Origin of the sequence: Ktedonobacter racemifer DSM 44963, from assembly GCF_000178855.1 — a bacterium.
Lineage (GTDB): Bacteria > Chloroflexota > Ktedonobacteria > Ktedonobacterales > Ktedonobacteraceae > Ktedonobacter > Ktedonobacter racemifer.
Genome location: NZ_ADVG01000005.1, coordinates 863442 through 978784 on the forward strand (window position 1 = coordinate 863442; position 115343 = coordinate 978784).

The 115343-nt window shown below is 53.4% G+C and carries 111 protein-coding genes and 6 pseudogenes (2 of these 117 cut by a window edge); 53 read left to right on the plus strand and 64 right to left on the minus strand.

What is annotated here, in order from left to right:
- Together KRAC_RS57750 and hisI are read right to left on the minus strand one after the other, a co-directional pair.
- On the minus strand, nt 1-233 hold the start of the coding sequence (locus tag KRAC_RS57750) for an HAD family hydrolase (RefSeq protein WP_007922938.1). The gene continues 505 nt to the left of window position 1, outside the view; the window shows 233 of its 738 coding nt (coding positions 1-233); its start codon is at nt 231-233; its stop codon lies off the left edge, out of view.
- A 1-nt stretch (nt 234) separates the two neighbouring features.
- Entirely contained in the window at nt 235-1191 is a 957-nt protein-coding gene (hisI, locus tag KRAC_RS68635; RefSeq protein ID WP_007922941.1) for a phosphoribosyl-AMP cyclohydrolase, read from the minus strand.
- 350 nt (nt 1192-1541) lie between these two features.
- Here hisI and KRAC_RS64735 point away from each other — a divergent pair, with 350 nt between their 5' ends.
- From KRAC_RS64735 to KRAC_RS57780, 5 genes are all read left to right on the plus strand, one after another.
- Nucleotides 1542-3785 (plus strand): serine/threonine-protein kinase, encoded by a 2244-nt coding sequence (locus tag KRAC_RS64735; RefSeq protein ID WP_007922942.1) that lies wholly within the window; start codon nt 1542-1544, stop codon nt 3783-3785.
- Between the two features lie 42 nt (nt 3786-3827).
- Entirely contained in the window at nt 3828-5612 is a 1785-nt protein-coding gene (locus KRAC_RS57765) for a glycoside hydrolase family 44 protein (protein WP_007922943.1), read from the plus strand.
- Between the two features lie 97 nt (nt 5613-5709).
- The gene (locus KRAC_RS57770; protein ID WP_007922945.1) at nt 5710-6993 is read left to right on the plus strand and encodes a glycosyltransferase; all 1284 of its coding nucleotides are present in this window, start codon (nt 5710-5712) and stop codon (nt 6991-6993) included.
- 59 nt (nt 6994-7052) lie between these two features.
- Nucleotides 7053-8945 (plus strand): phospholipid carrier-dependent glycosyltransferase, encoded by a 1893-nt coding sequence (locus tag KRAC_RS57775; RefSeq protein WP_007922947.1) that lies wholly within the window; start codon nt 7053-7055, stop codon nt 8943-8945.
- A 49-nt stretch (nt 8946-8994) separates the two neighbouring features.
- Entirely contained in the window at nt 8995-10839 is a 1845-nt protein-coding gene (locus tag KRAC_RS57780; RefSeq protein ID WP_007922951.1) for a cellulase family glycosylhydrolase, read from the plus strand.
- Nucleotides 10840-10907: 68 nt separating this feature from the next.
- Here KRAC_RS57780 and KRAC_RS57785 read toward each other — a convergent pair whose 3' ends face one another.
- Nucleotides 10908-11852 (minus strand): class I SAM-dependent methyltransferase, encoded by a 945-nt coding sequence (locus KRAC_RS57785; RefSeq protein ID WP_007922954.1) that lies wholly within the window; start codon nt 11850-11852, stop codon nt 10908-10910.
- Between the two features lie 309 nt (nt 11853-12161).
- Entirely contained in the window at nt 12162-12533 is a 372-nt protein-coding gene (locus tag KRAC_RS57790; protein ID WP_007922956.1) for a DoxX family membrane protein, read from the minus strand.
- Between the two features lie 191 nt (nt 12534-12724).
- On the opposite strand from KRAC_RS57790, the gene cofE reads away from it, so the two are divergent.
- From cofE to KRAC_RS57815, 5 genes are read left to right on the plus strand one after another with little or no spacing between them, the layout of a single operon-like run.
- Complete coding sequence (gene cofE, locus KRAC_RS57795; protein WP_007922959.1) at nt 12725-13492, plus strand: coenzyme F420-0:L-glutamate ligase; 768 nt, start codon at nt 12725-12727, stop codon at nt 13490-13492.
- A 21-nt stretch (nt 13493-13513) separates the two neighbouring features.
- Complete coding sequence (locus KRAC_RS57800; RefSeq protein ID WP_007922961.1) at nt 13514-14167, plus strand: nitroreductase family protein; 654 nt, start codon at nt 13514-13516, stop codon at nt 14165-14167.
- 17 nt (nt 14168-14184) lie between these two features.
- The gene (gene cofD / locus KRAC_RS57805; protein ID WP_007922963.1) at nt 14185-15117 is read left to right on the plus strand and encodes a 2-phospho-L-lactate transferase; all 933 of its coding nucleotides are present in this window, start codon (nt 14185-14187) and stop codon (nt 15115-15117) included.
- A 36-nt stretch (nt 15118-15153) separates the two neighbouring features.
- Complete coding sequence (cofC, locus tag KRAC_RS64740) at nt 15154-15768, plus strand: 2-phospho-L-lactate guanylyltransferase (protein ID WP_007922965.1); 615 nt, start codon at nt 15154-15156, stop codon at nt 15766-15768.
- A 54-nt stretch (nt 15769-15822) separates the two neighbouring features.
- Complete coding sequence (locus KRAC_RS57815) at nt 15823-16230, plus strand: PPOX class F420-dependent oxidoreductase (protein ID WP_007922967.1); 408 nt, start codon at nt 15823-15825, stop codon at nt 16228-16230.
- A gap of 70 nt (nt 16231-16300) precedes the next feature.
- Here KRAC_RS57815 and KRAC_RS57820 read toward each other — a convergent pair whose 3' ends face one another.
- The 9 genes from KRAC_RS57820 to KRAC_RS57855 form a co-directional block, all read right to left on the minus strand.
- Complete coding sequence (locus KRAC_RS57820) at nt 16301-16561, minus strand: ubiquitin carboxyl-terminal hydrolase 14 (protein ID WP_007922969.1); 261 nt, start codon at nt 16559-16561, stop codon at nt 16301-16303.
- A gap of 17 nt (nt 16562-16578) precedes the next feature.
- Nucleotides 16579-17967: a sensor histidine kinase gene (locus KRAC_RS57825; protein WP_040448822.1), complete on the minus strand. Its 1389-nt coding sequence runs from the start codon at nt 17965-17967 to the stop codon at nt 16579-16581.
- Between the two features lie 5 nt (nt 17968-17972).
- On the minus strand, nt 17973-19637 hold the full coding sequence (locus KRAC_RS57830) for an FAD-dependent oxidoreductase (protein WP_040448580.1): 1665 nt from the start codon (nt 19635-19637) through the stop codon (nt 17973-17975).
- A 363-nt stretch (nt 19638-20000) separates the two neighbouring features.
- Nucleotides 20001-20156 (minus strand): hypothetical protein, encoded by a 156-nt coding sequence (locus tag KRAC_RS73410; RefSeq protein WP_007922972.1) that lies wholly within the window; start codon nt 20154-20156, stop codon nt 20001-20003.
- Entirely contained in the window at nt 20156-21034 is an 879-nt protein-coding gene (locus KRAC_RS57835) for a phosphotransferase enzyme family protein (protein WP_007922973.1), read from the minus strand. Before KRAC_RS57835 ends, KRAC_RS73410 begins: the two co-directional genes overlap by 1 nt.
- A 74-nt stretch (nt 21035-21108) precedes the next feature.
- Entirely contained in the window at nt 21109-21750 is a 642-nt protein-coding gene (locus tag KRAC_RS57840; RefSeq protein ID WP_007922975.1) for a hypothetical protein, read from the minus strand.
- Between the two features lie 238 nt (nt 21751-21988).
- Nucleotides 21989-23308, minus strand: coding sequence for an extracellular solute-binding protein (locus KRAC_RS57845; protein WP_007922976.1), 1320 nt, complete (start codon nt 23306-23308; stop codon nt 21989-21991).
- Nucleotides 23283-25094, minus strand: coding sequence for an ABC transporter substrate-binding protein (locus tag KRAC_RS57850; RefSeq protein WP_007922977.1), 1812 nt, complete (start codon nt 25092-25094; stop codon nt 23283-23285). Before KRAC_RS57850 ends, KRAC_RS57845 begins: the two co-directional genes overlap by 26 nt.
- 318 nt (nt 25095-25412) lie before the next feature.
- Complete coding sequence (locus KRAC_RS57855) at nt 25413-26513, minus strand: DUF3626 domain-containing protein (RefSeq protein WP_007922978.1); 1101 nt, start codon at nt 26511-26513, stop codon at nt 25413-25415.
- Nucleotides 26514-27107: 594 nt separating this feature from the next.
- Between KRAC_RS57855 and glnA the strand changes: the two genes are divergently transcribed.
- The 6 genes and pseudogenes from glnA (at nt 27108) to thyX (ending at nt 34097) form a co-directional block, all read left to right on the plus strand.
- Entirely contained in the window at nt 27108-28541 is a 1434-nt protein-coding gene (gene glnA / locus KRAC_RS57860; protein ID WP_007922979.1) for a type I glutamate--ammonia ligase, read from the plus strand.
- Between the two features lie 257 nt (nt 28542-28798).
- Nucleotides 28799-29794, plus strand: coding sequence for a GTP 3',8-cyclase MoaA (moaA, locus tag KRAC_RS57865; protein ID WP_007922980.1), 996 nt, complete (start codon nt 28799-28801; stop codon nt 29792-29794).
- A 202-nt stretch (nt 29795-29996) separates the two neighbouring features.
- Nucleotides 29997-30203, plus strand: a complete 207-nt coding sequence (locus KRAC_RS57870) for a helix-turn-helix domain-containing protein (protein ID WP_007922981.1) — start codon at nt 29997-29999, stop codon at nt 30201-30203.
- Between the two features lie 294 nt (nt 30204-30497).
- Nucleotides 30498-31633: pseudogene (locus KRAC_RS68640) on the plus strand (RNA-guided endonuclease InsQ/TnpB family protein).
- A gap of 964 nt (nt 31634-32597) precedes the next feature.
- Nucleotides 32598-32741, plus strand: coding sequence for a hypothetical protein (locus tag KRAC_RS74285; RefSeq protein ID WP_007919755.1), 144 nt, complete (start codon nt 32598-32600; stop codon nt 32739-32741).
- Nucleotides 32742-33176: 435 nt separating this feature from the next.
- Nucleotides 33177-34097 carry an FAD-dependent thymidylate synthase gene (thyX, locus tag KRAC_RS57890; protein WP_007922983.1) on the plus strand — a complete coding sequence of 307 codons (921 nt, stop codon included), beginning with the start codon at nt 33177-33179 and terminating at the stop codon, nt 34095-34097.
- Between the two features lie 67 nt (nt 34098-34164).
- Here thyX and KRAC_RS57895 read toward each other — a convergent pair whose 3' ends face one another.
- The 3 genes from KRAC_RS57895 to KRAC_RS57905 all read right to left on the minus strand — a co-directional run bounded on the left by KRAC_RS57895 (nt 34165) and on the right by KRAC_RS57905 (nt 36716).
- Entirely contained in the window at nt 34165-34701 is a 537-nt protein-coding gene (locus KRAC_RS57895; protein WP_007922984.1) for a GNAT family N-acetyltransferase, read from the minus strand.
- Nucleotides 34702-34890: 189 nt separating this feature from the next.
- Nucleotides 34891-36048 carry a glycoside hydrolase family 76 protein gene (locus tag KRAC_RS57900; protein ID WP_007922985.1) on the minus strand — a complete coding sequence of 386 codons (1158 nt, stop codon included), beginning with the start codon at nt 36046-36048 and terminating at the stop codon, nt 34891-34893.
- A gap of 296 nt (nt 36049-36344) precedes the next feature.
- The gene (locus KRAC_RS57905) at nt 36345-36716 is read right to left on the minus strand and encodes a hypothetical protein (RefSeq protein ID WP_157508345.1); all 372 of its coding nucleotides are present in this window, start codon (nt 36714-36716) and stop codon (nt 36345-36347) included.
- 430 nt (nt 36717-37146) lie between these two features.
- On the opposite strand from KRAC_RS57905, the gene KRAC_RS57910 reads away from it, so the two are divergent.
- Entirely contained in the window at nt 37147-37695 is a 549-nt protein-coding gene (locus KRAC_RS57910) for a cysteine hydrolase family protein (RefSeq protein ID WP_007922989.1), read from the plus strand.
- 3 nt (nt 37696-37698) lie between these two features.
- Nucleotides 37699-37902: a DUF7002 family protein gene (locus KRAC_RS73415; protein WP_420795894.1), complete on the plus strand. Its 204-nt coding sequence runs from the start codon at nt 37699-37701 to the stop codon at nt 37900-37902.
- 32 nt (nt 37903-37934) lie between these two features.
- Here KRAC_RS73415 and KRAC_RS57915 read toward each other — a convergent pair whose 3' ends face one another.
- The 3 genes from KRAC_RS57915 to KRAC_RS57925 form a co-directional block, all read right to left on the minus strand.
- Nucleotides 37935-39152, minus strand: coding sequence for an MDR family MFS transporter (locus tag KRAC_RS57915; RefSeq protein ID WP_040448585.1), 1218 nt, complete (start codon nt 39150-39152; stop codon nt 37935-37937).
- Between the two features lie 242 nt (nt 39153-39394).
- Complete coding sequence (locus KRAC_RS57920) at nt 39395-40159, minus strand: class I SAM-dependent methyltransferase (RefSeq protein ID WP_040448586.1); 765 nt, start codon at nt 40157-40159, stop codon at nt 39395-39397.
- 111 nt (nt 40160-40270) lie between these two features.
- Nucleotides 40271-41926: a WD40 repeat domain-containing protein gene (locus tag KRAC_RS57925; protein ID WP_007922996.1), complete on the minus strand. Its 1656-nt coding sequence runs from the start codon at nt 41924-41926 to the stop codon at nt 40271-40273.
- Nucleotides 41927-42505: 579 nt separating this feature from the next.
- Between KRAC_RS57925 and KRAC_RS68645 the strand changes: the two are divergent.
- Nucleotides 42506-43631 (plus strand): annotated as a pseudogene (locus tag KRAC_RS68645) (RNA-guided endonuclease InsQ/TnpB family protein).
- A 1662-nt stretch (nt 43632-45293) separates the two neighbouring features.
- Here the strand turns inward: KRAC_RS68645 and KRAC_RS57945 are convergent.
- Nucleotides 45294-46115, minus strand: coding sequence for an alpha/beta fold hydrolase (locus KRAC_RS57945; RefSeq protein WP_007923003.1), 822 nt, complete (start codon nt 46113-46115; stop codon nt 45294-45296).
- Between the two features lie 323 nt (nt 46116-46438).
- Between KRAC_RS57945 and KRAC_RS57950 the strand changes: the two genes are divergently transcribed.
- Together KRAC_RS57950 and KRAC_RS57955 are read left to right on the plus strand one after the other, a co-directional pair.
- The gene (locus tag KRAC_RS57950) at nt 46439-47074 is read left to right on the plus strand and encodes a TetR/AcrR family transcriptional regulator (protein WP_007923005.1); all 636 of its coding nucleotides are present in this window, start codon (nt 46439-46441) and stop codon (nt 47072-47074) included.
- A gap of 165 nt (nt 47075-47239) precedes the next feature.
- A complete protein-coding gene (locus tag KRAC_RS57955; protein WP_040448824.1) occupies nt 47240-48253 on the plus strand; it encodes a hypothetical protein in 1014 nt (337 codons plus the stop codon).
- A gap of 105 nt (nt 48254-48358) precedes the next feature.
- Here KRAC_RS57955 and KRAC_RS57960 read toward each other — a convergent pair whose 3' ends face one another.
- The 4 genes from KRAC_RS57960 to KRAC_RS70070 form a co-directional block, all read right to left on the minus strand.
- Nucleotides 48359-49153, minus strand: coding sequence for a class I SAM-dependent methyltransferase (locus KRAC_RS57960; RefSeq protein WP_007923007.1), 795 nt, complete (start codon nt 49151-49153; stop codon nt 48359-48361).
- A 35-nt stretch (nt 49154-49188) separates the two neighbouring features.
- Nucleotides 49189-49779, minus strand: a complete 591-nt coding sequence (locus tag KRAC_RS57965) for a Clp protease N-terminal domain-containing protein (protein WP_007923008.1) — start codon at nt 49777-49779, stop codon at nt 49189-49191.
- Between the two features lie 287 nt (nt 49780-50066).
- Nucleotides 50067-50420, minus strand: a complete 354-nt coding sequence (locus KRAC_RS70065; RefSeq protein ID WP_083815279.1) for a dihydrofolate reductase family protein — start codon at nt 50418-50420, stop codon at nt 50067-50069.
- A gap of 65 nt (nt 50421-50485) precedes the next feature.
- The gene (locus KRAC_RS70070) at nt 50486-50674 is read right to left on the minus strand and encodes a dihydrofolate reductase family protein (RefSeq protein WP_040448588.1); all 189 of its coding nucleotides are present in this window, start codon (nt 50672-50674) and stop codon (nt 50486-50488) included.
- 254 nt (nt 50675-50928) lie between these two features.
- Here KRAC_RS70070 and KRAC_RS57980 point away from each other — a divergent pair, with 254 nt between their 5' ends.
- From KRAC_RS57980 to KRAC_RS57990, 3 genes are all read left to right on the plus strand, one after another.
- Complete coding sequence (locus KRAC_RS57980) at nt 50929-51171, plus strand: ferredoxin (protein WP_007923009.1); 243 nt, start codon at nt 50929-50931, stop codon at nt 51169-51171.
- 115 nt (nt 51172-51286) lie between these two features.
- Nucleotides 51287-52540: a cytochrome P450 gene (locus KRAC_RS57985; RefSeq protein WP_007923010.1), complete on the plus strand. Its 1254-nt coding sequence runs from the start codon at nt 51287-51289 to the stop codon at nt 52538-52540.
- Nucleotides 52541-52781: 241 nt separating this feature from the next.
- A complete protein-coding gene (locus KRAC_RS57990; RefSeq protein ID WP_007923011.1) occupies nt 52782-53315 on the plus strand; it encodes a PadR family transcriptional regulator in 534 nt (177 codons plus the stop codon).
- A 110-nt stretch (nt 53316-53425) separates the two neighbouring features.
- On the opposite strand, the gene KRAC_RS57995 is transcribed toward KRAC_RS57990, so the two are convergent.
- From KRAC_RS57995 to KRAC_RS78940, 4 genes are all read right to left on the minus strand, one after another.
- The gene (locus KRAC_RS57995) at nt 53426-54424 is read right to left on the minus strand and encodes a bifunctional metallophosphatase/5'-nucleotidase (protein WP_007923012.1); all 999 of its coding nucleotides are present in this window, start codon (nt 54422-54424) and stop codon (nt 53426-53428) included.
- Between the two features lie 156 nt (nt 54425-54580).
- Nucleotides 54581-55561 (minus strand): hypothetical protein, encoded by a 981-nt coding sequence (locus KRAC_RS58000; RefSeq protein ID WP_007923014.1) that lies wholly within the window; start codon nt 55559-55561, stop codon nt 54581-54583.
- 457 nt (nt 55562-56018) lie between these two features.
- Complete coding sequence (locus tag KRAC_RS80665; protein WP_040448589.1) at nt 56019-56297, minus strand: CurL C-terminal domain-containing protein; 279 nt, start codon at nt 56295-56297, stop codon at nt 56019-56021.
- Nucleotides 56298-56321: 24 nt separating this feature from the next.
- The gene (locus KRAC_RS78940) at nt 56322-56465 is read right to left on the minus strand and encodes a hypothetical protein (protein ID WP_274532250.1); all 144 of its coding nucleotides are present in this window, start codon (nt 56463-56465) and stop codon (nt 56322-56324) included.
- On the opposite strand from KRAC_RS78940, the gene KRAC_RS78945 reads away from it, so the two are divergent.
- Nucleotides 56403-56672, plus strand: coding sequence for a winged helix-turn-helix domain-containing protein (locus tag KRAC_RS78945; protein WP_075164682.1), 270 nt, complete (start codon nt 56403-56405; stop codon nt 56670-56672). The genes KRAC_RS78940 and KRAC_RS78945 overlap by 63 nt on opposite strands.
- Here KRAC_RS78945 and KRAC_RS58010 read toward each other — a convergent pair.
- Nucleotides 56649-57038, minus strand: a complete 390-nt coding sequence (locus tag KRAC_RS58010) for a protein NO VEIN domain-containing protein (protein WP_052569429.1) — start codon at nt 57036-57038, stop codon at nt 56649-56651. The two genes, KRAC_RS78945 and KRAC_RS58010, sit on opposite strands and share 24 nt — an antisense overlap.
- Nucleotides 57039-57376: 338 nt before the next feature.
- On the opposite strand from KRAC_RS58010, the gene KRAC_RS58015 reads away from it, so the two are divergent.
- Nucleotides 57377-58684 carry a WD40 repeat domain-containing protein gene (locus KRAC_RS58015; protein ID WP_040448590.1) on the plus strand — a complete coding sequence of 436 codons (1308 nt, stop codon included), beginning with the start codon at nt 57377-57379 and terminating at the stop codon, nt 58682-58684.
- A 59-nt stretch (nt 58685-58743) separates the two neighbouring features.
- Here KRAC_RS58015 and KRAC_RS58020 read toward each other — a convergent pair whose 3' ends face one another.
- From KRAC_RS58020 to KRAC_RS58050, 8 genes are all read right to left on the minus strand, one after another.
- Complete coding sequence (locus tag KRAC_RS58020) at nt 58744-59523, minus strand: DNA alkylation repair protein (protein ID WP_007923017.1); 780 nt, start codon at nt 59521-59523, stop codon at nt 58744-58746.
- A 302-nt stretch (nt 59524-59825) separates the two neighbouring features.
- Nucleotides 59826-60137 (minus strand): hypothetical protein, encoded by a 312-nt coding sequence (locus tag KRAC_RS73425; RefSeq protein WP_157508347.1) that lies wholly within the window; start codon nt 60135-60137, stop codon nt 59826-59828.
- Nucleotides 60138-60475: 338 nt separating this feature from the next.
- Nucleotides 60476-61852 carry a hypothetical protein gene (locus KRAC_RS58025; RefSeq protein ID WP_007923019.1) on the minus strand — a complete coding sequence of 459 codons (1377 nt, stop codon included), beginning with the start codon at nt 61850-61852 and terminating at the stop codon, nt 60476-60478.
- 52 nt (nt 61853-61904) lie between these two features.
- Nucleotides 61905-63002, minus strand: coding sequence for an N-acetylglucosamine-6-phosphate deacetylase (locus KRAC_RS58030; protein ID WP_211221555.1), 1098 nt, complete (start codon nt 63000-63002; stop codon nt 61905-61907).
- Nucleotides 63003-63128: 126 nt separating this feature from the next.
- Nucleotides 63129-63887: a sugar isomerase domain-containing protein gene (locus tag KRAC_RS58035; protein ID WP_007923028.1), complete on the minus strand. Its 759-nt coding sequence runs from the start codon at nt 63885-63887 to the stop codon at nt 63129-63131.
- 80 nt (nt 63888-63967) lie between these two features.
- Nucleotides 63968-64744 (minus strand): glucosamine-6-phosphate deaminase, encoded by a 777-nt coding sequence (locus KRAC_RS58040; RefSeq protein ID WP_007923032.1) that lies wholly within the window; start codon nt 64742-64744, stop codon nt 63968-63970.
- A gap of 46 nt (nt 64745-64790) precedes the next feature.
- Nucleotides 64791-66065 (minus strand): AGE family epimerase/isomerase, encoded by a 1275-nt coding sequence (locus KRAC_RS58045; RefSeq protein ID WP_007923034.1) that lies wholly within the window; start codon nt 66063-66065, stop codon nt 64791-64793.
- Between the two features lie 88 nt (nt 66066-66153).
- Nucleotides 66154-67668 carry a sodium:solute symporter family protein gene (locus tag KRAC_RS58050; protein ID WP_007923036.1) on the minus strand — a complete coding sequence of 505 codons (1515 nt, stop codon included), beginning with the start codon at nt 67666-67668 and terminating at the stop codon, nt 66154-66156.
- A 390-nt stretch (nt 67669-68058) separates the two neighbouring features.
- On the opposite strand from KRAC_RS58050, the gene KRAC_RS58055 reads away from it, so the two are divergent.
- Complete coding sequence (locus KRAC_RS58055) at nt 68059-69159, plus strand: LacI family DNA-binding transcriptional regulator (protein ID WP_007923037.1); 1101 nt, start codon at nt 68059-68061, stop codon at nt 69157-69159.
- A 41-nt stretch (nt 69160-69200) separates the two neighbouring features.
- Here the strand turns inward: KRAC_RS58055 and KRAC_RS75075 are convergent, their stop codons facing one another.
- The 8 genes and pseudogenes from KRAC_RS75075 to KRAC_RS58095 all read right to left on the minus strand — a co-directional run bounded on the left by KRAC_RS75075 (nt 69201) and on the right by KRAC_RS58095 (nt 77497).
- Nucleotides 69201-69395 carry an IS4 family transposase gene (locus KRAC_RS75075; protein WP_083815304.1) on the minus strand — a complete coding sequence of 65 codons (195 nt, stop codon included), beginning with the start codon at nt 69393-69395 and terminating at the stop codon, nt 69201-69203.
- Nucleotides 69383-70548 (minus strand): annotated as a pseudogene (locus KRAC_RS58060) (IS3 family transposase). Before KRAC_RS58060 ends, KRAC_RS75075 begins: the two are co-directional and overlap by 13 nt.
- 66 nt (nt 70549-70614) lie before the next feature.
- Nucleotides 70615-71715: a Gfo/Idh/MocA family protein gene (locus KRAC_RS58070; protein ID WP_007923040.1), complete on the minus strand. Its 1101-nt coding sequence runs from the start codon at nt 71713-71715 to the stop codon at nt 70615-70617.
- Between the two features lie 18 nt (nt 71716-71733).
- Nucleotides 71734-72789: a glycoside hydrolase family 130 protein gene (locus tag KRAC_RS58075; RefSeq protein WP_040448837.1), complete on the minus strand. Its 1056-nt coding sequence runs from the start codon at nt 72787-72789 to the stop codon at nt 71734-71736.
- Nucleotides 72790-72965: 176 nt separating this feature from the next.
- On the minus strand, nt 72966-73874 hold the full coding sequence (locus tag KRAC_RS58080; protein WP_007923042.1) for a carbohydrate ABC transporter permease: 909 nt from the start codon (nt 73872-73874) through the stop codon (nt 72966-72968).
- A 33-nt stretch (nt 73875-73907) separates the two neighbouring features.
- Nucleotides 73908-74816: a carbohydrate ABC transporter permease gene (locus KRAC_RS58085; protein ID WP_007923044.1), complete on the minus strand. Its 909-nt coding sequence runs from the start codon at nt 74814-74816 to the stop codon at nt 73908-73910.
- 272 nt (nt 74817-75088) lie between these two features.
- Nucleotides 75089-76390 carry an extracellular solute-binding protein gene (locus tag KRAC_RS58090; protein WP_040448844.1) on the minus strand — a complete coding sequence of 434 codons (1302 nt, stop codon included), beginning with the start codon at nt 76388-76390 and terminating at the stop codon, nt 75089-75091.
- Nucleotides 76391-76471: 81 nt separating this feature from the next.
- The gene (locus tag KRAC_RS58095; protein WP_007923046.1) at nt 76472-77497 is read right to left on the minus strand and encodes a LacI family DNA-binding transcriptional regulator; all 1026 of its coding nucleotides are present in this window, start codon (nt 77495-77497) and stop codon (nt 76472-76474) included.
- A 167-nt stretch (nt 77498-77664) separates the two neighbouring features.
- Here KRAC_RS58095 and KRAC_RS80770 point away from each other — a divergent pair.
- The 3 genes and pseudogenes from KRAC_RS80770 (at nt 77665) to KRAC_RS58110 (ending at nt 81092) form a co-directional block, all read left to right on the plus strand.
- Nucleotides 77665-78381: pseudogene (locus KRAC_RS80770) on the plus strand (IS6 family transposase).
- Between the two features lie 400 nt (nt 78382-78781).
- Nucleotides 78782-79789: an IS630 family transposase gene (locus KRAC_RS58105; RefSeq protein WP_052569430.1), complete on the plus strand. Its 1008-nt coding sequence runs from the start codon at nt 78782-78784 to the stop codon at nt 79787-79789.
- A 67-nt stretch (nt 79790-79856) separates the two neighbouring features.
- The gene (locus KRAC_RS58110) at nt 79857-81092 is read left to right on the plus strand and encodes a tetratricopeptide repeat protein (protein WP_007906650.1); all 1236 of its coding nucleotides are present in this window, start codon (nt 79857-79859) and stop codon (nt 81090-81092) included.
- Nucleotides 81093-81802: 710 nt separating this feature from the next.
- On the opposite strand, the gene KRAC_RS64745 is transcribed toward KRAC_RS58110, so the two are convergent.
- From KRAC_RS64745 to KRAC_RS80775, 3 genes are all read right to left on the minus strand, one after another.
- Nucleotides 81803-82084 (minus strand): transposase, encoded by a 282-nt coding sequence (locus KRAC_RS64745; protein ID WP_052569431.1) that lies wholly within the window; start codon nt 82082-82084, stop codon nt 81803-81805.
- Between the two features lie 172 nt (nt 82085-82256).
- A complete protein-coding gene (locus KRAC_RS58120) occupies nt 82257-82706 on the minus strand; it encodes a hypothetical protein (protein ID WP_007923050.1) in 450 nt (149 codons plus the stop codon).
- Nucleotides 82707-83212: 506 nt separating this feature from the next.
- Entirely contained in the window at nt 83213-83482 is a 270-nt protein-coding gene (locus KRAC_RS80775; RefSeq protein ID WP_040448594.1) for a transposase, read from the minus strand.
- 254 nt (nt 83483-83736) lie between these two features.
- On the opposite strand from KRAC_RS80775, the pseudogene KRAC_RS80675 reads away from it, so the two are divergent.
- From KRAC_RS80675 to KRAC_RS73430, 3 genes and pseudogenes are all read left to right on the plus strand, one after another.
- Nucleotides 83737-84616 (plus strand): annotated as a pseudogene (locus KRAC_RS80675) (transposase).
- Nucleotides 84617-84865: 249 nt separating this feature from the next.
- On the plus strand, nt 84866-85306 hold the full coding sequence (locus KRAC_RS58135; protein ID WP_244422646.1) for an SMI1/KNR4 family protein: 441 nt from the start codon (nt 84866-84868) through the stop codon (nt 85304-85306).
- 59 nt (nt 85307-85365) lie between these two features.
- Nucleotides 85366-85557, plus strand: coding sequence for a hypothetical protein (locus tag KRAC_RS73430; protein WP_007923055.1), 192 nt, complete (start codon nt 85366-85368; stop codon nt 85555-85557).
- A gap of 554 nt (nt 85558-86111) precedes the next feature.
- On the opposite strand, the gene KRAC_RS58140 is transcribed toward KRAC_RS73430, so the two are convergent.
- Both KRAC_RS58140 and KRAC_RS58145 read right to left on the minus strand, forming a co-directional pair.
- Nucleotides 86112-86552 carry a TIGR03667 family PPOX class F420-dependent oxidoreductase gene (locus tag KRAC_RS58140; protein WP_007923060.1) on the minus strand — a complete coding sequence of 147 codons (441 nt, stop codon included), beginning with the start codon at nt 86550-86552 and terminating at the stop codon, nt 86112-86114.
- Nucleotides 86549-87397, minus strand: a complete 849-nt coding sequence (locus KRAC_RS58145; RefSeq protein ID WP_007923062.1) for an NIPSNAP family protein — start codon at nt 87395-87397, stop codon at nt 86549-86551. Before KRAC_RS58145 ends, KRAC_RS58140 begins: the two co-directional genes overlap by 4 nt.
- A 147-nt stretch (nt 87398-87544) precedes the next feature.
- Here KRAC_RS58145 and KRAC_RS58150 point away from each other — a divergent pair, with 147 nt between their 5' ends.
- The 8 genes from KRAC_RS58150 to KRAC_RS58190 all read left to right on the plus strand — a co-directional run bounded on the left by KRAC_RS58150 (nt 87545) and on the right by KRAC_RS58190 (nt 92886).
- Nucleotides 87545-87850, plus strand: a complete 306-nt coding sequence (locus KRAC_RS58150) for a winged helix-turn-helix transcriptional regulator (protein ID WP_007923063.1) — start codon at nt 87545-87547, stop codon at nt 87848-87850.
- A gap of 375 nt (nt 87851-88225) precedes the next feature.
- On the plus strand, nt 88226-88645 hold the full coding sequence (locus tag KRAC_RS58160) for a heavy metal-responsive transcriptional regulator (protein ID WP_007923065.1): 420 nt from the start codon (nt 88226-88228) through the stop codon (nt 88643-88645).
- Entirely contained in the window at nt 88642-88899 is a 258-nt protein-coding gene (locus KRAC_RS80680) for a GDCCVxC domain-containing (seleno)protein (protein ID WP_007923066.1), read from the plus strand. Before KRAC_RS58160 ends, KRAC_RS80680 begins: the two co-directional genes overlap by 4 nt.
- An 18-nt stretch (nt 88900-88917) precedes the next feature.
- Nucleotides 88918-89562 carry an organomercurial lyase gene (gene merB / locus KRAC_RS58170; RefSeq protein ID WP_007923067.1) on the plus strand — a complete coding sequence of 215 codons (645 nt, stop codon included), beginning with the start codon at nt 88918-88920 and terminating at the stop codon, nt 89560-89562.
- Nucleotides 89563-89654: 92 nt separating this feature from the next.
- Nucleotides 89655-90047: a VOC family protein gene (locus tag KRAC_RS58175; protein ID WP_007923068.1), complete on the plus strand. Its 393-nt coding sequence runs from the start codon at nt 89655-89657 to the stop codon at nt 90045-90047.
- A 413-nt stretch (nt 90048-90460) separates the two neighbouring features.
- Complete coding sequence (locus KRAC_RS58180; RefSeq protein WP_040448598.1) at nt 90461-90901, plus strand: hypothetical protein; 441 nt, start codon at nt 90461-90463, stop codon at nt 90899-90901.
- The gene (locus KRAC_RS58185) at nt 90858-91466 is read left to right on the plus strand and encodes an IS607 family transposase (RefSeq protein ID WP_007923070.1); all 609 of its coding nucleotides are present in this window, start codon (nt 90858-90860) and stop codon (nt 91464-91466) included. The genes KRAC_RS58180 and KRAC_RS58185 overlap by 44 nt, the downstream gene beginning before the upstream one ends.
- On the plus strand, nt 91435-92886 hold the full coding sequence (locus tag KRAC_RS58190; protein ID WP_040448599.1) for an RNA-guided endonuclease InsQ/TnpB family protein: 1452 nt from the start codon (nt 91435-91437) through the stop codon (nt 92884-92886). Before KRAC_RS58185 ends, KRAC_RS58190 begins: the two co-directional genes overlap by 32 nt.
- A gap of 377 nt (nt 92887-93263) precedes the next feature.
- On the opposite strand, the gene KRAC_RS58195 is transcribed toward KRAC_RS58190, so the two are convergent.
- From KRAC_RS58195 to KRAC_RS58210, 4 genes are all read right to left on the minus strand, one after another.
- A complete protein-coding gene (locus KRAC_RS58195) occupies nt 93264-94076 on the minus strand; it encodes a DUF817 domain-containing protein (RefSeq protein ID WP_420795890.1) in 813 nt (270 codons plus the stop codon).
- A 754-nt stretch (nt 94077-94830) separates the two neighbouring features.
- On the minus strand, nt 94831-95328 hold the full coding sequence (locus tag KRAC_RS58200) for a site-specific integrase (protein ID WP_169461083.1): 498 nt from the start codon (nt 95326-95328) through the stop codon (nt 94831-94833).
- A gap of 221 nt (nt 95329-95549) precedes the next feature.
- Nucleotides 95550-95864, minus strand: a complete 315-nt coding sequence (locus tag KRAC_RS58205; protein WP_007923073.1) for a hypothetical protein — start codon at nt 95862-95864, stop codon at nt 95550-95552.
- A 592-nt stretch (nt 95865-96456) separates the two neighbouring features.
- A complete protein-coding gene (locus KRAC_RS58210; protein WP_007923076.1) occupies nt 96457-96783 on the minus strand; it encodes a carboxymuconolactone decarboxylase family protein in 327 nt (108 codons plus the stop codon).
- A 437-nt stretch (nt 96784-97220) separates the two neighbouring features.
- On the opposite strand from KRAC_RS58210, the gene KRAC_RS78950 reads away from it, so the two are divergent.
- Nucleotides 97221-97352: a hypothetical protein gene (locus KRAC_RS78950; protein WP_274532244.1), complete on the plus strand. Its 132-nt coding sequence runs from the start codon at nt 97221-97223 to the stop codon at nt 97350-97352.
- Here KRAC_RS78950 and KRAC_RS58215 read toward each other — a convergent pair.
- From KRAC_RS58215 to KRAC_RS58225, 3 genes are all read right to left on the minus strand, one after another.
- Nucleotides 97349-98092 (minus strand): SDR family oxidoreductase, encoded by a 744-nt coding sequence (locus KRAC_RS58215; RefSeq protein WP_007923078.1) that lies wholly within the window; start codon nt 98090-98092, stop codon nt 97349-97351. The genes KRAC_RS78950 and KRAC_RS58215 overlap by 4 nt on opposite strands.
- 201 nt (nt 98093-98293) lie before the next feature.
- Entirely contained in the window at nt 98294-99292 is a 999-nt protein-coding gene (locus KRAC_RS58220) for an aldo/keto reductase (protein ID WP_007923080.1), read from the minus strand.
- Nucleotides 99293-99343: 51 nt separating this feature from the next.
- The gene (locus KRAC_RS58225; RefSeq protein ID WP_007923082.1) at nt 99344-99739 is read right to left on the minus strand and encodes a (R)-mandelonitrile lyase; all 396 of its coding nucleotides are present in this window, start codon (nt 99737-99739) and stop codon (nt 99344-99346) included.
- Between the two features lie 162 nt (nt 99740-99901).
- Between KRAC_RS58225 and KRAC_RS58230 the strand changes: the two genes are divergently transcribed.
- From KRAC_RS58230 to KRAC_RS80685, 3 genes and pseudogenes are all read left to right on the plus strand, one after another.
- Entirely contained in the window at nt 99902-100849 is a 948-nt protein-coding gene (locus KRAC_RS58230; RefSeq protein ID WP_007923083.1) for an AraC family transcriptional regulator, read from the plus strand.
- Nucleotides 100850-100955: 106 nt separating this feature from the next.
- Nucleotides 100956-101165: a transposase gene (locus tag KRAC_RS73435; RefSeq protein ID WP_040448602.1), complete on the plus strand. Its 210-nt coding sequence runs from the start codon at nt 100956-100958 to the stop codon at nt 101163-101165.
- Nucleotides 101161-101532, plus strand: a pseudogene (locus tag KRAC_RS80685) (transposase); the annotation flags it as partial. The gene KRAC_RS73435 and the pseudogene KRAC_RS80685, both read left to right, overlap by 5 nt.
- A gap of 118 nt (nt 101533-101650) precedes the next feature.
- Here KRAC_RS80685 and KRAC_RS58245 read toward each other — a convergent pair.
- On the minus strand, nt 101651-102004 hold the full coding sequence (locus KRAC_RS58245; RefSeq protein WP_007923084.1) for a DoxX family protein: 354 nt from the start codon (nt 102002-102004) through the stop codon (nt 101651-101653).
- A gap of 127 nt (nt 102005-102131) precedes the next feature.
- Between KRAC_RS58245 and KRAC_RS58250 the strand changes: the two genes are divergently transcribed.
- Nucleotides 102132-102386, plus strand: a complete 255-nt coding sequence (locus KRAC_RS58250; protein WP_007923085.1) for a TetR/AcrR family transcriptional regulator — start codon at nt 102132-102134, stop codon at nt 102384-102386.
- 301 nt (nt 102387-102687) lie between these two features.
- Here the strand turns inward: KRAC_RS58250 and KRAC_RS58255 are convergent, their stop codons facing one another.
- The 3 genes from KRAC_RS58255 to KRAC_RS58265 are packed head-to-tail and all read right to left on the minus strand — an operon-like array spanning nt 102688 to nt 105638.
- Complete coding sequence (locus tag KRAC_RS58255) at nt 102688-103923, minus strand: cytochrome P450 (protein ID WP_007923086.1); 1236 nt, start codon at nt 103921-103923, stop codon at nt 102688-102690.
- A 43-nt stretch (nt 103924-103966) separates the two neighbouring features.
- Nucleotides 103967-105367, minus strand: coding sequence for an NAD(P)/FAD-dependent oxidoreductase (locus KRAC_RS58260; protein ID WP_007923087.1), 1401 nt, complete (start codon nt 105365-105367; stop codon nt 103967-103969).
- A complete protein-coding gene (locus KRAC_RS58265) occupies nt 105360-105638 on the minus strand; it encodes a ferredoxin (protein ID WP_007923088.1) in 279 nt (92 codons plus the stop codon). Before KRAC_RS58265 ends, KRAC_RS58260 begins: the two co-directional genes overlap by 8 nt.
- A gap of 225 nt (nt 105639-105863) precedes the next feature.
- On the opposite strand from KRAC_RS58265, the gene KRAC_RS58270 reads away from it, so the two are divergent.
- The 3 genes from KRAC_RS58270 (at nt 105864) to KRAC_RS58280 (ending at nt 108563) form a co-directional block, all read left to right on the plus strand.
- The gene (locus KRAC_RS58270; protein WP_007923089.1) at nt 105864-106493 is read left to right on the plus strand and encodes a HAMP domain-containing protein; all 630 of its coding nucleotides are present in this window, start codon (nt 105864-105866) and stop codon (nt 106491-106493) included.
- A 292-nt stretch (nt 106494-106785) separates the two neighbouring features.
- Nucleotides 106786-107607: an alpha/beta fold hydrolase gene (locus tag KRAC_RS58275; RefSeq protein ID WP_007923090.1), complete on the plus strand. Its 822-nt coding sequence runs from the start codon at nt 106786-106788 to the stop codon at nt 107605-107607.
- An 89-nt stretch (nt 107608-107696) separates the two neighbouring features.
- Complete coding sequence (locus KRAC_RS58280) at nt 107697-108563, plus strand: alpha/beta fold hydrolase (RefSeq protein ID WP_007923091.1); 867 nt, start codon at nt 107697-107699, stop codon at nt 108561-108563.
- A 44-nt stretch (nt 108564-108607) separates the two neighbouring features.
- Here the strand turns inward: KRAC_RS58280 and KRAC_RS58285 are convergent, their stop codons facing one another.
- Both KRAC_RS58285 and KRAC_RS58290 read right to left on the minus strand, forming a co-directional pair.
- Nucleotides 108608-108859 (minus strand): hypothetical protein, encoded by a 252-nt coding sequence (locus tag KRAC_RS58285; RefSeq protein ID WP_007923093.1) that lies wholly within the window; start codon nt 108857-108859, stop codon nt 108608-108610.
- The gene (locus KRAC_RS58290) at nt 108856-109350 is read right to left on the minus strand and encodes a metallophosphoesterase family protein (RefSeq protein WP_007923094.1); all 495 of its coding nucleotides are present in this window, start codon (nt 109348-109350) and stop codon (nt 108856-108858) included. Before KRAC_RS58290 ends, KRAC_RS58285 begins: the two co-directional genes overlap by 4 nt.
- Nucleotides 109351-109717: 367 nt before the next feature.
- On the opposite strand from KRAC_RS58290, the gene KRAC_RS58295 reads away from it, so the two are divergent.
- The 4 genes from KRAC_RS58295 (at nt 109718) to KRAC_RS64750 (ending at nt 114431) form a co-directional block, all read left to right on the plus strand.
- Nucleotides 109718-111475 carry an ABC transporter ATP-binding protein gene (locus KRAC_RS58295; RefSeq protein WP_007923096.1) on the plus strand — a complete coding sequence of 586 codons (1758 nt, stop codon included), beginning with the start codon at nt 109718-109720 and terminating at the stop codon, nt 111473-111475.
- Nucleotides 111475-113232: an ABC transporter ATP-binding protein gene (locus KRAC_RS58300; RefSeq protein WP_007923099.1), complete on the plus strand. Its 1758-nt coding sequence runs from the start codon at nt 111475-111477 to the stop codon at nt 113230-113232. Before KRAC_RS58295 ends, KRAC_RS58300 begins: the two co-directional genes overlap by 1 nt.
- Nucleotides 113233-113337: 105 nt before the next feature.
- On the plus strand, nt 113338-113916 hold the full coding sequence (locus KRAC_RS58305) for a DUF2087 domain-containing protein (protein ID WP_007923107.1): 579 nt from the start codon (nt 113338-113340) through the stop codon (nt 113914-113916).
- A 2-nt stretch (nt 113917-113918) separates the two neighbouring features.
- Nucleotides 113919-114431 carry a GNAT family N-acetyltransferase gene (locus tag KRAC_RS64750; RefSeq protein WP_007923108.1) on the plus strand — a complete coding sequence of 171 codons (513 nt, stop codon included), beginning with the start codon at nt 113919-113921 and terminating at the stop codon, nt 114429-114431.
- Between the two features lie 172 nt (nt 114432-114603).
- On the opposite strand, the gene KRAC_RS58315 is transcribed toward KRAC_RS64750, so the two are convergent.
- On the minus strand, nt 114604-115343 hold the 3' portion of the coding sequence (locus KRAC_RS58315) for an RNA-guided endonuclease TnpB family protein (protein WP_007923109.1). The gene runs 724 nt beyond the window's last position; only the last 740 of its 1464 coding nucleotides appear in the window; its start codon lies off the right edge, out of view — the gene reads right to left on this strand; its stop codon occupies nt 114604-114606.

Below are 115343 nucleotides of genomic sequence, written 5' to 3' on the forward strand. Positions count from 1 at the left end.
GTACAAATATAGAGAATATTCGCTTCCACGTCGGGGAGATGGCCCGCGGCACGCAGAGGCCAGGTATCATGCATCCACATCTGGAGGAAGATGTCGCGTGGCGCGCCGACGAAACTCGCCATTTCCTCCAGCGTTTGGGTAAAAGGTTCTGTGAGTAGATCATCGACCAGTGTGCCAAAGAGGTCGAAGATAATGGCATCGTATGGTAGATTCGTCCTTGCTTGCTCTACCATGCTACTGCACCAGCCCTTTTCTGCGCATCTGTCCCAGGTCGAACTCCGCTGGAGCCAGGGGATCTACGCCCGCGGCCGCGCAGGCCCAGCCAATCAACATAAAACCGATGGTCAGTCCCCTGGAAATGATCTCTGGCTGACCTGAGGCTACCATACGCGCACACTCTTCGCGCAATTCTATAACCCGGCTGTCGTTATAACGTCCGTGATAGCCCTCTAGTAGGGCCTGGTGTGGCTCAAAGTCTGGATAGGGGATGCTACAGCCTGCCGCCAGCAGGAAGAGCCAGTACCCAACCTGGCTGCCCTCCAGGACGGTGTCCGACTGGCGTCCACTATGCACATGCTCCCCGCTCTGTACCTCCGCCAGTTCCTCCAACTCATCCCCCAACCGCGAGGCAAGATAGCTCTGGCTGCGCTCCTGTAAGAGCCGCGAGGTGTTAGATTCCTCGCTCAGGTCGTGGTCGCGCAGGTAGATGTACACTCCATATAACTGACGTAATGCGTCCTGCAGTTTCTGCTCTGTCTCCATGGAAATATACTCCTTGTCTTTTGCCTGTTCTTGCTTGACGCCTACTGCATGCGTATAGACCTGTTGGGGATCAAAAATTCGCTCGGCGATGGTCACATAGCTATTATCATCTTCAAGACGTCGGTAGTAACAACTCCGATATCCCTCGTGGCACGCGGCCTCTCCCTGTTGGATCACCCGTATCACAATGCTGTTCTCTTCACAATTGACGAATATGCCTCGCACCTGTTGCGTATGCCCCGATTGCTCACCTTTGCGCCAGATGGTATTACGCGAGCGACTATAGAAGTGTGTGTAGCCACTCTCTCGTGTCCGCTCCAATGCTTTGTCGTTCATAAACGCAACCATCAGGACCTCATTGGTGGCATCGTCCTGAATGACCACGGGAATCAACCCTTGCCGATCAAATTTCAATGGTAGTTCGCTCATTACAGCCTCTCCTCCCGATTACCTTGCTATCTATGCCAGTAGTAATGCCATCCGCTTTATATAGTAGCACAGACAGTGCTCCTCTTTACCAAACAGACAAGCATGACTGACAATCGATACATTTGTTATTGTTAATATAGCTTCATTTAGTGAAATAGCCCACTAGTATTTAGTGAGCATGAATATTGCCACATGCTAAAAAATCTATTATTATTCGTTTAAATGATAAATTGCCCGAATAGAGATTGGCAGTGTAACACAAGCTAAATTTTTCTAACACTTATCAATCGTCAAAGCGTGATAATCCTTATATCAAAAAACAATAGAGTAAATAGATGTGGGAGTTTTGCATGGTGGAAAGAAAAGAGCAAACAGAAAATCCAGGTTACCAGAAAGGGCAACAGATCGGGCAGTACCAGGTGGTTGGCCAGCTCGATCAGGGGCGCTTTGCTGGTACCTTTTTAGGACAGCATATTCATCATAAAAAGCAGTATGTGCTTGATATGCATACTCAGCCCCTGGCCGATGAACTGAAAGAAGCCTTTCTTCAGCAAGCCCGTCACCTGGAGAAGTTGACGCATCCGCATGTCCTCCAGGTACGTGATGCCGGGTTGGAGAACCGTATGCCCTTTCTGGTCGTCGAGTACGTGCCACATATCACCCTGCGCCAGGTCTACCCCAAAGAGAAAGTTCAGCCTCTCGCGAAGTTTCTTACGTACTTGAAACAGGTAGCCGAGGCCCTGCAATATGCCCATGAGAAGGGTTATCTGCATAGGCAGCTCCGGCCAGAGAATCTTCTTCTCAATCGTAATAACCAGGTACTGGTCTATGATTTTGCCCTCGATGCCCTGATCAAGAATCGTAAACGTGTCGGGCAACAGAATGCCCAGCAAGCGCTTGATGCTATTCCCTATACCGCGCCAGAGCAAATTCAGGGGAACCCCTGTGCGGCGAGTGATCAATACTCCCTGGCGGTGATTGTCTATGAATGGCTCGCTGGCAATCCGCCATTTCAGGGATCATATGTGGAGATCGCCAATCAGCATGTGCATACTCAACCGCCCGCGCTTCGCTTAAAAGTGCCGGGTATTGCCAGCCAGGCCGAGAAAGCCATTATGCGTGCCCTGGCAAAGGAGCCAGGGCGTCGTCATGTCTCACTCCAAGCCTTTGTGAATGCTTTGGAAGAGGCGTATACCCAGAACCAGGTCACAGCTAAGAAGATTTCTTCCTCAGAGGCTACACCCACTGAAGCCAGGCCGGTGCCTCAGCAGCAGATCGCAGAGACACCCACGCTAATGATTGTTGATTCGGTCTCGACGTCTTCTTCGCCACAAGCGCATACTAATGCTACCACTTCATCAGCGGTACCTTCCGTCGCCCAGCTCTCGCCTGCGCCGTCATTACCTGCTACGCCGCCACCGACGGCGAGCCAGACCCATAGCATATATGGAGCGCTCCCACTTACACCGACGGAGCTGGCTCCCATTGATCCTCCAGTAGAATATTCGCCAGCCAGGCGCGATGAGCCTGAGCCGCTTACACGGCGCGCACTTATGACGGGTCTGCTTGGCCTGGCTGTGGCAGGTGGGGCAATCGGCACCTGGTATCTCATTACGCGTAAGAGCGGAAATGCCTCCCATAGCGTAAACACGACGAACACGACATCTCGCGCGACACAACCTCAGATCACAAGTGATGGAACGTTGATCTATCGCGCCCATCCCGCTCGTGTGAACTCTATTGCCTGGTCGCCTGATGGGAAGCTGATCGCTTCGGCAAGCGATGACCAGCTTATCCAGGTCTTTGACGCAGGGACTGGAGTAGTCAAGCGGACATACATAGGACATACAGGAGCCGTAACTAATGTTGCCTGGTCGCCTGATGGGACGCGCCTGGCCTCTGCAAGTGAAGATCACACTCTTCAGGTGTGGGATGCTGCCAATGGAGAGAAACTCACTACCTATCAAGGTCACTCTGGGATCGTGAATGCGCTCTCCTGGTCATCTGATGGCCAACTCATTGCCTCTGCGAGCGAGGATAAATCAGTTCAGGTCTGGAATAGTGCTAGTGGTGGCCTGTTCCTCAATTATCAACAGCATAGCGCAGGTGTGCTCTGTGTCGCGTGGGCGCCCGATGGGCATAGCATCGCTTCAGGCTCCTGGGATGATACGCTGCAAGATTGGGCGACCATCCCCAGCGATGCCTTTGCGATTGGGCAGACCATCTTCAAGTATGGAGGCCATACCGCTGAGATCTACACCGTTGCCTGGTCCCCTGACGGTCAGTTTATCGCCTCTGGGGGCGGCGACCGAACCGTACTGATTGGGCGAGGGGTCGATGGTGTCACGAAGGTCAAATACCTTGGGCATAATGATGCCGTGCATGGAATCTCCTGGTCCCCTGATGGCAAACTGATCGCGTCTTGTAGTGAAGATGGGACCGTTCAGGTTTGGGATGCTTCCAGTAGGCAAGTGCTCTACACCTATCACGGTCACTCGCGTAGTGTCTACGCCGTTGCCTGGTCGCCCGATGGGAGGCGTATCGCCTCCTCTAGCGCAGATAATACCGTTCAGGTCTGGAGACCGAAGCGCTAGCGAGCTTTGAACGTGTTTGAGAGCTTATTCAAGAGGTATTCCATGTCTTCTCACGAGAATGCATTCAACTATCGCCTCTCTTTGCTTGAGGGCGTGTCATATATACATAGTCAAAGACATATTCAAAGGCATATTCCAGGGTATGTTCCTGGACACGTGATGTCTACTAACAATGAGCAGACGACGGGGGAGTCCGCGCGCTTATCTGGGCCAGAGACGCCGTTACCTGCTGCACTCTCTTCCTCGCAGGGGAAGAGTTTCTCGCCCAGCCCAGGGAATCAGCCTCCTCAGGCTCCTAGGGGCAACTCACATCGGGTGGAGAAACAAAGATATCTGCTTCCCCTCTTCCTGCTGGTAGTGTTGATCTTAGGGTTGATACAAGTGGCTTCGGCGATTACGCGTGCCAATATGCACTTGCTTGTGCGTATTGGCGATGTGCAAGAGTCCGACCTGGACCTGAATCAAAGTCTGCCAATTAGTCCATATCTCCTTGGCAGCAATGTCTTTCCTAAAGCGGGTAGCGACTCGCAAGACCAGCAGGGGAGCGGCTTTATGCGTTACGATGCTGGTCTTGTGGCGGGATTACGCTCTGCCAGGATACGGCTCTTACGCTTTCCAGGAGGAGAGTGGGGGGAGGAACATACACTCTCTTCCTCTCAACTCGATGATTTTAGCCATCTCCTCCAGGTAACTGGTGCCGATGGTCTGATGCAGACCCAACTTTCTAATCCTTCTCAGCAGGACACGCTTGCCACACGCGCCAGTAGAGCTGGCTTGCTTGTTGACTATATGAATAACCGAAAAAGTATTCAACGTGCCAGTGCTGCCACCCCTTACCACCCTGTCAAATACTGGGCGGTGGGCAATGAGCCGGATCTCCTGAAGAATCCGGATACAGGTACAACCTTTACGGCTACCGAGTACGCTGAGGCCTTTATTCAGTATTCTATCGCGATGCACCAGAACGATCCCACAATCAAGGTCTTCGGTCCTGAGATCAGTCAGTTCTATGGTGCCGGACAAGGCCCCTATGACAGCGCGCATAACCTCTGGATGGAGACCTTCCTTCAGATCGTTAGTCGCTATGAGCAGTCTCATCCTAACGCGAAATTTCACCTGCTCGATGGCGTCTCGTTTCACCGTTATCCACTTGATAACGCTAGCCAGGCCACCAATCTGCTCTTAAACAGCACCGGTGAGTGGAATGATCTCATCTCTTCCCTGCGCCAGAACATACGCCAGGACTTTGGACATGATCTCCCCGTCGCCGTGACGGAGGTAAATACCAACCCGAAGGGCGATGTCCCTCCACCCGACTATGCCGCCCTCTGGTGGGCCGATACACTGGGGAAGCTCATGAATCAGCAGGTTGAATATACAACCTTCTTCTCTACCCAGGGCGTTGATGCCCCCTATCCTCTCTTTACCGCTAGAGATGGACGGCAGACCGTTATGCTGCGTATCATGCAGCTTTTCGCGCACTTGCAAGCAGACTATATCGCCACCTCCAGCGAGAACGACAGTGTGAGCCTTTATGCGACTCAGGATGACGCCCACAATACGGTAAGCATGCTCTTGATTAACAAGGAAATGAATACAGAAATTGTCCATGTGCGACCCGATAGCGGCCTCCTCCCACTCAGTGCCTGGCATGCCCAGGATGTGACGCTGAAGGGACATAGCCTGGTGCTCCTCACCCTGCATCGCAATGGTACGAACGAGGCCTATACATTCTCGCCCGCGCAGGCAACACTCAGCGATCCCACGCCGGGCATCCGCTACACCATTTGTGGGCAGCAATCTGAGGCACTCGCCATCACCTGCTAAATACGGAATGCTCGAATATGATACATTCGGTCGTTCCCCCAACATAATGTGGCGGATACACCAAACATACATGCGGAGAAATAGAAGGTAGTATATTATGCTCTGGACCATCTTTATCACATGCCTGGAGGCGCTTTATATGCTTATTATCGCGCTGATGACGCTTCAGGCCATCTTTAATATTCGCCTGCGCCTCTTCATCTGGGAGGAGCCAGAGCAGGCCCTGCTCAATAGCGCACCCACGGTCTATCGCCAGCCCCAGATCTCCTTTACCATTCTCCTGCCGGCGCGCCACGAGGAGGAGGTCTATCGTGATACTATTCAAAAGGTTTATGATCTCAATTATCCCCGCAAACTGGTGCAGATCATGGCCATCTGCCGCGAGGACGATACCGGGACCATCGCTGAGGCCCGCGCCAAAATTAATGAGCTGCGCGATCCCAATGTCCAGTTGGTCATCTTTAACGACAAGCCCATCAATAAGCCGCACGGCCTGAACCTGGCCTTGCAGGTCTCCAAAGGCGATATCGTGACCATCTTTGATGCCGAGGACGAGCCTCATCCCGATATCCTCCAGGTCATTAATACGACCTACTTAAATGAGCAGGTTGACGTGGTACAGAGCGGCGTACAACTCATGAATCACAATACCAAGTGGTTCTGTTTCCTGAATGTCCTGGAGTACTTCTTCTGGTTTAAGTCCTCGCTGCACTTCTTTGCTAGCGTTGGCATGACCCCTCTGGGAGGCAATACGGTCTTCGTGCGCCGCGATCTCATGCAACGTCTCGGCGGCTGGGACGAAAACTGTCTGACCGAGGATGCGGACCTGGGCATCCGCCTCTGCCTCTCGGGGGCACGCGTGCGCATCATCTACGATGATGAGTTTGTCACAAAAGAGGAAACACCTCACACAATTGAGCAATTTATCAAGCAGCGCACCCGCTGGAACCAGGGCTTTATCCAGATTCTCTTCCGTGGACGCTGGCTCAAACTCCCAAACCTCTCACAGCGCCTGCTCGCGCTCTATGTGCTAATCCTACCCGAAGTCCAGGCCTTCTTTACGCTGATGATTCCCGTCTCTATTGTGATGTTTTTCTTCGTTAAGCTACCGGTATGGATGGCCATGTTTACCTTCATGCCCTTCTACTGCTTCATCCTGGCCATGTTTATCGACCTGGCTGGCCTGCATGAGTTTGTGAAGGTTCATAATCGCCAGTGGAGTTGGCGCGAGGCTGGCATGCTCCTGATAGCCTTTATGCCTTACCAGATCTTACTGGGTATTGGCGCTATCCGCGCCGTCTATCGCTTTCTCAAAGGCGCCTCCAACTGGGAGAAAACCACTCACATCGGACAACATCGTGGCAACGTCGCCAAAGGCTGAGAGACAACGCCATTCTTCCTATCCTAAATTCAACAAATCCAATAGAAGAGAGATAGAGTATGCAAGGACCTGAGCAACAACAGAGGTCAGCTCCTAAGAAGAGCGAGCAGACGCCTGCACCAGCACTACCGACAACCCCATCTGTTCCGGCGCGTCCAGCCGAGACACCAAGGCCAGGGGCAGAGGAGAAGCTCGATCCAGGGAACGTGACCCTGTACCGCAATAACCGCTTTTTTGTGCATGCGGTCGTTCCTGATAGCTATCGCCGCAATGTCCAGCAGGCCGGCGGCAATACCTCGCTGCTGGAGCAGATACGCTGGATATCCGCCGAGCAGCTACGTGTCTCCAAGATCAAGACACGCCTGCTACCGCGTATTGAGCTGTTCAATCCAGCACAAAAAAACGCCGTCTCCATACCGCTCTTGCTTGAGGGGGTGGTCGTCCTGGTTTTGCTAAGCCTGGGACTGGGCGTCCATGCCTTCAATATATTCAACTATCCGCAGTATGGGCCGGATGAAGGCGCCTACATGGCGAACGCCTGGGCCATCATGCATGGTCACTTACAACCCTATCCCTACACCTACGACCACCCACCTCTGGGCTGGATACAACTGGCAGTCTGGACGCTGCTCACTGGCGGCTTCTTTAGCTTCGAGACCGCGATCAATAGCGGACGTGTGCTGATGCTCTTGCTCGCCATCGCCAGTGGTCTACTTGTCTATCTCATCACATGCCGCCTCAGTGGCAGCCGCAGCGCCGGGTTGCTGGCGATGACCATCTATATCCTCTCTCCGCTTAGCGTGACCTATCAGCGTGAGATCCTTCTCGATAATATTGGAACCTTCTGGCTGCTCCTTTCTGTCTTCTTTGTGGTGCGTGGCAATAGCCGCCTACGCAACATCATCTTTTCGGCCCTTGCGCTGGGTATTGCCATCCTAAGCAAAGAGGTCTTTCTGATCTTTATACCTGTGATGCTCTACGGGGTCTGGCTCTTTGCCACACGCTTCCAGCGCAAGTTTGCCCTGGTGGCCTTTTGCTACATTGTGCTCTCGCTCAGTTCTGCTTATGCCCTGCTGGCAATCCTGAAGGGGGAATTGTTGCCAACGGGCCTGCTCCCCGGTGACACCCATGCACACCCCAGTTTGCTTGGTACGCTGCTCCAACAGGTACAATATGTTCCCAATATGGGAGACTTTGCGACGAGCTGGAATACCTGGATTCGCCTGGACCAGCCTCTATTTATCGCCGGAGGCATCGCCCTGGTGATCAATATCGCAGGCGGCTGGTGGAACCGCCTGCAATGGCTCATGGCTCTTTTTTTCATCAGTTACTGGGTACTCCTGTTGAGCATTCAGAACATCTTCCCTTATTCGATACTCCCGCTCCTGCCGCTCCTGGGGATGAATATCGCGCTGGCGCTGGATATACCGCTCAAAGCGCTCAGTAAACGCACTGGCTTCGATTTGGCACGGGCCTTGCTCCTCTTTCTACTCCTTGGCGCACTCATTCCCTTAAATATTCAGCGCGCAAACTCTCAATTCAGCCAGAATACCGCGGAGCCGCAACGCCAGGCGCTGCTCTGGATCAATCGCAATGCCCCCACCAGTTCCGTTATTATCATCAATAGTTACCTGTATACCGATCTCCATGAGACCGGAGGGATGGGTGTTGGCCGAGGCTTACCCTACACCCAGGCACAGATCTACTGGAACGCAGCCTTTGATCCCGAGGTCCATAATACCCTGCTGCATGACTGCTGGAATCGCATCGACTACCTCGTGGTCGATACCCAGATGCAGAGTGATATCCAGACGCGTGGTGGGCCAATGCTGCTCCTGGACCGCGCCCTCCATCGCTCGGTGCTACGTGCGCAGTTTGATACAGCCAGTGGCAATGCGCAATCGCGTATCCAGATTTACCAGGTCCTTCACGACGCCACTAGCTGTAACTAAGCGTATTCATCAATCACATAGAGAAATCATAGAAAGGGAGTGAGCCACAATGACGCACAATGCAGGCGACGCAGAGCCATTCGATCACGCGAGTCCCACCGAGCCATTTCTTCCTCATCAGCCAACCGCGCCACCCAGGCAGGCCCGTAGTGTCTCCCGGATCGTGCTTGTCGGTCTGGCTATTCTGCTTGTTGGCTCGCTCCTGCTGTTAAGCCTCTGCCTGCTTAAGAACACGCTTTTCCCTTCCACCACGGCTAGCGCGGTCGGGGCCGGGTCCTGGCATACCGATGGCAGTCAGATTTACGATGACCAGAACCAGCCCGTGCGCATCGCGGGCGTCAACTGGTCCGGATTTGAGACTGAGACGCTGGTCGTGCATGGACTCGCCACGCGCAACTACAAAGAGATGCTCGATCAGATCAAGGACCAGCACTATAACACCCTTCGTCTTCCCTATACTAACCATCTCTTTGATGCTAACAACACTCCTATTGGTATTGACTATACGAAGAATCAAGAACTAAGTGGGTTACGAGGGTTGCAACTACTAGATAAGATTGTGGAGTATGCTAGTCAGATTGGCCTGCACATCATTCTGGACCGGCACCGCCCCGGCGCCACACAACAGGAGCCACTATGGTATACCGCGCAGTATCCCGAGTCGCGCTGGATCGCGGATTGGCAGATGCTGGCACAACACTATAAAAATAATTCCATGGTCATCGGGGCCGATCTGCATAATGAGCCAAGAGCACCTGCCTGCTGGGGCTGCGGCGATCCAAAACTTGACTGGCAACAGGCTGCGCAGCGCGCTGGCAACGCCATTCTCTCTGTTAATCCCAACTGGCTCATCTTTATCGAGGGTGTGGAGTGTTACCCCGATCCTAATGCCGATAAACAGGTGCCGGGAAACTGCTCCTGGTGGGGCAGCAATCTCAAAGGGGTCGCGACCCATCCTGTTCAGCTACAGGTCGCGCACCGCCTGGTCTACTCCGTCCATGACTATCCCGTGAGCGTCTATCCTCAGCTCTGGTTTAAAGATCCCAATTTTCCCCAGAACCTCTCCGCAATCTGGGATAGCTACTGGGGCTATATCCAAAAGCAGGGGATCGCGCCCGTCTGGGTTGGCGAGTTTGGGACCCGCCTGCAAAACGCGCAAGATAAACAATGGCTGACGAGCCTGGTCTCTTACCTGGGACGCGGGGTCAATGGCATTAACTGGACCTTTTGGAGCTGGAACCCCGATTCTGTGGATACTGGTGGACTCCTACAAGACGATTGGACCCATATCAACCAGGAGAAGCAAAATTACTTGCAGCCTATTCTCTATCCATTTGACCAGGCCAGTCCAGCACAGGCCTCACCTGTTCCCACACCGCACCCCAAAACGCAGCCAACAGCTACACACCCGACGCCCTCTCCCGTCAGTGGACAGCATATCGAGCTTTATTACCAAAGCGGCAATGGTAGCGGCCCTATCGTAAATCAGATCCAGCCTCAGCTAAAACTCGTCAATACAGGCACAACCCCGCTTGACCTCTCGACGGTGACGATTCGTTACTGGTATACGCCCGACTCCGCCCAGGCACAGCAGACCTGGTGCGACTACGTCACCCTTGGCTGTGAACACATTAATCAGCGCATTGCCACGCTTACCCCGCCTCGCACCAGCGCCAACAGTTACCTGGAACTCAGCTTCACACCTGGCGCCGGGAGTCTGCCACCTGGAGGCGACACAGGCGGGATTAAAATTCGCTTCAACAAGACCGATTGGAGTAACTACAATGAGAACAACGATTACTCCTTCAACGCCCATAGCACGAGCTATCAGCTCGCTCCCTATGTCACCGTCTATATCCACGGGCACATCGTCTGGGGCAGCGAACCAGCCTAACATTCCCCGCTAAGTAGCCGCGTACGCCAGTAGCGGGTCCGTCGCCCGCTACTGGCGTACGCGGCTACTTACTTTTGCCCATAGACAACATATACTTCGTATTCGGTCTGCTGACTGTTCCACTCTGTTTCCAGGGAAGCGATGACCGCGTCAAAGGTCTCTTTGGAAATGTTTAAATACTGCTGGCAGAGGGGTTGCAGACTGGGCCAGCCGGAGAGCATATCACGTGCCAGGAGTTCGCCCATGCGTCCGCCCCAGGAACCGACAGGCAGTTTCAGCGTCTTCTTCTGCACGTGATGTAATCCCGCCTGCTGGAGCAAGACGTCCAGACGCCCCATTACTTCAAGGTCAATCCCCCGCATCTGGCTCAATTGCCTGAACCAGGCCATAAACTGTCGCGTTGCCGCCCCCTCACGCACAAATCCACCACCCATCTCCACTAGCTCAACCCAGCCTCCACGCCGGGTCACACGTGCCAGTTCTTGCACAACCCACGGCCACTTTGCAGCGGGAATAGCCGCTACTAATAAGCGCTGATGCACATAGGCCATGCTCTCGCCAGGGAATGGCAACTTCTCCAGCACGTTTCCCTGCGTAAATTGATAGTTGAGCGGGCGCGAGGAGGCCTTACTACTGGCCTCCTCCAGGTCGAGTCCAATCACCTGCACATGTGGATAGCTCGTGGCGATCTCGCTCGCCCAGCGACCGGTACCGCAGCCCACATCCAGGACATAGCCTTGCTGGGACTCTAGCTGAAAGGGCGCGGAGATATTTCCCTGAAGTACCTGGCGTAAGATATAGTGCTGGTAATCCAGGCGCTGAATCTCCTGGTCGTCCTTCGGCAACAAATAGGGGACATCCGTGCGCCGCCTGCGGCCCGCCTCGTCCACATAGGCAATGGTCCACTCTTCCGCTCGCGTGTGATCGATCACATTACTAGCAAGAAGATCGCTTCGCGCATTTCTATAATTGGACGCACGAAATAAGCGCGTAAAGAGATCAAAGAAAGACACTCGATGCCTCCATGCAAAATTTCTTTATATCTGCTGCTTGGTATCATGTCTTTAATGATATCTGAAAGCAGGTTGCTTTGGCTAGAGTATGTAGGCTTTTCCGTACATCTCAGACTCGCTGCGCGAACCTTCGAGGTAAGGGGTATCTTGTAGGGTCCATGCTGGCATGGACTCCGAGCGAAGCGACGTGATCCGGAAGCAGGATATCGGCTGGGGGCCGAAGAGTCCAAGCAATCTTGGACCCTACAAGGTCTTGCATTCCCGAACTTGGTGAACAAATCAATAAGCAGGTGCGAAGGCGCTCCTGGCCTATACCTCCTCGTGAGAATTGTCGGATAGAACAAGAAGTAGGCCACCCACCGCCGCGAGGTTCTTCAAGAATTGGACCTGCTGACTGGCTTTCCCGGCTGGCGTCTCCTCTTTCCAGAATGGATGGCCCACGATGGTAGTGGGAATCAAGGCCCCCAACAACGCGGTCGCCGCGAGCTTGGGCGCGAGGCCTGCCGCGAGGGCGGCACCTCCCACGACCATCACCGCGCCATTCAAAATGGTTGCCTGTCGTGGCTGGGGTATGCCCGCCGCGGCGACCTTCTCTGCCCGGCCATCGGGCTGCATAAAGGTATTGGCGCCTCCTGAGATAAAAATCGATGCCAGAAGCATACGACCCAGGGTTTTCAGCATTGCGTATATCTCCCTTTTGCGATAGAGTATCAAGGAAGATGACAGGCGTTCTACCATTCATCTTCTCTCTTTTATTCTCGTAGCAACGGCTACTTCCGTTTCACCAGGGGGCCTGCTGGCCCATCCGGCCCAACACTTTATTCTTTACAGTATAAGCGAATAGACGATATAATACCGTACGAGGGAAAACTATGCATACACAAATACAAATTTTACCTGTTACAGGTATTGGTGATATCCGCCCAGGAGATGACCTGGGCAGTCTCATTTATGACGCCCTGAAGCAGCAGCAACTGACCCTGCAGCAGGGCGATGTGCTCATTATTACTCAGAAGATCGTTTCTAAGGCCGAGGGTCGCCTTGTTCATCTCGACGATATCGAGCCTTCTCCCTTCGCGCTCCAATACGCACAGCGCTACCAGAAGGACGCCCAGCATGTTGAGGTCGTTCTGCGCGAAAGCAAGCGCATCGTGCGTATGGATCATGGAGTAATGATCTGTGAGAGCCATCATGGCTTTATCTGCGCCAACGCTGGCGTCGACGAGTCCAATATTGGTGGCGAGCGCGTTCTCGCTCTGCTCCCAGAGGATTCCGACCGCTCCGCGCATCAGGTTCGCCAGCGCATGCAAGAGCTGACCGGTGAGGGCGAGCATCTCGACTTCGCGGTAATTATTTCTGATACCTGGGGACGCCCCTGGCGCAATGGACAGGTCAATATGGCCATTGGTGTCGCGGGCATGGAGCCTGTCACCGATTATCGTGGACAGAATGATCCCTATGGCTATGAGTTGCGCGCCAGCATGATCGGCGTCGCCGACGAGCTGGCGGCGGCGGCTGAATTAGTCATGGGTAAAGTCGACCGTATTCCCGTTGCGCTTATTCGCGGGTATACTTATAAAACGGGGCAGGGGAGTGGTCGCGACCTCATTCGTGAGAGCGCCACGGATATGTTCCGCTAAGAAGACATATAAGGGAATATTGTGACCACACCAACCTCACATTCGCGTGCCTCCAGCGGCCTCCAGCGGAGCGACGACCTGTCCGGACTGCTGCGTGGGCGCCGTAGCGTCCGGCAATATCAGGAGCGCGGGGTACCTCGCGAGGCATTGCTCCAGATGCTGGAGGCGGCACGCTGGGCGCCCTCACCGCACGGACGGCAGCCCTGGCGCTTCGCCGTACTCACCCAGCCCGAGCCGAAGACCCGGCTCGCCGCTGCGATGGGAGAGGACTGGCAGCGCAACCTGGAGATGGATGGGCAACCCACCAAGATTGTACAACTGCGCCTGGAGAAATCTCGCCAGCGCATTCTCAAGGCGCCCGCCATTATCATCCCCTGTCTCTACCTGGAAGACCTGGATACCTACCCGGACCAGCAGCGCCAGGCCAACGAGAGCACTATGGCGGTCCAGAGCATCGGCGCGGCCATTCAGAATATGCTGCTTATGGCCTACGACCTGGGCCTGGATACGGGCTGGATGTGCGCGCCACTCTTCTGCCCCGATATCGCCCGCGTCGCGCTGGGGCTCAGCGTTTCGCTGATCCCACAGGCGCTCATTACCGTTGGCTATGCGGCGGCTGATCCCAAGCGCCGTGAGCGTCTTCCTTTGGAAGAACTGATTGTCCATTTTGAGTAAGGGTGGAAAAGTAGCTTATGATCGTGGTACTCGCGGGCGGTGTTGGCGCCGCCCGCTTCTTACAGGGTGTGACGCAGGTCGTCCCACAAGAAGAGATTGTTGTGATCGCCAACACTGGTGATGATAGCCAGTTCTATGGCCTGCATGTCTCGCCTGATATTGATATCGTCATGTACACGCTGGCGGGCCTCGTCGATGAGAAACAGGGCTGGGGCGTGCGGAACGATACCTATCACACCATGCAACGCCTCAGTGCACTGGGCCATGAGAACTGGTTCCAGTTGGGCGACCAGGATCTGGCAACGCATATCCATCGCACCCAGCTTCTGCACCAGGGAGAGACGCTCAGTGCCATCACCGAGGGTCTGCGCCAGCATATGGGCATCGGCCCGCGCATCCTCCCCATGAGCGATGATTCCGTGGAGACACATATCCAGACGCCAGCAGGCCTCATCCACTTTGAGGAATATTTTGTGAAGCATCGCTTCAACGTCGAGGTCCAGGGCGTCGAGTTTGTCGGCTCAAAAACAGCCAGACCAGCCCCAGGTGTGATCGATGCCATTAAGCAGGCCGAGGCCATTTTGATCGCGCCCAGCAACCCCATTGTGAGCATCGGCACCATCCTGGCGGTTCCCGGCATTCATGATGCCCTGCACGAGGCCAGTGGCATGGTCGTCGCGGTCAGCCCACTTGTGGGCGGCGCTCCCATCAAGGGGCCAGCGGACAGGCTGATGCGCGCTCTGCATATGGAGGCCACAGCGGTTGGCGTCACGCGCTGCTATCGTGATTTCTTAGATGTGATGGTCATTGACCAGCAGGACGCGCACCTGGCCGAACAGGTCGAGGACCTGGGCATCCCCTGTGTGGTCACAGATACCATCATGCGCGATCAGCAGGCCAAGACCGCACTGGCACGCACCGTTCTTGAGGCCGCAGGCCTCCGTTATTAGCATCAATCACTCTAGAATGTAGAAAGTCAGGCACGCATGGGGCATCGAGCATTAATACCCGTCAAACAACTATCGGCCGTCAAAACACGTCTCTCAGAGCATTTGACGCCAGAACAGCGCTCAACACTCGTGCTCGATATGCTCCATCGCGTGATCGATGCCCTGCACGCCAGCGAGGTTCTGGAATGCATCTCGGTGGTGAGCGCCGATCCTGAGGTTCTGGAGCGCGCGCGCCGCTGGGGTGTGCATGGCCTGGTAGAAGAGCAGCCAGGGCACAACCAGGCTCTGACCGCGGCGGCCCATCACGCTATCCATCACGGTGCCACTACTCTGCTCACCCTCTCGGCAGACCTCCCGCTGCTGAAGGGGCAGGACGTGCGTGCGATGATCGACCTCTCGGCCTCACACCAGGTCGTACTCGCCCCCTCACGTGATGGCACCGGCACCAATGCCTTCCTGGCACGCCCGCCGCTTGCTGTCCCCTATGTCTTTGGCATCAACAGCCTGCAACACTACGTGGCCCAGGCCCGCGCTCTCAAACTCGACCATACCTTCTACCGCCAGTTAGGAACCGAGTTGGATATCGATACCATCGAAGATCTTCAACTCTTCAGGCACTATGATCAGTGCGCAACGCTGGTCAACAGGTAAGATATTTATTCAGCACAAACGCTATCTATCACACTTGCAAAGGAATATATTTTTATGAGCACCGCAATCCTCTCTGAAAAAGTACGCGCATTCTTAGAAGAGCGTCGTTTCGCTGTTCTGGGCACAATCAACGCCGATGGCACACCCCAACTCTCGGCCATGTGGTACCAACTGGAAGGTGACCATATTCTCATGAACACAATGGCGGGACGCGTCAAAGAGCGCAATTTGCGCCGCGATCCCCGCGTCTCCATCTGCTTCGAGGATGGAGGATATCTAACAATCACGGGCAAAGCCACCCTCATCGACGATCAGGAGACGGCACAGCGTGACATTCATCGCCTGGCCGTGCGCTACAATGACGATGAGAAAGCGGCCCAGAGTATGGAGGATATATTCGCCAAGGAGCAGCGCGTCAGCATCCATATCTCCATCGAGCGTGTGATCGAAAACCTCTGGTAAGGACAAAGGAAGACCTGCCTCGGCACTGGCAATCCTCATCACAGGTTTCCCTGTGATGAGGAAAGAAGCGTCAGAGAACGGCTTCATCGATGTAGCACCAGCGCCAGTCCTCGCCAGGCTCAATAGATTGGATGATGGGATGGCTGGTCGCGTGAAAGTGTTTGGTCGCGTGCTTATTTTTCGATGAATCACAGCAGCCAACATGACCACAAGTGAGACAGAGGCGCAGATGTACCCAGCTATCTCCAGTGGCCAGGCATTCTTCACACCCGCGTGTATGCGGGGTAACAGGTTGAATCGCGTCTTGATGGGTGCAGATTTGTGTACTCATTTCGTTCCTCCAGTGTACTATTTTTGTTTACTATTAAGAGGGAGAGAGACTCGAAATCGGGTCTCTCCTGGCCGGGACGTCAGGGTAAGATCTCCATGATGGTCGGTCACGATGATGCGATAGGCAATATCCAACCCCAGCCCGGTTCCTTTCCCGATCTCTTTCGTTGTAAAGAACGGCTCAAAAATCCGTGTCTGAATGTCCTGAGGGATACCTGGCCCATTATCGACGATTTCCACACAGACAAAGGCACCATCTTGCCAGGTGCTAATAGTAATCTGGCCATGCCCCTGGAGCGCGTCGATAGCATTATCTAGCAGGTTGGTCCAGACCTGATTCAGTTCGCTGCCATAGACAGTCAGGCGTGGAAGGTGGCGATCATACGCGCGTATGACGTTGATGTGTCCTCTAAGCTTATGGCCCAGAATGGTGAGGGTATTCTCCAGGCCATCATGAATATCGACCTCCTGCAATTGTGCGCGGTCCATGTAGGAGTATTCTTTGACGGCTTTGACGAGAGCGGAGATACGCGTAGTGCTCTGTTCCACCTGAGTGAGCAGGTCGTTGGCCGTAAGCGTGGCGGCCAGCCAGGTCAGCGCAGGCTGAAGCAGGTCGTGCGCGACCTCCTCCGCAAGCCGCTCAAAATGGGCCGTTTCCAATCCCGCCTCGACGAAGGTGGCGGCCAATTCCCATGCTTCAGAGAGGCGCTGATCCTCCAGCCAGGTCGTGAGGGTCTCTTCGCGCGTGCTCTGCGTCAACGTATCTAGTCTCACCTGGACGGTCTGTTGGGTGCTTGCCACCTGCTGAATATCAGCGAGCAACGCCCACTGCCTGGGGGTGAGCTGTTGGTGCAAGGTTTGATCTGCCGTCAGCATCTCCTGGAGCGTGGTACGCAATTGTCCTGCGGCCCTGTGACTGGCAGCGGCAGGATTGTTCAACTCATGCGCCAGGCCAGCGGAAAGCTTCCCCAGTCCTGAGAGCTTCTCGCTCTGCTGAACCCGCGTCTCTGTGTTATGAATGCGTTGGGCCATAGCTGCGAACAGCCTGCGCATAATGGAGGTACATTTACCGAGCATCTCATCAAAATCGGCCGCGGTGATGCATAGCAGGTGGGTGGTCCCCACCGCGTGCGCGCTCGCGATATAGGGGGTGCCGGTCAAAAGGGGGACCTCGCCGGTAAAGGCTCCAGACTGGTGACGAGCCAGCACCACTGCGCGACCTCCAATTAGTTTGGTGACCTGTAATCCCCCCGCAAGGACGACAAAAAAGTTATCGGCTGGATGACCTTCAGCGAAGAGCAGTTCGCCGTCTTGCAGAGTAACCTCGCTGCTATGCTCAATGACCCATTGCGTCAGGTCATCTGGGAGAGACGCAAACAAGGGAATGGTATGCAACGTTGCTGGCATGAGCATCAACGCACCTCGCTCAGGTAACGATGGATAAATTGGATCGCCACGGCCCCTTCGCCCACCCCTGACGCGACCCGTTTCACCGAACCATGCCGTACATCGCCCGCCGCGAAAATACCGGGTACATTCGTCTCCAGTAAGAACGGCGCGCGTTGTAGTTTCCACCCTGATGGGCGTTTGCCGTCACGGTCCAGGTCCGGCCCGGTCAAGAGAAATCCTTGCTCGTCACGCAGGACAAAATCGGCCAGCCACTCGGTTCGTGGCATCGCGCCAATAAAGATGAAGAGCGCGGAGGTGGGCAGCGTTTGCCTCTCGCCGGTTTGCGTGTTGGCGAGTGTGATGGTTTCCAAATTGCTCTCACCATGTACCTCGACCACTGAGGTACAGGTTTGCACAGTGATGTTTCCCGTCTGCTGAATCTGATCAATCAGGTATTGCGACATGGATTTGGCCAGTGAGTCGCCGCGCACCAGCATGGTCACGGTACGTGCATAGCGCGAAAAGTACATGGCAGCCTGTCCAGCAGAATTGGCACCGCCCACAACAAACACATCGGAATCGCGGCAGGACAGCGCTTCCGTCATCGCAGCACCATAATAGACGCCGGAACCGGTCAGGCGCTCTAATCCAGGGATATCAAGTTTTCGATATGAAACACCCGTCGCGATTAAGAGTGCGGAACAACTCAGTTCGGAGCCATCGGCCAGGGTAACGAAGCGATAGGGGCCATCCACGCGTACGCTTGTGACCTCCTGGGGCGTGAGCAATTCGACTCCAAAGCGCCTGGCCTGGGTGACGGCGCGCCTGGCAAGGTCCGCGCCGCTAAGGCCAGAGGGAAAACCCAGGTAGTTTTCAATGCGTGAACTGGTACCCGCCTGCCCACCAGGGGCCTCGCGTTCAATGAGCATAGTACGCAGACCCTCGGAGGCACCGTAGACCGCGCCCGCCAGCCCGGATGGGCCGGAGCCAACGATGATCAGGTCATAGAACGACAGATCCGCGTGAATCCTCAAGCCCAATGTTTCCGCGAGCTGAGCAGGTGTTGGTTGCGACAGAGAAGTCCCATCAGGCAGAAGCACCACGGGCAGATGCGAGGCATCCAGGTTAGCAAGCTCAAGCAAGCGGAGCGCCTCTGTATGGGTCTCCACATCGAGCCACTGATAGGGAATCAGGTTGCGAGTTAAAAAATCCTTGAGTTCGTGGGCCATCGCTGACCAGCGATGACCAATTAAACGCAGCCCTTCAAAGGGAGGGTTAAAATCGGCCAACCAATCGTCCAACAAATCCTGGAGCACCGGATAAAGTTGCTCTTCAGGCGGGTCCCACGGCTTGACCAGGTAGTAATCGATGCCTACACTGTTAATGGCTCGAATAGCCGCGTCTGTATCGGCATAGGCTGTTAAGAGCGCGCGCTTGGCCTGGGGAGACAGCTCTTTCGCCTGTTCGAGAAACTCGACACCATCCATTTCAGGCATACGCTGATCCGTCAAAAGGAGGGCCACTGGTTCGTGGCGTAAGGCTAATTGTGTGAGTATATCTAGCGCCTGCGCTCCTGATGAAGCTCGCAAAACGCGATACGTTCCCCCAAAGTGACGACGCACATCGCGTTCGATTGCGCGCAAGACATCCGGGTCATCATCAACCAGCAAAATAGCAGGTTTGGCCATCAGCGATCTGATTCCTTTCTCTTCCTTACGGACACAATGCTTGATTATAGCATGAAAATTATCGCTCGCTTGTCTCCCTCTCATTGGTCCGTTGTGCACATTATCGCCCTGTTTATTTCTGTCCCTCCCTCTGTGAGAGCGCTGTTTCCTCGGCCAGGTCAACGGCGAAAGCTCCCTCTTCTTGCTGTGTAAGAGAATCTTTCTCCAAAAGAATCCTTTCTGCTGCAAAGACAACTATCTGCTCCTGGAGAGAGTTTATCTGCTTCTGGCTCTGTTCGCGGTAGCCAAAAGGATAACTTGGGGGAGTATTTCTATCGAAGACTGCCAGGAGGATGCGGGTCGCACAGGTGATGTGGGAAACGGTTACCTATAGAGTTGACTGAGGATAGGTTTAATGCTGGCAAGGGTGGCGTCGAGGCGGTTCCATCGGGCAAATCCCCACCTTTCCATGCCTTCCAGTGCGTCCTGGTCCTGCTCCTCGGTCGTATTCTCTTGCAAAATACTTGTCAGCCGAGCCATCAGATCTTCAAAATAGCGACGCAAGAGGTAAAAGCGAAGCGGTCGATCTCAAGTGTGTGCTCGCCTCTAGATGCGACGTAGACTTGCAAAAAGCGATCAAAGCCATCTCCAACTGCTTCTTTGAGGTCATATTCGGGAGTTGCCACAACCGCCTCATCCCAGTCCAGCACGTAGAGGTGACCTTGATCATTCACCAGTAAATTATCGCTCGTTAGGTCAGTGTGGCACAACACGGCTGTACCTGGTAAGGTGTGGACCTTGGCTTGCAAGTGGCGCAGCCGCCCCAGTTGAGCGCGTATTTCGTCACCTCGAAGGAGCAGCAACTTGCGCAAGGCATGCAAACCTGGACGTGCTTGTGGACAGAGAGAGGCAATGGTCTTGAAGCTACTTTGTAGATCGTTCGTGAACGAAAGGGTAAAGGTCTCGCGTGGGGGCAAGACGTCAGCAAGCAGAGAGGTTCCCTGATGGATCGCGGCCATAGTACAGGCGAACTCATCCCGTAGCGCCATGGTCCAAATAGATGTCGAGGGATGATACCCTGGAAGAAAAGGAAAGACGGCAAATGGTTCTCCTTGAAAGTGCGTCCAGAGGGAATGATCTCGTGTGGCGAGTGGGTAGGCAACTCTTTGCAAGATTCCCCGTTCGTAGAGGGCACGTGTTAAAGGCAGAATGATCTCTTGCCGAGCAGCGCTCACGCGACCAACCTTGGTATTTGGCCAAAGCTTCAGAAAATACTGATCGCCTCCGAGACAGCGCAACGAATAGCAAGCCGCAACATATCCAACCGGCACGAACTGGATCTCTTCAACCTCAAGTCCGTACGAAGTGTAAACCACATTAAGAAGATCGGTGCGGTTAATAGATGGTTCATACCTCATGAAGAAATGGCTCTTCTCCTGCTTCCTTACGCTGTCTTCCGCAAAACATGTCTCCTCTTCTTTCTTCCTGTATTTTAGGCTGTTGGCGTCACTGCGTAGCTCACAACCAGGCCACTATTATTGGTTGTAACTCCGGTGGCGCAGTAAGAGAAGCCACTTAGCAAACTGGAGAGGTTGACGCTGAGCTGTGAGTTCATCACGTTTTCCAGGCTATCGCCCAGGCCACCAACGGGAATCCCTCCTGTATCCACGCTCAGGACGCGCATCTTTGGTTTACACGTATCGATGTATGGTTGCATCACAACGCGGAAGGGCCGGGTCACGGTCAGTCCGAAGATGGAGAACTGGTCCTCCCCCGTTATCTGCAACTGGCCCACCTGGGGCGTCGAAACCTTTATATTCTGCAATGTACCAGGAACATTGACGTTCTTGACGCGCTTGGCTGCGATAACCGTAATCAAGTCATTGCTCAACTGCACCACCAGCGCCTGCTTATTATCGGGTTTAGGTGTGGAGATTGGCGCCTTTGACGTAATGCTGGCCGCGTACAGAATCGAGCCAAGCACGCCCCCCACAACGCCCAATAGCAAGGCCAGTATAATCGCTCCGATGAAACATCCGGCCCCTACCGAGCGCCGCTCGCGCCTGGCTGGTGGTACAGGCGTCGCGCCTGGCCTGGCGACCGGCTCTGTAAGATCCTCATGACCCGAACTCATAAATCTATCTCTCCTTCGCACATTTTATCTATCACATATGCATGTATAATAGTACACGCATTACCTCAGCAACTGCAAGCAAGACTTCAACGCGCCTCACGACTTCTTCGCTTCTTACCTTTTATACTCATCAACCCCACCTAACGGGTACAGAGTGTTGGTCAGCTTGCCCTACAGCACCACATATGACATATTTCATGCAAAAAGGGAGCGAGGATGAACGAGAATACCATGCTTGCTATCTGGAGATAATCTGCTTCAGCTCTTCTTCCATTTTTACCAGTGCCTCTGATGGTGTCTCACGTTTTGTGAGGGCACTAAAAACGTGTCTTTGAATACTTTCTGAAATCAGGTTGTAATTGGGCAATTGTGGGCGCGCTACCGCGTTCGTATACATGCTCTTCAGAGAAGCCTCACCTACAACGTCGGTAGGGCGATAGTCGTTCGTGTGCTTTAGTAAAAAATCAATAAACTGCCAGCTGAGATCCTGATTTGTCGAAGAGGCATTTACCCCCACTTGCCATCCACCAATGCAGGAGTGACCAGTGGGCTGTGATTTGCTATGGGGGATAGCTGCATACGCTACTTTATCTTGAACGGCTGAGATACCTGGATCTGTTACAAGCTGTTGCACATTAAACCAGTTACGCATAAATACCGCGAAGCCATTCTGCCATCTTACACGTGCGTCATTCTCTTCATAGGTGGTTATGCCATTGGGATCATTAGGAGAGATATTGGCCAGCCATAGCCAATTTACCATCTCAAATAGAGCGTCATGTGCTTCCGAGCTATTTATAGTTACTTTTGTAGGATCATCTTCCGCGAAAAAAGATCCTCCAAAACCGGCAAGAACCTCAATAAAATTGCACACCAGCCCTTCATACTGAGCGCCTTGCCATACATAACCGTCTAGCTCTTTCCCCTGTGCGTTGGCAAGTACCTGAGACGCTTGCTCCCTTAACTCGTCGTACGTTTGTGGAGCAGAAGATACAAAGCCAGTATTGTAATATAACACACCTAGATCAAAACGAATGGGGGTGCTATACAGTTGCCCCTTATAAGAACAACTGTCTATAATGCTCTGAAACCCTTTATAGCTTTGCAATACGCCCGATTTAATCGCCTCCGTTAGTGGAAGTATCCATTGGTTATGCGCAAATTCTGTTAGCCAGACGACATCTATTGAAATGACGTCCATCTCGCTGGCACATGCTTGTAGAGCGCTTACCGTATCTTTATATTGCGCATTATCTTTAAATGGAGCATTATTATAGATGACATGTGCATTGGTATTCTGGGCGTTAAAATTCTTGACAATATTAATAAATTCTTCCTGATCGTCATGCTCGCTACTCCAGACAATCGTATTCGGCTGACTAACCCAGCCATTTGGCGTACAACGCGTAGAGATAGTCCCGCAAGCTTCAAGCAGCGAAGTAGCAGCCCCTGCACTTAAGCCCAGGGCAATGACGCGTTCCAGAAAAGTTCGTCGCTTTATTCGCCCGGCCCGCATATGCATGATAGCATCATTAAGGGCGTCCATTGTTTTGGACATCAAAGCACCCTCCTTGCGCGTTGTCATCATAGCAACCATCTACACCTTTAAAGACGTTGTAACCATGAGTGAACTGGATGACGACGACTGGTTTAGTATCAACACTGCCCTGGTTGTAGCGGATATCACCAGTAATCCCTTTATATTTACTGTTGAACAAAGCCCTTTGTAACTGATCCATAGGAAATCTGCTATCTTGAAAGCCCTTACTGACCACCATCAAAGACTTTAAAGCGTCGTATGCAATCATCACACTATCATTAGCGCGCTCATAACCATAGGCTCCTCGATGAAATTGCTGAGGATCATAGGCATTTATATATTCCTGGGTGAAATCTGGCTGAGCCAGGTGAAGGATTGCCCACTGATCTGGGTACGCAAAAGCAGTGAAGTAAACGCGTACATGCTCTACAGGTTGTGCTTTGGGAAAGTGAGGAGCCTGGTAGATAATATTAGCAGCCATCACGTCTACACCCCCGGAAGCAGGTAACGACTGTATTACAGCATTAAGATCGGCCGGGTATCCCGCGAAATAAATAAGGTCTGGTTTGCCCCGCAACGTGGCGCGCAGTAACCCTGGCAATGTATTGCTACTATATATGCTGTACGTTTCGCGATCAACAATAGCCGCATCCGAAGGCTGATCACGACGAAAATCATCAATGAAGCTTCTATAAAGACTTTGGCTATATTCGTTAGCAGGATCGTACACAATCGACACACGTTTCTTCTTGAGAACAGATTTGATATACTGGACTGCCGTAGCTGCCTGTGAGTCGATCGTAGGAGCAACACTAAAATTGTAGTTACAACCATCTGAACTACGACTATCATTTGCAGACACAGTCACGATGGGAATATGCTTATTACACATAGTCAGGAGCATAGAATTGATGCGCTGGGTCCGCTCGGGCCATCCCAGGACCCCTTTAATGGTTGGATCTTGCTGATACGAAGAGAGAATACGATCCGTGACCTGTTGCGCATACGTTTCCTGGTCGCCTATATTCGCGATAAGCACACGGACTCGAAATGGGTTGGCCTGGCTATTAAACTCTTTTTGTGCTACATAGTAACCTTGCAGGTCCTCTCGTCCAATCCCATATTCTTCGTGGCTTCCAGTAAGCTGGGTGACGGCAATAAAGGTGATATATGGGCTGCCGGAGTTTATAATCCGCTGGTTTTCCTGGTAGATCAAGACTTCAGCATCGTCTGAATCGTCACCAGAGATAGCTTGACCCCAAAGCTGCCTGGCCTGATCGAAGTTCTGACTCCTAAATGCATTTGCGGCCTGCTGTTTAAGGGCCCCATTATGATGCCCTTGATTATTTCGCGTCTTTACATCGAAGACATAGCTTCCATCACTAATTCCAATAGGGCCATCAGGTGTTGAATATGAGAAGAGTAACGGAGGCACAGTAGATTGAGGTGCAGGCCATATATAATGGTATCCCCCCACAACAATCAAAGCCACGGCTACCACCAGGCCCACAAGCATCCACAATTTTCTATTTATCTTTGGAATTTTTGGAGGTCCCCAGGCGGTAGGCCGAGGCATTACCTGCACTAATGCCTTTTCAAAGTTTTTGAGAGCAGCTAAGATAGCGATTATGCCTACGGGTACGGCAAGAATCGTCGCCAGGTTTGGAAGGAAATTCCCCCATGAATCTGGAATTATATGCAAAAAACTAAGCAAATACACAAGTGTTATAAAAAGCGTGAAAGTTATTACAAATCTTATAACCTTCGTTAGCGGCAAAATAGGGCCATCAGATTGATTCTTCATGCACTTCGCCTCTTTGCGCTGCAAGCCGTAGCCATCCTAGCCACAAGCCCTCCAAATTTCTTCTTCATTAAGAAGGACGTAAAAACATACCTGTTAACAAATAGAACGCGAATTATGGTCAAAAAATTCTATAGCGTTGCCTGTAATTTGATAGTATACCACTTCTTCTTTGCAGCTTTTCTAATTACTCGGGACATTTCGCCAAGAGGTATGCTCATCAATCACATCTAACGGCTACAAAGCCCAACACCAGTGGGCCAGATTCTCACCCTGTTCAACTTTCCGGCGCGACCAAATACCCTCACACCTGATCTCTACCTACATCCTGAGCTTTCCGTAGACCACAAGAATATGCCACAAATACTTGATGTGTTGCAGTGTGTCTTTGGGTGATCCCCAGTCTTGCCACTGTTCAGGATCAGCAACAACCGAAACTGCCGCTAGCCCAATCGTTGCGGCATTAAGATAGCCATCCTTTAACGCGTGATTTCCCAGTACACGCCGGGCAAGAGATGGCATTTCTGGTCCACGGAAGTCGCTCGGCACCTCTTCCAAGGAAAGCTCAAAGCCTTCGTGCCATTCAAGAGGGAAGCCATACTTCTTCGCGGTTGCCTCCAATACCTCACCGGTTGCAGTGTTCTGGAATGAAGGGTCTGCGACAAGCGCATCTACATCATCTGCCATACACAGTTCGCCGTGTATTTGCGCCTCGATGTAATCATCAAGCGCGCGCCCCTGTGACCTGTGAAAGAACTGCGTCCTTGTATTACCAGGATGAAGCAAGGCACTAACAAATGTTATAACATCTACTTCTCTGCGCCCGAGCACATTTCCATGAGCATTAACTTCTTCCAGTAGTCCAGCAAGAACCGGTTCAAAGGCATTTATGACCCCTATATCCCGAGGATTTGACGCGCTATCACCAAAGACAAGCGTCGCGCGTTGTACTACGTGTGCCTTTAAGCGTAAATGACAGGAACCAAAGCGCGGGCAGGCCCCGTCACTGTAGTTCATAAGATTTAATCCGGCATACTTAGGACGTTCTGCCTCGATTACTCCCGGAACCTGATATGCCCCACCGAGCATGGCTGCTTCCCATATATCGCGGTCTCCACCAGCAAAGGCAGTGAGCCCACCGTTAGAAATCTTAGTCTCAAACTGGCTACGGTATATGCCTTCTTCATACAGCGCGGCAATCACTGAACGGCCATCGGCAAGCAGCCGGTCCGGGTGAAAGTTGATCGTAAGGCGTGCTATATCACAGATGGCTTTGATAAGGTCAGCGACATCACATTCAATCTCGCATACATTTAATATCTTTTGTATTCTTTCTCTATCAGTACTCTTATTCTGTATCGCCTTCTGATACACGTAATCAAGAGCTTTCTGTTGGGCATTAGTTAGCTTGAAATCCATCATGCAAATATTTTCTTCCTGTTCAATTTGCTACCATTTTTTGTGACTGGTTGAGCCTGCCCTGATACTCTGTTCAATTTGGTCTGAAAGGGATTTATCCCGCCTGCGGCGGGATGGGAAAGGGAGTGCAGAGGGGCTGACGCCCCTCTGCACTCCCCGCTGTTCTCTTTCAAGAGAACTTTCGCCAGAGACAAGACTCAAGTGTGACCAGTCATCTGCCGATAATACAATGCAATATGCCCGAGACACAAGGGGATTTGCACAACGAGATGATTGCCGTCACGATTGCTAGCAAGCAGGAGCCGGAGCATCTCAGAGAAGAGGTAATAGCTGTCTTTTTACCTAGTTATCTTCACAAAATTTTGTGCAATATATACAAAAGTATGGCTAAAACTTTCGGGTAAAGTAACTGTAGTATCTCATGGGCTGAGAGCATATCATATGTACAGAAGTTGAGTCCTGGCACGATGCTGGGAAGCGACCACTATATTATGCAGAATGACCCAAAGATATCTAAACACATCAACAAAGTGCGCAAGGCAAGCCACTAAATACCAGCAATGACGCGGGGATTGAACGCGAGAGGAGAAAACTTTGATGACCCCAGAGGAAGTCTTACGGTTTGCAAAAGAAAATGGCGCCAAAATGGTCGATCTGAAATTCACCGATCTTCCAGGAACCTGGCAGCATTTCAGCATTCCTTTCAGTGCGCTTGCAGAATCTATTTTTGAAGAGGGCCTCTTCTTCGACGGCTCCAGCGTTCGAGGCTTCCAGGCAATCAATGAGAGCGATATGGTAGTCATTCCCGACGCCACCAGTGCTTTCATGGACCCCTTCACCGCTGTCCCCACGCTCAGCCTGATCTGCGATATCGCCCATCCCGGCACCCGTAAGCCCTATAGCCGCGACCCCCGCTACATCGCGCGCAAGGCTGAAGAGTACGTCAAGTCCAGTGGCCTTGCTGACACCGCTTATTTCGGTCCCGAAGCAGAGTTCTACGTTTTCGATCACGTTCAGTACACCTCTAGCGATAATATTCAGAGCGTCGAGGTCGATTCAGACGAGGCGGCCTGGAACACCAACAAGGCGACTCGCCATGACGGTTCCCGCAACCTGGGTCATTCAATGCGCGTCAAGGGCGGTTACTTCCCCGTCGCGCCAAATGATACCATGCAGGATCTGCGCTCCGAGATGGCCCTTCAGCTTGAGGCCCTGGGTATCCCCGTCGAGGCCCAGCACCACGAGGTTGGCGCCGCCGGTCAGGCCGAGATCGATATCCGCTTCGGCACCCTGCTCAAGACCGCTGACAACATTCTGCTCTACAAGTACGTTATTAAGAACATCGCTCGCAAGTATGGCAAGACCGTGACCTTCATGCCCAAGCCAGTCTATGGCGATAACGGCTCCGGTATGCACACACACCAGAGCCTCTGGAAGGACGAGAAGCCCCTCTTCTACGATGCCGACGGTTACGCTGGCATCTCACAGATGGCACGCCATTACCTTGGTGGTGTTCTGCTGCACGCTCCGGCCCTCATGGCCCTCGCGGCTCCAACGACCAATAGCTACAAGCGCCTGGTTCCCGGCTTCGAAGCACCCGTCAACCTGGTCTTCTCAAAGGGCAACCGTAGCGCGGCCGTTCGTATCCCGCTGACCGAGAGCCCCAAATCCAAGCGCATCGAGTTCCGCCCGCCCGACCCAACGGCCAACCCCTACCTGCTCTTCGCAGCCCTGCTGATGGCTGGCCTGGACGGCATCAAGCGCGGTATCGAGCCCAGCGACTACGGCTTTGGCCCGGTCGACAAGGACCTCTATCATATGTCGGCGGAAGAACTGAACGAGATCAGCTCGGTTCCTGGCTCGCTCGAAGAGTCACTCAAGGCCCTGGAGAACGATCACGCCTTCCTGCTTGAGGGCGGTGTCTTCACCAGCGACATCTTGGAGAAGTACATCGAGCTGAAGCGTGAGGAGAATGACATCGTTCGCCTGCGCCCAACGCCCATCGAGTTCTCGCTGTACTACGACGCATAAAAAAACTCACACACCCGTAACACACATCATTGCCTGTCCGTGGCAATACACACACAAAGTGGTCCGCCCCTCTACACACAAGGGGCGGACCTTTTTTATCGAACAGCACTACACAATATGTATTCAACTGCTTTTATTTGACATTGTAACACAAAGTACTTATTTCCCGTGACAGATCTGTGACATTGGCACGTAAATATGATATAGTGAAATAGAGCAAAACATGTTCAAGACAGTCTTTTGGGGGAGGCCAACCAATGGAACCTTTAGTCGATAGCTACGGAAGACGCATCAAAAGCATGCGCATTTCGGTGACCGATAAATGCAACTTTCGCTGTACCTACTGTATGCCCGCCGAAGGGCTTCCCTGGCTAAAAAAGGCTGAGATCTTGAGCTATGAGGAACTCATGCGCATCAGTCGCGTGGCAGTCAGCATGGGCATTGAGCAGATTCGTCTGACAGGAGGCGAACCCCTGGTGCGTCGCGACCTTCCCGAGTTGGTACACCAGCTTCATGAACTGGAAGGGCTACGCAGCCTGAGCCTGACCACCAACGGCATCCTGCTTCCACAACAGGCCAAGGCCCTGGCCGAGGCGGGACTGACACGCATCAATGTCAGCCTGGATACGCTCCTACATGAGAAATTCACCCAGGTCACACGCCGTGACCAGCTTGATCGCGTTCTCGAAGGACTGGACGCGCTGGCCGCCTATCCCAGCATCCATCCCATAAAGATCAATGCGGTGGCTATGCGCAACTTTAGCGAGGCCGAGGTCCTGGACTTTGTACGCTTCGCACGCGATAAAGCCTATGTCATGCGCTGGATCGAGTTTATGCCCCTTGATGCCGATCAGATCTGGCGCAAAGAAGACATCTTAGCTGGCGGCGAGATTAAAGCCATCATTGAGGCCGCCTATGGCCCCCTGGTCCCTATTACCTCCGGTGATCCCTCCGAGACCGCGCGCCGCTATACCTTTAGCGATAACATTGGCGAAGTAGGCTTTATCAATCCCGTAAGCGAACCCTTCTGCGCCCAGTGTGATCGTATCCGTATTACCGCCGATGGCCAGCTGCGCACCTGCCTCTTCGCCACTGAGGAGACCGATCTGCGCTCCGTGGTTCGCTCCGATGCAGATGACGTGGAACTTGCCCGCGTAATTCGACAAGCAGTGTGGCATAAAGAGTTGAAGCATTACATCGGAGATAAACGCTTTAAGCGTGCGAACCGCAGCATGTCTATGATTGGTGGTTGATACAACAATTCCAGTGGGGTACACGTAATTACAGTGTACCCCTGCTATTAGGGATTTTGTTACTAATAAGTGCCTTAACCGTTTATATATTCAAATCACTTATCGCGCGAACCTAAGGTATACTTTAATTTTTTCAACGTTCTTCTGCTATTGTGGTCAGGTGTACTTTCTTATACGCCTTATGACCAGAAAAGAGGGCTCTGTGGAATACGACGATGCGGAACTGCTGACAGTTCGTGAAGTTGCAAGACAATTACGTGTGGATGATACCACTGTGCGCCGTTGGATCAAAAATGGAGTGCTTGAAGCAATCACTCTTCCCCACCGAGGCGCACGCCAGGCCTACCGTATTCGCCGCTCAACCCTGGAAAAGCTGCTCGCCCCACCGCCTGAGTCCGTGAGTCAATAGACGGGTAGTGCCTTTTCGACCCCCCATTCGGAGACACAGCAGCGCTCTCTCGCTTGTCCCCGAATGGGGGGGTTTCGTATAAGGAGAAGAAGAACAGCAATCACATATGTGGGCAACCATAGTCAACACATGCGCTCGTTGCACACATGCGCATGTGTTGACAGAGAGTCGGCTGCATGATGTGATACACGCATAAAATGAGAAAATATGTCCTACACAAGATTTTATCACGTCTCTGGTGAAAGAGGGTACATTCTCATCTTTCGGGGTGATGGTGAAAGGGAAGGAGTTTTCATGCTCCTCTGCCAAAAGATCAAACTTGACATCAGTGAGCAAGACATGGCGACCCTTGAATTTATGCAGGGCAAGTGTCGCGGTCTCTACAATTGGTGGGTCATGAAGCTCAGAGATGGAGAAAAGTGGCACTTCAATGACTGCAAGAAGACGCTGGCCGAGAGTCGTGCCCATGACCCTGAACTCAATCATGTGTATGGCAAGTTGCTTGCGGAGGTGTATTATCGCCTGGATGGGGCCATGCAAGCCTTCTTTCGTCGGGTCGCCAATGGAGAAACCCCAGGCTTTCCTCGCGTGCGACCTCGCCATGGCTTCTTTATCCTCTGTTATCCTGCGATGTATCTCACACGTGAGGGGAATACACTCATCTTGCCCACGGGAGGCAAGGGCAAGAACAAGCAGTATCCCCTATTCGTGCCGCACTCACGGAACTGCCTCCCGAAGGCTTTCGAGAGGTAGCCATCAGTCGCGATGGCAGGGGCAATTACTATGCCTCCTTCAGCTATCGACAGCAAGAAGAGACGAAACGCGACGGTGGCACCGTAGCCTTTGATCTGGGCATCAAGACGCTGGCAACTGGTGTCACGGAAGAGGGCCGCTTCTATCACATCGGCGGGTTCAAAGGCTCGCGTTGGTACAACCGACAGCTTGACAAACTGCGCTCGAAACGCAGTAAGTGCAAGAAGAAGTCACGCAGGTACCTTCATTTGAGTAAGGTGTACAAGCGCGTGTCGCAGAAGAAGCGCAACAAACAGCGCGATAGCCTGCACAAGGCATCACATCTCATCGCACGACGATTGGTTGAGAGAACTGTCGTCATAGGAGATCTTTCGCAATGGCACATGGTCATAAAAGAGCATCAGGAGCGCAAGAAGGCGCTCAATCGGGCAGTGTACAATGACGGGGGCTTGTATGCCTTTATCCAGATGCTCACCTACAAATGCCAGTTGTATGGGAAAGAACTTCACGTTCTAGATGAGCGCAACACGTCCAAGCAGTATAGTGGTTGTGGCAATCTGCAAGATATGCCATTGCGCAAGAGGACGTATCAGTGCGCGGAATGTGGACTCAGCATGGATCGAGACGACAATAGCGCCGTCGTGCGCCGTTTCGGCACACGTGAGATCCTCCTTTGAAAGGAGTGAGGCTGAGAGTAATGCCTCAAGGACACCCAACCTACCTAGCGGGAAAACTCAAAGGGGAAAGAAGCATGTTGGGAACGCGGTTAAACGTGAAGGTATGTAACGTGATGCACCGCAAGTCCTGTGCGTATGGTGAAACCTGTATTGGCTGAACCCAAGTTTCCAGTGGTCTAACTATTGGCCCGTCACACCATACCTGTAGTGACGCTGCTTGGATTACGTACTTCATTGACGGCGAGTACGGAAGCTCTCTCCAGCAGACGACCAGTAAGGAACTGGTTGAAGGAAACGAAATGGGCACCTAAACGCACTAAACGTCTCATGTGCGCAAATACGGGATCGCCTAAAAGCCGAGAGGCTCAAGGCGACGGAGTTTTCATAGTAGTGCGCCCATGTGGCACAAGAACCTCTCTCACCCGTCGGGGTGAGTCCACTGAAGCGAAGTGGATAAACCAGCAACTTACCTTCAGTCGAAAGATATGAGGGGACCGTAGCATGTTGTCAGGAAGGTCGGTGAAGTCCCAGTACCAGGGGCCAGAGGCCGATCAGGTAAGTCGTGTATGGTGAAGACTGATTGTCTGAAGCCCAGTCAAGGCGGAATTGGGGCAGCCCACAGGACACGGTACTAGCGCCTGTGTTCGACGTTGCCGGGAACGGTACTATTTCCCTGCAAAGCTTCCGTCGAAGCCTACCCGTACGGAACGGGAAAAGACGTAAAGGACACCTGGAGCACGAACTGAGATTCTTGGAGGCAACTTGGGGTTGCCCTAACCACCGCGAGGTGTATGGGTACAGAGGGACCGAAGTAGTCGCGGAAGTCACGCTCCGCCGGGGCCTGTGAGAAAGACACAGACAGGGCGAAGGGTCCCAGGAACTCGTCTCAGCGGCAGAGGTTGGCCTGGATGGGCCACACGATCTTTGCGCAACGAGGCAAAGGGTTCTGGAGAGCCACAGTGCCATGAAAGTGGCCCGCTGGGTTCGGGAAGAGACCGTTGGAAAAGGGCTGAGTCCAGGAAACCACCTGAAATATCAGGCAGGTCGGGACAGCATCAGTACCTCGCTGGCGGTCTACTTCATCTCAAACGCTCAGGGTAATGCCTGAGACATGGGGAAGGGAAACAGGGAGTACTACTGTGAACGGAGTGGTACGCGAGATGCGTAATGCCTACCTCCACGAAGCAGTAAGAAACTGGAAAGCCGTGTGCGGGGAAACTCGCAAGCACGGTTTGGGGAGGGACGGCAGGAAAAGGTCCGCAAGGAACCTCGCTTACCGTCTACTCTACAACATCTTGATGAGGTTCCTTGCCCGGCGAGGGCCACACGCTCGGCTTGCCGAGTGCGGTGTGCTGCAGGCGACCCAAAGCGGCGTAGAAGTCAAAGAGGCTTCCTGTGAGGGACAAGTGCAGCAATTGAATCTATTCGAGTGGACATAAGCACATTTGAGTAGATTTAGAAAGGCAGGTAGCCAAATAGCCGAGAACCTGTTAGACTAGGGGTCGATTTCTACCGATTACACCAGTCAACAAGGAGGTTCTCATTGTCTGCTCTTGACCCACAAACTCTCTTCCAGGAATATAACGGAAGTGAGAACGCAGGCTTTGCCACGATTCACGCGCCAGTCCATCACACTCCGGGCGGCACGCCCTACTTACAGGTTCCTGGAGTCGTGACGCTGGCGCGCCCTCAGACCAACCCCACCGGCCTAGCAGGCTTCCTTGATGGTTTTGATACCTCACTTGGTTTTAGCCAGTACCTCGATGATCCCACCACCCTTCCAGAAAGCTCACAACTCTGTAAGATCGCCGGGCAGACCTGCTATATGAGCTTTGGCCCCAAACGCACAATGAACGAGAATGCCGGCCGCTATTTCGAGAATCTCAAGTCCTCCGGCCATGGCTCGGTCTTCGAACACGCCAACTTTAGCCTGCTCCTCTATGGTGTCTCCCGCAGCCTGACCCACGAGCTGATCCGGCACAGGGCGGGCATGGGTTTTTCCCAGCTGAGTCAGAGGTACGTCTCAGGGCGCATGCTGCGCTTTGTGGAGCGCCCAGAGTATCGCGATGACGCACAGCTACACACCCAGTTTGAGCAGCGCGTCGACCGCGCCGCCGAAGAATATGCCCAGCTCACCAAGCGCCTGCTGGAAATGCAAAAAGAGGGCTCGACAATTCTGAGTGCCGAGGCCCGCACCGACCTGCGCAAGAAGGTCCAGCAGGCAGCTCGCTCAGTGCTCCCAAATGAGACCGAGGCCCCCATCGTGGTCACGGGCAATGTACGCTCCTGGCGCCATGTAATCGAGATGCGCGCCGACGCCCACGCAGAGACCGAGATTCGCGAGTTGGCGGTTCGCATCTTCCTCTGCCTGAACCTGGCCGACCCCATTCTCTTTGGCGATTATGAGATTGAGCAGCTCGCCGATGGCACCCACGCTGTCACCACCACCTACCGCAAGGTGTGATGATTAGAAAAATCGAAAAGAGAGAGGCGTACGGTGTGCGCCTCTCTCTTTTCGATTTGCGAACCCGTTATAGCTCGCGACGGTAGAGGCAAAAGCCCTCAGGGGCAGGCTCATCAGTTGGCTCCAGTTCGCAGAGGGCGGCGAGGTGGGGCGCGCCCTCGTCGCGTGTGGGCAGTAGTACCTCAAAATAGATAGGTGTCCCCGCTTGCTCGGCCTCGTAATCAAACTCATAGGCCATGACGCGCGCCCGGTTGAGCGCGCCCACCAGCAAGAGGCGCCCGCCACGCCGTCTGCGCTGCTGGGGCATGACCGCTCCCTGGCATATAAAATGGTAGGCGTCTGCGGTGCGCTCCAGGCGCACCAGGGTATAGCCTGCGATCTCGCCCTCGACCCCCTCCAGCGTTCCCGCCTGGCTCCAGGTGCTCAGCTCATCATCATCATCCGTAATCACAAAGGCGTTCTCCGCCGCGTCAAGCGCCTCGTCGCGTAACCAGGCCTCAAAGGCTTCCGCGCTGACCACCTCAGTTCCATCCACACGCGCCGCCTCGCACTGCACCGTCAGCACCTCGGGAATATCATCGTAGCGAAAGGGTCGTATGCGCATTCGATCACACTTCTTCCTACTATCTCAACCATAGAGCAAACACACTCATTGTGAGCAGGAGCATACGCCAGGGCAGGGCAGCCTGTCAAGGTTGCTCTCTGTAACATATATTCAACAAAAAAGCGAAAGGGCGTAGTGTGATCGATCACACTACGCCCTTCTTGCGCTACAATCTACCTGGATGCGTTGCTAATACAAGATGTGATACTGGGAGGGGCTCCAGGAGAGAACGGCGTAGATCTGGGTCATCGCCGCCTGCTCTATCATTTGCGTTGACTGAGAGCCATTGAAGTGGAAGAGACCCGTCGCGGCATCGCGATTGTTCTCCCATGCACGATCTGCATAGGCCTGCATGGCCTTTACGTAGTCCTGGTTATGATTGACGGATTGCAGCAGGAGCAGATTCTTGAAGAAGATGGAGTTGAAGAAGGCTGGCTGCTTATCGAGATTCTCGGTACCGTAGAAAGCGAGCGCCGCCTGGGCGATCTGCTCGGCGCGATGCAGGTAGGTTGCATCGCCAGTCGCCTGGTAGAACAGGACATTGACGCCTACTGGCACGCCCTGGTTATAGCTCCATTGAGTCTTCTCGATATTCCCCTGCAAGTCGACATGATCCCAGTACAGGCCATTGGGGGCGAGCAGATAGGTATTGGTCCAGTCATACATCTTCTTCGCCCAATCGAAGTAGTGCTGCTCCCCAGTCACCTGGTAGAGGCGTAGGCCCAGTTCGGCGCCGGGCATATTGGAGACCGTGTTGCGATCATGGCTCCAGGGGGCCTGCGTCCAGAAGGCACCTCCAGGCGCGGGATGCGTGGCATCGTTATCCCAACCAGAGACTACGAGCGCGAAGATCTGCTTAGCACGCTCCAGAACAGCATCCTCCCCCCACATCTTGTAGCGCTGAATGGAGGCCAGGCCAACCCACTCATTGTCATCATAGAACTTATCGCCACCATTGCCATAGGGCGTGCGCGCATAGGAGTCATACCCCGGCAGACCCGTCGCCCCGGTCGTGTTCCAGTAGCGCTCCTGGCCCAACCAGCGTTCATTGACAGCATCCCGATACGCGCGCCCAGCCTCTCCAGGAAGGTTTGAGAGGTCCAGCGTTGCGCCGTGCGCCTGCGAAAAGGGCCACTCATAGGAGTAAGCGTTATCCGTGGCTGCGACCGGGTACTGCTCATGATAGAGGTAGGAGCCATCATTGACATAAAAATACTTCTGCAAGGCAGCATATGAGGCTATGGCACGTGATCGGTTGCTCTCACTTGCATAGGCAGTGAAGAGAGGTGAACCAACCAGACTCAAAAGTGTCCCACCCAACACACCAATAGCGGTACGTCGTTTCATACGAAAAAACCTCCTTGTTTTCACCAAATTACGATTAGTAGCATAAAGACAGCACAACATCCCTACCTGTTGCCTGCACAACAGAGTGCGCCGTTAAAACATATATCCATTTCCCACTTCAACCAGAATGACAACGATGTCATTGCAGACAATTACATGATAACTTGCATGCTTCTATTTGTCAACGCAAAAAAGGGGCCGGCACGTTTATCAATATAATTGGGGCACTCACTAAAGCGAGAAGTCCATGCAAGCATGGACCCTACAATGTGACGAATACCTCAAATTACTCACTCTCAGGCAATGGTGGCGATATTGTTTGATTCTGAAAACTTGCGCAAGAAGCGGATCACAGGCTTGTAGAAAGCCAGGAGAACAAATGAGATTGCAAGCGTAACCAGCGCAGAAGGTGCAAAGACACCTGGATCATAATTTGTAGTTCCACCCAAGGTAGCAATAGGGAACCAGAGAGATACACTGACCATCCAGAGCGCAAGCTGTAAAGATACATATATCGCCCACACACGCTTACTCGTCATACTCAGGGCAAGTATGCCTATTCCCACCCAGAAGAGAGGATTGGGCGTGAAGAGGCCAAACATATATAAGTTACCAGGCAAGACCGGAGTGCCGAAAAACAAGCCGCCACTAAAGAGATAACTCATCACAGCATTTGGATCTTCAACAACCCATGGCCCGTCATATTGTATGCTTCCTCTCGAACTAACTTGCGAGGTGAGGACCACTACAACCAGGTAGAGTCCGTAGAGGAGAAAGCACGCGCTAACAATTCGCAAAAGTGTCTTATAAGACACCGTCCTCTGAAGCATAAACAAGTACTCCGTTGCTCTTCATAAAAGCAGGCAAAATAGCTTATTCTATATTCAACGCATCTCTGCCTGTTAAATCAAAACATTTGGGTGTGATTCCTTGTAAAGTAAAATTGTCGCGTTGGGGGATTGGTTGTTACCCTTATAGGATAAATCAACGCGCCGTACACTTGACGTCTCTGAATGAGGGGAAGATGAGGTATAATGGAGGCGACAACATGCTCCAGGCTGGAAGAAGCGGGCCGGGGTAACAAAGGAGAAATGGATTTTGAGCAAGCAGACAGCATTGATCGTTGTAGATGTGCAGGTGGCGCTCTTCAAGGTTCCGGGGCGGCCAACCTATCGTGAGGAGGAGTTGCTAGCCAATATCGCGCACCTCCTGGAGCAGGCACGCGCCAGCGGAACGCCTGTGATCTATATTCAGCACCAGGAGCAGGCGCCCAGTTCCCTGGTTCCTGGCACGCGTGGCTGGCGCATTCACCCATCCATCACACCGCTGGAAGGCGAGATGATCATCCCCAAGCGCTCACCCGATGCCTTTCTCGCCACGACGCTGGACGAGGAGCTCCAGGCGCGCCAGATTACGCATCTCGTTATTACGGGTTGCCGCACCGATTTCTGCGTCGATACCACCTGCCGGGCCGCGATCAGTCACGGCTATGATGTGACGCTAGTCGGTGACGCCCATTCGACCATTGACCGCGTCGTGCTAAATGCGGAGCAGATTGTCGCCCATCATAACGCGACCCTCAATGGCTTTGGCTCTCCCGAGCACACCATCACAGTCAAACCAACCAGCGAAGTCGCCTTCGCGTAAAACATACGCGTCTTTTTCTGGCTCGATCCCGAGCGATTGAACAGGATGCGTGGAGCGATGAAGGAACGCTCCCAGGTCGTGCTCAGCATCGATACCGAGCGCCTGCTGGCACGCTACGCGGAGCAGGCCACACTGACGCCAATCAACACGGGGAATGCGCGCCGGGGCCGCAACCTTTGTACCCTGGAGCGCTTCGTTCCCCACTAACAATCCTGCTTTATGCTGTTGCAACTCGCCTCTTATTCCTGCATGCCTACATCGGCCAGGGTTGTCCCTGAACTGCTGATGGCCTGCTCTTGCCGATCTTTGGGGCGTGTGATGAGCAGCACACTCCCCGCTGCCAGCGTTCCTAGCAGAGCGCAAAGGACCCATAAACCAGTCGTACTCCAGGTAAAAACAAGTGTGCCAAGCAGAGGGGCCAGGATCAGGCCGATGCTCCAGGTCATACCCCAGATCCCCTGATAGCTCCCTCGCAGATGCGCTGGCGAGAGATCTGCTACATAGGCGGTCGTGACTGGTCCCTGGACTATTTCGCCAAGTGTCCAGACGATCACAGCCAGTGCCAGCAAGGGAATAGTGGGCGCGAACGCGAACAAGCCAAAGCCCAGCCCGATGAGCAGGAAGCCAAACGCGATCACAGCAGGCCTGGGAAAACGGCGAGTTATGGCACTTATTGGCAGTTCGAGGAATACAACAGCGAGGGCATTGACTGAAAGCAATAGTCCATAGACAGCATTCGATAATCCGAGCGCCTGAACCTGGAGAGCCATAGTAGAGAGGTGTTGCAGATAGACAAAGGCAACGGCGATCCCTGCTACCAGGAGGAGGAGAAAGCCGCGATCTGGCAATACAGCCTGGAAGAAATTGCTTTGCCCGGATGACGGCTCTGCCCGTTTGCGCACATCAGCGGGAAGGGCAAAGAGGATGAGCAGGCCAAAGATGACCGAGGTCAAGGCATCACCAATAAAGAGCAATATAAATGAGTGGCTGGCGAGGATGCCCGCGACTACTGATCCCGCGGTTACCCCCAGGTTAATCGCTAATCTATACAGGGCAAACGCACCCACCCGCTGCTCGGATGGAACGAGGTCCGCGATAAGCGCACTGGAGGCTGGACGATACAGCTCCGTCGCCAGGCCCGCCAGGGTAACAAGCACAATAACCAGCCACAACACTGTTGCCTGCGATAGCACAAGCATGGTGGCGGCTGAAGCAAACATAGAGAGCATAATTGTATTTCGCCGCCCCATTCGATCCGCAAAATAGCCGCCAAGAGCAGCAGCACTGATGCTGCCAATACCATAGGCACTGGCAGCCATACCCGCCTGGGTAGCGGTATAACCTTTGGTTGTCATGTAGAGGATGAGGAAGGCACTGACAAAACCACCAATACGGTTAAAAAAGGTGCCTATACATAGAACCCAGAGTGAGCGAGGAAAATTGAGTGCTTTCTGCATTTTTAATGGATTTCCTAATTTTTCTATTCCTTCTTGCTCCTGACAAAGGAGATATTCCGCGTGTCCAAAGATGCGCTGAAATAGCCATGGCTTCATTTCCACCAGCGAAGCGAGCAAGCGCTATTATACGCCTTGAAGAGAAGCGCGTCTAGCGGTTTTCGGACATGACCAACATATGTGGATGTGATATTCTAGAAAGGTCTAAGCGAGGCTAGAAAGAAGAGTCTTATTGATGCATGGATTTAGCTACGTCTCTGGCAGACATAGATCATCGCGGGTGACGTAGCGGTCAGAGGATCTTGTTGCCAGTTACCATAGCACGCACGAATCTGAAATCCATTGTAGAAGAGCAAGGCTTCCATCTCTTGTGGGAAAACGTAACGCAGGTCCGTGTGAAGGGTCTTCTCCTGGCGTTGACCATCTGGATAAAGAAATGTAAGCTGACGGGTATAGTGCTGGATCTGGATCATGGGATCATAATATTGCTCTTCGGTAGTGAGAAGTTGCCCCCCATCAGGCAACGTGTACTTCGGTGGATCTGGATGGCGCACTTCCAGGAGATTGTGTGGGGTGGGATTGCGCGTTTCAAAGAGGAAACAGCCCTCCGGCTCCAGGTGTTCCCGGACACGCGCCAACATCGCTTCCTGATCCTCTCGCGTCAGAAAGAATTGGAAGACATTTTCCAGCATGTAGATGAATGGGAAACGCTTCTGGAGGTGGAATGTGCGCGCATCAGCCACCACCCAGTCAATCGAGACGCCCTGCTGAATAGCTTTCTGGCGAGCCCGTTCAATCATCTCTGGCACTATGTCCACGCCTGTGACCTGGTAGCCTTCCGCAGCCATGCGCAGGGCAATACGTCCTGTTCCACACGCCAGGTCAAGCAGTGGTCCACCAAGCGAACGCGTCCACTGCTCGGTCAATGGCCAATCAGCATAGTAGCCCTCGTCCTCTAGATCAAAGGTCTGCGGATCGCGAAACTCTTCCAGGTTATCATGATCAAGCATTGAGATCTCTTTCATTATGCTCCACAAGTTAGATAGATACGCAAACTTTGTGTCTGTGCTCGCGAGAAACTTCATGAGAAAACCCAGAACACCATCATAATCGGCTTGTGCTTAGAGCCGAGGCGCTTCCCAGATTTGGATTGTGTGATCAGCAGAACCAGAAGCAAGGAAGTTGCCATCAGGCGACCAGGCTACCGACCAGATAGTGTCGCGATGTCCCTGGTACGTTAAGAGTTGTGCCCCTGTCTGTGCATTCCATACCTGGACCGTCCAGTCCGACCCGGCAGCCGCGATCCTGGAGTCATCAGGCGACCACGCCAGCCCGTTGGAGCTTCCCCAGTGTCCCTGGCAGGAACACACCTGCCGATTCGCGGCGATATCCCAAATCAGCACGGGAGAAGGTTGGCCAGCAAAACCATCGCCTGGGATGCCAGCACTCAACGAAATCGCCAGACGCCGACTGTCGGAGGCCCAGGCCACATCTGATACATTCATTCTGAACTTTTCGGTCTCGGAGATCACAGAGTAGCGTGGCGGTTGGTACGTCCAGATCTTCTTGCCACGGGAGATATCCCACACGTCCACCTGATCTGTGATTACCGCAAGCATCTGGCCATCGCCTGACCAGGCCATCGTTCGGGCAGTGTCTGAGAGTGGATATGTGGTCAGAGGTTTTAGATCGCTCGCCCGCAACACAAACAACACCGCCTGATTCTCCGAGATGAACTTACTTGTTGCGAGAGCGGTGCCATCAGGCGACCACGCAACGCCACCATAGAACTCGCCAAGGCTCTGGTGTTGCTCGACAGGGGCAAAGCGCTGCACGAAATGTCCGCTCGCTGCTTCCCAGATACTCACTCCATCAGCATTCACGGCAGCCGCAATCCAACGACCATCGGGAGAGAGCGCAATGTTATTGAAAGATTTGTTGGTTTTCCCAAAAATATCATCATTGGGAGAGGGAGGAGATATATAGGTCCGCATCACCTGGCCGGTCGCGATCTTCCAGGAGTGCAAGACGCCACTCAAACATTCCACGAGTGAAGTATTGTCAGACGACCACACCAGCTTTCTCATCCCATCCAGAGATGAATAATGTGACCCTACGATAGAGAGCACCTGGCGGCGCGTCACATGTGGGTGGATAAGCCAGCCCAGATCCAGGCCCACTGCACTGCCAACCACCAGTAGTCCGCTTAGATTCACCACGCTGGTCAGCGCGTGTCGCCGGGATATGCGCGTGTCTGGCGCTGGCTGCTGGTCAGCCTTCATGATCCATTGCGTTGGATCTGGAATGAGCAAGCCAAGCGCCGAGAGCAGTAGGGCGCCACCAGTCAACCAGAAACCCACTTGCAAGTCCCCTCCGCGGAGATGTTGCAGGGTCTCAGGGGGAAACAGCGGAAAGCAGAAACTACTCATGAGTATGAGAGATACACCAGCAAGGAACAATGACCAGACACGCACCCAACGCAGATGCACCCAAAATAGGCGCATAATCCCACATCCGAGCAGGAAGAGCGCCGTACAGGGGACCAGCCAGAGCAGCGCGAGTGCGCCCGGCGCCACGTCCGACAAAAGGATCAGATCCTTGCTGGCGAAATCGAGCGCTATCTCCCAGCCAGACGTATTCGGGTACGCGAACCATGGGGCAGTAAATCCATACAGCACAAGTAGCGAACCCAGAGGCGTCAGCAAGAGCAATTTGCTATCTTGCCAGGAATAGCTCACCTTATCCTGCCAGGAATAGGCCTCAGTCTTTTTTAACATATAGTTCTCCTTAGCTCACGTGTGAGCCTCGTTGGACGTTTTAGAGATAGTGTTAAACCTCACCACAATGAGGATTTTATTTCTATCTATAGATTCTCCATTTTTCTCGTTTTACCTCTCGCTTCCATAATCAATCGATACAATCAGCTATCCAGCTTTCGCCGGCTTCGAGCTATTCCGAAAAGGGAATTTCAGGAGCAGAATTTCCGCGACCTTTGGACAGCATGCCCAATTTACCTCTTACATATCTGGTTCCTCCTTGTTCACGGTCGCTGTTGCTATTTAGCATATCACAGTAATCCCTCCTACAAAGGGAAGTGATCTATACCTGATGTTGTCCTGGTTGGATAGGAGGTCGAAAGTGAAAGGAGCAAAAGAACAGTAATCAAATAGATGTGCAATCATGATCAAATATGTGCTTGTTGCGGATATTTCTCCGCGTTGACATGCAAACGCTATCATGGTATGATACGCGCACAAATCAAGAAAAAACGTTCTAACGCAAAACAGGTCACGTCTCTAGCGAAAGGGGATCTCTCCTCATCAGGAGAGATGGGGGTAAAAGAAAAGAAGGTCTTCATGATCCTGTGCAAAAAGATCAAACTGGATCTCAGCGAGCAAGATGCGGCGACCCTTGAGTTCATGCAAGGCAAATGCAGAGGCCTCTACAATTGGTGGGTGATGAAACTGCGAGACGGAGAGAAGTGGCGCTTCAACGCCTGCAAGAAACCCTGGCTGAGAGCCGTGCCTATGATCCTGAACTCAATCAGGTGTATGGTAAACTGCTTGCCGAAGTCTACTATCGCCTGGATGCAGCCATGCAAGCCTTCTTTCGTCGCCTCGCCAATGGGGAAACCCCAGGCTTTCCTCGCGTGCGACCTCGCCATGGCTTCTTTATCCTCTGTTATCCGGCGATGTACCTCACGCGTGAGGGAAACACCCTCATCTTGCCCACAGGAGGCAAGGGCAAGCACAAACGCTTTCCTGCCATCCGTGCCGCACTCACCGAAGAGCCTCCAGAAGGCTTTCGAGAGGTGGCCATCAGTCGCGATGGCAGGGGCAACTACTACGCTTCCTTCGGCTATCGAAAGCCCAAGGAAGCCAAACGTGATGGTGGCATTGTGGCCTTCGACCTGGGCATCAAGACGCTGGCAACGGGCGTCACAGAAGAAGGTCGCTTCTATCGTTCAAAGGCTCGCGTTGGTACAACCGACAGCTTGACAAACTGCGCTCGAAACGCAGTAAGTGCAAGAAGAAGTCACGCAGGTACCTTCATTTGAGTAAGGTGTACAAGCGCGTGTCGCAGAAGAAGCGCAACAAACAGCGCGATAGCCTGCACAAGGCATCACATCTCATCGCACGACGATTGGTTGAGAGAACTGTCGTCATAGGAGATCTTTCGCAATGGCACATGGTCATAAAAGAGCATCAGGAGCGCAAGAAGGCGCTCAATCGGGCAGTGTACAATGACGGGGGCTTGTATGCCTTTATCCAGATGCTCACCTACAAATGCCAGTTGTATGGGAAAGAACTTCACGTTCTAGATGAGCGCAACACGTCCAAGCAGTATAGTGGTTGTGGCAATCTGCAAGATATGCCATTGCGCAAGAGAACGTATCAGTGCGCGGAATGTGGACTCAGCATGGATCGAGACGACAATAGCGCCGTCGTGCGCCGTTTCGGCACACGTGAGATCCTCCTTTGAAAGGAGTGAGGCTGAGAGTAATGCCTCAAGGACACCCAACCTACCTAGCGGGAAAACTCAAAGGGGAAAGAAGCATGTTGGGAACGCGGTTAAACGTGAAGGTATGTAACGTGATGCACCGCAAGTCCTGTGCGTATGGTGAAACCTGTATTGGCTGAACCCAAGTTTCCAGTGGTCTAACTATTGGCCCGTCACACCATACCTGTAGTGACGCTGCTTGGATTACGTACTTCATTGACGGCGAGTACGGAAGCTCTCTCCAGCAGACGACCAGTAAGGAACTGGTTGAAGGAAACGAAATGGGCACCTAAACGCACTAAACGTCTCATGTGCGCAAATACGGGATCGCCTAAAAGCCGAGAGGCTCAAGGCGACGGAGTTTTCATAGTAGTGCGCCTTTGTGCCACAAATGTCTCCCTTACCCGTCGGGGTAAGCTCACTAGAGCAAGGTGAGTAACACAGCGACTTACCCGTTCTCATAGAGAGCGGGGACACCTTCACCCGAAAGGCGTGGGGGGAAAATAGCATGTCGTGTCAAAGGTGAGTGAAGCTCCAGTCCCAGGAGCCAGAGGCTCATCAGTGAAGCTGTATAGGGTGAAGTCTTGATTGGCTGAATTCAAGTCACGGCGGAAATGGAGCAGCCCACAGGAGAAGGGACTATCGCCTGTGTCCAACGTGTAGGGGAACGGTACTACTTTCCCTACAAGCTCTCGTTGGAGCCAGCCCTCACGGAGAGGGAAATGACGAAATGGGCACCTACGTACAGACTGAGACATTTGATGGAACTAAGGGATCGCCTAAACCCCGTAAGGGGCATGGTGACGGAGCGACCATACGAGTTGGGTATGTACCCAGCAAAGGGTTGCAGGAGGCCACACTCAAAAATGGTGGTTGACACGGATGTGTCAGAAGACCACTGTGGGAGTGGTGTTGAAAAGACACTGGCCTCTGGAGAGCTTCATGCATCGAAAGGGTGCACGTGGAGTTCGGAGGGGAGGGGTTGATGCTCCCGAGCAATCGGGACTTGGCCTCTTACCCTACCTCAAACGCTCAGGGTAATGCCTGAGACATGGGGAAGGGAAACAGGGAGTACTACTGTGAACGGAGTGGTACGCGAGATGCGTAATGCCTACCTCCACGAAGCAGTAAGAAACTGGAAAGCCGTGTGCGGGGAAACTCGCAAGCACGGTTTGGGGAGGGACGGCAGGAAAAGGTCCGCAAGGAACCTCGCTTACCGTCTACTCTACAACATCTTGATGAGGTTCCTTGCCCGGCGAGGGCCACACGCTCGGCTTGCCGAGTGCGGTGTGCTGCAGGCGACCCAAAGCGGCGTAGGAGTCATGGAGGCTTCCTGTGAGGAGCACGTGCAGCAATTGAACCTGTTTGATTGTGTATAAACACATTTGAGTAGGTTTAGAATGGCAGAAGTGATCTTCAAGGAGACAACAATGGCAGCGCATCAATAGACCTCTTCTCGTGAATGCAAGCAGGAAGCGGTGCGACTCCTGCACGAAAGCGGCAAAAAACAGACGCAAGCCGTCCAAGAACTGGTCATCTCCGAAAGGAGTCTCTGGCGCTGGCGAACGCAAGACAAGGACCAGAGCTACCGTGAGGGTAACCGCGTGTCTGCGCGATGTCTCGGCACGCGGTCACCCTTGCACCCTACGTGAGAGGTGTCTCGCCAAGCACCTCTTGCAACCTCGCGGCGAAGGCCCTCGGATGACTGATGTAGCCCACATGGTGCCCGGGAAACTCCACAACGGTCGTCCCTAGCTTGTCCGCCATTGCGACCGCATTCTGGTATCCAACATACGCTCGTCCGCTCTCTCCAGCAGCAATCACGAGCAAAGTCTGGACCAAGGCGGATCTGAGTGCGGTGAAATCAAACCGGTAGCGGTCGTACATGGCAAATTCCCGCTTCAGTAAGAACATGGTGTTCTGGGTGGGTCGCTCCCCTTGTTCCGGCAGGTCGGCATCCGGCTCCCGGTCGTCGTAGGTCACACCGATCTGTGCCATGAATTGCTGCATCGCCGAAGTCGCGCCCTCACGGTAAGCGATTTCTCGGATGGTATCATGACGCTCTTCTAGCCCAGACAACAGATGAGATGGAGGCTCGTGCGCGATCAGTGTGCGCACTTGTTCGGGATAGCGTGCGACCAGGTCGAGTCCGACGACCGCACCGCCGCTGCTCCCAAATACATACGCCGGTTCGGACGTGACCGCAGCCAACAGGTGGTGGGCATCATCACTATGCATCTCCACCTGCTGTTCTTCCTCTGGATTGTCGAGCGTGCTGCGGGAGAGGCCCCGGCGGTCGTAGGTCACAACGGTGTACTGGCTGGCGAGGTGCTTGGCGACGCCGTTGAAGGCACGGGCATCGCCACCTCCGCCGTGGATCAGAAGTAGGACGGGGCCAGAGCCGCGTACCTCGTAGGCGAGATGTGTACCAGGCACGCGCAAGGTGCCGCTTTTCGTTGAACTCATTTCACTTCCTCACTTCGTTTCTCTGTCTCAATAGATTCTACAAACACAGGCTGTCCCTCCTTCTCGTATTGTGACTGACTAAGTCAGTCACAATTATAGGCACTCACTTCCAGGTTGTCAAGAATTCGGCGGAGAGGATCAACTCGGCAACGAAACTATATTGGAGAGAAAGAACGTGGTGAGTGCATGTGCAAGGTGAGGCGACAACACTAGGAGATTTTTTTTGATCGGATAGCACACTCCCCGAAAGCGCTTGACAAAGATGGGCTGAAGAGGTATATTTTCAATGAAAGAAATTTTTATTCATTCAAAAGGACAGTGGAATGCCTCGAACGCCAGAAGCGAATCAACGCATCCGCGAAGCGCAGCGCGCAAAGATCCTGGAAAGTGCCAGGAGCGTCTTTGCTCGCAAGGGGATGGAAGCGACGATCACAGATATTGCCGCTGAAGCTCAGATTAGTCTTGGACTGGCTTACCGCTACTTTGCTGACAAGGAGGCGATCTTCTCTGAGCTAGTCAAGCAAACAGTGCCAGACGATTCTGCCGGATTCCAGAAGCTGGTGGAGATGCCTGGAACACCAGGGGAACGTCTTGCTACGCTGATTTCGAGTATCGTGGGAGCACGCGGGCAGCGCGAACCACTTGAGGCCCACCAACTGCTTCATCACGCCCTCAATGCGAATGCTATGCCCGAGGAGATACGCGAATTGCTCGGCAAACGCTATCAAATGCTGTTAGCGACGATGAGACAACTGATTGTCGAGGGCCAAGCCACAGGCGAGGTTGCGCCGGGCGACCCGGATCAACTGGTAGCGGTGATGAGCGCCTGTCTTGATGGCCTCACCCGTTGGGCTCTACGAGATCCAGAACAATTCCGCACCTATGTTCCTGATGCCCAGATCGTTCTGCGACTTTTTCAGCCCTTAACAGACGAGAAGAAAGCCTCAGAACAATCGTAGAGCAGCTTGCTTGGAGGCTGAAGGGCGTATCGCTTTAGTGGATACTATGTCCTGATGTTCTCCTGTCCTTTTCTTATGTTTTCGTGTATGAAGCAAAAAATGTCCGAAAGGAAAACGTGTATGAAGCTCAATAACGCCGATTCAGTCGTGCAACAAAAACGATCCCTGCGAGTCAAGGGCATCGGTTACGACACCGGATTCAGTTTCGACGGTGCCACCCGCCGGCCGTTCGACCACGAGGTCGTCCGGCGCGAGCTGCAGATCATCCGCGACGACCTGCACTGCACCGCGGTGCGCCTGTTCGGTGACGACCTGGACCGGATCGAGTTCGCCGCGAGCCACGCCGCCGATTTGGGCCTGGAGGTCTGGTTCTCACCGTTCACCTACCAGTTCGGCCCCGAGGAGATGCTCAACCTGCTCGCCGACGGCGCGGAGCGCGCCGAGCGGATCCGCCGCCGGGGAGCCGAGGTCGTGTTCGTCACCGGTGCCGAGCTGAGCCTGTTCAACACCGGGTTTCTGCCCGGCGACAGCCTCGAGGAGCGGACCGGCCGCCTGCTCCGGCGCGAGCCGGGGATGCGTGAGCTGCTGGCCGGGTTGCCCACCCGCATCAACGACTTCCTCGCTGGGGCCGTCACCGTGGTCCGCGAACGGTTCGGTGGCAAGGTCACGTACGCCTCCATCCCGTTCGAGGGCGTCGACTGGACGCCATTCGACATCGTCTCGGTCGACCTCCACCGCTCGAAGGAGATCGCCCACGTCTTCCAGCAGGGCGTCCGCACGTTGGTCGCGCAGGGCAAGCCGGTCGCGATCACCGAGTTCGGCTGCACCACCCACCGCGGCGCGGCCGACCACGGCGCCCGCGGCGGCGGAGAGATGATCGAGTTCGACGGGACCACCCCGGTGCGGCTCAACGGCGACTACATTCGCGACGAGCAGGAGCAGGCCACCTACCTGCGCGAGCTGCTGGACGTCTTCACCGCCGAGGGCGTCGACGCCGCCTTCGCGTGCACCTTCGTCTGCTACGGCTGGCCGCACCGCAGTGACCCCCGCGAGGACCTCGACATGGCCAGCTGGGGCGTGGTCAAGATCCTGGAGAACCGCCTCGGCGACACCTACCCCGACATGCCCTGGGAACCCAAGGCCGCCTTCACCGCACTCGCTGACTACTACCACGGCTGATCGCCTCAGGACCGGGCCAGCGATACCAGGCGCGTTTCTGGTGTGAAAGAAAAGCCCGTCATGCGGAGGACGTATGATGGGCTTTTCTTTTTCACATCCCCGCCCTCACCTGATCCCGATCCGGACTCGGTAACTAAAATACCAGGGAATGGGTTCGGACCCGATATGTTGGAGTGCGGCCTGTCTGAGGCGATCAAAACCGATCTCTTGTTCAGTGAACTGGAACTGGTGACTGAGCGCACTGCTCTGCATCATCTCAAGAAACCGTGCAGCGTCTCCCTGCTCGATATGATGCAGCAACACCTCGTGGGTGAAGCGGAAGTGGGCGCTCTCGCGCAGGGGGTCGAGAGATTTGTTTTTCGGCCAGATCTTGAGGGTGTAAGCCAGCCCGCGCTCCCGAACAAGCTCCACTAAGCGCGAGCTTCCCTCCAGAGCGAGCCGATCAAGCTCCCAATGGATTGCTGGTGGCGCATCATAGTCATACGCCGCAAAGAGTCCTCCGGGTCGCAGAATTCGAGCGATCTCGGCCAGGGTCGACGTTGGTTCCATCCAGTGGAACGCTTGGGCAGCAGTGACGATATCAGCACACCCATCAGGCAGGTCCGTCCGATGAGCAAGCCCCTCTCGATACTCGATATGTGCCGCGTAGGGATGGCCCTCGACTTTGCGCACAGCCTCTTGACGCATGTCGGCATTGGGTTCGATCCCAATCACCCGCTCGGCCCGCTCACCCCAGATTGCGGTGGATAGTCCGGTCCCGCTGCCCAAATCCACCACCAGAGCGGGATGCGGCAGGTGAATCAACTGCGTCAGCAGATCGAGCAAAGCTGGTGGCGGCGTCGGGCGCGCCCGATCGTAGCTGCTGGCTTTGCCAGTCCAAACATCACTGGTTTCTGTCATGCTGTGTTCTCCTTCCTTTTTAAGCAGGGGAAGAGCTAGCCGAGAAACTCGAAAACCTGGGCGCGTACCTTTCCCAAAATCCCAAGAGTATCGAGAATATCCGCGCCGACGCCGCCACCATCGCGCACTATTCCCAGCAGGATATGCTCGGTGCGAACGTAGGCACTTCCCTGACGCTCTGCTTCGTCCAGCGCAAGTGAGAGCACCTTGCGAACTCGGGGCACGTAGTCAATTTCCTCCTTGGCAGGTTGGTCTCCACGCCCAATTTTCTTTTCAACGGCAGCACGGACAGGATCAAGTGTGACACCCAATTTTTCCAGAGCCAGGGCTGCGAGGCCCTCTTGTTCGCGCAACAAACCTAATAATAGGTGCTCGGTCCCGATAAACTGGTGATTGAAGGACAGAGCCTCCTCGCGGGCGAGGAAGAGGACATGCTGAGCATGCTCATTGAAGCGGCTGAGATGTTTACTGGGTATCCATGTCGGCTGATAGCCCTGTAAAGCTTGAAACAGCAGTTGGTTGAGGACGCTGGTGATCGTGCGATCCTCCGTCTCGGCGATCTGCGCCAGTTGCTCATAGAAATGGACTGGAATTTCGATACGCTGACGATCCTTACTGGATGGCATACAACGGCTCCTGTTTCTGTTCCCTTTTTTTGGGCAAATATGATGGTATTTACGGTGGTATTTCTACTCTTGATGATACCATGGTAAATACCACCACGTCAAAGGGAGGGGGTGAGCCTTTATCCGAAGCCAGTCCAATTGCCTCGCATTCCTGTGGGCAGATGCTCACAGCATACAAAGCAAGTGAGCTCACTCTTTTTGCAGATGGGCCTAGATAGTTGACGTTTAACAGATGCTCTCAAGAGGTGTCAAGTATCCTTTCGGTCATTTTCCATCGACTTATACATCTACACGCTTTTGTGGAGAACTTCGTAGCGTACAAGGATGTTATCGGAATCCTCCCAACTGCGGACTTCGAGAAGCCGAAGCGACGCATCCGGCTTGCCCACGAAGGCAGGGACTCCTTCGCCTAAGACAATGTTGCCAATCATCAGATGGATCTCATCAACCAGATCATGCGCAAGCAAATCGTTCCAGAGGGTCCTGCTGCCTGTAATCAAAATATCTTTGTCTGTTTGGTGTTTGAGTTCGGCAATCTGCTGGTACGCGTCTGCACGCCTGATGATGCGGATACCGGGCCAGTTTCCAGTCAGTGTATCTGAGACGACGATGTTGTTGACGGACTTGCTCTCCTGTATGATCTAGTATGTATCTCCCTCTGTTCGTCCGTCCACTCATCAGAATCTGGATTCTCGGCGACCTTGGGTCAGTAACCGTGGAACAGCTCGTGGGAAACACGGCCCACAAGAAACGTGTCGGCTGTACGCAGCAGTTCGGCATTATAGCCGTTGAAGGCACTGCCGCCCATCACTGGGTACATGACCGAGACATCGTTGCCTGGCCCTGTGTGATACCCATCCAGTGAGATGATGTTGTAGACAATAATTTTCCCCATGCGATTTCGCCTTTTTTTTCATTGGCTCTTTGTAGGAACGAACCTCTTCACTATTCTCCTCATCTCTTCTTGCCGTGGTTAAAGAAACCGGACAAATGCTCAGAATCGACCATTAGGCACAGCCCCTACGCGATCAGGTGTTCCTCCCTCTCCATTTCCACCCCTAACGTTCCCTCTCAGCACCTTGCCCATTGCCTCTCTGGTATATTATCATTACCTATGTCAACGTAACATATCAGAAAGGAGGTGATGACATGCGCGTGATCGCGCACACCCAGAAGTGTATTGCGGGCGGAAACTGTGTGCTCGCCTGCTCTGACGTTTTTGAGCAGCGAGACAGCGATGGCACTGTTCACGTTCTCAACGAGCGACCTTCCCTGGCGCTGCTGAAAAAAGTGCGACAGGCCGTGGATCTCTGTCCGGGTCAGGTCTTCAGCATCGAGGACGAAGCGAACGAATCAGAGCTCGTTGTTGTAGAAAATGACCAGGCGGTCTGATAAACGAAGGGCGCGGTATTCACTGCCGCCCGTGGAACTCGCTTGCGAAGATTCCCTCATTTCAGCGAGATAGTGATAAAAACAGGCAAATTCTAGATTGGAGCAGATAGTCATTATGAGTAACGAACAGGACATAAACGTCCAGGTGCAGGATGTGCAGCAGGAAGCACCGCTCCATTTCCCGTTTCCGCTGGCCGATCATCGTCTGGAACTCCCCAAAGAGTATACGGAGTTGCAAGCAAAGTGCCCGGTAGCGCGTGTGAAGATGCCCTACGGCGGTGATGCGCTCCTGTTGACCCGCCATGCAGATATCACGAAGGCTGCAAACGATGCGCAGCGCTGTGGCACGATTCTCCGCTCAGACGGCGATGTGCCGCGTATGGAGGTCTCATCCCGTACACGCGAGGGTTCGCTCTTTACAGTGACGCCTGAGCGTCACAATCAGATTCGCCGCCTGGTTACGCAGGCCTTCACCGTTAAGCATGCCAACGAGATGCGTCCAGGGGTGGTCACGCTGACCAATCGGCTGATCGATGAGATGGAGCGCAAGGGGCCGCCGGCGGACCTCTATGAGGACTATGCCATCAAAACGCCTATGGCTGTCATTTGCGAACTGCTGGGTATTCCCTATGAAGATGAGAGGCTCTTCCGCGAATGGGGACGCGATCTGCTCTCACGCACTGCCACCTCAGAAGAGCAGCAGGAGCGCTGGCAGAAAATGGTGCAGTATATTACGCCCCTGATCGAGAAAGAGCGGGCCAATCCGAGCAATACCGTCCTGGGTCTGCTGGTGAAGAACCACGAACAGGGCGATGGCGTGCTTACAGAGCAGGAGATGCTCTCGTTCGCGCTTGGATTGATCGCCGCCGGTTTTGAGACAACCAGCACAAGCTTTACCAATTCCGCTTTTGTGCTGTTCCAACGCCCAGATCTGCTGGAACAGTTGAAAGCGCGCGTCGATGATGCAGAAGCAATGGCTTCCGCGATCGAGGAGATTCTGCGCGTCACCCTGCTGGGTGCAGGCGGTAGGCCGCGCATCGCTCGCGAGGAGGTCGAGTTCAGCGGCGTCCATGTCCCGCCGGGCGAAGTGCTGGTGCTGCCTTTTCATGTCGGCAATAGAGATCCATCGGTCTTCTCTGATCCAGACGTGGTGAATTTTGATCGCACGCCAAATCCCATCCTCAGCTTTGGCCGTGGTATCCATGCCTGCCTGGGTCAGCAGCTGGCGCGTATGGAGATGCAGGTGCTCTGGATGACGCTGCTCAAACGCCTACCGAATGTGCGCCTGGCGGTCGCTCCGTCTGAGGTGCCCTGGCGATCAGGCGATACAGCGACCACCGGTCCGGCTCATCTCCCGGTGGTCTGGTAGTAGTTGCTCGCTTGTCCATCTCTGATTTTCCTTTCTGCTCTTGAAAGAAAGTGTGGTAGAGGGGCTGAGGTTATGGTATAACATTCGGAAGTCGCATCGAAAGACTGCGCAAGCTTGCTATGGGCTTACTTGCAGCCCTACAGATTTTGCTCATAGAATCGGGCAAAACGATCTCAACGCTCCAGAAAGGCTAGCGCAGTCTTTCTTGCTCTTTTGTGGAATATATCGGGGATGAACGTCTATGCTTGCGGATATGCTTATACTTGCCGCGCTTCTTTCTCGCCCAATGCATGGATATGAGATAAAGAAGACGTACGATCAGACATTGGGCGGACTGGTGACGCTGCACCATAATCAGCTCTATCCGGCGCTGCGGCGTTTTGAGGAGATGGGTGTGGTGCGGCGCGAAGCGATCGAGCAACAAGGAAAGCCCGATCGCCACATCTATCATTTGACAGACCATGGTCTGTCCGAACTGCGCGAGATGCTGCGCGACTTCCCACACGCAATCGCTCGCAACGATATGGACTTCTATGTGCGTTTCGCCCTCTTCGGCTTCCTGGAGCCTGAGGATCGCGTGAAGATCCTGCAAACGCGTATACAGGCGCTCCAGTCCCTTGTCCTGGAAAAGGGACGATACCAGAAATATCTTGATTCCCCAATTGTGGGCAAAATACAGCCCTATGTCGAAAAATTGAATGCTTTCAATGATCAACGAATACGTGCAGAACTTGAGTGGCTGGCGCGAATGATCGAACAGGTGCAGTTCCCTTAAAGTTCATAACAGACTCGAGGTCGAACCTCCCTTTTCTGTGGTTCGTGGGACCATCCTCGTATCTAGCCAACCTGGGAGAGATTCTAGAAGATCATGGGCTCCTGCATGTTTTACCCCAGGCGACCCATCACTGGCAGGCTGATCCTCTTCTGTTGTGTGATATATGCCTCCAGCGCTTCAGGCAAAATAATGGGCATATCATAAGTGGGCTTGAGCTCCCACTCGGGATTGGTATACCCTCCATAGGAGTCCAGTTCCCAGTCAGACCCCGCGACACGGTAGATCCGTTCCTGGTCAACCGGCTCATCTCCAACATAGAGCTGCCCGGCACGCATGCTTGCGCCACTCAGGTGGAGAAGGCCTTGCGCATGTCCGCGCAGTGGACGGGGTCGCCTGGCAACCATTTCAGGGTCGAGGCCACGCTGGATAACGGCAGGCAATTGTGTACCAGTCATATCCACAACCCCAGGATTCCCAGGCGAGGGACAGGCTTCCCAGAGCTTTCCACGCGTTAGGGGTCCTGACGGAAGCGCTTCAATAAAGCTGGCACCAGATGTTATCAAAGCCACCTCGGCCCCCATTCGTTCACGCAGCATATCAGCCATAAGGTTTACCGTACTACACTCGCGCTCCTCTGAGAAGTCCAGTGGCTCCATGAGCTCACCGATGACTTCACTAAACACATGCGTAATATCCTCTTCAATCCGCCTGACCTCTGCCACGATCTCTGGCGCGGGTGGAATTTCCTCGCTGACGGGCTCGACGCGTACGCGCTCGACCGAGAGGCGTTCACCATCCCAGAGCAGATCAAGATAACCAAGATGCTGCGCGTAGCAGCCCGCCTGAGCAATCAGTACTTCACCAACACGCTCGCCTTCGGGTAGTAGGTCATGCGTATGTGCACCAATAATCAAGGGAACCACACCCTGTAGCTCGCTGGCGAGTTCGCGGTCGTTCTTCAATCCCATATGTGAGAGAAGGATCACCACGTTGGCTCCTTGCTCACGAAGCTGTCCCGCCAGTTCGCGCACAAGCGCTACTGCCGGTAACTCGAGCATGCCAAAATATTTTGTATAGCCGTTAAACATGTTCTCAGAGAGGCCGATCACACTGATCCCTTTCCTGATTTGCTAGAGTATATCTCAGCTTTGCCGACTCTACCAAATCGGGGTAAGATCACCCGCTTGGTTTCTGTAAATTGGAAGCTGCAAAAAGAAAAGGGATCGCCTATCCTGGCGATCCCTCCAGGTACACTAAGATCCGTATTAGGGATAGGAAATGACACACCCACCGGCGTTGTTATTAAACGCGTTACTCCAGAGCGACTGGACAGGAAATGTTCCTGTGCTCAAGGTAATGTTGGCTGAGGCCCCCTGACCGGAGCGAATCCAGGCACATTTGTCCCCGTTCTCGCTCCCACTGCCGTCGATCCAGCCAGTACTGGGATAGATATCGGTTTCAGTCTCGGCAAACTCATGACCACCGACAATGGTGATACCGTCGGTCAAGCCCGCGCTCCCCGAGTTCACGAAGTTGGCACCACAGCTCGCCCCCGCGTCAGTAATGTAGGGCATGTTGGTATAGGCAATATTGCCATAGCTCGAACTCGTCGAACTGTGCCAGGCGCAGTATTGGGTTCCAAAACCACTCGCGTTATTGTGCGTCGCGGTATTGATCACATACTGAACCGTTTTATTGGAAGATGCAGTCGTATTGCCAAAATGCGCTGCTGCCTTGACCGCTTCACTGGCCAGTTGCGACTGACTGGGTTTAGAGGGAGCCGCAGATGCATTGTCATACCAGATGCCGGCGAATACGCCGGTGGGGTTTGTGGCATGTGTGCCCGATGAGCCACAGGTAATCGTGCCGGAGGAAACGCCTTCACAGTATTGCGTCACCGAGTTGTTCCAACTTGAGCCACCTACGCCTTTAAAGAAATTCTGCTGAATGGCCGCCTCACCAGATGGATCGTTGTTGTTCCATTGCGATCCCCAGTAGATCAGATACACCTTGTCCGCTCCGGTTTCCACGCCCACGCCGCCTGTGCCGCCATGGTAGCTCAGATTATTGCTCCCGGCGCAATTGCGACAGGCGGCGGCAGTGTTTTTCACTCGCATGCTGCGTATGGAGTGAAGGACTTCACTGTTTGAGCTTGCGTGAGCAGAACTCGTAGAGCTAGCGAGGGAGATCGAGATGGAGAGCGCGAAGGCCAGCGTGGCCGCCATGAGTAAATAGATACGCTTCAATGTTGTACTTCTCCTCTTTTTAGGGGCGAGTCAGGCGAATGCCGTTGTATTCGCCTTTATTTAGATAAGTATAAATATATCGATTCACTGATACTTTCTTGCGATTTCACGTGAACAATCCTCTGAAAAGACAGAGCAAAAGACTTGCCGCTGCTCAAACGGTACGAAAGCAGCATGCCATTTGCGTGCAGTTTAGGGTCTCTTCTCTAAGGAAGCTTCTCCGATTCTTATGTAAGACCTCTCAGGCTTGCCCGTCCACCTTAAAACGAGGCATAGCAACAGATGCTGTGTTGAGGATCTATAGCAGGTGGCCTGCGCACGCGTAACGCGCTTTGCACGCTCGCCTACGGGTGATGCTTCAAGGTGTTCAATAAGTATCTCTTCCATGGCGGTGGCGAGCGCGGCGACCGCTGAGTACTCGAAGGAGAGGCGCAAAGGGATCTCGAAGCCAAGCATTTTAGCAATGAGCAAAGGGGCGCCACCCAAACTGAAAGGTGGCTACCACATCGGCTACATCCTGACCAGGATGGTTGGTCGGATGATGTATGAACTGATCAACCATCTGCTTCAGAGCTGTAGAGATCTGCACTGAGAGCAAGAGCAGATGAGGAACAGAATTCAGACTCTGCTCGCGGTGAGAGCGGGAAACCTCTTTGACTTCTCCACCGCTTTGCATCATATGCATAGGCAGCGTGATGCGGAGCTTGATAATGCGCGGGTACTTATCATCGGCCATATTTTGCTTGGACCAGGCAATTCGTTAAGCCTCAGAGATGACTGCTCCTTGCTTAAGGATGACCAGGGCCTTGACCTCTTCGCCCTCGCACTCTGATCCCTTGAAGTGGATTATATCCGCGTCTACCTGCATACCCTGCGCCTCAAGTTGGAAGACGACCCCAGGCATCCTACGTATCTCGAAACGATCACGGGAGTAGGATATCGGTTCCGCCAGCCATGCATTCCCATTTTTTGGGTTGATCCAATATGGAAGAATCTACAGCACGCCAGATTATTTGTTCGCATTTGCCATACTATAAACTATCGTGACTTATCAGTCATATTAGAGAATTCTGTTTATTTTTCCCTGTTAATAGGAGAAGGCGAGGGGTGAGAGCGTCCCTTCACCAATATTCCAGGCCTCCAGGCGCTGAATTTCGCCACCATTGAGCGTCATAGGTGTTGTTGAGTCAATTTGGATATGCGAGAGAATAAAGAGCGCGACATTGGGATAAAAATTTTGCGCATGCGTCACTTCGTTTGCTGTGAGCGAAATTTGTGTTCCGTCCGAGGTCGTTCCTTTGACCTCGACGTGAAGTTCCTTTCCAGTTGCCGAGGTGCAAAGCAAATCATAGGAATGAGTGACAGAAACATCGAAGACGCTCCACCCCTGTTTTTCATAAAAGGCCTTTGCGATCTCCATCGCGTACTGTTCGATAGCTCGACGGAGATCGGCATCGAGGACATATCCCTGTCCCAAACGTCTTTTTTCTGCGTATTCTGTGATGGCACGTTCAACGCCGGCTATTTAGGAGTGCTTCCAGGCCACCCTCCAACAATTTCCATAAGCGTGTCCCATTGATCAGGAGTGACGTGAAATATCGATCCACCTGTGGCGCGAGCGACCTTCAGTTCCTTCAAAAGAGGGACACCTGTATGGGGTATCATTGCACTTGGTGGCTGGCACTGCTGAACGAGGGTTGCTACCCGTCGCGCGCCTCCATACGGGGCACCATCAATATCCAACCCCACAGAACATCACCTCTAGCCGTTTACTTTGCAGAAGACTCCACATGTGTGCAGGAAAGGATTTCGCCGATGAGTTATTCGGGACCACCACCATATCCCGGTCCGGGGCCGCAGCAACCGGGACCATACAACCCCAATGCTTACCCTAATCCCGGCAACCCACAACAACCAGACCCTTCATATCCTGGTTCTCCTGGCCTCAACGCGTTCTATGCCTGGACGCACGCACCGCAGCCAGATCGGGGCAAGCGCAGGAAAGTGCGTTTCACCTTCAAAGAGGCCGTCATCGGGCTGATCTTTCTGGGAGTGCTCCTCTACATGGTGTATGGATACATTCTCGCCACCATTCACCTCTGGGGGCCGAGTCACGCCTCCTATGCTTCGCAGTATGTGAACTATCGCGGCCAATCTATCGACATCTTCGCCGCCGCCCTCTCACCCGATGGCAAGTATGTGGCGTCGGGGGGCGCGGACAAGACCGTTCAGGTATGGGACGCTCACAGCGCGCAACTCCTCTATACCTATCGCGGGCATACTGAGTTTATCCAGGCCATTGCCTGGTCGCCCGATAGCAAATATATCGCTTCCGGTGGACAGGATAAGACCGTGCACGTCTGGTCTGCTGAGCCGGGAAAGATGGGGCAACGCGTGCTGACCTACCGCGAGAGTCCCTGGATTATCTCATCCATCGCCTGGTCGCCTGATGGACAGTACATCGTCTCCGCCGATACAGCGAGTACCAAGACCGAAGTCCAGATCTGGCGCGCGCTGACTGGCGAGCGCATCACGACCTATACAGGTCATCAGGACGGCGTGCTCTCCGTAGCCTGGTCGCCGCAAGGGAACCGCATAGCCACCGCGGGCAACGATGGGATGGTGCAGATCTTGGATGCACTGAGCGGGCAGCAAGTCGCACGCTTCCAGTATCCGCTCGACAACGGGAAGCCTTCCTTCGTCACCTCTGTCTCCTGGTCACCGGACAGCAAGCGCGTGGCCTCGGCAGGAGGAGACGGCTATGTCCACATCTGGGATGTCGACGCGGGACGCGAGGTGCTCAAGACCAACGTTCATCTCTCGTATAAGGAGGACTTTGAAGACAGGTTGAGACCGGAGAACCATAAAGGGGTTAAGCCACCGCCGGTCACTACGAGAGCAGTCTCCTGGTCCCATGATGGCAAGCGCATTGTATCAGCAGACAATCGTGGTGCTACGCTGGTCTGGGATGCCAACGACGGTCACCTCTTGCTCTACACCGATGGCCGTGAAGCCCCACCTGGTCGTGTCTACACCAGCGTGACTCAGGCTGCCTGGTCTCAGGATGACCGCCACATCCTTATCACCACCGTCGATGTCGTCGTCAACTGGCAACTTCCATAACGGGGGGAGACACAGACCCCCTTTCGGTAGCGACGGGTCGTAGCGGTATGTACCCAGCATCATCCGTCACTACCGGACATGGGTGAGAGAGGGCTGCATCGGAGAGATGGGAAGCGCCGCCGGGCAACTTCGTCGCTGTTGCTCTCAACACCTGAGCTTGCTATTGCTATCTTCCGCAATTCACGCAGGGCATCGCTCGCGATCCAGCGAACAGCCCTGGAATTGACCTGCTGAATCTCTTCACCGCAGGCAATAGCCTGGGTGAGCAGTTGGGCGTTCCGCTTGCCGATCTGGCGTAAGGCCCAGTTGACTGCCTTCTTCACAAAATTGCGCTCGTCAGTGGCATACTGCTTGATCAGGGGAAAGAAGGGCGAGAACATTTTATCGCTAGCTCGCTTGTCGTGAACCGCCAGGTATGCCGTCAATACGAAGCCTGCGCGCCGCACAAACTCCTCCTCGCGGTGGCACCACTCGATGGCTTTCTGGTAGGCATAGGGGGTCTTATCGAAGAGGCCGCCACATACCTGATCGCACACATCCCAGGTATCGAAATCACGCACCCATGCCTCCATTTGTTCACGCGTGACGTATTGCGGCTCATCAACCATGGCCGCCAGGATACGAGCCTCATGAATGCCTGATGCCCATAACTCTAACGCCAGAGCATGGTTGCGCCCGATCTCTTTCGCTATGGTACGCAGGACTGGTATTTTGATACCCAGTGGGTGCGCGGGCCGGCTGCCAAAGCGAGATTGCCCCTGAACAACCTGCGGATCGGCGTGCTGCCTCAATTTTTCGAGTACCTGCTCTGGCGACAAGACCGGAGAGGGGTTGAACATTGGACGAGACTCCTTCTGATCATGGTATATTCCCAATGTATAACCTGGACAGCTTTTTGTCCAGTCCGCTTACAAGCCAGGCAGGGCTATTTACAGAAAACCGAGCGAGAAAGCCCCAGGCATCGATGCCTGTCTCTTCTACACAAATTACAAACGAAGATGAGAAGCGAGTCGAACCCCTTCAAGAAGGGTTTGAACGCGAAGCCAACCCCTCCAAAGGGGTTTCCAGCTGGGAGGACCATCGCTGTGGCGGGCCAAGTAGCCTCCCATTTGAGCAACGGCTTTCCAAGCGGCTTGCATGGTCATCTGTGTGGGCGACTGACCCGTTTGCGCCGCGACCACGGCGAGCACATCGGCTTCCCCCCCTCAGACGCAGGCGTCTGGGGTTCTTGGCGGGAAAGATCTCGCAGTTGCAGCAATCGCACAGCCGCTGGAGACAACAATCCCAACAAGCGTATGATGCGTTCTGCACGTTGCAATTGGCGTTCCTCCAGACAACATCCTGTTTTGAGGCATTCCTCGACCACCCAGTGATGCTTGTACCACTCGACCCGTTCCCAGGCCTGAGCAAGGGTGGTGGTGACTGTGACACTGATCTGTTGTGCCTCTGTCACTCTCTTCTGTGCGCAAGGAGTGATCATTTGGGAGCGCCCCAAAAGCTGGAATGCAGAGGACTGGCAGCCCTCTGCATTCCGGCTTTGATGGAAACGCTTCAAGTACATTTAATATAGCATGATTCTCATGTTACCGAAGACAGGAGGGCGAGATGAGCATCTCTCATTATCGTTATCCGATACTATTATCAGTAGAGCAGCGTCATTGGTTAGAAACAATGGTCCACAGTAGTAGAACCCCTCATCGCTTATTGTGTTGCTGCTGCACGCCTCGTTCTCATAGAGAAACTATGCCTCTCTTAAGAGGAAAACTGCCAGCAGCATCCTCTTTTTTGTCATTAAAGTTGAGCAAGAAGATCAAGCGCGCCCTGCACAAGCACTTCACCGGCTTCAGGAGCGAAACCGGCGGGATAGTTATAGAAGCGATATGCCTCCGCCACTTCGTAGCCGCCTGTCTCATAGGCAGATCTATCGGGAATATATCCAGGGCTGCCATTGGCGTACCCTATCACCATGAGAGTTTCATTCCCGGCACGCGCTTTGATCGTGAGACCAAGCTCCACAAATGGTTCTCCTGGTAACATCACTATACATATCTCGCCTAGAGCAAGGACTATGATCTCAGCGGTAATGCTACGAGCAGGATGAGGATCGATGCTAATCTTCTCGGCCCAGGCCGCCCATCCGCGCAGCAATAGCACATCACCGGTCGATACGCCGGTACGCTGGAGTCGCGCCGCTTCTTCATAGCAGCGCACAGCGAATTGACGCAACGCATCAGGGGACTCAGGCTCGAACAGAGGAAGCTCGACGACGCGCCGAAAAACTTGAACCGCTGCGCTTCCCTGAGCGCGGGAGAGCATCGCAAGAGGTGCTCCACCCGGAGCAGCGCCGCGTTCGGACGCCTGTAAAGCAGCGCCAGCAATCAAACGGCCCAGGCGCTGACACTCCGCATACGTACGCCGCTCCAAGCCACGCCCCTTGACGCTATCCTGTGCCGAGTGACCGGTATTAATTTGACCGCAACAGCCGGTCACAAATTGCACATGCGCATCCGCATAGACAGCTTCAAGTGCCCGCACGGTATAGCCAGGATAGTCTGCCGTCGCCAGGAAATTATCGGCTCCCAGCGTTACCGGATGACAGGCATAACTCACCAGCAGGGCATAGGGGCGACCATCCAGACCATCAAAGCGCAACACAGGAACCGCTGGATCAATAATACCGTCCGGGATACGGCGATTCTTCCCAACCGTTGGCTCATATCCAACAGTAAAGCGAGCCGTGACAGGAACCTGTTTACTGACAGCTGTCACGGCTGTATCAGCGGAGGTCTGAATCAGAAAATCCAGATAGCTGGGATCAACCTTTCCTCCCAGGCGGCCATCCATCACCGATGGACCGCCATGTGTATGTGTAGCCGTGATCGCGATCCGTATTCCAGGTATGGTGGTACGAGCAGTAATGCGCTGCCGGATCGCTTCCACAGTCGAGAGATCGAGGCCAATAACATCGAGTGTCAGCAAGATTGCACGTGAGGCGTCATCGCCGTTGGACCAGGCCATCGCCCGCACATAGAGATCATCATGCACTCCCAACATGCCAGAACTTCTGGCGATGAAGCCTGACATTTCGCTTCCCACAGGAGGAGTGATCACCGCACGCGCGACGCCCATCAAGAGGTCGCGCCCGGTAGTAAATTCAGCATAAGACATCGTCTGCTCCGCTTCGTTGCCATCTTAGAGAGAAAAACCGCATAAAATATTTTTATTCATGGCGCTGGTAGACGACCTCACCCTGAACGATGGTAGCCTCGATGATGATTGCTTTCGTCTCAGCATCGAACCGGAACAGCGTCAAATCAGCTGATCTTCCACTGCGCACCGTCCCCCGCTTCGCCCTTTCGTCCAGGCCAAGCAGCCGTGCCGGATTTGTGCTCGCCATGCGCACAGCCTCGGCCAGAGTAACATCCGTATAGCGTAGAACATTCGCAAGACACTCCGGTAGAGAACTCACCGAGCCAGCGAGGAGGGGCGTACCGTAGAGATTGAGGCGTCCACCTGGCAATAGCTCTACCCTGCCTCCCACCGATGTATCATAAATGCCGGGAGTTAACCCCGCAATAGCGACCGCATCGCTCACCAGGATCGCGCGCTCCGTTCCTTTGGCACGCAGCATTGCCTTCATAACCGATGGTGAAAGGTGGTGGCCATCACAAATGACGCTCGCGGCAAGGCGATCCTCGGCTAGCTGCTCCCAGATATAATTCGGGTGACGCTTGAGCTGAGCATGTGCGCCATTGCCCAGGTGAGTAGAAAGACACGCACCAGCGTTGACAGCCGCCTGAATCTGCTCCGCGTTGGCTGCCGTATGCCCAATAGCGACAACGACATTATCGGCGTGCAAGGCGCGAATATACTCGCAAGCCTGAGGATACTCCGGCGCGAGCGTTATCAGACCAACGCGCCCTTTAGCCGCCATCTGCCAGCGATGATATTCAACTAGACTTGGCACTCGCACATGCTCTATGGGATGCGCGCCGCGTGGCCCATCCTCCGGCGAGATGGCTGGACCTTCAATATGAATGCAAGGAATGGAATGGGCCACACGCGAATCGGCCTCACAAGCGGCTGCTATCGCATGCAGACTATGGCAAATAGCTTCTTCCGATTCGGTAATCACAGTAGGACAAAACGCAGTCACCCCGCGCTGCCAGAGTGAGTGGGTCAATGCTATGATAACTTCTGGCGTTACGTCAGGAGCATTTACATCATGTCCGGCATATCCATTCACCTGGATATCGAGCCAGCCAGGCGCAATCCAAATGGAAGAGGCAGCACTCGCCGATTCGATGCGACCAATCATACCATCTGTTACTTCCAAGCGCACTATCTGATTGCTCTCGACTAGTCTCCCTTCAATCCACATTGATGTACAACCTTTCTGTATAAGACCTTTCTAATTCCAGCACATTCCGAGCATATTGCTTCTCTAGAGCTTCTTAATTCGCCCTTTAAAATGTTCGATAAATCTGGCATTGATCTCATCTCCGTCCGGCGCATTACCGCTGCGCCAGATAGGAGGGTCCACGCCCTCTTGCGCGAGCAGTTGGACGGCCTCCGCAACCAGTGAGTTGAGCAGGTAAGCCGTGGCAAAGGTAGACATAGGGGCAACAGGCTGGCTAATGCCTTCAATCTTGATTACTGCGTCCCCTACCTCAATCTTGCTATCGAGCACCACATCAACTAACTCATACAGATTCTTCTTAGAAGGGTGGCGCGCCGGATGATCCGCTGGCGTTGCCTGCGCATGGCGAACCGATGTCACACCAATAATCTTGACGCCGCGATGTCGGGCCTCTAAAGCGGCATCGATCAAAGCGGCGTTAATCCCATAGGCATTGATCAGTATCAGCAAATCGCCTTCGCCCAGTCCATAGTCATCGATCACGATTTTGCCATAACCGGGCGTTCTTTCAATCGCCATCGAGCGCAGCGCGCCTCCGCTTAGCAGCGTTCCCTCATCCAGTATCGCGCTCACATGCATCAATCCACCCGCCCGGAAGAAGAGTTCCTGCGAACCGAGATTAGAGTGCCCACCCGGTCCGTAGGCATAGACAAGCTTATCGGCCTTCACCTGATCCGCCACCATACGAGCGGCCTGCTGAATAGACTCCCGATTCGATTCATGCAATAGCTGTAAATGTTCTACAATCAGTTGTAGATACCGGGTCATTGCCGGAGTACTCATCGTTATTTCTCCTCATCATCTCCTGACTGGAGCCGCTCCAGTCCCTTACTTATCCAGTCCCTGCCCTACTTGTGCTCTCTTTAGAGCAAGGCAGCGGAGTCGGTATCGAGATAGGCCACGCAATCGGCATGCTGGCGCAGAATGGTCGCAGGGCATGCGGTCGTAAGGGGGCCGCGCAGCGTCTGCCGCACAGCATCACGTTTTGTTGCCCCTGGCACCATACAGAACAACGTCCTGGAAGATAACAACGTAGGAATCGTGAGCGTAATCGCATGAGTGGGCACAGCATCGAGGCGCGCAAAACAGCCATCATTGACCTGCTGCTGGCGCGCGGTGATATCCAGCGCGACCGGCTTCACAAGCAATGGATCGTTAAAATCGGCGACAGGGGGATCATTAAAGGCAATGTGACCATTCTCACCGATTCCTAGACACACAATATCGATGGGAGCCAAACGCAACAAATTGGAGTAGCGCTGACATTCGACGTCGATGTCACCGCTGCTCTCAATGAGATGCACCTGGCCCGGTTTGACGATATCAAATAGATGATCGGATAGGAAACGAGCGAAACGCTGGGGAGCGCTCGCCGGCAGCCCGATATACTCATCCATGTGAAACGCAACCACGCGGGCCCAGTCGATGCCTTCGTACCGTGACAACGTGTGCAGAAACTCGTTCTGTGAGGGCGCCGCCGCAAAGATCATGCGTACCTGCGCCTGTTGCGCAAGCAACTCCCGCAATCTGGCACCAACATCCTGACCGGCGGCTAGACCAAGCGCCTGTCGATGCGCGTAAATCTGGACCCGTAGCTTATCTACCGTTTGAGAACTGATTGGCTGCACTGTTGTACTCATTTTCATCTCCTTGTTGTAGAGTGTATTTCATGCCCTGCGCACATTCTTATGCCATCGCCAACTGTTGCTGCAGTAATTCAATAATGAGCACGAGATCACGAATAATGTGATAGGGGTCTTTGACCGGCAAGGCCACAACTTTATCAATGGGTCGTCCCTGTCGATCACGGATCTGAATCCACTCGCCTCTGCGCTGATCGGGATGAGGGAACGTCTTGAATACATACACATGTGTGCGCTGATACAATGAAGCGAAGCTTGCATCCCCGGTAAGATGGTACGCGAGCAGAGTGCCATACAGGGCCTCTGAATGCGGCCACCACAGCTTCGTATCCCATGTGTCCAGGATTAAACGCTCATACACAGCACCAGTCTGAGTGCCACCGGGCTTGCCACCAGAGCGATCAACATAGCGAAACAGGCCCCCATACTGTTGATCCCAGCCCACCTCATACGCTTTCGCTATCGCCTGCGTCGCCTGTCGTGCCCACTGCTTCTGCCCCTGGGCCTGAGCCTCGCGCAGCACAAACCACATGCTCTCAATGGTATGGCCTGGCGTCACGTGTCTGCATAACACTGTATCTGGCGCGTCGCCAGATTGTGGAAGAAGTTCGGCGACAAGGCCATCCGGCTGGTAGAAACGCTCCATGATCGCCTGCATATATGCAAAACTCAAGTGGCGCAATTCCTGGGACTGGGGATGCCCGAACGCCTCCAGGGCAGAGGCCAGCTCCTGAGTCACATTCAGCATAATCATAGGGATACTATGGGCCTCAAATCCGGCTGGAACGGGATACGGCTCGCTGCGGATAGAACCAGCCTTGATGCGCTGCACAATGCGCATACACAGCGCTAAGGCTTGCTCAAGCACCTGAGCATCCTGAGCGACGCGCGCATATTCGGTAAAACCAAGCGTTACAAAGCAATCGGCAAAGAAACTGGTATCAAACCCCTGACCGGGAAACGGCTCCTTTTGATGTCCATAGCGATCAAGCAGATAGGCACAGTTTCCATTCGCAAGAAAGGCGTGGCGCGTCACAAACGCCACGCCCTGACGCGCCAGGTCGAGCAAGCGATCAGCATCCTGGCGCAGCAGGCCGTTGCGGCTCAATTCACTCAGGCGAGCCAACAACCAGATCATGCGCCCCTGTGACCAGGTATATTTATCGGTGCTCACAAGCCGTTCGCCCTGGTTATCGAAGCAGGTAAAGTACGCGCCCTGCTCCGCGTCTATACCCCGCTCTAACCAGAACGGCAGAATCACCCTCTCAAGATGTTGTCGATAAAAGTTTTGTAAAGCTTGGTAATTGTCTATATCCAATATGTCACCTCTCTCTCATCCATCTCAACGTACCGCTGAGCATCGATCGCACGACGATCTATGCTCAGCGAGGTAACCTTATAGCGGGCTAGAGCTGTTTCGCGTCTACCAGCTCTGGTTCCGCTCCCCGCTCACCGCCGTCCTCGCTGTTGAGCGAATTGACGAACGCGACCGTATCGGGGTTGGCACGACCGCTTATGAGCCCGATGCCGACATAGAGGATGATGGATACAAGAACAGGCAGGGACACCGTAGCGGCAACATCATTGGTAAAGCCATACTTAATGATGCCGAAAGCGATAATGCCGCCCGCCCAGGAGATAATCGCCGCAGCCGGGCCACAACGACGAAAGGCTGGCAGCAATCCAAAGAGCATGGGAATCGAAATTGGCCCGACGAGCGCGGCAAACCACGTCACGATCAGCCCGATGACCCCCCCAAAGAGGTTCGATTCCAGGGCGATGATCATGCTCAAAACCGTAAAGATAAAGGTAACGATGCGTGCTGCGCGCAGTGTACCTTCACCGGACAGATTGCGCAGCCTTCGTGAAAGGAATGGCAGGATATCGCCGGTTACGACCGCTGAGATAGCATTCGCATCCGAGGAAGTCATCGCCATCGTATGAGCGAACATGCCAGCAAGCACGAAACCAATCAGACCAGGAGGCAGGAGGGCGCGAGACATAATGGCATAGGCCTGAGAGGGATCTGACAGGCGCGGGAAGAGGATGGGGGCAGCCCACATCGGGTAAAACAGGATAATAGGCCAGACAAGGTAGAGCACTGCCGATAGGATAGCAGCCTTGCGCGCCTGAGAGCCGCTGGGAACCGCGATAAAGCGCTGTGCCAGATTCCAGGTGCCGCCATTATAACTTAAAAAATTAATGAGGAGATACGCCAGGACAAACCAGATGGTATATGGGCCACCAAAGATCGCATGGTGGCTAGGCGGAAGCTGATTCCACATTCCACCCAGAGCAGTTACCCCTCCCAGTTTCGCCAGCACAATCACAAAGAGTACAATGCCGGCAACCAGCTGTACAATGAACTGAGCAAAATCGGTCAGCGCATCGGCCCATAAGCCACCAACAGTGACATAGATCAGCGAAGCACCGCCGGAGATCAGAATGCCTACCGCCAGAGGCAGGCTGGTGTACACGTTCAGGATAATCGCGATGGCAGACCATTTCGCACCCACGTCAAAGACTTTCAGCAACGTGCCGCTCCACGCCAGCAACTGCTGCGTTGGTATATTGTAACGCGTTGCCAGGTACTGCATCGGTGAGATAATATGCAGTCTTTGCCTGAGACGTGACCAGCGAGGAGCAATGATAAACGCGCCCGCGATTACGGCTACACTAATGGCAAAGGCCCACCAAACGTAAAGGGTAAAGCCATAGGTATATGCGATGGCAGCATAGGCAACAAAAACAGCAGCGCTATAGCCGGACATGTGGTGTGAGATGCCGGCGAGCCACCACGACATCTTTCCGCCTGCGGTAAAGTAATCGCTTGTGTTGTGGACCTGGCGATGGGACCAGATACCAATAGCGACCATAAGCAAGAAGTAGAGTGCCAGGACAATCCAATCAAATACTGACATCCAGATAGCCTCCATTCAAAATCGCGCTCACATGAGTGACATAACGGCGATCGTTGCCGTCCAGCACTTACGCATTCGCTTCATCTGCTTATATTACACGGATAATTACACACAACAGTGATCAGGGGAACTGATCTCCCTACAAAAGCTAGTAGTAGAGCTACGGAAGCCGAAATTATGCTTTCATATCTCTCCTTTCAATGCTTTGCAGCAATGCCTTTCAGAAACTTTCATGAAAGTATTGTAGAACTATAACATCGACAGTAGCAAGCTGTCAATGTTATCGAAGGGGAGTAATGACGTTGGAAGAAAAATGAGATAGAATAGGGCGGTAAGTTGAGACGCGGCACTATACAGTGAAGCGATTAGGAAGGCAATGAGTTCAGATTCATGACGAAGAAAATCAACGCAACGCATGAGAAATTACCAGCCGCTGAAGAGGCAGCAACAATTGATGATGTCGCGCAAATGGCGGGCGTCTCTCCCGCCACTGTATCGCGTGTGATCAATAACCGTCCAGTCGTATCAGAAACAACGCGGCGGCGCGTACTTGAAGCTATTGCGCACCTAAACTACCAGCCCAGCGCGCTGGGACGTAATCTCGCGATACGGCGCACAGGAACGCTTGGACTCATCATTGCCGATATCACCAACCCATTTTACGCAGAGATTGTGCGGGGAATCGAAGAAACGGCATTCACGCATGGATTGAACATACTACTCTACGATACGCTAGAAGATGCTGAACGTGAAGCACAGATTTTGAGTTTACTTGAAGAGCGCCAGACTGATGGATTGATCATTTGCGCCTCATGCTTACCGGAACAGCGCCTACTCCCACTGATGCAAGTGAGCATCCCGACTGTTCTCATTAATCACCTGCCACTTTCAACGAGCATCGGGACAGTGGAAACCGACCAGGAAGCGGGAATCAGAGCTGCGATGCAGCATCTTGTGGATCTGGGACATCGCCAGATCGCCTACATTGGAGGTATCACGACCGCGCAGGTCTATCAACGCCGTCTCGCCACGTTTCGCGCGACATGCGCAGAGGCCGGCATCAGCATTCCAGAAAACTACATTGTGCCAGCCAGGCCTACACTCGATGGAGGAAGAGAAGCGACGCGTCATCTTTTACCAACAGGATCGAAGGTAGCGCCACCAGAGCGAGCTTCCTATCCTACTGCCATTCTTGCCTACAACGACCTGGTCGCGATAGGCGCTATTATCGCAGCTCAGGAAGCCGGCCTCACGGTTCCCGAACAGCTTTCAATCGTTGGATATGATAATATTCCTCTCGCCGCCCTACTTCATCCCTCCCTCACTACCGTCCAGCAACCAGCTCGCATCCTTGGCGAACAGGCAATACACCTGATCGCTACTTATCTTCAGCTCCAAAAGTTGCCCGAAGGCAGACCTACGTTCATGCGTTTCACACCAACACTCATCGTACGCGCCTCAACAGCTCCAGTGGTATTGTCGTCATCATAGTGAAGTCCCCCACGCCTATAGGCCTTACACTTACACACAAGTCATGAAGGATAGAGAAGAGCGGCGAGATGAACGCCCTCCAAGACGTCCATCACCCGCATCCATCCTTTCCATAACGTCTGCCATCCAGGGAGACCATCGCTCTTGCGGTCGAGGTAGCCTCCCAGGCGTGCAATGGCGTGGGCCTGAGCGTCACCCAGATTTGTGGAGATCCTGAAGTGGGTTATCTCAACGATGGTGTAAAGGCTTGTTCATAGACAAGCGGACTCACGTACCGTAACGTGGAATGCAGACGTATTGGGTTGTAAAAGCACTCCAGGTATTCGAAAATGGTGACTCTGGCCTGCTCTTGAGTGGCGAAGTGGGTACAATTCACGCATTCACTCTTGAGTGTGTCGAAGAAGGACTCCATGGCCGCGTTATCGTAGCAATTGGCTGTGGGGCTCATGCTCACCTCAATGCCCTGGGCCGCAAGCAATGCCTGGTAGCCCTGACTGCTGTATTCGCTGCCTCGGTCAGAATGGTGAAGCAGACCAGGTTGCGGATGTCGGCGAGTCAGCGCCATGTGCAACGCGAGCGTGACCAGGTGCTCATTTTCGTTTGGGGCCATGGCCCATCCCACCACTATGCGAGAGAACAGATCCAAGATGACGGCCAGGTAGAGCCACCCCTCTGCCGTCGCAATGGCTGTGACATCGGTCACCCATTTGGCGTTGGGGCAGGGAGCGGTAACGTCTCTGCCCAGCACATTGGGAGCAACATGAGCTGTGGGATCGCTCTGCGTGGTCTTGGGCTTGAACCGTCGGCGAGGCTTGGCACACAGCCCCAGTTGTTGCATGAGTCTCACAACACGTTTGCGGCCACATCGTACTCCCTCGGCTTTCAATGCAGCATGAATACGCGGGCTTCCGTAGACCCGACGATGCTGCACAAAAAGGCTTTGGATCTGGGCGGCAAGCTTGGCATCTTCTCGCTGGTGCTGACTGACAGGTCGATGTCGTGAGGCGTAATAGCCGCTGACAGACACCTCCAGCACGCGGCACATCACCGTGATCGGGTACTTGCCCTGATGCTGCGCGATAAACGCATACGTTACCGAGGGACGTGCGAAAAGATGCCGATAGCTTTTTTTAGAATATCACGCTCTTGACGCAAGCTATTCACTTCACGCTTCAATTGACGATTCTCTTCTTCCAGTGGCGTCTGATGTCCACTGCCAGGAAAGGCGTTGGGGCCGTGTTCTTCCAACTCCTTGCGCCAGGTGGAGAGGGTGCTGTCCGCCACACCCAAGTCGCGGGCAATTTGCGCCTGTGACTTCTGACCTGTTTGGACCAGGTGGACCGCTTCCACCTTAAATTCTTTCGGATACTTTTTTTGCTCTTTTGCCATGATACTCACGCTCCTTTGGGAAGCTCTCTCTTTCGAGTTTACTCCCTCCACAAAGGTGGGCCATGGTCAACTTTTTATACTATGACCTTGCTCAATGGATTGCTGGGAGAGGAACGCCAGTCGGAAGCTCTCATAGGCATCTTGCAGCGTAACTTCTGACGTGTAGCCTGGCTCCTGAATGGAGCGAACAAGGTCAGTCATGCCTTCGCGAATGGCATTCGCATAATCCTCGGTGCGATCGGGCCGTGTTAGCGTTGTATGTACCAACTGGCCTGCCGTCGCGCCTGTAATCCCTTCTGGCGCAGGCATGGTCTGTATGTCGAGCTCTGTTTGCAGGAGATGCGTCAGGGCAGGATAGTCGGTTGAAGCAAGCGATCCCTCTATATCCAGCCGATCTGGGATCCAGCCATACGCCGTTGCTGTTCCTCGTTCCATCACCACGCGAAGCACCGTTTTCTCCAGAATAGCCGGGCGGTCGAACGCATGATAAAAATGAGCAAGCGCACCACTGGCGTAGGAAACCGACGACATGACCCGATCTTGTCTGCCACCGGAGGCTGTGTGTGCATTGCCGGATACGAGAATAGGCTTGCTTTCAACAAGCTGGTTGCACAGATCAAAGAAGTGAACCCCGTGCTCAATGAAGATGCCACCACTGCGGGAGCGATCCCAAAACCAGTGCTGTGGATGGAGCGCCTCGTTTGAGGCTGTGTTTTCCAGGCGAATGTAGGTCACCTCACCTAAGAGCTTGCTTCGCACTAGGGCCAGCAGGGTAGTATATAAGGGAACATAGCGGAGGACATAATCCACCTGAATTTGTACACCATGTACTTTGGCTGCGCTTACAAGGGCATCCGCATCCGTGAGTGTGGTCGCAAGAGGCTTTTCAAGAAAGACATGTTTGCCCGCATGAATAGCTTTTAGCGCTTGAGGAACATGTAGCCAGGGCGGCGTGGCGATCGTCACAATATCAACATCCGGATCGGCAAGTAGCTGATCAATGTCTGCATATGCCCAGGCATGGAAATGCCTGGCGGCCTCTTCTCTGCGCGAGGGCGCAACATCAGTAATAGCAACAATACGTACCTGGGACATGGCAGCATAGGCCTCTGCGGTAAACTCGCCAAAGCCACCATATCCAATGATACCCAGGCCAAGAGGTTTCATCTTAGCAATACCCCATTTCTAGCGAAGCGTGTCAAGAATTTCTTTGATCGAGAAGGTCGCACCGCAGACAACCAGGTCAGAAGCACCGTAGTACACGGTCAGCGTATCCCCGTTTTCGATGACGCCATTGGTGAAAACAACATTCCCAAAGAAGCCGTTAATCTCGTATTCCGCAAGCGGCTCCATAAGTGGTTTCTGGGAACGCGCTATCACTTTTGTGGGATCATCAAGATCAAGCAATGCAGCACCCAGGCAGTAGCGATTTTGTTCATCGGCTCCATGATACAGTTCGAGCCAACCAGCCTCAGTACGGGTTGGTGCGGCCCCAGCGCCTACTCGTGCTGAGTCCCACATGCCAGGGCGCGTTGTCAGCAGACAAGTATGCTCACCCCAATGTAAGAGGTCAGGGGATGTACTGATCCAGATATTATTGCCACCAAGCCCGGTTTCACCCAGCGTTGGGCGGTGGAGCGCGAAATAGCGCTCGCCAACTTTCTCTGGGAAGAGGGCACAATCTTTATTATTAGGAGGAAAAATCATCCCGTGACGTGTAAAGTGCTGCCAATCCTCCGTGCTTATCATACCAACCCCATACCCCCACTTCGAGACAGCCGTATAGGTCAGGTAGTAGTGTCCTCCAATTTGCGTCACGCGACAGTCTTCGATACCAAAGGTTTCCAGTTCGCCCTCACCGATGAGCGTGGGTGTAGGCATGACCTGAAAGTGGATGCCATCTTCGCTTGAAGCGAGCCGCAGGTGGGAAAGCGTCGTAAGATAGGTATTTCCCTGGTACACAAAGCTACGTGGATCCTCCTCATACACCAGATCGGGATCACCTTTCTGGCAGGAAAGGACACGCAAACCATCTTTTGCGGAAGGATCAATGACCAGTGCGCTTACGGTATCGTCTGCTTGTTCTGGGCGCTCCGCAACGCGCAGCAACAGCCAGGTCTTGCCCTGGAACGTAAATGCCCCCGGATTCAGGAGACATTCGATAACGATCCCATCGAGACTGGGCCTGACATCTTCAGGCCGCAAGAGAGGATTTTGAGAGAAACGTTTCGCTTTATCTATCATTTTAATTTGCTCCTTATTTTCAGGTTCTTTGGTTGTAGGTGTGGTGCCCCTTGGCTGCCTGTGGCAGTCAAGGAGCACCACACCTACAACCTGGGCGAGCGCCGCAGGCGCGAGGGTTTAAGCAAACGACTTGTACATAGCGTTAACCAGTTGCATAAAAAGCTGTAAGAAGGTTAGTCCCACCCATAGCGATGGCCCCATGCCTCAACAATACGGCGGATAAGTATGATGGAGATGAAGGTCGCGACCGCATTGAGTAGCGCAATCGTCGCTCCATATCCCGAGCGGAACTGGTTGAATGCTTGATAATAAATCTCTAACTGCCAGGTCTGGGTCGCCATCTGTGGACCACCATTTGTTAATGTAAATGGCTCAGTAAAGATGGAGAACATCAAGCCAACCGCCAGAATAATGACCGTGTAGAAAGCAGGATAAAGCATTGGCAGTGTCATACGCCAGAAACGCGTCCAGGCATTGGCGCCATCAATAGAGGCCGCTTCATAGATTTCGATAGGGATGCCCTGCAACCCGGATAAAAAAATGAGCGAATAGTACCCGGCAAACTTCCACACCATCATGAGCACGATGACCAGCGTTGCCAGTGTTCCATCCCCCAGCCAGTCAGGGGACGTGCCAAAAGTCGCACGGAGAAAGGAGTTCAGTGGGCTATCGTAGGAAAGAAAGCCACGAACAACTAACGACGTGACGACGCCTGAGGCCAGGTACGGTAAGAAAAAGCCAACGGCGAAAAGAGGCTTAAAGCGCGGAACAAGATGGAGAATCAGCGCAAGCCCGATAGCAGCCGCCAGCACCAGCGGGATAAAGAGTACCAGGAATTTATAGGAAACCAGAAAGGCCTGCCAGACACGTGGGCTGGCCAAGGCTTCCTGAAAATTTGCCAATCCGACAAATGTTGGGGTAGGCGAGATCAGGTTCCAATTTTGGAAGACCAGAAAGAGGCTCCATAGCAGTGGAATGAAAAAGAAGATAAGCGTAAAGAGAAGATAGGGACTGGTTAGTAACCACCCCTGAAGCTCCTTTTTGGCTGCTTGTTTTTTCACAGTAACAGGTATTGTGCTCATCGTCATCGCTCCTTTCTTTCTCTGATGCTGTTCTTAGCGCAGGACCAGTTGCACACCATTGACAAAGTTACGGCTAAACAGAATGAATAAGAGAAGAATCGGGAACGTGAGGAGAGCGGCCGCAGCATAGAGTGGTCCAGGATACGCGCCATAAGGGCCAAACATGGAGCTGAGCAGCACATTGAGCGTTTGCCTGGTTGGCTCTTTGACAACAATGATATCCCACATGAGCTCAGTCCAGCGCTCCATAAAGACGAACAGAAAGATGATCGTGCTAATTGAGCGTGCCATAGGGATCATAATACGAAAAATGATGGAGAAATTGTTTGCACCATCCAGACGTGCGGCTTCAATCAATTCGAGAGGAGTCGAACGAAAGAAACTGGTATACATGAAAATCGCCCACAAACTGACCAGTTTCGGAATAATCATTGCCCAGTATGTGTTGTATAGGCCCGCAAAACGTATAATAAGAAATGTCGGCACAAGAAGAATGATGGCCGGATAGAACATTTGAAAAAGGATAAAGCTATTGATGAAACGCTTTCCGCGAAAGTCAAGGATGGAAAGCGCATACCCAACGACAGCGCCGATAACAACAACGCTGATACTATCGACGATCGTCACCAGGAAGCTATTCAGCAAGGCATTGACCAATGGGAGTGAAGTGTAGCCCCCTCCACTCAAGATCCACTGATACGAGCGCAGGGTAAGCGCGTTGGGAAAAAACGCCTTATTGACCTGATCCCAGGGAGCAAAAGACTGGAAAAGGAGATACACATAAGGCAAAATCATAATGAGCAGTACTGGTACGGCGATAATATATAACCAGTTGCCCTTTGAACGATGGGTTGATGAAGTTTTAGAATTGACTGTACGAACAGTAGTTGCCGATGAAGCCAAAGGTATGGCTACTCCCTGTTCGCTTTGCGCATGTGCCATCATAATTCTCCTTCACTTCGACACTGAATAGGTTTGAGCGTTAAAAGGGCACCCAGTGAGTACAAAAAGAAAGTCGGGAGATACCCTGTCCTGGCTCCAGGAGGGAACAGTGTGGTTGGCGCTCTTGCCATGCCCCGTAGTGAGTATCTTTTCGGGGGATATCTGTGCCATATGCGGCAGGTATTTCTGTCTGCGGGTAGGATATCCAGTAGATGCTAGATACCTACCCGTAGATTGTTTACGCGAACATCACTTCAATCGCAAAGAGGCTCTTACTGGTTCAGCATAGGTTGAACAGCGGTTTTCCAGCTATTCCATGCCTGCTGCGGAGTAGCGTCCCCCTTGACCACCGGAATGACTGCCTGGTCCCCCAGTGACACCTGTATATCCGTGTACTTCGATGCAGTGATTGGCGGCACAGCATTTGGAATATTCTCAGCGTACTTGACGAGTTCTGGATTTTTGTCAAAGAACGGTTTGAAGGTTGCGTTTGTGCTCAAATCATCACGCGCCGAGGGAAGGCTTGTTGTTTGCAGCCATTGCAGATCATGTTGTGGGTCTGAGAGAACCCACTTGACAAATTCCCAGATTGCATTCTGCTGCTCAGAAGAGGCCTGCTTGTAGATCACAAGACCCTTCGCGTCGGCAAACGTTTTGATGTCCTGGCTATTTGCCATGGCATCGGGAACTGGTGGCGGCGTCAAGACGTAGGTGTCGTTGAGTTTGAGGTTCGGATACTTCTGCTGCCAGGTGGCAAAACGCCAGGGACCAATAATATCCATGACACTGAGGCCTGTTTCGAAGGCATCGGTCTGCGTCTGTGTCAGAAGGAGTTTATTCTGAGATAGATCCCTCAAGAAGGACAGGGAGTTGACCGCGGCCTGCTCATTGGCGGTAACCTTGCCTCCAGAGATGAAGTTCTGTCCATTACTGGCAGCATCATAAATGCTGAAGAAATCAAACCAACGTTCGTACCAGGTATCTTTCACGAGTGCGTCACGTGCCCAAACAAATTTATCAGGAAATTTTTGCTTGAGCTTTTGGCCCATAGAGATGACCTGGCTATAGGTGCGGGGCGGTTCATTATAGCCGATCTGCTTGAGAATATCCATACGCCACCCAAAGAGCATGGCATTAGTATACATGGGCAGGATGTAGGTATGGCCATCACCAAATTTCCAGCTCGCAATGGTCTTCTCCATGTGGCGGGCCTTGATGACATCATTCCATCCGGGCATCTGGTCGAGAGGTACGATAGCTTGGGAGCTTTGTAACTGACCTCCAAAGCCAGTAAAAATATTCTCCGAAGCAGTTGGTGCTGTACCGCCCGCTAACGCTGCCTGAATGCTTGCCTCTGACGTGGGGTTTTCTGGAATAGCCTTGACCGAAATTTTGATGTCAGGGTGTTGTGCCATGTACTCTTTAGCCATTTCTGTCCAGAAGGCCTGCTGTGGGGGATTGGCCGCTGACCAGAAGGTAAGGTTTTTCGCATCGCCGGTGCTTCCTCCACCGCAGGCGGCCAAAGGAAGGCACACGATGAGAAGAAGTAATGAACCCCAGAGTAATTTTGTCAGCTTCACTGCTGATTCCTCCTTGTGGTATATTCACATGCAACAATGCTGCGATAAGGTCTTCCATCGGCATATACGATGAAATCAGTAGCCGCGAAAAGCGCATCCACATGAACGGCGCAGCACCAGTTCAGCCGCGAGTTGTGCCTGCACAGTCGGATATGTGTCTTCCTCTTCCTCCAGAATAGTGAGCAGACGGCGAGCCGCAAGCTTTCCCATCTCATGTGTAAAAACTTTCACCGTTGTAAGTGGAGGAGTACTAAGCGCGCTAAAATAGGTGTCGTCAAAACCTATAAGTGCAACATCTTCTGGCACACGGCGCTGTAATTGCTGCAAAGCATGCAGTGCTCCTAAGGCGACGGCATCATTGACCGCAAAGATCGCTGTAAGGTTGGGAATGGTGTTCAGAGCCTCTTTCAGCAATACATGACCAGTCTCTGAAGTGGTATCTTCGGCATGAAAGAGATGAGGGGTGAGACCTGCCGCAACGAGAGCATTGGTGTAGCCTTGCCCACGGTGAGCAGAGCTGGCCCAGTTCTCTGGCCCCAGTAATGCGACAATATCTCGATGTCCATGCTCGATGAGGTGCGTTGTTGCTTTGTATGCCCCTTGAATATCGTCACTATTGATCGTGTCAATGGAAGTATTTAAGAGCATATTATCGACGAGGACCAGAGGGATTCCCCGCTGTTTCAGTTCCAAAATGAAACGCGGGGGGATATCTGGTCCCGCTAAAATCACCCCATCCACCCGATTTTCGGCGATTGGTTTAAATGTTGCGATGCTCTTATGCTCATCACCAATAGTGCTCAGCAAGAGATGATAACCATGGCGGCTCAACTCTGCTTCAACACCATGCATGATATTTGGATAAAACGGATCGACATCCAGTGGAGCCCGACGCTGATTCACAGCATAACAGATGGTCTCTGTACGCGATGTGGCCAGCATACGTGCTGCCATATTCGCCGAATACTCCAGCTCTTTCGCCACGGCAAGGACCCGTTCACGTGTCTCTGGCTTCACACCATCTTTGCCGTTAAGAGCACGGGATGCTGTCGCGAGGGACACCCCAGCTTTCTCAGCAATTTCAATCAAACTTACAGGCATATGCAATTCCTTGAAAACTTTTTGGAAGCGCTTGCAAAAAGCATACATTTATTTTCCATTCCTGTCAAGACTCAACAAAATGGATATTGCAGATCAATGTACACGCATTGCGCAAAGGGGTATTGTCAACTTGGTAACGTAGCTGAACACTGTGCTAGAATAACATCATGAAAACAAATACCATTGTACTTGATTACAAAGGGTTCCGCTTCCCGCCTGAAATCATCAGCCACGAGGTGTGGCTGTATTACCGCTTCTCACTCAGTTTTCGCGATGTTGAGGAACTTCTGGCCCAGCGTGGGATCGCCATCACCTAGGAAACAGTATGGCAATGGTGTTTCAAATTTGATCAATCCTCTGCCAATGAATTACGCTGTCGTCGCCCTCGTTGTGGGGACAAATGGCACCTAGATGAAGTCGTGCTCATAATCAAAGGCAAGAAGCACTACCTGTGACGAGCGGTCGATCAGCATGGCAGTGTGCTAGATATTCTCGTGCAAAGCCGACAGAACAAAAAAGCAGCGAAACGCTTCTTGCGCAAACTCCTCAAGGACTCCAATACATCCCACGCGTGATCATCACTGATAAGCTCAAGAGCTATAGTGCAGCAAAACATGAGATCCTCCCTGGCGTGGAGCATCGGCAGCACAAGCGACTCAACAACCGAGCAGAGAATTCGCATCAGCCCACGCGACGACGAGAGAAGAAGATGCGCAAATTCACATCAGCACAACACGCGCAACGGTTTCTCTCGGCATTCAATTCCATCACTGAGCATTTCCAACCGCGACGTCACCGCTTGACTGCCGGGACATACCGTGCCATTTTACAGAGCCGATTTCAGCAATGAAACGCGGGTGACTGGAGTCAAGCAGGTCGCATAACCATACCAACCTCTCCACTTCTCATGAACCTTTCACGCTTTTCCTCGTTCTTCCCCATCAATCCTTCATCCAGCTTCGAACAAGTTGACAATACCGAGATTCTTGAGAAAGATAGGTCTATCTCCCCTGATCCTTGATGCTCATTCACTTCTTCTTGTGTCTCTCGTTCTGGTACCAGACATCATAGAGATTGTGTCGCTACTATTGAGTGAGAGAGACAAAAAGAAGAAGCGCTATAACTCACATCTTCCTCATTTCGCTCTAGAGGTCGAAGAAATCTAAATCGTTTCTCCAAAATATTGAGTGAGAGAGGCAAACGAGAGAAGCGCATCCAACCTCAGCATTCTCAGCCATCTCTACAGCGGTGTCCAGAAGGGTTGATCTATGATACACTGTCTGCGTGAAAGCCTATTCTCAAGACCTACGTCAACGCGTGCTGCGAGCCATCGGCCAAGGAAAAAAGCAGGCCGAAGTTGCAGAGATGTTTGCCATTTCCACCGCCACCATCAAACGCTATCTCAAAGCGCGACGAGAGAGGGGGCATGTCTTGCCCCAACCAATCCCTGGTCGTCCCAGCATCAAAGGAGCGGCCTTGCAGGCTGGCTTGCTCGACCAGTTAGAGGCCAACCCCGATGCGACCCGAGAGCAGCACTGCCAGATGTGGGAAGCCAGGACCGGCACCAAGGTCAGCCCCGCTTCCATCAGCCGTGCCAGAATGGCTTTAGGCTGGACGCGAAAAAAAAAGATTCTGAGAGCCAGCGAACAGGATGAAGCGGAACGCGCCGTCTGGCAGGAGCAAGCCAAGCAGTTGCCCACCCAAGATCTGGTCATCGTGGATGAGACGGGTTCGCGGATCAACATGACGCCGCTGTATGCCTATGCTCCGCAAGGAAAGCGGGCCATCGGTACGGTTCCCCGCAACTACGGGGCGAATTTGACATTAATTGCCTCGTTGTCGGTGCAAGGCATGGGCGAATCGATGCTGCTGGATGGCGCAGCTGATGCCGCCGCCTTTGAGACCTACATCGAGCAAATCCTGGCTCCCAGCTTGCGCGAAGGCCAGATCGTGATCCTGGACAATCTCTCGATACACCTGGGGCCTCGGGTCAAAGAGGCCATCGAAGCCCGAGGATGCCAACTCCTGTTTCTGCCTGCCTACTCGCCTGATTTCTCCCCGATAGAGGGAGCGTTTTCCAAATTGAAAACGATCTTGCGACGGGTCGGCGCTCGTACGCGCGAGGCGCTCCAAGACGCGATCATTGAGATATTGCCTCGCATTACTCCTGCCGATGCGCTCGGCTGGTTTCTGCATTGTGGCTATCCTACGCCTTCGACGCTCCTGGATGGCGCAACAAGAAGGGAACCAGAAGCCGCGAAGTACGAAAGGCGGAGTGAGTTACCGCAATGAGCACACGGAGAGAGAATAGAGAGCCAAAACGACCAGGAAGGTGAATATCCTTCAAGGAGCAATGCCTATGAACGCACCTTTTCCGATGGAGGAACAGCCCTTTTGGGCAGTGATTGAGCAAACCAGACAAGCTACAACTCAACAGGAGCAAACGCAGCGGCTCGCTTATGGGCTGCATGCCCTTTCGCCTGAGCAGATTCGAGCCTTTGACCAACGCTTCCGTTCCTTATCCAACGATCTATTCCCATCCCAATCCCTGCGACAACTGCTGCTCAATCGGCATTACACCTGGGGAGACGATAGCTGGCACTACTTTCTGTCCTGGATCATCATGCAGGGAAACGATGCCTACACCCTGGCATCCCACGCTTCAGCAAACCTTCTCCCTTTGATTCACGCGCATTCAAAGCCAGCAAAGGGATTAGCAGATATCCCCACCTGGTTTCGCCCCAGATGGCTTCCAGATTTTGAAGGAAGTGCATATGTTGCCGGGAAAGTCTACCTGAAAAAAACGGGACACGAGATCGAGGAGGACGAGGCCCAAGAAGATGAGCACCAGCAGGAACCAGAACCCAACGAATGGGAGGCCCTCCGGATCGCACGAGCCCGTGGCCATAGTCTCCTTCTTCAAGGGTTACGACGCCTTGCAGCACGGCGCAAGCAAGAAGAGGAAACAGATCTGAACGAGGCCGCCTGGGCGTCCAAGCAGTTTTATGCGCTCAATCGGCATGTTCTCAATCCGTACGGCACCCATCGTCCCTGGAGCTTGGATCGCCATCGGTACGAAGAGGCCCTGGAAGCTTTTAAACAGGTGCTACGCTTGCAACCTGATAATCTCTTTGCTCACCGCAAAAAAGGTCAAGCGTTGCAAGCGTTGGGACGGTATGAAGAAGCTTTGATTATCTTCGGTCAGCTTATCCATCTTACACCCGAAGATCTCTCGCTATTCTATGAGAAAGGGGCTCTCTTCTTCGAAGCCGAGCGCTACTGCGAGGCGCTTGCCGTCTTTGATCAGATCTTCCGTCGCAATCCTGACGATGCCATGCTTCATTACTACCAAGGTCTTGCCCTGCTTCGTCTTGGACGCATCCAGGAAGCACTCGGGGCGTTTGAACAGACGCTCCAGCTCGATCCGGACTACTTGCCTGCATACATCGCTCAAGGCAAGCTACTGGTGCAAAGCGGGCGTTCTCAGGAAGCGCTTCATGCCTGCGAACAGGTATTGCGCCTCAATCCACAAACGGCATGGGCGGTCCAAACGCACCAGGTGCTTCTCAGGCACGTTGAACGCAACGATCAGTGACCGAGATCGTTGCCCTCCCTCGACCAGAACCGCGATCTGTCCATGCTGATGAGGAGACGATGGCGGAACATCATTCAGCAACGCTCACTGGAGCGCAATCCTTCTGGACGCCGCTGTAGGAGCTGGAAGAAACGTGTGTTTGTTATCAACAGGCGTGGAGGTGCTCCCATGTGACACCACGTGTGACATCAGTGAACTGGAAGAGGCCATCAGGCATACCTCCACATCCTCCATGCCTGTTTCTGTAAGGGGGAAACCCCATAGAGCGAATGCCTATGGGGTTCGTCATGGGATAGATCGGGTTGGACTTACCATGGGTCACATATTCTAGTATAATACAATCATGAACAGAAATACATGTATGACTGGAAGAGCATCCAAAAATACATCCATACTATGATGATGTTTTGTGTCTCCATGTGCTCATTTGAGTCATTTCTGCACGGAGGCTTGCATGACCGAAAGAAGGTATGCTCAGTTGAAGGCAAAAAAACAGGTGGTTTTGCCCCTCAGAGGCTGGCCTTCCTACGCGGCTCTTGGAGCATGGGCGTGCTGAGCGGACTGAAAGGTGCGCCGTCATAGCATTCGTGCTTGTTCCACATTGCAAAGATGATTCTTACCCAGACGTTGGAGAGGGCACGGATGGCTTCTGTGTGACTTTTCCCCTCAGTTCGCTCTCGTTGGTAGTAATCCCTGGCCCAGGGTTCTTGTTAGGTCGTTTGCCAGGCGAACTGGTGCAGGACATTGCGCAAAGGTTTACTACAGGCAGAGCGACGGTGAGCTTTGGCGTAGGTCCCACTCTGAAAGATGACCGGAGATGTGCCAGCCAGCGCCTGCAAACTGCTGGCCTCCTCGTAGCGTGTCCACTCATCCCCAATTTTTGCCAACAGCCGAGGCACGAGCCGTTTTCCCGCACGGGGCAAACTGCGGGAAATCGAGTTGTCAGCATGCGTCAAAAAAAGGATGCCATCCCGAATGTTGTGTAAAGGCATCGAGCTTTTCTCTCGTGAATCTCTTCCCTTGACGTAACAAGAAGAGAAGCTTCCCGCCACGAGAGAAGCAGCTCCCCGCTCCAAGGTTTCCAGGGTGATCATAGGGGGTGAACTCGCGGCTAAGGAGCGGCATTTGAGAGAGCGTCGATGCCTGGCTATGTATCAATGATGCCTAAGACTCGCGCCAGGCATCGAGGCGCCAGAGTGCTCGCCCAACCAGCCGCCACGCTCCAGCCAAGAACACGAGAGCGAACACCAGCAAGCCTGGAACAAGCAAAAACGCTCCGCGCACCAGATCATCCACTCCATCGACAAGTTGAATAAGGGCAATCAGTACCATGAAGCCGGCCAGCATCCGGCGAGATCTTGCTGCGAGGAGAAAAAGCAACATTACGGCAAGCACTAGGCTTCGTGCAAACATATAGTCTGCATAGACTCGTGCAGTCTCTGTTATAGGCCCCCCGCTTGCTAGCAGCGTAGGATTGACCTTACTGATCACCGCACCCATGATGCTCAAAAGAGCCCCAAGTATAACGACGATGGAGACCCAGAGAGGAAAGCGCGCGACCGATTGAGGTGTTTGGATATCTTCCGCCTGTGATGGTGCTGAGGGGTTGGTCATACGTGATACTCCTTATCTATCAGATGCCTCGTTTCACCAGGTGTTATGCCTGATTTTCTCCATTTTATCACTCCTACAGAAGATGTATCCGGGAGCATTGAGCTGCACGCGTTGAGCGTGCTACGCAAGAAAACAGGCAAACAAAGAAAACCTCCTTGAGCAGCCGTTGAACGTAAGCTGCTTGCTCCCTGAGAGCGACGACTGCTCAACCTTTAGCCAACCGGAATCTTTGGCAAATGGATATCTTGCATCGTGGCCTAAACAATCGTGAGGCAACTGGTTTCCTTTGTAAAGGCATCAATCTGATCGGTGCATTGCCGAACGTTGCTGAAAAAACTTTCGATGGCATTGGTACTGCGAATGTAGCGGTGCATCACCGGCGGAAACGCGTTAAAGTCAGGAGATGCTCTTCGTCTTTACTCAGGCTCCGTATGGCTTCAGGATAGCGCTTCTGGTATTTCGCTTTAAATGCTGCCAAATTGAGGAGCGCATCTTCTTTCAAATCCTCAATGGGGCCGCTCGTCGTTGCGCGCATCGCGCGAGTGGAAGCCGTTGCGATACCCTTTGAGTTCGGGTGTGTGTTCTCCCCAAGCTGCTCCTACAAACCGTTGGAGCTCTTCTCGCATCACTTCTTCCATCATCACCCGTATGGCGACGCGAATCTGAGCACGCAAATACTCATGAAATTCCTCTGATGCTGGCATGCTTGGGGTTGACGACTCCGAAGTTCGAGGCTTGATCTCTGGTGTGGTACGCTCTTTCTTGTACACAGGCATAGTTCTCTCCTTATTTGAGTTACAGATTTTGATCCAAAGGATCGTCCTATGCCTGTATTATCTCTTCGATGTGTCCTCTTTGGGCTGCAAATCTTTACACAAAACACAGTATAGCGTCGAAGATGACACCCTCCCAATAATTGTGTAAAGACCAGCCTTTCCAAAGTGGGTTATTTGAAATGAGAATACAGGCATAGAATGTTCGTTCGGAGCACATTCAGCATTTCATCAAAAGGAGATACATACTAGAGTGTATGTCTGTATCCAAGAAAAAGCCTACCACATTAGCATCTGAGGTTCCAGCACAGAAGTCGTCATTACCCGCCCTGACAGAGCAGGAGGAATGCGCGTCAGTACCTACGCCGCCTAGCGGTAAGTGCCATCCAAGTTTTGATTGAACAAGTGATGCGCGAAGAATTGGAGCCTCGTGGGGAGAATGCACCCCTAATCGCCGTGGATATCGCAATGGGTCTTACACCCGTGATCTGGTGACTTCCACCGGGCGCATTGAGGATCTCAAAGTCCCCAGAGATCGGGAAGGGAAGTTTCATAGCCAGGTATTCGAGCGATACAATCGCTACGAACCGGAGGTGGCCGAAGCGCTGACCCAGATGTTCGTCAGTGGTACAAGCACCCATAAAGTCGGAGAGGTTGCCTCCACACTCATGGGGGTGCGCCGTGACAGATGGGCATGAAGGGCTCCTCGCGGCCGTCTCTGCCCTCTTTTCCGCGACTCCCCGGCAACGGTACGTGGTGCATAAACAACGCAATGTGCTCAATGCTATTCCTCATCGGGAACGCAAAGAGGTCAGTGCAGAATTAGCCGGGATTTTCAAACAGGAGAAGAAAGAGGATGCACTGCTCAATGTAGCAGCCTTTAAAGCGAAATACCAGAAGCGCTATCCTGAAGCCATCCGCAGCCTGGTTGAAGATGAAGAGCATCTTTTGACCTTTTATGCGTTTCCACCGGTGATGCATCGCTACATCCGCAGTACCAATGCCATTGAAAGTTTCTTTAGCAATGTGCGGCAGCGGACGGATCAGATTGATGCATTCACGACAGAAACTAGCTGTCTGACCATCGTCTGGGCAGTCATGCAGGATAGTCGCTTGCCGAAAATTCCGGTTGGCTAGAGACTCATCCCTGATCATTGGCGGGAAACAGACGGTCAGCGGATGATGGGCTGGCTGGTTGCAGGCAGTTCTTCATTTCGTGGCCTCTTGTGTAGCACAAACTCCTTCTTCTCCGTCAGAATGGACAAGAACTCTTTTCCTTGATACGCTGCAAATACAGAGAAAAAGAAATGAATGGAGCAATGATCTATGAGAGATTGGAGACACACCCTTTCGAAGTGGATAATCCAGAAGGACGTCATTGCCTCCTTGGCTCAGAAACAGGTGGAATATTGGGCCTGGGATATTCGTGTTCCTTCATCAGATCCCTGGCCCTCTTCTCTGCCAGTTTGTCAGGCTCTCAAAGATTTTTATCAGATATGTGATGGGGGATGTTTTCACTGGTTCACTTGGCCACCTCTTTCTCAACTCGTGCCCCTGAATTCCTCCTGGTTTCGTCTGTTGAGTGCATATGATGAGCGTGGGGATGTGCTGCTTCCTGAACGGCACGTTGTTCTTGCTCTCGATTCCGGTGGTGCACCTGTTATCTGGGATGTTTCTACCAATCAGGTCGCAGCTTTCTTCCCGAAAGGAGGCGATTGGGAACCTCCTCTTGCCTCATCAATCGAAGCCTTTTTGGCCACCCTTTTTAACCCCAAGGATGATGGAGACTGGTGGGGCTTATTCTTGCAGCAGCTCGATACCATCTGAACAGCCTCGCTCAATCAAACCTCTATCTGTACACAATTATCGGGATGACGTCGCAGAAGATGGCGCCAAGAAGGGGGAGCAGGCAACAACAACCAGCAGCAGGCCAGGTCTATAGCACAGTGTATTACACACCACCAGCGGGGCAGCTGGGTATCACCACATACAAGACATTGGATGAGATGTCCGAACGCCTCACAACCATTAACACGGAAATTATTCAGTTGGATGCAAGTAGGAACCTGGAACGGTAGTGTTGCAAAAAATTTTGAGCAGAGAAAATGAAGGAGGTAATTCCCACGGGATGCGCAACGAGGTTAAAATCCTGCTCCTCCTTTCTTTGTTTGCGCTTATGTTTCCCTTGATATGGTCTCTCTTCTAGCTTGTGGATTTCTGGTAGTATTGCAAAAAAAATTAAAGCTCAGCAAATTGAAGCACACTTGAACGCCTATCGCGAGGAAAAGATGTAGAACACGCACTTTTCCTCAGTGGTAATGATTCTTGTGCCGTAATTACCCACGGGTTGCGCAACGAGGTAAGCTCAAGCAATGAAAGGAACAGAGGACTATCTTTGATCTTGTATGAGAACGAAGCCGAGAGGAAAGCGTGATTTCCAAACAGTTCGGAAACAATGCCATCTCACTCAACACCAACGGCGGGGGTGAGGAGGTGGTGGCATGGATAGCCACCACTAGGCGCATCTGTGGCCTCGTTTACGTTTTCACGCCAAGGATCAACCTGCGCTCTCGCATTCTCTGAGGTCTCTCGTTCCGGAGAGAGCTCTTTCCCTGTCTCAGGCACGCCTATCTTATAAAGATGAGCCTCGCACCTTGATGGGAGAGATACGCAACGCCACCGAATACTCCGCTGCAAACTGTTCCGGCGAGCCAAACATGCTAGTCATCCAGTGATGATATTTCGCCAGATAGAGCGGATGTTGATCAGCAGGAGGTTCAGCGGTGCTGATCTGGGCATGCCCAGTAAACACGATGATCCCAGAGCCAGTCTGGTCGCCATTAAAATGCAGCGCCACCTGGGAATTCCGATGTACAAAATCCAGGCGTTTGGCATGCGTCAGATTATAGACCAAAAAATTGGATGCCGTCTCATCCCACCAGAACCAGGTGGGTGCGGGCTGAGGCATTCCACGCGTATCCACCGTGGTCAGCCACAAGAGATATTCTTCCTGCACGCGACGCCGTACATTTTTCCCAAAAGTCGTATTCTCATCTGGAAATTGAAAGGTCATTTTCCGCAGTCCTTCCTTGTTTCTTGCTCTTCCGCACGGTGGCGTAAGAGCGAACGCCTCGTTGTGAGCAATTCCAACGTCTCTTCGAACGAAGCTCCCCACATTTGGAGAGCGGGAACAATTGAGGTAATCCACTCCTGGTTTTGTACTAAAGCGGCATGATAGCTGCTATACGCTGCCTCATCCGCGAACGAAGCAAACCAGACAAAGACGTTTTCCCCTTCGCGTACTGGCAGATCTGGATAGGTGTTCTCGGCTGGTTCGGTCACGAAGTACCCCAAAAGAGTCGCTCCTGCCGAGCGCAGCAGAGGGATCATGGTGTTTTCAAAGAAATCCACGAAGCGTGGATCAACTGGTGCATCAAAAGCAGAGATGGTCGCGACGATGCCCCCTCCTGCCAGATCTTCCGCGTCCTTCAGTGGGCGATTTGCCGGGTCGAGGCGAAAACCAGAAGCAGCGTGAGCTGGCTTGAGCAAGAAAACGTTGCTCACATCACTGATCGTGTCGTTGGCCGCCGTTCGATGCGCTTGCCAGAGTGGGCTCACATGGTAGAAATCGTGCAACGCAGCCTGTCGCGTGTGCATATCGGCAAACCCACGCAACCAGACGAAGCGATCAGGGTTGGTGCGATCTCGAAATTGACCGGGGATGAACGCATCATAACGCTCTTGCTCTTCAATGAAATATTCATCGAATAAGGCAATGAACGCATCGCGTCTCCCTGGGTGATGAATATATTGACGCAATTCTATAACAGGACAACATGTCTCTTCGGCTTGCTCTGGAGCGTGTCTCGCGCTCGTGTCCAGCTCTCTCAACGTTTCAGCCTGTGTTTCTTTTGACATTCCTCTCATTCCTTGAAGGCGAGGACGAATAATTACCTCGCTCTCTCTGTGATAGCCGACTATCAGCCGGCTTGACACAAGCATATCATTGAACTATCTTTAACACAAGAACGTACAAAAAAGAAAGGTACTCTCCTGGAGGAAAGTATGGATACACAGGTTAAAGCCCGCTTCTTTCAGTGTCCAGTCGATGCTGGACTGGCGTTGATGGCTGGAAAGTGGAAGCCGCGTCTTTTATGGAAACTGTATCGCTACCAAACCATACGATTCGGTCAGTTTAAACGGATGTTACCCGATATTACCGACAAGATGCTTACGCAGCAGTTACGTGAATTAGAGGCGGATGGGCTGATTACACGGAGAGTGTATCCTGTGGTTCCCCCCAAATTGGAAACGCTGTTGATGTGCTTTCCTTTTCAATGGAAAAGGTCTGTGCTCAAGCTCACTTTGTAAAATGTGAGTAAGAATCAGCCCTAAAGGGCGGGGTTTTACGGGCCGGTTTGATAAAACCAGATCATTATGACTTGAAGTCTCAATTTGATGAGACCTGAGAACATACAAGAGGCTGAAGTGAAACGATATCACTTCAGCCTCTTCCCTTTTGACCTCCAAACCCTGGTTAGATTGCGATCGCTATTCCCTTTTTCTCAAACAACTCATGGATGTCACTAAGTATATCCTCTACGTCGTGAGGTTCTCTACGCTCAGCTTTATCATGTGATCCTTTCTGAGAAAGGTCGCTTCTTAACAATTCGTAACGCGTATCCCTTTTCTCTTGACTCTGTAGTATGGTACAGAGTGTATAGTTTTCTTCAAGAGGTGACAACGATGGAGATCTTCTCAATTGGACAAATTGCGCGCCGGGCAGGCGTCGGTGTCGAAACGGTTCGCTTCTATGAACATCAGGGATTACTGGAGCAACCTATGCGCCGAGCTTCTGGTTATCGGCAATACTCTGAAGACGCGGTGAAACAGATTCGTTTTATTAAACGTGCCCAACAGCTTGGTTTCTCCCTCAAGGAGATTCTGGAACTACTTACACTACGAGTGGATGGACAAACCTCCTGTGAGCAAGTCAAAGAGCGTGCAGCTGCGAAACTGGCAGAAGTGGAGCAAAAAATCGCTGAACTCCAACACATGCGACAGGCCCTGCTCCAAGTCACCTCCCTGTGTGAAGAAGAAGGTCCAGGAAGCCGTTGCCCTATGCTCGACGCACTGGACCATGATCGAGAAACGGTGGTTACATGAATAGCAATGCCCTCCTGGCGACCCTTATCTGTCCGAATCCGACGTGTCAGCATCAACAAAGCGTCATGATGCCAACCACCTTTTGTCAGTTGTCCTACACCTGTGAAGCGTGTTCCATGACCCATGCCCACAAAAGAGGAGACTGCTGCGTGTTCTGTTCCTATGCGGATAAGCCATGTCCCTCCATGCAAGGAGAGGATGCATGCTGCCCTTCTGTCCTTTCCGATGAAGAGATCTTCCTCATGCAAGGATGAGAAAAGGAATGGAAGCCTATGAATCAGCCTTCCCTTGACCTGCTGGCAACACACTTGGCTGCTCAACTCGATTGCACCCAGGATGTGGCCTGCCAGCAGATTCTCCGGGGGCTCGCCGAAACAGGTCAGCCCCTTGCTCCAATGGATGTAGCAAGCCGTTTACAGATACGCCTGGAAAGCCTGGCAACCTATCTAGCCCATGCCCCAGATATGGAATTTGACAATGAGGGCAATATTGTCGGCTGGGGCATCACCCTTGTTCCTACCCAACACCAGTTTTGGGTGAAAGGACACTCCCTCTTTACCTGGTGCGCCTTTGATACGGTCATTTTCCCAGCGTTGCTCCAGACCCAAGCGCGCATTCAATCGATGTGCGAAATCACAGGCCAGCCGATTACCTTTCTCGCCACCCCAGAAGGAATTACCTGTTGCACTCCAGCAACGAGCGTTTTATCGCTCATCCTGCCATCTGCTCGATGTGAGTGTGTGCGGGGAACCTTTTGTGCGCAGTCTCATTTTTTTCAGACAAAGGAGGCAGCCTTGCCCTGGATCACATTGCACCCTGAAGCGATGCTCCTCTCTATCGAAGAGGCTGCTGCTCTCGGATGCCTCACTGCTCGGATAAGGTCAGGCTCATCTCCTCTGCAAGCCAGTCAGAACTGAGGTCAAACGACAGGCACTGTTTCCACATAGGAAAGAGAGGAAAAGAAGAGGCGTGTGGAATGGTATTTGCACAAAAAACAGGAGAAGAAACCATGTTAATTGAGCAAGGCCGTCAGGCTGCCCTCACGTCGATTGCTCCCCGCTTCACTGTTGGGGATCTGGAGCAAGCTCTGACCTTTTATGAGCAACTCGGCTTTGTCGCCACCTATCAGGATGAGGGGTTTGCCATTATCGAACGAGATGGGATCGATCTGCATCTCAATCCCTCTGAAGAGCTTCCCAAACGCCACTCGGTGTGCTGGATTGGAGTGACGAACATTGAGGCATTGTACCAGGAGTATCTCCCGACCAACGCGATTTCGTCTCCTCTGGTGGCCCAATCCTGGGGACTTAAAGAATTTAGTATTCGTGATCCCTTTCGGAACCTCATCCTTTTCGCTGAAAGTATCTCTGAAGAGGAGGCCAGCGCTGAAGAAGGAGCCTGAACAGCAAAAATCTTCTGAAAAAATCCAATCCCGTTGCTTCTGTGCACTCTGAGCTTGATTCACTTTTGTAGAGAGTACAAATAGAAGAGCTAGTTCATCATCTTTTCATATTGGTATTGCCCCAATTCAGTAGAAGCCAAGAACGGAAGGGAAGTTTCCTTCTCCTAGAAATTGAAGCGTTCATTAAGAGAGAACGCAAAAGAGGCTGAAGCGATGCGGTTTCACTTCAGCCTCTTCCTCCTTATTCTCCAGAACCTGTTTACATAGTGACCGCTATGCCCTTTTTCTCCAACAACTCATGGATGTCACTGAGTATTTCTTCCAGGTCGTGAGGTTCTATACGTTCACCTGCATTAAGATTACAAGGCAATGATCGCGCCAGAGAGGCTGGCTTTCCGAATGAAGAATTACAAATGGTGAAAGCTCTTTTTATAATATATTTGGCCGAAATCAAAACAATTATTCCCTTGAGGAGCATAATGATGGTACGAACAGATAGAAGGTTTATTGATGAGCAAACAGAAAGAGAGTTTCAAGAAAGAAGGAGACAAAATTTTCTTAGCACAAAGATTCCTGCATCGACAATCGAACTGTTTCAGTTTACCGAAGAAGAGGAAGTTCTTCTCTGGCTCTTAATCGATAAAGAGCACCGAGAAATTACCCCCACGAAAACGATATCTTTGCGCAGTGAGGCATCTGTTCTGGAAGCGATGTGCGACTTACAATATAAGTATCCATTTCGTATAAGCAACCATCACAAAGTATCATCATCTCTTGCATATCTCAAGCAGATAGAGTATACTTGGATGTATGAAGTTATCGAGTTATGCCAAGAAGATTGGGATCAGTTATAACAGCGCCTGGCGTATGTGGAAACGCGGCCAGATTCCCGGCTATCAATTGCCCACCGGCACCGTGATCATTGATCCGCCAGAGCTTCGCTCGGTTCCGGTCCACGCCGTCGCTGTGTATGCTCGTGTTTCAAGCAGCGAAAACAAAGACAATCTGGAAAGGCAAGCCGAGCGGCTGGTGACCTGGTGCAATGCCCAAGGCTGGTCGGTCAGCAAAGTCGTCAAAGAGTGCGGCAGTGGCATCAACGATCAGCGGCCCAAGTTTCTGGCGCTGCTGGCAGATCCCAAAATCGGGCAGATCGTGGTTGAACACAAAGATCGCGCTTCTCGCTTTGGCGTGGCCTATATTCAGACCTTGTTGGCTATGCAAGGACGGAAACTGGTCATCGTCAACACCGCTGATACCGCCGACGATGATCTCATGGGCGATTTTATCAGCATCATTACCTCGTTTTGCGCTCGTCTTTATGGTCGCAGACAAGCCAAACGCAAGACGGAACAAGTGCTAGCGGCTTTGCAGCAGAATGGACCCGCCTGTGAGCAAGAAGCCCCAAAAAGCCTCGCTTGATGAGAAAAAAAAGCGCAAGCGCAAAAAGAAGACGAAGCAGACCATCACTCGAGCGGTGACCCATATCCGTCTCATTGAGGCCAATCCTGGCAAACTTGAGGCGCTCGATCAGCTTGTGGCGGTTTACTTGCCGCTGTGCCAACAGTACACCACCCTGTTTTGCGAGGCCGAGACAAGCCCGGACAAGTACCAAGAAACCGTCTTCAAAACCGATCTTTCCGACCGCTTGCATCGAGTGGCAATACAGCAAGCCGCAGGCATTGCCAAAAGCGTTCGCACGAATCGAGCGAACGCCTATCAGGCGTACCTGGAAGATGTGGCTGATTACGCTCAGGCCAAGGCTCAGGCGGAAGGCCGGATGTCCGCCTTCAAACGCCGCGAACCGACCTGGACCGAATGGGATCTCCCTGTGCTGCGTGTGCCAGTCATCCAAGCCAATGTCAACGTGGTGGTGCTCGAGAAGTCGGAGGACTCCACGTTCGACTACTGGCTGCGCGTGTCCACCTTAGATGTCGGGAATCCGCTTCGAGTCCCAGTCAAACTCGCCTCCTATCACAAACGAGCACTCGAAGGCCGCACGCTCAATGCATCCACAACACTTCACAAGCGCAATGGAGTCTGGTGGCTGACGCTCTCCTTTGACGAGGACGTTCCTCTTCAAACCAAGCCTGACGCCCCTACAGTAGGCGTCGATGTGGGCATTGCCCATTTCCTCACGACCTCCACCAATAAAGCGTATGGCAGTTTTCATGGCAAGATGGCCCGACAGCACAAGCACGATCGGGAAAAGCGTCGCCGCAAGGCGAAACTGCGAGCCTGTCTGGAAAAGAAAGGCGTCCCAAAGGGCAAGCTTCCTTCGACAAGTTCTGAAACGTCGCAACGCTTGAGCCGTCACGTCAAGCAAGAGATCAACCGGGCGGTCAATGCGTTGGTCAAAGATCATCGAGATGCCAGACTCATTTATGAGGACCTCAATGTGGCCTCGATGCGCTTCAAAGCAAGGGTGATGAACAGTTATCTGTATGCTTCTCACCTGGGGCATATCCCAGAGCAGCTGGCCTGGGCCGCCGCCAAACAGGGCATGGCAGTCCACACGGTCCGAGCCGCCTATTCCTCTCAGGAATGCCCCCGCTGCCATTATGTCGATCGCGCTAATCGGCCGAACCAGAAAACCTTCAAGTGCCTGGTCTGTGGTTACGCAGACCAGGCCGACCGCAAAGCCGCACAGACGCTCGCGGGACGCTGGGGGGATCGGAAACTGGCGGCATGTCGCTCGACCTCGGAGGTCAAGGCGCTCCTCATGACGCGGCATGAAGCGTGGAAACAGCAGAATCAGCAGAGGATCCAGGATGCCGGGCCTCCCGTCCAGTTGAGCTTCTGGGATCCCCCAGAGATGTTCCTGGAATCATCTCACGAGTGAACATCTCTCAGTAGAGAGAGGTGCATAGGATGCTCGTAGTGCATCCTCCCGCCTAGTCCGCTGTTTGGTAAACAGGCGTAGGTTAAAGTGAGAAGGATAATCATTGCAATAGATGGTTATGCTTTGATCAACTATCAAACTCTCTCTATTACAGAGTCTCAAATAGCAGAAAATGTTGGTATGCTCGCGCCTTCAACTGTCAAAAGATACATACAAAAATTCCATGACTATGGGTGGTTAGAACATAAATCTGTTCCCCCTTATGGAGCAGGCTATGATCTTGCCACATATTTTCAATTGCTTCAAGCCATTAAGGATGACGTTGTTAGCAAACATGGTTGACTGGTTAGAATAAAAGACTTCGAGAGAGAGCCACTTCAATCAGAAGCACCTCTCGTTGCAGCTCCCAAGGCTCTTGCATTTCGCACACGTTTCTTTTTGCCCTTTCTCCCTCTTTTGAGTTGTACCACAAGCAAGATGCTTATGATGACGAGCAGGAACCACGAGCTGATCTTCTCTGGTGAGACTATACGCCATATCTGTACCTGGTCAGGATAAGCCCATGCTCCGAAGAAGGTTGCAATATTCTCCGCAATCCAAAGAAAAAAGCCTATCAAAAAAAATGCCGCGAGGAGCGGCATGCGATAGCACCGGTGATCGACCGAATAGAGAACGCCTGTTCTCCAGAAAATGCACGCGAGGAGCACGACCAGTAGCCAGCGCAGGTCAGGAATGAAATGGTGCGTAAAAAAGTTCAGGTAGATCAACGCTCCCAATGGAACAATCCAGTATGGCGATGGCCAGCGTACCATCTCTAGATGCAGACGATGCCAGGCCTGACAGATATAGCTTGCCACACTGGCATACATAAAGCCGCTATAGAGTGGAACACCGCCCACCTTTGTCCATGCTTCCTCTGGATATGCCCACGAACCCATATGAACTTTGTAAAGTTCCAGGAGGAGTCCTACGAGGTGAAAAACCGCAATCACTTTGATCTCGTCTCTCGTCTCCAGCCCGCTATGGTACATGATCCATTGTGTTCCCAGACAGATGACCAGGAGGATATCATAACGATGTGGCAACGCAAAGTGTTTTGAGAGCGCCAGTGAGAGAAAGATGACAGCAGGAAACATACATGAGAGCGCTTCTTGTGTGATGAAATGGAAAAGAAATTGTACAATTTTCAATGAGTAACACATTCCTTTCTTTTTAGCTGCACTATGATGAGGATGTGGTGTATGACGCTGTTGAGAGCCGCAGGCAGCGCTAAAAGAAGTGTAGAGTTCACGCGGAGAAAACGCGAGTTGCCGGATACCAGATCAACGGTACCCGTGTGGGAGAAATGCAATCGTATTGCAACACCCGAGACCTCCTAGGATGTACTCAGATGAGCACAAAAGAGATAAAAATAGATGGAGAATCTCCTTTTCTAACCCATTGATCGCTCTCGCACCGCACACTATTGAGTTAGAGAGGCAAACGAAAGAAGAGCTTCCAACCTCAGCATTCTTAGTCATCTCTAGAAGCTGGAAGAATGCGTGTGTTTTTTGTCAACATATTATTGAGTTTGAGAGCCAAATGAGATACATACAAAAAACATTATCTAACCCCTGATAAAAAGCTGCTTCAGGCCTATCTGCTTTGACGGTAGTTGTGCCGTATTACCGCGAAACGGCGCGAATGCCGGCGAACGATGCCTTAGCCCTCACACCGCCTGGGAAGCCATTTATCACCTTGAAAGAGGTGGCAAATAAAGGCGGTCGATGGATCGGCCATTTCCTGGGTCCCAACCCTTTCTGGCCTCTCCATCGCACGCGTTCCTTCGGCTTCCCAAGCGCTTTTGTGTGAGGTAACCCGATCTTCAAAATTTCGCGTTTTTCGGGTTTGACGGTAGTTCTGGCGGTAGTTGGAAAATGTTACGAATTGCCCTGTCTTACATGGTTACTGCGCTTCATCAAACACGTTCTTCCACCCACTCATTGCCTCTTCATGTATAGCAGGCAATACGTGGGCATAGATATTGAGCGCCACCCGACTTGAACTATGTCCGAGAATTTCCTGGATCACTTTAAAATGTGCCCCCATACTCAGCATAATGGTGGCAGCGCTATGTCTAAGATCGTGAAAACGGTTATGAGGAAGGTTGGCCTTTTTTAGCAGCCGAGCAAAGAGTCGTGAGAGATAGCGTGGATCAAGATAATCACGTCTCTCAATATAGCTAACCATACGCTGAACGCGAACATACTGCTGCTCAAAGTCAATGTCTGACCAGCGCAATCCAAGTATTTCGCCTTTGCGCATACCCGTGATAATCGCAAGGAGGAAAAGGGCTTCAAAACGATGACCCTGTAGCGACTCTAAAAATGCTTGTGATTGAAACAGCGTGAGTGGCGTTATGTCATATTTTTCGGCCTTTGGGGACGTCACGACATCACACACGTTACGTGCTACCAGATTCCAGCGAACCGCATTTTCCAGAGCCTGGTGGAGCACATTATGAATGGAGATGATCGTTTGAGCATAGAGTCCATCTTCTAGCTTCCGGTTATAAAATCGCTGCGCATGCTAAGGAGTCAATTTACGTCCTTCGAAGAGGAGCGGACAGAAGAACGAGCCACCTGGCAGCACGCCTTTATGCTGGCGCGCTCATGGGATGCTGATCATCTCTTCTCGGAAGAGACGATGGTATCCATTCTTGAAAAGGTCGAGGAGTGCCGCATCAGCGCCTCGCTACCTCCGCCATTCTTGGCAGTACCGATATGGCGAGAACTGAGTACGCCCTTCAACAACTCTCCCGCGAAGCCGCGGGACGTGGATGGGACGCAAACCTGTTCCATGAGGTCCTCACAGGGATCAGGTCTGATCCTGCGTTGCTCGGTAAGGTGCTTACTTTTGACTGCTGCGTCCTGTATGCTTGCTGGGAAGTGGTGCATGCGCCAGAAGAAGACCCTGACCCTGACGTGCTCTTTGGTCATCTCCCCCGCCTGAGAGAAGTCAGGCGCCTGGTAAACAAAGAAAGAGGAACGCATCATTATCTTCAAGACGACAAGGACACAGAGAAGGCGTCTTCTGTGTGCTCTTGTCGTGAAAAGGAATGCCCCCAGCCTGCTCGTAGTCACGGTCGGGCTGGGGGCATTGTTCTGCCAAAGAAAAGGAGATCTGTACTAGATTCACTATGTTAGAACGACAGGCAAAACGCCAACGCCGCACCGCCAGGAGAGCAGCAGAGAGCCAGCAGCAGTCAACATCTCGCCCTCATATAAGCGCAGCGCACCACCTCTCACCACTGAGCGGCCATCTTTGGTTGCCTCTTTTGAGATGCTGTTCAACCTGGGCCTGGAAGCCGTCCAGATCTTCCAGAGAGATGTTGGTGAGAGAGACACTGAGCAGCTCGCTGGTGTCCTACGGTTTTCATGGAACATCTCTTCTCTCTGTTTCCTGGTGGCCTCAAGATGCTTTCAAGCCTTCTATTTTTACCTCAGATGCTCCTCAAATCACCGATTTCCCCTCTTGCTTGGAGGGGAAACCGGGGCGAGAAAATGTTGGGGTCCATGTACCAGAAGCCGCTCATTCCTCGCCAAAAACGCGTTTTGCTACTGCGATGGCAGACATTGCCTTCGGCCAGCCAGCGTAGAACGCAAGGTGTATCATAACCTCTTTCAGCTCTGTCTCTGTCAGTCCATTCTCCTTCGCTCTCATAAGGTGGCCTACTAGCTGTTCGGTGTTGCCACCTGCTACCAATGTAGCGACGGTAATCAAACTACGATCCCGTTTCGAGAGCTCTTTCCGCTCCCAGATGTCACCAAACAAAACATCATCGGTAAGCGACACCATCTTTGGTAAGAAGTCGCCAATGAGTTTTTGTGCCCGGCTTTGTTCTTGTGCGTCAGACATTGTTTCCTCCTGAATTGTCGTCTTTACATTCACTGTTTTCAATGTATCGTGATCCGGGCCAACACTGACACCAGTATCACGTGCCGAGATTACCGTCTATCTTCCTGGCTCAGCGGAACGGAGGCTGTTTTTCGCTCGTGATCGTGATGACTCCATCCAGCCCTCGAAGACCGGACCATGACCTACATGGCTGTGCGCTGATCCATCGCAGCGTAACCCGATGGAACGCCAACGAGATCGAGCACAGGAGAAGGATCGAGCCGTCCAGCCAGCACATCAGCGAGCAACCCGGACAGATAGGCCCGAACAGGGGCTCCCCACCTCGCAGGGTGATTATGCCAAAAAAGAGCTGCTTAATAGTGATCTGTTCGACGCCATGAAGCACACCAACGTCACCGATGCTTCCTCCAGGACGAGCGATGGCACAGGAGCGTCGCATGATTGTCGAAAATGCGTGTCTGATTCGGCACATCGTCCAGTTTCTGAGCGGTCGGACGACCATCGCGCAGTCGCGTGTGTTGGTCTCGTTGGACGAACCGACCCAGGTGCTGTCAGCCAGGGGAACTTAGATCTCCTGGCGCGTGGGCCGGAACAGAATCTCATTCACGTCCACCTCTTCCGGCTGGCTCATGGCGAAGGCGACTGCCTGCGCAAATGATTCGGCAGGAATCGCAATCTCATAGCCTTTGCGGACATTCTCGGCGATATCCGGCTCGGTTATGCTGTTTGGCAGTTCCGTCGCTACTGCGCCCGGTGAGATCACCGTCGTGCGAATGTTGTAGGGCTTCACTTCCTGGCGCAGCCCCTCGGATATGACCAGCACGGCAGTCTTGGTCGCCGCATAGACCGCGCTGGTGGGGCGGACCTTATGACCAGCCACAGAGGAAACATTAATGATCTGCCCCGCTTTCTGCTGTTTCATATGCGGCAGCGCTGCGGCAATGCCGTACAGCACGCCCTTGATGTTCACGTCGATTGTCCGGTTCCAGTCGTCAATCTTGAGGCGCTCAAGGGGTGAGTGCGGCATCAGCCCAGCGTTGTTGATCATCACATCGATACGCCCGTATGTCTGTACGGCTGCATCGACCAATCTCTTCACCTGGTCGGAGTCAGTGACGTCTGTCGGTATGGCGAGCGCCTTACCGCCACTCCTGGTCAGCTCGTCCGCTAAAGACTGGATGCGATCGACGCGCCGCGCCCCCAGCACAACGCTTGCGCCCTGCGCGGAGAGAAGCCGGGCAGTCGCCTCGCCAAGCCCGCTGCTCGCGCCCGTGATGACGACGACTTTTCCTTCGATGTTCTTGCTCATGAAATTGCTACTCCTTCACTTGATTGCCTTTTTCTTTGGTCATCCTATTTCCCCAACCGCTCGAACCGGTACGCCAGTTCTGGCTCCCTTTTCTCTCATACGCCAGCCAGTTGGGCGACGAACTGCTTGAATGGCTCGATGTAACGGACGATCCGTAGAGGGCCAGCGTATACCTGATCGAAACCCATGTCGCGGCCCAGTTTAGAGACCCACCCTTCGTTCCAGTTCTTCGGGGTACCGAGCCCCTTGTATCGTGATCTGTGAGGCGGCGCTCTCGATCTCACGCAGATCATCGGGCGAGAGATTGACGGCAAGTGCTCCGATGTTTTCCTCCAGGCGAGAGAGCTTCGTGGTCCCCGGAATCGGCACGATCCACAGCTTTTGCGCCAGCAGCCAGGCGAGCGCGATCTGAGCAGGTGTCGCCTGCTTCTGTTCAGCGATCGTGCCAAGCAGATCAACTAACGCCTGATTCGCTTTGCGAGCCTCTAGCGTAAAGCGAGGGACGCTGTTGCGGAAGTCGGAACGGTCGAACGTCGTGTGTTCGTTGATCTTTCCCGTCAGGAAGCCTTTCCCCAGAGGGCTAAATGGAACAAAGCCGATTCCGAGTTCTTCGAGTGTCGGCAGCATTTCCGCTTCAGGGGCTCTCCACCAGAGTGAGTACTCGCTCTGCAGGGCCGTCACGGGCTGAACGGCGTGTGCGCGACGGATCGTTTGCACTCCCGCTTCAGAAAGGCCGAAGTGCTTGACCTTGCCTTCCTGAATCAAGTCCTTCACCGCTCCAGCCACATCTTCGATGGGCACGTCCGGGTCAACACGGTGCTGATAGAACAGGTCAATGGCGTCGACCTTCAGTCGCTTGAGCGAGGCCTCGGCGACCTGCTTGATATGCTCTGGCCGACTATCCATGCCGTCCATAAAGGACCCCTCTCCATTGGGACCAAGTTTGAACCCGAATTTGGTAGCGATCACCACTAGCCCGCGGAAGGGGGCGAGGGCTTCGCCCACAAGGTCTTCGTTGATGAACGGTCCGTACACTTCAGCAGTATCGAAGAAGGTGATGCCGTGTTCGACTGCCGATCGAAGAAGTCGGATCATGTCCTGCTTGTCGGCAGGTGGACCGTAGGAAAAGCTCATTCCCATACACCCCAGCCCAAGAGCCGAAACTTCCAAGTTACTCTTTCCAAGAGTGCGCTTGTGCATTCTCTGAACTTCCTGTCTTTGAGTAAAGGTCGGAGCGTTCTTCCGCCACGATCAGGCCTGGTGTTGTTCGTTGCTGACCTTTTCCATCCAGTCGGCGGTCTTGCCGTCGAGATGTTCGGCAATGGCAATGTGCGTCATGGCCGTGGTTGCCGTGGCACCGTGCCAGTGTTTCTCACCCGGCGCGAACCAGATCACGTCACCGGGCCGAATTTCCTCGATCGGACCGCCCCAGCGTTGGACCCGGCCACAGCCAGCCGTCACGATCAGGGTCTGGCCCAGCGGGTGGCTGTGCCATGCGGTCCGAGCACCTGGCTCGAACGTGACACTGGCACCGCGCACGCGTGCTGGATCGGGTGCCTCGAACAGGGGGTCGACGCGCACAGCGCCGGTAAAATACTCGACCGGTCCTTTGCCGGAAGGGTGTGAGCCACTTCTTTTGATATCCATGTTCAGCATTCCTCCACTATGGTTGCCAAAGCAGAGAGGCATATTCTCTGTCTGACAAGTATTATAGACACCCTTGATGACAAGCTGATAGAATAATTGTCGAGAATGATTGTATAATTCTACAAATTTTCAAGATGAGAGAAACACGTGAGGAGGTTTCCTATGTATGTGATACATCACCAGCAGATCGAACGCGAAGCTCAGCGGGCGCAAGCCAATCGCGAGGAACTGGTTGAACGGATCGGGTGGGCCATCCGCAAAGATGGGGTGACCCAGCCACTCCAAGGGCTTCACCTGTCCCGCCGCTCCGTGCCCCTAGTGCCGGTTCACAGCGTGGTCGAGCCATCCTTGTGTGTCATTGCCCAGGGCAGCAAGGAGGTCCTTCTGGGTAACAGTCGCTACCGGTACGACCCCTCACAGTATCTGCTCGCCACTGTCGAGTTGCCTCGCGTCAGTCAGGTTCTCGAAGCGTCGAAGGAGCGGCCCTACCTCGGTCTCCGCCTGGAACTGGACCCCACCCTCGTCAGTTCGGTCATGGTTGAGGCCGGTCACGCTTCTTCTCCAGGCCGTGCAGATGCGAGAGCCATCGCTGTCAGCCCTTTGGATGGAAACCTGCTGGACGCCTTCGTGCGGCTCACGAGGCTCCTGGATGCTCCTGCCGAAGCGCGGGTCCTCCTGCCACTGATCACGCGGGAAATTATGTACTGGCTCCTGATGGGAGAGCAGGGTGGTCGACTCCGTTATCTTGCTATCCAAGGGGGCTACACTCCCCACATCGCAAGAGCGGTTAAGCGACTCCGCCAGGACTTCGACCAGCCACTTCACGTCGAGCAGATCGCACAAGAGCTCGGCATGAGCGTCTCGGGGCTGCACTCCCACTTCAAGGCCGTCACAGCGATGAGTCCCATGCAATTCCAGAAGCGACTGCGGCTGCAGGAGGCCCGCCGTCTGATGCTGAACGAAGACCTCGACGCGGCGAGTGCTGCCTATCGCGTGGGGTACAACGACGCCTCCCACTTCAATCGGGAATACAAAAGCCTCTTCGGCGTCCCACCGATGCGCGACGTGCAACGGCTGAGGGAAGCCGCCAGGGAAAGCGCTGGTGCGTGAGCCAGAAGGCACATCCGGCACATCTGCCTCACGTACCATAACCATGGCCCACCTTTTGGAGGGAGTAAACTCGAAAGAGAGAGCTTCCCAAAGGAGCGTGAGCATCATGGCAAAAGAGCAAAAAAAGTATCCGAAAGAATTTAAGGTGGAAGCGGTCCACCTGGTCCAAGCAGGTCAGAAGTCACAGGCGCAAATTGCCCGCGACTTGGGTGTGGCGGACAGCACCCTCTCCACCTGGCGCAAGGAGTTGGAAGAACACGGCCCCAACGCCTTTCCTGCAGTGGACATCAGATACCACGGCCCCAAACGAAAATGAGCACCTGGTCACGCTCGCGTTGCACATGGCGCTGACTCGCCGACATCCGCAACCTGGTCTGCTTCACCATTCTGACCGAGGCAGCGAATACAGCAGTCAGGGCTACCAGGCATTGCTTGCGGCCCAGGGCATTGAGGTGAGCATGAGCCCCACAGCCAATTGCTACGATAACGCGGCCATGGAGTCCTTCTTCGACACACTCAAGAGTGAATGCGTGAATTGTACCCACTTCGCCACTCAAGAGCAGGCCAGAGTCACCATTTTCGAATACCTGGAGTGCTTTTACAACCCAATACGTCTGCATTCCACGTTACGGTACGTGAGTCCGCTTGTCTATGAACAAGCCTTTACACCATCGTTGAGATAACCCACTTCAGGATCTCCACAAATCTGGGTGACGCTCAAGTTTCTACAGGCAAGCAGCAAGGAATCAACCTACAAAACCAGCACAGCCACCCACGGCCACAACGTCCTCAGCACCAGACTTATGCCAGGGGGTGATGAATGGCCAGCAGGACAACCCCCAGTAAGAGCAAGACCGCCGCTGGAGCTATATGGGAGATCGCGTCCTTCCTACGAATATGCGTCAGGACCGCACTCAACATGACACAGACCAGGAGCGCTGCGCCCAATGTCGCCATAATAGGCACCCAGATGCCCACAATCAAGCCCAGGGTCGCCACAATTTCAAGCGCACCGGTCAGGACCAAGAACCAGACAGGAAAATGGTTCTTCTGAAAGCTCTCCACCATCTGCTTACTACGCGTCACCTTCGGGTAGCCAGACGCGAAGAATGCCAGCCCCAATAATACCTGCAAAACAAGTGCAACCCAGTACACACATATTCGCCCTTCTACGGGCACTCAAGCCCGACTCTCTCCATTTGTCAACACCTGTTGACTTACTAAAAACACTATAAACCACCTCATCTGCTTATGTCAACATCTGTTGACTATGGTATGATTGATGATGAGAAACGAACAATTCCTGCGGCCTATCGAGGAGCAGGTTGGCGGTCCCGATGGGCATCTACGCGCCGAACTGGCCTTGTCACAACTCATTGGCGTCAATATTATGAGTAGTTTGCTACACACCGAGGCCCTGAGCGCGATCCCTGACGAGCAGCTCATCAAGATTGTCGGTTCCGTCTGCCAGCACTATCTCAGCGATGAACTTGAAGAGACGAGCACATCGAAAGAAGAGCCTATAGATATGCCCTGAAAGAGCATGATAGTCGAAACATCACCGTACATCCGAGCTACTGTGTACGAGCCAGTTCCACCCAGGCCCAGCGCTCTTCCCTCTCTTGCGCCTGTCGCTGTTTCGCCCTCTGCGTTTGAAAGGAGAAGGAGAGGAAACTCCCCAGGAGTCCGTGAGCTAAAGCACTCTCTCAAGACGCTCGATAGTTATGGTCAAGGAGGGTGTGGAAAGCGTTAACGACCGTTATTTTCCATGTGTTTTGGAACGTCTTATTCGAAAGAGGACATTCCTTTCCCCGCTGTCGTCGCTGCGTGTAGGGAAGCTAGATGCTCCTAGCTTTCGCGACCCCATCGACTTTGATCAGCAGATGCTCTGGACCTCGCAGGGAGGGACTCGGACGGTAGGGTGGGGGGTCCACGACCAGACGCGGCTTCTCCAGCCGCCGCACGAGTTCAGTCAAAGCGATCTGGGTCTCTATGCGTGCCAGCGGCGCTCCAAAGCAAATATGGATGCCACTGCCAAACCCCAGGTGTTCATTATCGCGCCGCTCGGGATCAAAGCGATCTGGATCCGGGAACCGCGCCGGGTCACGGTTGCCCGCGGCCAGGGCCAGCGTGACCCGCACCCCTTTGGGAATCGTCGTCCCAGCCAGAGCAATCTCGTCCAGGGTGGTCCGACTGACTAAGAACTGGACTGGCGGCTCATAGCGCAGGAGTTCCTCCACGGTGGCCGGGATCAGGTCCGGGGCGTCACGCAGGCGGTCAAACATCGTCGGATGCCGCAGCAGCGTGAGCATCCCATTGCCAAGCAGATTCACGGTGGTCTCATGACCGGCGACCAGTAGCAGCGCGGCGGTCGCCACGAGGTAGGAGTCTGCCATCCGCCCTTCAGGGCCGGTATCGGTCGCCATCCTGGAGAGCATATCGTCACCCGGAAGCTCGCGGTGACGCTCGACCAGCTCGGCCATATACTGGTTCAGATCGCTCTGGGCCTGTTCCAGCTGTCGGCGTTGCTCTTTGCTCGATCCTGACGCATTTGCCACGATTGCCTCGGCCCACACGTGAAACTGGGGTTCATCTTCCCGTGGCACGCCCAGGATCCGACAAATCACCGTCACCGGCAGGGGATAGGCAAAGCGCTCAACGAAATCGATCTGGCGCTGGCCTCGCACTTGATCGAGGAGCATGGTGACGATGCGTAGCATCTCGGGACGCAGTTGCTCCAGATACTCCGAGCGTTCTGGCGGACCAAAGTGGCACATCGCCAGACGACGCAGGCGGTCGTGCTCCGGGGGGTCCAAGTTGATAAACCGATACGGATCCATGGTGGTCCGTGGTCGTCCCCCGGTTTGTGCACAGTTTCTCAAATCGGAACTGATGCGCGGGTCATGCAGCAACGCCTCGATCTCGCGATAGGTACTCACGACATACGTCCCCCTCTCGTCGGGGCCATCTTCCTGCCAGCACACCGGTGTCTGGCGCAATTGGGCCCACAGCGGGTAGGGATTCGCACGATTGGCAGCGTCGTAGATCTCTCGTAGGATGGTCTCCTGGGACATGGTTGCTCTCTCTCCTTCCTACGCACTCGTGTGCGTCTGCTGTTCATGGGGAGCGGTGCCGGTAAACCCACTGCACCCGCCGTTCATTGGGATCGTACCCGGTCAAGATCACCGTCGCATCATGGGTCGGGACCCGCGGATCGGGAAAGGCAGCTGGGACCGGGCAGCTTAGCGCGGGCAGTTCAACGCCGGGCATCTTGGGGGGGAACGGAGCGGCTTGCTCGATCAAGCGCTGATAAAACTCGACCCACTTGGCGTGATTGAACGTCACGGCAGCGACCAGTTGCCCCGCTTTTCCATAGGCGGCGACAAAGCTGGCTGAGGCCAGATCCCCCTGCGTGATCACTACTTCCTCGGCAGCCGAGGGGACCCCCACCGACTTGATGTTAACCCCAAACTGGCTGGACCAGAAGGCCGGAACGGCCACGTGCGGGCGGCGAGCAGTGGGGGCACAGACCATATTATGCGCGGCGACGGTGGCCTGCTCGACCGCATTGCCCCAATGTTCCAGTGACAAGAACTGGTAGTGGTAGAGGGGATGGGGGAATCGCGCGACATCGCCAGCGACAAAGATATCATCGGTGACAATGGCATTGATATCATAGGCACGGCACCCAGCGTCACAGCCCACCCCAAACGTCCCTGCGGCGAGCCCGGAATCACGCAGCCATTCCGTATTGCGGATCGCCCCTAGGGCAACCACTGCCACCTCAGTGTCGAGGGTGCTGCCATCTGAGAGATGAGCGCGGCGCACCCGTCCCTGCGTATCTCCCGAAAGACCGGTGACGGTCACCTGACAGCGCAGATCCACCCCGTGCTGGCGCTGCAATGTGGCAACACGCTCGGCAATCACGCCCCCAAGCGCTCCCACCAGCGGAGCGGCCCCACGTTCGACCACCGTGACCGGCAGACCCAGCTCGCAGCAGGCGGAGGCAATCTCCGACCCGGTGAACCCACCCCCGACCACGAGCACCCGACGTGGTTTGGCGGCCAGGCGCTGCGCTAGGCGCTGAGCATCATCGCGTCCGCGCAAGGTGAAGACGCCCTCAAGCTTCGCCTCAGCCTGGTTGGCCCAGGGTCGTGCCCGCGTGCCAGTGGCGATGAGGAGACGGTCAAACTCGACTGTGTGTCCATCAGCTAGGCGGACCTGTTTGGCAGGCAGATCCAGACCCACAGCCGCCACGCCCAGCCGCCACTCGACATCGACCACGGTCTCGCGCCGAGGCAACCTGGTATGCGCTGCCGGTACCCAGCCCGTCAGCACGGCCTTGGAGAGCGGAGGACGATCATAGGGAAGATACGGCTCATCGCCAATGAGGGTCAGGAGTCCGGTAAAGCCCTCAGCGCGCAGGGTTTCCGCTGCACGGAGTCCGGCGAGCGAAGCGCCCACAATCACGATGCGACCGAGGTCTTGGATCGCTGCCCCCTTTCTCTGGCTACTCATACGGCACTGGCTTCCTGATCTGCGGTTCGCTGCCGTCTCGCCATTCGACGAAGATGGCCTGAACGGGACACGCCGCTGCCGCGCGCAGCACTTGCTCACGCTGCGAGGCGTCTGGCGCTGGATCGTACCAGAGCGCTTCCTCCCCATGCAGCTTGAAGACGCTGGGGGCAAAAAAACAACACTGGGCATAGGCCTGGCACCGGTTGAGATCAACCACCACCTGGATGGGGCCTGACGGTGCAGGAGGTGGTGGAAGGTGTGCGTGTGTCATCGGCTCTTCCTTTATGTGTTCGTGAGTTTCCTGTGGGACACGGCCTCCAGACGTCCTGGGTCTCGCGCACGAAGGGAAAAAGTATGATCACGCAGACCGGAAAGGTCGCCTGAATGACACTCTTGTTGAGCATTTCACAAGTGCAACGATTACTACTACGAGCATAGCGGATGAGAGCAAGAGGCTCACTGCAGCGTGGCCTGGCTGGGAAGGAAGCAGTGGCCAATGTCTTTCAGGATCTCCTCAAACTGGGACTCTCGGTGCGCAAAATCGCCACCCTCCTTTCTCAATCAAGCTGGACAGCCTCTCACTTCAACATCTTACGCAAGCTCCCAATTGCTTTCTCTGGGCACGCAAAAGTGCGCGCAACAAACGCAGCAGAAGCTCACCACGCTGCAATCCTACGAAATGACGCGGCGCACGATACGCGAAATAACCAGCCCCAATCGTTCTTCAACCCAGGTCATTCATAGCCTTCCAACTGGCGAGTCTCTTATCGCCGTCTCCATACAGGGCCACGGCAAGCAGGCAACAGTCACACTCCTCGTCGTGATCAATGGTCCCGTCGTCACGCAAAGCACACGTACCATACAACTACAACAGGTCATTTCTACATTATGGAATTACTGGCAGCCCGCGGGCTTTTACTTCATCTTCTTATCTACCGCCCTGGGCACAAGCGCCGACATGCTTATCTCGCATAATCTTACCCGTCGCTTGCGTCGTATCGCTCAGGCAACAAAAGAGTGGAGCTGGGGAGAATTTCAGATGACCATCCATGATCACGCTCGCGATGAGGTAGGCAATATTGAGGTGGTGGGGAGGCAGGTTCGGGCGAGGAGGCTATTCAATTGATCAGAGAGCTGGCACCGTCCGAAGACATCAGACCCTGTCCCGCAATACAAAGTGCAGGGGGTCGTTAGGAGCGGCCCTCTGCACTTTGTATAGAGTAGATCAATTGCGATTGCAGCTCAAGTATATATTGAAAAATGGATGCAGATACAGTTATGGCGAGAAGAAAAAGCGGCGAAGAAAGTCTCTTCAGAAGACGCTCTGATAGCGAGGTGTCAACGCTGCTGTACCACAATGCCGCAGTCAAATCGCAACAGTGTGGCATTAGTTGTCCCTGAAAGGAGCAGAGTATACCATGGGCACGATCACCGTAAAAGACGGCACAACAATCTATTACAAGGATTGGGGATCGGGACCCCCTGTTGTCTTCAGCCATGGCTGGCCACTGAACGCCGACGCCTGGGACGATCAACTGCTCTTTATCGCCTCCAACGGCTATCGCGTAATTGCTCATGATCGTCGAGGCCATGGTCGATCCAGTCAGCCCTGGAAGGGCAATGACATGGACACATACGCCGATGATCTCGCAGCGCTCATTGAAACGCTTGACCTCTCCAGCGTTACGCTGGTTGGTCATTCGACTGGTGGAGGAGAGGTGACTCGCTACATTGGTCGTCATGGAACCTCGCGAGTCGCCAGGGTCGTGCTCGTAGACGCAATACCTCCACTCATGCTCAAAACAGCAACCAATCCGGGTGGGCTGCCTATTGAGGTCTTTGACCAGATCCGCGCTGGCGTCCTTCAGGATCGCTCACAATTCTACAAGGATCTCAGTGCCTCCTTCTACGGTGCGAACAGACCAGGCTCCCAGGTATCTCAAGGCATTCGAGATATGTTCTGGTTATGGTCAATGCAGGCTGGCCTCAAAGGTGCCTATGACTGCATCAAAGTTTTCTCCGAGACAGACCTCACAGAAGACCTCAAGCGCTTCGACGTTCCAACGCTGATCATTCACGGTGACGACGATCAGATTGTGCCCATTGACGACTCGGCTCGGCTCTCCTCGAAGATCGTCAAAGATGCTACCCTGAAGATCTATCCAGGAGCCCCCCATGGCCTCCCCAACACACATAAGGAGCAACTCAATACTGACCTACTCTCCTTCCTCAAGTCCTAGATATAGAGGGACGACAGCTTCCACCTGGACAAAAGGATACCTGAGGTAACACTCTTTTTCTGCTTACCATCTATGAAAGGGATACATCGATGGCAACCATCTATTATCGAAACATACCAATTGATGGTGTCAAAGTATTTTATCGTGAAGCAGGAACACAACATGCACAAACAATTATTTTGCTGCATGGATTTCCTTCTTCCTCACACATGTTTCGCAACCTTCTTCCAACACTCGCCGAACATTTCCATGTCGTGGCACCAGATTATCCAGGATATGGATATAGCGAGTGTCCAAGTGTTGAGCAATTCACCTACACATTCGATCACCTGGAAGAGATCATAGAAAAGGTTGTAAGTGCGCTCAAGCTTCCCTTCTTCAGTATCTATGTCCAGGATTATGGTGCTCCCGTGGGATTTCGCCTGGCAGTGAAGCATCCAGAGATGATTGAGGGGATTATCAGTCAGAACGGCAATGCCTATCAAGAAGGGTTTACCTCCTTTTGGGACGCGGCGCGACCGTTCTGGTCCAATCGCAACGCTGAAACAGAGAAACCTATACGAAACTTGTTGACACAGGAGTCAACCATCTGGCAATATACCCATGGGGTGCGTCAGAAAGACCATATCAGCCCCGATGCCTGGACGCTTGACCAGTTGGGACTCAATCGCCCAGGCAATGCAGAAATACAACTGGCCCTCTTTGAGGACTATCGTACCAATCCAGAGAGCTATCCACAATGGCATGAGTACTTCCGGCGCTACCAACCACCACTGTTGGCCGTCTGGGGTAAGAATGATCCCATCTTTGGACCTGATGGCGCAGAGGCATTTAAACAAGATCTACCACAAAGTGAGGTAGATCTATTGGACACTGGTCACTTTGCGCTTGAAGAAGATGGAGATGTGATCGCTCAGCATATCATCCGCTTTCTCACGACAAGGAAACCAGCGTAAGCTTCCGACTTTCCGTGCGTAGGGGAATAGCATCCTTCGATCTGCTATGCTTTCGCCTGGTACAACGCCAGAAATGTTTCGGGATGAGGTCTGCCGCTGGCCTTGATAAGCTCGATAAGGCTCCTGACGTCAAATGGAACGTGAAGAAATTCTATATTGTTCCGCCCGCCTTCAGAGGTGACAATCGCATACTCAGCCCAGGGATCGGCATGAAAGGTGTCAGCCGGAAGTGTCCAGTTATAAGCCAGACCAACGCTACCAGGATTGACATACCAGGCATCTCCCAGCCGCCTCAATTGCTGGGTATGGGTATGTCCTCCGCTGAAAAGGGCCGCCGCAAAACCTCCCAGGAGGTTTTGCGGCGGCCCTTTTCAGAGGTATTCGGCAAAATAAGATCGTCAAACGAACGAGGAGAGCCATGAAAACAGAGCAGTTTTTTGTCAGCCTCCAGCGCGATCTCCACGGTGGGGGCGAACTGGCCGATAAATACCCGATCATCCTCTGATAATTGCGCCAGGGACCACTCCCTGACAGCCATCTGTTGAGAAGAGACCTGTTCATGCGGGCTGGTTTCTTCTCCTGTGAGCAGCCAGGCATCCGCGTTGCCCATAACCACCGGACAAGCCAACTCGCGCAAACGTTGGAGCGTCTCGGTTGGCTGAGGTCCTCCCTGGATAGCATCTCCCAGGCAAACAATCTGATCAATAGAATGCCGACGAATATCCTCCAGGACAGCATCAAACGCAAGACAGTTCCCGTGGATATCGGAAATAATGGCAATACGCATGACATCTAGTACATAATCTCCCTTTCTTACTCAGAAAAGCGGTGGGGATTCAAAAAATAATGTAGAAAGTTGTCTTTATTCTACTACCTGTTAATGGACAACAGTGGGACTAAGCATTCTAGAACTGTATTCCTCCCCACCATTATACTGCATGTGTCAACAAATGCACATCGTCCATTGTGTCGATGTTTTTTTCGTCTTTTCTAGGGTATGCTCTGCACGTCTTCTGTTTCTCCCTATTGCTCTGTGAAGGTTTGTTTGAAAGGTATTCATGCCACCAGCGGCGGCACGGGAAAGGGAGTGCAGAGGGGCTGACGCCCCTCTGCACTCTCCACTTTTTCTTTTCATCTGATCAAAGGAGATGCGCATGCATATACCACTTCGGATCTACGTTCGTTTGCTGCGTACCTATCTCGCTCACCAGCGCACACACGTACGCCTACTCGCGTTCTTGCTCTTCCTCACGATTGGCCTGCAACTCCTGAACCCACGTGTCCTGCAACTCTTTCTCGATGGGGCGGTACATAAAGCACCTCTCTCCATCCTGAGCCTGCTCGGTCTGCTCTTTCTGCTCGTCGGGTTAGCCTCACAGGGGCTTTCGGTGCTGGCAACCTATCTGAGTGAGAGCGTGGCCTGGCGGGCCACCAATAGCCTGCGTGAGGACCTGGCCGAGCATTGCCTGCAGCTGGATATGCCCTTTCACAACGCGCATAGTCCCGGCGAGATGATCTCGCGCCTCGATGGCGACGTGACCAGCCTGGCGAATTTCTTCTCACAGTTCGTCATACGCGTCCTTGGGAACCTGCTGCTGCTCCTTGGCATCCTGCTTATGCTCTGCTTTGTGGATTGGCGGCTAGGTCTGGGCCTTGCACTCTATACCCTACTCGCACTCTTCATTTTGCAACGTACGCGCAACCTCGCCATCGCGCACAGCCTGGCACATAAAGAGCAGCAAGCTCAACTCTATGGGTATCTTGAGGAACGTTTGTCCTGCCTTGAGGATATCAGTTCTTTGGGCGCGACCACGTCTATATTACAGGGGTTTTATGAACGGATGCGCAGTTGGCTACGCACAATCCAGTTCCTGGGGCTGTTTGATGGTCTCAAGGTTGGTGTGACCTCGCTCGCCCTGGTTGGCGGCACGTTTCTGGCCCTGGGGCTGGGTGCATACCTCTTTGGCCTGAGATGGTCGAGCACAGGCACGCTGGTCATGCTCTTCTACTATACCCAACTCTTGCAGGCGCCTTTACTTGAACTCCTCGATCAATTACGCAATCTCCAGGATGCCAGCGCCAGCATCACTCGTGTCAACGCGCTCTTTACTAGCACCCCACAGGTACATGATGGCAATGTAGCGCAGTTCCCCACAGGGCCTCTCTCTCTCGCCCTCTCCGATGTATCCTTTGCATATGAGATGGGCAAACCGGTCCTACGAGATATCACTTTTTCGCTTCCAGGTGGGAGCGTGCTTGGTCTGCTTGGGCGCACTGGCAGTGGGAAGACCAGCATCGCCCGTCTCCTGTTGCGTCTCTATGATCCTCAGAGCGGGAATATTCACCTCAGTGGCTCCGATACGATCCCACTCAATCTGCGCTCGCTTCGCCTGCACACGCTACGTGGCTCTATCGCTCTGGTCACGCAGGACATCCAACTCTTCCATGCCTCCTTGCGCGATAATCTGACCTTCTTCGATCCCCATATTCCTGATGAGCGCCTGCTCTATGCCCTGCGTGAGACGAATCTCAGCGAATGGTATCAGAGCCTCCCTGCTGGCCTGGATACCCTGCTTCATGGTAACACGGGCCTCTCCGCCGGGGAAGCACAACTGTTGACCCTGGCCCGTGTCTTCCTGCGCGACCCATCGCTTGTCATTCTCGACGAGGCATCTTCACGCCTGGACCTGGCCAGCGAGCGCCGACTGGAAGAGGCCCTGGATAGAGTGCTGGTTGGCCGGACAGTGATTATTATCGCGCATCGCCTGGCAACGCTACGCCGGGCCGACTACCTGGTGATTCTGGAAAACGGCCATATCCGCGAGCAAGGTGCGCGTCAGCATCTGCAACAATGTCCTGACTCCTACTTTACGCATCTGCTTCACACTGGCATGGAGGAGGTTCTCGCCTGATGAAAACATGGCATCTTACCTGGTCGCTCTTTCGCTTCCGTCCCCAGGTCTATCTCTCGCTCATCGCCTGCTGGCTAATCACGTTCGCGATGCCTTTGCTGGCGGGCGAATTACTGAGAATTTTTTTTGATAACGTGGCCAGCACAGCACCGCTTCGCTGGGAGAGTGCGCTCCTGCTGTGGTTGCTTGTCTCACTTGTCTCGCCAGCATTGCGCCCGCTGATCTTCTTTCTTGAACCGCTTATGGATCAGGAGGCGATTGCCCTGCTGACAAAGAACATCCTGTTACATCTCTTCACGCTTCCCGCAACCCAGGCGCTCAGCCTTTCCAGTGGCGATGCCGTGAGCCGTTTGCGCGACGATACACGAGAAATCGGCGTTTTTATGATCTGGTCGGCGGTCTTCTTTGGGCGCATCCTCTTCATCTGTGGCGCGCTCGTGATCATGCTACGCATCAATGTTCTGATAACGCTTGTCTCGTTGCTTCCGATTACTGGCATCATTCTGCTCAATAGCGTTCTGATGACGCATGTTCAGCGCTACCGTCACGCCAGCCGGGCCACCACCAGTGAGGTAACCACCTGCATTGGCAACATCTTTCAGTCGGCCCAGGCCATTAAGGTCGCCACGGCGGAGACAGCAATCATCGCGCACTTTCGTCGCCTCAATGCACAGCGGCGTCACGTCGCACTCCGCGAGCGCGTCTTCTGGGAGATCATGCAATCCTTTATGAGCAATATGCTCAACCTGGTGACTGGCCTGATCATCCTCGTTTCGGCTCAGGTCATCGCCAGTGGCACGCTCAGCGTCGGCACCTTTCTCCTGTTTGTCGTGTACGCCCAACTTCTAATGGCCTGCTTCTCAACCTTTGGAATGCTTATCGCGCGCTATCGCCAGCTTGGCGTTTCCTTCGAGCGCCTGGGTGCCTTCCTTCAGGGCGCACCGCTCTCGTCCCTGATCGCACCTGTGCAAACGCACCTGCATGGAGCGCTCCCCGAGATCAAGCCTGTCGCCAGGATGGCAGAGCAATCCTTTCGTCAGTTGGACGTTGAAGACCTGTCCTACCAGTATCCCCACGCCCAACGCGGAATTACGGATGTGAGCTTTCGCCTGCGACGCGGTACCCTCACGGTCATCACTGGAGGTATAGGTTCGGGGAAAACGACGCTCTTACGCGTCCTTCTTGGCCTTCTACCCAGGCAAGAGGGGATAGTTCGCTGGAATGGAACACTTATTGAGGATCTGGCCGCCTTCCTTGTGCCACCTCACAGCACCTATACTCCCCAGCAGCCACGCCTGTTCAGCGGGAGCATTCGCGAAAACCTGCTCCTTGTGCCACCTTATAGCGAAGAGGAGGTGGAACAAGCTATCTATCACGCCGTGCTCACCCCTGATCTGCTGGCTATGCATGAGGGGATCGAAACAGTCATCGGCCCCCGAGGGGTACGTCTCTCCGGGGGCCAGGTCCAACGCGTCGCAGCGGCACGCATGTTTGCCCACAACGCGGACCTCTTGCTCTTTGATGATCTCTCCAGCGCGCTCGATGTCGAGACGGAGCAGACACTCTGGCAGCGTCTCGCGGAGCGGCGTGACGTCACCTGCCTGGCTGTCTCTCAGCGCCGCATCCTCCTCCAGCGCGCGGATACTATCCTCGTGCTCAAAGACGGAACACTCATCGCACAGGGAACGTACACCGACCTGCTCGCAACCTGTCCTGAGTTCCAACGCCTCTGGCATGGCGAGGCCAGTTCCCTTTAAATGGAAGTTTCCTTTAGTCTTCACTTCTCTTGACATAATTTTCGCATCTCAGTATACTTCTACTTAGCTAATTCGATATATATCAAAATAACAGGAGAGAGAAGGATGGGACAGGAAGAGCTCCAGAGAATGCTCGATTTTTTCAAAGGGCTAGCAGACGAGAATCGGCTCAAAATGTTAGGTCTGCTCGCCAATCAGGAATACAGTGTGGACGAGCTGGCGACTCTCCTGAATTTAAAGCCCCCAACCATTTCACACCACCTGGCGAAACTGAAGGCATTGAACCTCGTCGAGATGCAGGCCGAGGGAAATACACATTTCTACCGCCTCAACACCTCCACATTAAGTGCGGTTAATAAACTGCTTCTCACCCAGGAGAGAATGGCCTCGTTGGTTGATGATATCGAGGGTGATGAGTGGGAGAAGAGAGTCATTCGAGACCTGTTTGATGGAGCGCGCTTGAAGGCTGTTCCTACGAACACGAAGAAGCGGGCCGTCGTTCTGAAGTGGTTCGCCAACCGGTTTGAGTCCGGGATGCGTTACCAGGAAGCTGAAGTCAACGAGATCATTAAGCGTCATCACCCAGACTGGGCATTCTGGCGCCGTGAGTTGGTAGGCGCTCGGCTCCTGGCGCGTGAGAAAGGCATCTATTGGCGCATACCAGAGGAAGGGAGCGAGCCTTAGGCATGAACATCTTAGGAAATAATCTTACGCTTATCCTTGCAAGTGCCGAGTCAGCGGAGGAACTCCTCCCGGCTTTTAATGGCGATGCGCAGTTTCTCCGTTGGAGTGGGTATCCATCCGGAATGATGTCACTTTCCCAGGTGCGAGACGATATTCAGGAAACATCTGAATTGCCAGGTGGAACCACCTGGCGCATTGCTGATCGAGAAGGAGGGCTTATTGGAGTCGCTGAGACAGCTTTTCATCCTTCAGCGAATGTAGGTTGGATTGCGTTACTGATTATTCGGCGCGAATTTCAGGGACGCGGATATGGACGCGAGGTCGCTGCCCTGCTGAAAGACTACCTGTTTTCCTCCTCGGAGGTGACTGAGCTTGGGCTGGGAGTACTGGTACAGAATACTCCGGCCCAGGCTTTCTGGGAGAGTTGCGGCTATGTTCGCAACGCACGCCACCGAGATACTCATGGCAATGACTGCTACGTGTACCGCTTACCACATCCCACAGTTGGAGTATGACTCATATAGTTGCTGAAACCTTGACCAACTCTTACCTTGGCCCAGATTTCGTCATTCCCTGGCGTTTTCACTCTGTCTTCCTGACCTGACCTACGCCCGTTTACCAAAACAGCGGACTGGGCGGGCGGATGCACTACGGGCACCCGATGTATCTCTTCTGAACAAGAGATTTTCACTCGTGAGATGAATCCAGGAACATCTCTGGGGGATCCCAGAAGCTCAACTGGATAGGAGGACCAGCCCTCGTGATCCTTTGCGCGTTTTCCTGTTTCCACTTCTCATGACGTCTCAGAAGAAGGGCCTTGACCTGCTTGAGGTCAGCGCACGCTGCCAATTCCCTGTCTGCCCAGCGAGAAGCCAGTGTCCCGGCGGCTTTGCGATCGGCGTGATCGGTATAGCCACAGACCTGACAGCAGAACGTCTGCTGGTCGGGTCGGTTGGCTCGGTCCACGTAATGACAGACGGGACACTCCTGAGAAGAATAGGCCGCTCGCACGGTGTGTGACGCCATCCTGCGTTTGGCTGCTGCCCAGGCGAGTTGCTTGGGGATATGGCCCAGGTTGGACGCATAGAGATAGGCGTTCATCGAACGGGCCTTGAAGCGCATCGAAGCGACGTTGAGGTCCTCGTAGATGATGCGGGCATCTGGATGGTCATCGAGGGCTTGATTGATCGCGCGATTGATATCCTGCCGCACCTGGCGACCTAACCGTCGGCTTGAGGCTGAGCTTTTAGAAGGGAGCTTCTCCTTGGGGACCCCCTTCTTTTTGAGGCAGGCCCGTAACTTGTCCTTGCGCCGGCGTTTTTCCCGATCACGTTTGTGCTTGGTCGCCAGTTTCCCTGCAAACGTGCCGTAGTGCTTGCCCGTTGAGGTCGTGACAAAGTTTTTGATGCCGACATCGATGCCCACAC

Bases quoted from the DNA above. Each gene is read 5' to 3' on its own strand.
- KRAC_RS58265 (WP_007923088.1), bottom strand. From the start codon at position 105,638: ATGACACACGCACACCTTCCACCACCTCCTGCACCGTCAGGCCCCATC.
- KRAC_RS58070 (WP_007923040.1), bottom strand. From the start codon at position 71,715: ATGAAACCTCTTGGCCTGGGTATCATTGGATATGGTGGCTTTGGCGAG.
- KRAC_RS57855 (WP_007922978.1), bottom strand. From the start codon at position 26,513: ATGATGGATTTCAAGCTAACTAATGCCCAACAGAAAGCTCTTGATTAC.
- KRAC_RS73430 (WP_007923055.1), top strand. From the start codon at position 85,366: ATGGCGCCAAGAAGGGGGAGCAGGCAACAACAACCAGCAGCAGGCCAG.
- KRAC_RS73435 (WP_040448602.1), top strand. From the start codon at position 100,956: ATGGCAAAAGAGCAAAAAAAGTATCCGAAAGAATTTAAGGTGGAAGCG.
- KRAC_RS58280 (WP_007923091.1), top strand. From the start codon at position 107,697: ATGGCAACCATCTATTATCGAAACATACCAATTGATGGTGTCAAAGTA.
- KRAC_RS58015 (WP_040448590.1), top strand. From the start codon at position 57,377: ATGAGTTATTCGGGACCACCACCATATCCCGGTCCGGGGCCGCAGCAA.
- KRAC_RS58270 (WP_007923089.1), top strand. From the start codon at position 105,864: ATGTCTTTCAGGATCTCCTCAAACTGGGACTCTCGGTGCGCAAAATCG.
- KRAC_RS58025 (WP_007923019.1), bottom strand. From the start codon at position 61,852: ATGTCTTATGCTGAATTTACTACCGGGCGCGACCTCTTGATGGGCGTC.
- KRAC_RS58110 (WP_007906650.1), top strand. From the start codon at position 79,857: ATGAACGCACCTTTTCCGATGGAGGAACAGCCCTTTTGGGCAGTGATT.
- hisI (WP_007922941.1), bottom strand. From the start codon at position 1,191: ATGAGCGAACTACCATTGAAATTTGATCGGCAAGGGTTGATTCCCGTG.
- KRAC_RS57985 (WP_007923010.1), top strand. From the start codon at position 51,287: ATGAGTAACGAACAGGACATAAACGTCCAGGTGCAGGATGTGCAGCAG.
- KRAC_RS57990 (WP_007923011.1), top strand. From the start codon at position 52,782: ATGCTTGCGGATATGCTTATACTTGCCGCGCTTCTTTCTCGCCCAATG.
- KRAC_RS58220 (WP_007923080.1), bottom strand. From the start codon at position 99,292: ATGCACAAGCGCACTCTTGGAAAGAGTAACTTGGAAGTTTCGGCTCTT.
- KRAC_RS57925 (WP_007922996.1), bottom strand. From the start codon at position 41,926: ATGTTAAAAAAGACTGAGGCCTATTCCTGGCAGGATAAGGTGAGCTAT.
- KRAC_RS58150 (WP_007923063.1), top strand. From the start codon at position 87,545: ATGGATACACAGGTTAAAGCCCGCTTCTTTCAGTGTCCAGTCGATGCT.
- KRAC_RS70070 (WP_040448588.1), bottom strand. From the start codon at position 50,674: ATGGGGAAAATTATTGTCTACAACATCATCTCACTGGATGGGTATCAC.
- KRAC_RS80665 (WP_040448589.1), bottom strand. From the start codon at position 56,297: ATGGCCGATGATAAGTACCCGCGCATTATCAAGCTCCGCATCACGCTG.
- KRAC_RS57945 (WP_007923003.1), bottom strand. From the start codon at position 46,115: ATGAGTTCAACGAAAAGCGGCACCTTGCGCGTGCCTGGTACACATCTC.
- KRAC_RS58035 (WP_007923028.1), bottom strand. From the start codon at position 63,887: ATGAGTACTCCGGCAATGACCCGGTATCTACAACTGATTGTAGAACAT.
- KRAC_RS57895 (WP_007922984.1), bottom strand. From the start codon at position 34,701: ATGCGCATACGACCCTTTCGCTACGATGATATTCCCGAGGTGCTGACG.
- KRAC_RS57825 (WP_040448822.1), bottom strand. From the start codon at position 17,967: ATGCCAGCAACGTTGCATACCATTCCCTTGTTTGCGTCTCTCCCAGAT.
- KRAC_RS73410 (WP_007922972.1), bottom strand. From the start codon at position 20,156: ATGGCTCGGCTGACAAGTATTTTGCAAGAGAATACGACCGAGGAGCAG.
- KRAC_RS57780 (WP_007922951.1), top strand. From the start codon at position 8,995: ATGACGCACAATGCAGGCGACGCAGAGCCATTCGATCACGCGAGTCCC.
- KRAC_RS80680 (WP_007923066.1), top strand. From the start codon at position 88,642: ATGAATAGCAATGCCCTCCTGGCGACCCTTATCTGTCCGAATCCGACG.
- KRAC_RS57845 (WP_007922976.1), bottom strand. From the start codon at position 23,308: ATGTCCAAAACAATGGACGCCCTTAATGATGCTATCATGCATATGCGG.
- KRAC_RS74285 (WP_007919755.1), top strand. From the start codon at position 32,598: ATGAAAGTGGCCCGCTGGGTTCGGGAAGAGACCGTTGGAAAAGGGCTG.
- KRAC_RS58095 (WP_007923046.1), bottom strand. From the start codon at position 77,497: ATGCCTGTAAGTTTGATTGAAATTGCTGAGAAAGCTGGGGTGTCCCTC.
- KRAC_RS57765 (WP_007922943.1), top strand. From the start codon at position 3,828: ATGTCTTCTCACGAGAATGCATTCAACTATCGCCTCTCTTTGCTTGAG.
- cofE (WP_007922959.1), top strand. From the start codon at position 12,725: ATGCATACACAAATACAAATTTTACCTGTTACAGGTATTGGTGATATC.
- moaA (WP_007922980.1), top strand. From the start codon at position 28,799: ATGGAACCTTTAGTCGATAGCTACGGAAGACGCATCAAAAGCATGCGC.
- KRAC_RS57840 (WP_007922975.1), bottom strand. From the start codon at position 21,750: ATGAGTTCGGGTCATGAGGATCTTACAGAGCCGGTCGCCAGGCCAGGC.
- KRAC_RS58300 (WP_007923099.1), top strand. From the start codon at position 111,475: ATGAAAACATGGCATCTTACCTGGTCGCTCTTTCGCTTCCGTCCCCAG.
- merB (WP_007923067.1), top strand. From the start codon at position 88,918: ATGAATCAGCCTTCCCTTGACCTGCTGGCAACACACTTGGCTGCTCAA.
- KRAC_RS58040 (WP_007923032.1), bottom strand. From the start codon at position 64,744: ATGAGTACAACAGTGCAGCCAATCAGTTCTCAAACGGTAGATAAGCTA.
- KRAC_RS58175 (WP_007923068.1), top strand. From the start codon at position 89,655: ATGTTAATTGAGCAAGGCCGTCAGGCTGCCCTCACGTCGATTGCTCCC.
- KRAC_RS78940 (WP_274532250.1), bottom strand. From the start codon at position 56,465: ATGCCTGGGGTCGTCTTCCAACTTGAGGCGCAGGGTATGCAGGTAGAC.
- KRAC_RS57965 (WP_007923008.1), bottom strand. From the start codon at position 49,779: ATGCCATCCAGTAAGGATCGTCAGCGTATCGAAATTCCAGTCCATTTC.
- KRAC_RS57915 (WP_040448585.1), bottom strand. From the start codon at position 39,152: ATGCAGAAAGCACTCAATTTTCCTCGCTCACTCTGGGTTCTATGTATA.
- KRAC_RS58080 (WP_007923042.1), bottom strand. From the start codon at position 73,874: ATGAGCACAATACCTGTTACTGTGAAAAAACAAGCAGCCAAAAAGGAG.
- KRAC_RS57900 (WP_007922985.1), bottom strand. From the start codon at position 36,048: ATGAAACGACGTACCGCTATTGGTGTGTTGGGTGGGACACTTTTGAGT.
- KRAC_RS58250 (WP_007923085.1), top strand. From the start codon at position 102,132: ATGATGAGAAACGAACAATTCCTGCGGCCTATCGAGGAGCAGGTTGGC.
- KRAC_RS57790 (WP_007922956.1), bottom strand. From the start codon at position 12,533: ATGCTGAAAACCCTGGGTCGTATGCTTCTGGCATCGATTTTTATCTCA.
- KRAC_RS57835 (WP_007922973.1), bottom strand. From the start codon at position 21,034: ATGAGGTATGAACCATCTATTAACCGCACCGATCTTCTTAATGTGGTT.
- KRAC_RS58295 (WP_007923096.1), top strand. From the start codon at position 109,718: ATGCATATACCACTTCGGATCTACGTTCGTTTGCTGCGTACCTATCTC.
- KRAC_RS58085 (WP_007923044.1), bottom strand. From the start codon at position 74,816: ATGGCACATGCGCAAAGCGAACAGGGAGTAGCCATACCTTTGGCTTCA.
- KRAC_RS58290 (WP_007923094.1), bottom strand. From the start codon at position 109,350: ATGCGTATTGCCATTATTTCCGATATCCACGGGAACTGTCTTGCGTTT.
- KRAC_RS58160 (WP_007923065.1), top strand. From the start codon at position 88,226: ATGGAGATCTTCTCAATTGGACAAATTGCGCGCCGGGCAGGCGTCGGT.
- KRAC_RS58305 (WP_007923107.1), top strand. From the start codon at position 113,338: ATGGGACAGGAAGAGCTCCAGAGAATGCTCGATTTTTTCAAAGGGCTA.
- KRAC_RS58230 (WP_007923083.1), top strand. From the start codon at position 99,902: ATGTATGTGATACATCACCAGCAGATCGAACGCGAAGCTCAGCGGGCG.
- KRAC_RS58140 (WP_007923060.1), bottom strand. From the start codon at position 86,552: ATGACCTTTCAATTTCCAGATGAGAATACGACTTTTGGGAAAAATGTA.
- KRAC_RS58120 (WP_007923050.1), bottom strand. From the start codon at position 82,706: ATGACCAACCCCTCAGCACCATCACAGGCGGAAGATATCCAAACACCT.
- KRAC_RS58145 (WP_007923062.1), bottom strand. From the start codon at position 87,397: ATGTCAAAAGAAACACAGGCTGAAACGTTGAGAGAGCTGGACACGAGC.
- KRAC_RS58050 (WP_007923036.1), bottom strand. From the start codon at position 67,668: ATGTCAGTATTTGATTGGATTGTCCTGGCACTCTACTTCTTGCTTATG.
- cofD (WP_007922963.1), top strand. From the start codon at position 14,185: ATGATCGTGGTACTCGCGGGCGGTGTTGGCGCCGCCCGCTTCTTACAG.
- glnA (WP_007922979.1), top strand. From the start codon at position 27,108: ATGACCCCAGAGGAAGTCTTACGGTTTGCAAAAGAAAATGGCGCCAAA.
- KRAC_RS58185 (WP_007923070.1), top strand. From the start codon at position 90,858: ATGAAGTTATCGAGTTATGCCAAGAAGATTGGGATCAGTTATAACAGC.
- KRAC_RS57820 (WP_007922969.1), bottom strand. From the start codon at position 16,561: ATGAGTACACAAATCTGCACCCATCAAGACGCGATTCAACCTGTTACC.
- KRAC_RS58210 (WP_007923076.1), bottom strand. From the start codon at position 96,783: ATGTCTGACGCACAAGAACAAAGCCGGGCACAAAAACTCATTGGCGAC.
- KRAC_RS80775 (WP_040448594.1), bottom strand. From the start codon at position 83,482: ATGCCTGTGTACAAGAAAGAGCGTACCACACCAGAGATCAAGCCTCGA.
- KRAC_RS64735 (WP_007922942.1), top strand. From the start codon at position 1,542: ATGGTGGAAAGAAAAGAGCAAACAGAAAATCCAGGTTACCAGAAAGGG.
- KRAC_RS58255 (WP_007923086.1), bottom strand. From the start codon at position 103,923: ATGTCCCAGGAGACCATCCTACGAGAGATCTACGACGCTGCCAATCGT.
- KRAC_RS58215 (WP_007923078.1), bottom strand. From the start codon at position 98,092: ATGAGCAAGAACATCGAAGGAAAAGTCGTCGTCATCACGGGCGCGAGC.
- KRAC_RS57775 (WP_007922947.1), top strand. From the start codon at position 7,053: ATGCAAGGACCTGAGCAACAACAGAGGTCAGCTCCTAAGAAGAGCGAG.
- KRAC_RS58055 (WP_007923037.1), top strand. From the start codon at position 68,059: ATGACGAAGAAAATCAACGCAACGCATGAGAAATTACCAGCCGCTGAA.
- KRAC_RS64745 (WP_052569431.1), bottom strand. From the start codon at position 82,084: ATGCCTTTACACAACATTCGGGATGGCATCCTTTTTTTGACGCATGCT.
- KRAC_RS78950 (WP_274532244.1), top strand. From the start codon at position 97,221: ATGATTGTCGAAAATGCGTGTCTGATTCGGCACATCGTCCAGTTTCTG.
- KRAC_RS57830 (WP_040448580.1), bottom strand. From the start codon at position 19,637: ATGGCCAAACCTGCTATTTTGCTGGTTGATGATGACCCGGATGTCTTG.
- KRAC_RS64750 (WP_007923108.1), top strand. From the start codon at position 113,919: ATGAACATCTTAGGAAATAATCTTACGCTTATCCTTGCAAGTGCCGAG.
- KRAC_RS58180 (WP_040448598.1), top strand. From the start codon at position 90,461: ATGGTGAAAGCTCTTTTTATAATATATTTGGCCGAAATCAAAACAATT.
- KRAC_RS58020 (WP_007923017.1), bottom strand. From the start codon at position 59,523: ATGTTCAACCCCTCTCCGGTCTTGTCGCCAGAGCAGGTACTCGAAAAA.
- KRAC_RS58225 (WP_007923082.1), bottom strand. From the start codon at position 99,739: ATGGATATCAAAAGAAGTGGCTCACACCCTTCCGGCAAAGGACCGGTC.
- cofC (WP_007922965.1), top strand. From the start codon at position 15,154: ATGGGGCATCGAGCATTAATACCCGTCAAACAACTATCGGCCGTCAAA.
- KRAC_RS57960 (WP_007923007.1), bottom strand. From the start codon at position 49,153: ATGACAGAAACCAGTGATGTTTGGACTGGCAAAGCCAGCAGCTACGAT.
- KRAC_RS57920 (WP_040448586.1), bottom strand. From the start codon at position 40,159: ATGCTTGATCATGATAACCTGGAAGAGTTTCGCGATCCGCAGACCTTT.
- KRAC_RS58205 (WP_007923073.1), bottom strand. From the start codon at position 95,864: ATGACCAAAGAGCACGTCAGGGTCAGGGTCTTCTTCTGGCGCATGCAC.
- KRAC_RS57770 (WP_007922945.1), top strand. From the start codon at position 5,710: ATGCTCTGGACCATCTTTATCACATGCCTGGAGGCGCTTTATATGCTT.
- KRAC_RS57980 (WP_007923009.1), top strand. From the start codon at position 50,929: ATGCGCGTGATCGCGCACACCCAGAAGTGTATTGCGGGCGGAAACTGT.
- KRAC_RS58260 (WP_007923087.1), bottom strand. From the start codon at position 105,367: ATGAGTAGCCAGAGAAAGGGGGCAGCGATCCAAGACCTCGGTCGCATC.
- KRAC_RS58275 (WP_007923090.1), top strand. From the start codon at position 106,786: ATGGGCACGATCACCGTAAAAGACGGCACAACAATCTATTACAAGGAT.
- KRAC_RS57850 (WP_007922977.1), bottom strand. From the start codon at position 25,094: ATGAAGAATCAATCTGATGGCCCTATTTTGCCGCTAACGAAGGTTATA.
- KRAC_RS57950 (WP_007923005.1), top strand. From the start codon at position 46,439: ATGCCTCGAACGCCAGAAGCGAATCAACGCATCCGCGAAGCGCAGCGC.
- KRAC_RS58030 (WP_211221555.1), bottom strand. From the start codon at position 63,002: ATGATTGGTCGCATCGAATCGGCGAGTGCTGCCTCTTCCATTTGGATT.
- KRAC_RS57815 (WP_007922967.1), top strand. From the start codon at position 15,823: ATGAGCACCGCAATCCTCTCTGAAAAAGTACGCGCATTCTTAGAAGAG.